The organism is Pseudarthrobacter sp. TRD_SC_9, from assembly GCF_055361265.1.
In genome coordinates this window covers 3086685-3198627 of sequence record NZ_CM143956.1, presented here as the reverse complement: position 1 = coordinate 3198627, position 111943 = coordinate 3086685, and the positions used below count along the sequence as shown (strand labels likewise).

At 64.0% G+C, this 111943-nt stretch carries 107 protein-coding genes, 1 tRNA gene and 1 pseudogene (1 of these 109 running past the window's edge); 57 read left to right on the top strand and 52 right to left on the bottom strand.

The window, feature by feature from the left end; translation table 11 throughout:
- Positions 1 to 12: 12 nt before the first annotated feature.
- The 3 genes from ACWA13_RS14960 to ACWA13_RS14950 are packed head-to-tail and all read right to left on the bottom strand — an operon-like array spanning position 13 to position 2474.
- Entirely contained in the window at positions 13 to 1113 is a 1101-nt protein-coding gene (locus tag ACWA13_RS14960) for an App1 family protein (protein ID WP_463934960.1), read from the bottom strand.
- A gap of 56 nt (positions 1114 to 1169) precedes the next feature.
- The gene (locus ACWA13_RS14955) at positions 1170 to 1901 is read right to left on the bottom strand and encodes a DUF72 domain-containing protein (RefSeq protein ID WP_463934959.1); all 732 of its coding nucleotides are present in this window, start codon (positions 1899 to 1901) and stop codon (positions 1170 to 1172) included.
- A 24-nt stretch (positions 1902 to 1925) separates the two neighbouring features.
- Positions 1926 to 2474 carry a GAF and ANTAR domain-containing protein gene (locus tag ACWA13_RS14950; protein WP_463934958.1) on the bottom strand — a complete coding sequence of 183 codons (549 nt, stop codon included), beginning with the start codon at positions 2472 to 2474 and terminating at the stop codon, positions 1926 to 1928.
- A gap of 200 nt (positions 2475 to 2674) precedes the next feature.
- Between ACWA13_RS14950 and ACWA13_RS14945 the strand changes: the two genes are divergently transcribed.
- The 3 genes from ACWA13_RS14945 to ACWA13_RS14935 all read left to right on the top strand — a co-directional run bounded on the left by ACWA13_RS14945 (position 2675) and on the right by ACWA13_RS14935 (position 5526).
- The gene (locus ACWA13_RS14945) at positions 2675 to 4459 is read left to right on the top strand and encodes a glycoside hydrolase family 15 protein (RefSeq protein ID WP_463934957.1); all 1785 of its coding nucleotides are present in this window, start codon (positions 2675 to 2677) and stop codon (positions 4457 to 4459) included.
- A gap of 99 nt (positions 4460 to 4558) precedes the next feature.
- Entirely contained in the window at positions 4559 to 4804 is a 246-nt protein-coding gene (locus ACWA13_RS14940; protein WP_463934956.1) for a hypothetical protein, read from the top strand.
- Entirely contained in the window at positions 4801 to 5526 is a 726-nt protein-coding gene (locus ACWA13_RS14935) for an HAD family hydrolase (RefSeq protein WP_463934955.1), read from the top strand. The genes ACWA13_RS14940 and ACWA13_RS14935 overlap by 4 nt, the downstream gene beginning before the upstream one ends.
- Here ACWA13_RS14935 and ACWA13_RS14930 read toward each other — a convergent pair.
- On the bottom strand, positions 5523 to 5750 hold the full coding sequence (locus tag ACWA13_RS14930) for a hypothetical protein (protein ID WP_463934954.1): 228 nt from the start codon (positions 5748 to 5750) through the stop codon (positions 5523 to 5525). The genes ACWA13_RS14935 and ACWA13_RS14930 overlap by 4 nt on opposite strands.
- Positions 5751 to 5803: 53 nt before the next feature.
- On the bottom strand, positions 5804 to 6610 hold the full coding sequence (locus tag ACWA13_RS14925) for an SDR family oxidoreductase (protein ID WP_463934953.1): 807 nt from the start codon (positions 6608 to 6610) through the stop codon (positions 5804 to 5806).
- A 209-nt stretch (positions 6611 to 6819) separates the two neighbouring features.
- On the opposite strand from ACWA13_RS14925, the gene ACWA13_RS14920 reads away from it, so the two are divergent.
- The gene (locus ACWA13_RS14920; RefSeq protein WP_463934952.1) at positions 6820 to 7155 is read left to right on the top strand and encodes a hypothetical protein; all 336 of its coding nucleotides are present in this window, start codon (positions 6820 to 6822) and stop codon (positions 7153 to 7155) included.
- A gap of 65 nt (positions 7156 to 7220) precedes the next feature.
- A complete protein-coding gene (locus ACWA13_RS14915) occupies positions 7221 to 8201 on the top strand; it encodes an aldo/keto reductase (RefSeq protein WP_463934951.1) in 981 nt (326 codons plus the stop codon).
- A gap of 22 nt (positions 8202 to 8223) precedes the next feature.
- Here ACWA13_RS14915 and nboR read toward each other — a convergent pair whose 3' ends face one another.
- Positions 8224 to 8835, bottom strand: coding sequence for a nicotine blue oxidoreductase (nboR, locus tag ACWA13_RS14910; protein ID WP_463934950.1), 612 nt, complete (start codon positions 8833 to 8835; stop codon positions 8224 to 8226).
- Positions 8836 to 8901: 66 nt separating this feature from the next.
- Between nboR and ACWA13_RS14905 the strand changes: the two genes are divergently transcribed.
- Entirely contained in the window at positions 8902 to 9555 is a 654-nt protein-coding gene (locus tag ACWA13_RS14905; protein WP_463934949.1) for a Pr6Pr family membrane protein, read from the top strand.
- 18 nt (positions 9556 to 9573) lie between these two features.
- Here ACWA13_RS14905 and ACWA13_RS14900 read toward each other — a convergent pair whose 3' ends face one another.
- From ACWA13_RS14900 to ACWA13_RS14890, 3 genes are all read right to left on the bottom strand, one after another.
- Positions 9574 to 9984, bottom strand: a complete 411-nt coding sequence (locus ACWA13_RS14900; protein WP_463934948.1) for a sterol carrier family protein — start codon at positions 9982 to 9984, stop codon at positions 9574 to 9576.
- Between the two features lie 91 nt (positions 9985 to 10075).
- The gene (locus tag ACWA13_RS14895) at positions 10076 to 11092 is read right to left on the bottom strand and encodes an asparaginase (RefSeq protein ID WP_463934947.1); all 1017 of its coding nucleotides are present in this window, start codon (positions 11090 to 11092) and stop codon (positions 10076 to 10078) included.
- Between the two features lie 62 nt (positions 11093 to 11154).
- On the bottom strand, positions 11155 to 12717 hold the full coding sequence (locus ACWA13_RS14890) for a molybdopterin-dependent oxidoreductase (RefSeq protein ID WP_463934946.1): 1563 nt from the start codon (positions 12715 to 12717) through the stop codon (positions 11155 to 11157).
- A 163-nt stretch (positions 12718 to 12880) separates the two neighbouring features.
- Here ACWA13_RS14890 and ACWA13_RS14885 point away from each other — a divergent pair, with 163 nt between their 5' ends.
- The 3 genes from ACWA13_RS14885 (at position 12881) to ACWA13_RS14875 (ending at position 17569) form a co-directional block, all read left to right on the top strand.
- The gene (locus ACWA13_RS14885) at positions 12881 to 15238 is read left to right on the top strand and encodes an FdhF/YdeP family oxidoreductase (protein WP_463934945.1); all 2358 of its coding nucleotides are present in this window, start codon (positions 12881 to 12883) and stop codon (positions 15236 to 15238) included.
- A gap of 77 nt (positions 15239 to 15315) precedes the next feature.
- Positions 15316 to 16632 (top strand): phosphoribosylamine--glycine ligase, encoded by a 1317-nt coding sequence (gene purD, locus ACWA13_RS14880; protein ID WP_463937948.1) that lies wholly within the window; start codon positions 15316 to 15318, stop codon positions 16630 to 16632.
- A 1-nt stretch (position 16633) separates the two neighbouring features.
- Positions 16634 to 17569, top strand: coding sequence for a phosphoribosylaminoimidazolesuccinocarboxamide synthase (locus ACWA13_RS14875; RefSeq protein ID WP_463934944.1), 936 nt, complete (start codon positions 16634 to 16636; stop codon positions 17567 to 17569).
- 33 nt (positions 17570 to 17602) lie between these two features.
- Here ACWA13_RS14875 and ACWA13_RS14870 read toward each other — a convergent pair whose 3' ends face one another.
- The gene (locus tag ACWA13_RS14870) at positions 17603 to 18868 is read right to left on the bottom strand and encodes a helix-turn-helix domain-containing protein (protein ID WP_463934943.1); all 1266 of its coding nucleotides are present in this window, start codon (positions 18866 to 18868) and stop codon (positions 17603 to 17605) included.
- A 134-nt stretch (positions 18869 to 19002) separates the two neighbouring features.
- On the opposite strand from ACWA13_RS14870, the gene ACWA13_RS14865 reads away from it, so the two are divergent.
- Positions 19003 to 19185, top strand: coding sequence for a hypothetical protein (locus tag ACWA13_RS14865; RefSeq protein ID WP_463934942.1), 183 nt, complete (start codon positions 19003 to 19005; stop codon positions 19183 to 19185).
- Between the two features lie 52 nt (positions 19186 to 19237).
- On the opposite strand, the gene ACWA13_RS14860 is transcribed toward ACWA13_RS14865, so the two are convergent.
- The 5 genes from ACWA13_RS14860 to ACWA13_RS14840 all read right to left on the bottom strand — a co-directional run bounded on the left by ACWA13_RS14860 (position 19238) and on the right by ACWA13_RS14840 (position 26394).
- A tRNA-Pro gene (locus ACWA13_RS14860) sits at positions 19238 to 19314 on the bottom strand.
- A gap of 91 nt (positions 19315 to 19405) precedes the next feature.
- Complete coding sequence (locus ACWA13_RS14855; RefSeq protein ID WP_463934941.1) at positions 19406 to 21235, bottom strand: ABC transporter ATP-binding protein; 1830 nt, start codon at positions 21233 to 21235, stop codon at positions 19406 to 19408.
- Positions 21232 to 23043, bottom strand: coding sequence for an ABC transporter ATP-binding protein (locus ACWA13_RS14850; RefSeq protein WP_463934940.1), 1812 nt, complete (start codon positions 23041 to 23043; stop codon positions 21232 to 21234). Before ACWA13_RS14850 ends, ACWA13_RS14855 begins: the two co-directional genes overlap by 4 nt.
- 109 nt (positions 23044 to 23152) lie before the next feature.
- Entirely contained in the window at positions 23153 to 24106 is a 954-nt protein-coding gene (locus ACWA13_RS14845) for a metallophosphoesterase (RefSeq protein WP_463934939.1), read from the bottom strand.
- Between the two features lie 5 nt (positions 24107 to 24111).
- Entirely contained in the window at positions 24112 to 26394 is a 2283-nt protein-coding gene (locus ACWA13_RS14840; RefSeq protein WP_463934938.1) for a transglycosylase domain-containing protein, read from the bottom strand.
- A gap of 37 nt (positions 26395 to 26431) precedes the next feature.
- On the opposite strand from ACWA13_RS14840, the gene ACWA13_RS14835 reads away from it, so the two are divergent.
- The 4 genes from ACWA13_RS14835 (at position 26432) to ACWA13_RS14820 (ending at position 28654) form a co-directional block, all read left to right on the top strand.
- Positions 26432 to 26587 (top strand): DUF4177 domain-containing protein, encoded by a 156-nt coding sequence (locus ACWA13_RS14835; protein WP_009359196.1) that lies wholly within the window; start codon positions 26432 to 26434, stop codon positions 26585 to 26587.
- Positions 26588 to 26589: 2 nt separating this feature from the next.
- Entirely contained in the window at positions 26590 to 27123 is a 534-nt protein-coding gene (locus ACWA13_RS14830; protein WP_463934937.1) for a RidA family protein, read from the top strand.
- A 12-nt stretch (positions 27124 to 27135) separates the two neighbouring features.
- Positions 27136 to 28047, top strand: coding sequence for an NUDIX hydrolase (locus tag ACWA13_RS14825; RefSeq protein WP_463934936.1), 912 nt, complete (start codon positions 27136 to 27138; stop codon positions 28045 to 28047).
- 109 nt (positions 28048 to 28156) lie between these two features.
- A complete protein-coding gene (locus ACWA13_RS14820) occupies positions 28157 to 28654 on the top strand; it encodes a hypothetical protein (RefSeq protein WP_463934935.1) in 498 nt (165 codons plus the stop codon).
- On the opposite strand, the gene ACWA13_RS14815 is transcribed toward ACWA13_RS14820, so the two are convergent.
- Positions 28600 to 28878, bottom strand: coding sequence for a GIY-YIG nuclease family protein (locus ACWA13_RS14815; RefSeq protein WP_463937947.1), 279 nt, complete (start codon positions 28876 to 28878; stop codon positions 28600 to 28602). The two genes, ACWA13_RS14820 and ACWA13_RS14815, sit on opposite strands and share 55 nt — an antisense overlap.
- Positions 28879 to 29373: 495 nt before the next feature.
- Positions 29374 to 30051, bottom strand: a complete 678-nt coding sequence (locus ACWA13_RS14810) for a Crp/Fnr family transcriptional regulator (RefSeq protein WP_330187139.1) — start codon at positions 30049 to 30051, stop codon at positions 29374 to 29376.
- Positions 30052 to 30232: 181 nt separating this feature from the next.
- Between ACWA13_RS14810 and ACWA13_RS14805 the strand changes: the two genes are divergently transcribed.
- Positions 30233 to 31417, top strand: a complete 1185-nt coding sequence (locus tag ACWA13_RS14805) for a MarP family serine protease (protein WP_463934934.1) — start codon at positions 30233 to 30235, stop codon at positions 31415 to 31417.
- Positions 31418 to 31444: 27 nt separating this feature from the next.
- Here ACWA13_RS14805 and aroQ read toward each other — a convergent pair whose 3' ends face one another.
- The 3 genes from aroQ to acs all read right to left on the bottom strand — a co-directional run bounded on the left by aroQ (position 31445) and on the right by acs (position 34854).
- Positions 31445 to 31918, bottom strand: coding sequence for a type II 3-dehydroquinate dehydratase (gene aroQ / locus ACWA13_RS14800; RefSeq protein WP_463934933.1), 474 nt, complete (start codon positions 31916 to 31918; stop codon positions 31445 to 31447).
- A complete protein-coding gene (locus tag ACWA13_RS14795; protein ID WP_463934932.1) occupies positions 31915 to 32730 on the bottom strand; it encodes a DeoR/GlpR family DNA-binding transcription regulator in 816 nt (271 codons plus the stop codon). Before ACWA13_RS14795 ends, aroQ begins: the two co-directional genes overlap by 4 nt.
- Before the next feature lie 111 nt (positions 32731 to 32841).
- The gene (gene acs / locus ACWA13_RS14790) at positions 32842 to 34854 is read right to left on the bottom strand and encodes an acetate--CoA ligase (protein ID WP_463937946.1); all 2013 of its coding nucleotides are present in this window, start codon (positions 34852 to 34854) and stop codon (positions 32842 to 32844) included.
- Positions 34855 to 35267: 413 nt separating this feature from the next.
- Here acs and ACWA13_RS14785 point away from each other — a divergent pair, with 413 nt between their 5' ends.
- Genes ACWA13_RS14785 through ACWA13_RS14775 form a run of 3 tightly spaced genes read left to right on the top strand, consistent with a single transcriptional unit; the run spans position 35268 to position 38120 of the window.
- Positions 35268 to 36527 carry a hypothetical protein gene (locus ACWA13_RS14785; RefSeq protein ID WP_463934931.1) on the top strand — a complete coding sequence of 420 codons (1260 nt, stop codon included), beginning with the start codon at positions 35268 to 35270 and terminating at the stop codon, positions 36525 to 36527.
- A gap of 7 nt (positions 36528 to 36534) precedes the next feature.
- Positions 36535 to 37443 carry an endonuclease III gene (nth, locus tag ACWA13_RS14780; RefSeq protein ID WP_463934930.1) on the top strand — a complete coding sequence of 303 codons (909 nt, stop codon included), beginning with the start codon at positions 36535 to 36537 and terminating at the stop codon, positions 37441 to 37443.
- On the top strand, positions 37440 to 38120 hold the full coding sequence (locus tag ACWA13_RS14775) for an NUDIX hydrolase (protein ID WP_463934929.1): 681 nt from the start codon (positions 37440 to 37442) through the stop codon (positions 38118 to 38120). Before nth ends, ACWA13_RS14775 begins: the two co-directional genes overlap by 4 nt.
- 24 nt (positions 38121 to 38144) lie before the next feature.
- Here ACWA13_RS14775 and ACWA13_RS14770 read toward each other — a convergent pair whose 3' ends face one another.
- Entirely contained in the window at positions 38145 to 39044 is a 900-nt protein-coding gene (locus ACWA13_RS14770; RefSeq protein WP_463934928.1) for a CHAD domain-containing protein, read from the bottom strand.
- 58 nt (positions 39045 to 39102) lie between these two features.
- Positions 39103 to 40857, bottom strand: coding sequence for a bifunctional 3'-5' exonuclease/DNA polymerase (locus ACWA13_RS14765; protein WP_463934927.1), 1755 nt, complete (start codon positions 40855 to 40857; stop codon positions 39103 to 39105).
- A 213-nt stretch (positions 40858 to 41070) separates the two neighbouring features.
- Between ACWA13_RS14765 and ssd the strand changes: the two genes are divergently transcribed.
- The 7 genes from ssd (at position 41071) to ACWA13_RS14730 (ending at position 46362) form a co-directional block, all read left to right on the top strand.
- Positions 41071 to 42303, top strand: a complete 1233-nt coding sequence (ssd, locus tag ACWA13_RS14760) for a septum site-determining protein Ssd (RefSeq protein WP_463934926.1) — start codon at positions 41071 to 41073, stop codon at positions 42301 to 42303.
- Positions 42304 to 42389: 86 nt separating this feature from the next.
- Positions 42390 to 43553, top strand: coding sequence for a TadA family conjugal transfer-associated ATPase (locus tag ACWA13_RS14755; protein WP_463937945.1), 1164 nt, complete (start codon positions 42390 to 42392; stop codon positions 43551 to 43553).
- Positions 43550 to 44428: a type II secretion system F family protein gene (locus tag ACWA13_RS14750; protein WP_463934925.1), complete on the top strand. Its 879-nt coding sequence runs from the start codon at positions 43550 to 43552 to the stop codon at positions 44426 to 44428. The genes ACWA13_RS14755 and ACWA13_RS14750 overlap by 4 nt, the downstream gene beginning before the upstream one ends.
- A gap of 33 nt (positions 44429 to 44461) precedes the next feature.
- The gene (locus ACWA13_RS14745) at positions 44462 to 45076 is read left to right on the top strand and encodes a type II secretion system F family protein (protein WP_463934924.1); all 615 of its coding nucleotides are present in this window, start codon (positions 44462 to 44464) and stop codon (positions 45074 to 45076) included.
- A gap of 140 nt (positions 45077 to 45216) precedes the next feature.
- On the top strand, positions 45217 to 45609 hold the full coding sequence (locus ACWA13_RS14740; protein WP_463934923.1) for a DUF4244 domain-containing protein: 393 nt from the start codon (positions 45217 to 45219) through the stop codon (positions 45607 to 45609).
- A complete protein-coding gene (locus tag ACWA13_RS14735; RefSeq protein ID WP_463934922.1) occupies positions 45606 to 46019 on the top strand; it encodes a TadE family type IV pilus minor pilin in 414 nt (137 codons plus the stop codon). The genes ACWA13_RS14740 and ACWA13_RS14735 overlap by 4 nt, the downstream gene beginning before the upstream one ends.
- On the top strand, positions 46000 to 46362 hold the full coding sequence (locus ACWA13_RS14730; protein WP_463934921.1) for an Rv3654c family TadE-like protein: 363 nt from the start codon (positions 46000 to 46002) through the stop codon (positions 46360 to 46362). The genes ACWA13_RS14735 and ACWA13_RS14730 overlap by 20 nt, the downstream gene beginning before the upstream one ends.
- 39 nt (positions 46363 to 46401) lie before the next feature.
- Here ACWA13_RS14730 and ACWA13_RS14725 read toward each other — a convergent pair whose 3' ends face one another.
- Entirely contained in the window at positions 46402 to 48888 is a 2487-nt protein-coding gene (locus ACWA13_RS14725; protein ID WP_463934920.1) for a DEAD/DEAH box helicase, read from the bottom strand.
- Positions 48889 to 48945: 57 nt separating this feature from the next.
- A complete protein-coding gene (locus ACWA13_RS14720) occupies positions 48946 to 49644 on the bottom strand; it encodes a GNAT family N-acetyltransferase (protein WP_463934919.1) in 699 nt (232 codons plus the stop codon).
- A gap of 51 nt (positions 49645 to 49695) precedes the next feature.
- Here ACWA13_RS14720 and trhO point away from each other — a divergent pair, with 51 nt between their 5' ends.
- On the top strand, positions 49696 to 50637 hold the full coding sequence (gene trhO / locus ACWA13_RS14715; RefSeq protein WP_463934918.1) for an oxygen-dependent tRNA uridine(34) hydroxylase TrhO: 942 nt from the start codon (positions 49696 to 49698) through the stop codon (positions 50635 to 50637).
- Positions 50638 to 50688: 51 nt separating this feature from the next.
- Here the strand turns inward: trhO and ACWA13_RS14710 are convergent, their stop codons facing one another.
- Entirely contained in the window at positions 50689 to 51357 is a 669-nt protein-coding gene (locus ACWA13_RS14710) for a DUF2306 domain-containing protein (protein WP_463934917.1), read from the bottom strand.
- Between the two features lie 150 nt (positions 51358 to 51507).
- Here ACWA13_RS14710 and ACWA13_RS14705 point away from each other — a divergent pair, with 150 nt between their 5' ends.
- Positions 51508 to 52278 carry a TetR/AcrR family transcriptional regulator gene (locus ACWA13_RS14705; RefSeq protein WP_463934916.1) on the top strand — a complete coding sequence of 257 codons (771 nt, stop codon included), beginning with the start codon at positions 51508 to 51510 and terminating at the stop codon, positions 52276 to 52278.
- Positions 52279 to 52332: 54 nt separating this feature from the next.
- Here ACWA13_RS14705 and ACWA13_RS14700 read toward each other — a convergent pair whose 3' ends face one another.
- The 14 genes from ACWA13_RS14700 to ACWA13_RS14635 all read right to left on the bottom strand — a co-directional run bounded on the left by ACWA13_RS14700 (position 52333) and on the right by ACWA13_RS14635 (position 63211).
- On the bottom strand, positions 52333 to 52908 hold the full coding sequence (locus tag ACWA13_RS14700) for a hypothetical protein (RefSeq protein WP_463934915.1): 576 nt from the start codon (positions 52906 to 52908) through the stop codon (positions 52333 to 52335).
- A gap of 564 nt (positions 52909 to 53472) precedes the next feature.
- Positions 53473 to 54069: a hypothetical protein gene (locus tag ACWA13_RS14695; protein ID WP_463934914.1), complete on the bottom strand. Its 597-nt coding sequence runs from the start codon at positions 54067 to 54069 to the stop codon at positions 53473 to 53475.
- Between the two features lie 108 nt (positions 54070 to 54177).
- Positions 54178 to 54624, bottom strand: a complete 447-nt coding sequence (locus ACWA13_RS14690) for a hypothetical protein (RefSeq protein ID WP_463934913.1) — start codon at positions 54622 to 54624, stop codon at positions 54178 to 54180.
- A gap of 28 nt (positions 54625 to 54652) precedes the next feature.
- Positions 54653 to 54838: a hypothetical protein gene (locus ACWA13_RS14685; RefSeq protein WP_463934912.1), complete on the bottom strand. Its 186-nt coding sequence runs from the start codon at positions 54836 to 54838 to the stop codon at positions 54653 to 54655.
- A gap of 22 nt (positions 54839 to 54860) precedes the next feature.
- Positions 54861 to 55490 carry an AAA family ATPase gene (locus tag ACWA13_RS14680; protein ID WP_463934911.1) on the bottom strand — a complete coding sequence of 210 codons (630 nt, stop codon included), beginning with the start codon at positions 55488 to 55490 and terminating at the stop codon, positions 54861 to 54863.
- Positions 55487 to 56251, bottom strand: coding sequence for an HAD family hydrolase (locus ACWA13_RS14675; protein WP_463934910.1), 765 nt, complete (start codon positions 56249 to 56251; stop codon positions 55487 to 55489). The genes ACWA13_RS14680 and ACWA13_RS14675 overlap by 4 nt, the downstream gene beginning before the upstream one ends.
- Positions 56170 to 56433 (bottom strand): acyl carrier protein, encoded by a 264-nt coding sequence (locus ACWA13_RS14670; RefSeq protein ID WP_463934909.1) that lies wholly within the window; start codon positions 56431 to 56433, stop codon positions 56170 to 56172. The genes ACWA13_RS14675 and ACWA13_RS14670 overlap by 82 nt, the downstream gene beginning before the upstream one ends.
- On the bottom strand, positions 56409 to 57479 hold the full coding sequence (locus ACWA13_RS14665) for a beta-ketoacyl-ACP synthase 3 (RefSeq protein ID WP_463934908.1): 1071 nt from the start codon (positions 57477 to 57479) through the stop codon (positions 56409 to 56411). The genes ACWA13_RS14670 and ACWA13_RS14665 overlap by 25 nt, the downstream gene beginning before the upstream one ends.
- Positions 57463 to 58167 carry an AAA family ATPase gene (locus ACWA13_RS14660; RefSeq protein WP_463934907.1) on the bottom strand — a complete coding sequence of 235 codons (705 nt, stop codon included), beginning with the start codon at positions 58165 to 58167 and terminating at the stop codon, positions 57463 to 57465. Before ACWA13_RS14660 ends, ACWA13_RS14665 begins: the two co-directional genes overlap by 17 nt.
- A gap of 42 nt (positions 58168 to 58209) precedes the next feature.
- Positions 58210 to 59199, bottom strand: coding sequence for an AvrD family protein (locus ACWA13_RS14655; RefSeq protein ID WP_463934906.1), 990 nt, complete (start codon positions 59197 to 59199; stop codon positions 58210 to 58212).
- 27 nt (positions 59200 to 59226) lie between these two features.
- Entirely contained in the window at positions 59227 to 60687 is a 1461-nt protein-coding gene (locus ACWA13_RS14650; protein WP_463934905.1) for an MFS transporter, read from the bottom strand.
- A 68-nt stretch (positions 60688 to 60755) separates the two neighbouring features.
- Positions 60756 to 61424 (bottom strand): MBL fold metallo-hydrolase, encoded by a 669-nt coding sequence (locus ACWA13_RS14645; protein WP_463934904.1) that lies wholly within the window; start codon positions 61422 to 61424, stop codon positions 60756 to 60758.
- 206 nt (positions 61425 to 61630) lie between these two features.
- Positions 61631 to 62488 carry a helix-turn-helix transcriptional regulator gene (locus tag ACWA13_RS14640; RefSeq protein ID WP_463934903.1) on the bottom strand — a complete coding sequence of 286 codons (858 nt, stop codon included), beginning with the start codon at positions 62486 to 62488 and terminating at the stop codon, positions 61631 to 61633.
- Positions 62489 to 62539: 51 nt separating this feature from the next.
- The gene (locus ACWA13_RS14635; RefSeq protein WP_463934902.1) at positions 62540 to 63211 is read right to left on the bottom strand and encodes a thioesterase II family protein; all 672 of its coding nucleotides are present in this window, start codon (positions 63209 to 63211) and stop codon (positions 62540 to 62542) included.
- 122 nt (positions 63212 to 63333) lie between these two features.
- Between ACWA13_RS14635 and ACWA13_RS14630 the strand changes: the two genes are divergently transcribed.
- From ACWA13_RS14630 to proC, 7 genes are all read left to right on the top strand, one after another.
- Positions 63334 to 64335, top strand: a complete 1002-nt coding sequence (locus tag ACWA13_RS14630) for a quinone oxidoreductase family protein (RefSeq protein WP_463934901.1) — start codon at positions 63334 to 63336, stop codon at positions 64333 to 64335.
- Between the two features lie 158 nt (positions 64336 to 64493).
- Positions 64494 to 66218 (top strand): DUF7059 domain-containing protein, encoded by a 1725-nt coding sequence (locus ACWA13_RS14625; protein WP_463934900.1) that lies wholly within the window; start codon positions 64494 to 64496, stop codon positions 66216 to 66218.
- Between the two features lie 102 nt (positions 66219 to 66320).
- Positions 66321 to 69056 (top strand): type I DNA topoisomerase, encoded by a 2736-nt coding sequence (gene topA, locus ACWA13_RS14620; protein WP_463934899.1) that lies wholly within the window; start codon positions 66321 to 66323, stop codon positions 69054 to 69056.
- 140 nt (positions 69057 to 69196) lie between these two features.
- A complete protein-coding gene (locus ACWA13_RS14615; RefSeq protein WP_463934898.1) occupies positions 69197 to 69625 on the top strand; it encodes an SseB family protein in 429 nt (142 codons plus the stop codon).
- 81 nt (positions 69626 to 69706) lie between these two features.
- A complete protein-coding gene (locus ACWA13_RS14610) occupies positions 69707 to 70714 on the top strand; it encodes a Ppx/GppA phosphatase family protein (RefSeq protein ID WP_463934897.1) in 1008 nt (335 codons plus the stop codon).
- A gap of 34 nt (positions 70715 to 70748) precedes the next feature.
- The gene (locus tag ACWA13_RS14605; RefSeq protein ID WP_463937944.1) at positions 70749 to 71591 is read left to right on the top strand and encodes a sugar phosphate isomerase/epimerase family protein; all 843 of its coding nucleotides are present in this window, start codon (positions 70749 to 70751) and stop codon (positions 71589 to 71591) included.
- 248 nt (positions 71592 to 71839) lie between these two features.
- Positions 71840 to 72673 (top strand): pyrroline-5-carboxylate reductase, encoded by an 834-nt coding sequence (gene proC, locus ACWA13_RS14600; protein WP_463934896.1) that lies wholly within the window; start codon positions 71840 to 71842, stop codon positions 72671 to 72673.
- A gap of 13 nt (positions 72674 to 72686) precedes the next feature.
- On the opposite strand, the gene ACWA13_RS14595 is transcribed toward proC, so the two are convergent.
- Together ACWA13_RS14595 and ACWA13_RS14590 are read right to left on the bottom strand one after the other, a co-directional pair.
- Complete coding sequence (locus ACWA13_RS14595; protein ID WP_463934895.1) at positions 72687 to 73373, bottom strand: potassium channel family protein; 687 nt, start codon at positions 73371 to 73373, stop codon at positions 72687 to 72689.
- Positions 73366 to 74799, bottom strand: coding sequence for a TrkH family potassium uptake protein (locus ACWA13_RS14590; protein WP_463934894.1), 1434 nt, complete (start codon positions 74797 to 74799; stop codon positions 73366 to 73368). The genes ACWA13_RS14595 and ACWA13_RS14590 overlap by 8 nt, the downstream gene beginning before the upstream one ends.
- A 99-nt stretch (positions 74800 to 74898) precedes the next feature.
- On the opposite strand from ACWA13_RS14590, the gene ACWA13_RS14585 reads away from it, so the two are divergent.
- Positions 74899 to 76110 (top strand): acetoin utilization protein AcuC, encoded by a 1212-nt coding sequence (locus ACWA13_RS14585; protein WP_463934893.1) that lies wholly within the window; start codon positions 74899 to 74901, stop codon positions 76108 to 76110.
- A 19-nt stretch (positions 76111 to 76129) separates the two neighbouring features.
- Here ACWA13_RS14585 and ACWA13_RS14580 read toward each other — a convergent pair whose 3' ends face one another.
- Complete coding sequence (locus ACWA13_RS14580) at positions 76130 to 76738, bottom strand: flavodoxin family protein (protein WP_463934892.1); 609 nt, start codon at positions 76736 to 76738, stop codon at positions 76130 to 76132.
- Between the two features lie 237 nt (positions 76739 to 76975).
- Between ACWA13_RS14580 and ACWA13_RS14575 the strand changes: the two genes are divergently transcribed.
- Together ACWA13_RS14575 and ACWA13_RS14570 are read left to right on the top strand one after the other, a co-directional pair.
- The gene (locus tag ACWA13_RS14575) at positions 76976 to 77233 is read left to right on the top strand and encodes a hypothetical protein (RefSeq protein ID WP_463934891.1); all 258 of its coding nucleotides are present in this window, start codon (positions 76976 to 76978) and stop codon (positions 77231 to 77233) included.
- Between the two features lie 51 nt (positions 77234 to 77284).
- Positions 77285 to 77776 (top strand): ArsR/SmtB family transcription factor, encoded by a 492-nt coding sequence (locus tag ACWA13_RS14570; protein WP_463937943.1) that lies wholly within the window; start codon positions 77285 to 77287, stop codon positions 77774 to 77776.
- An 86-nt stretch (positions 77777 to 77862) separates the two neighbouring features.
- On the opposite strand, the gene ACWA13_RS14565 is transcribed toward ACWA13_RS14570, so the two are convergent.
- Positions 77863 to 79224, bottom strand: coding sequence for an alpha-hydroxy acid oxidase (locus tag ACWA13_RS14565; protein WP_463934890.1), 1362 nt, complete (start codon positions 79222 to 79224; stop codon positions 77863 to 77865).
- A gap of 151 nt (positions 79225 to 79375) precedes the next feature.
- Here ACWA13_RS14565 and ACWA13_RS14560 point away from each other — a divergent pair, with 151 nt between their 5' ends.
- On the top strand, positions 79376 to 80125 hold the full coding sequence (locus ACWA13_RS14560) for a FadR/GntR family transcriptional regulator (RefSeq protein ID WP_463934889.1): 750 nt from the start codon (positions 79376 to 79378) through the stop codon (positions 80123 to 80125).
- A gap of 75 nt (positions 80126 to 80200) precedes the next feature.
- Here ACWA13_RS14560 and ACWA13_RS14555 read toward each other — a convergent pair whose 3' ends face one another.
- Positions 80201 to 81214, bottom strand: a complete 1014-nt coding sequence (locus ACWA13_RS14555) for a LacI family DNA-binding transcriptional regulator (protein WP_463934888.1) — start codon at positions 81212 to 81214, stop codon at positions 80201 to 80203.
- A gap of 257 nt (positions 81215 to 81471) precedes the next feature.
- On the opposite strand from ACWA13_RS14555, the gene ACWA13_RS14550 reads away from it, so the two are divergent.
- The 6 genes from ACWA13_RS14550 (at position 81472) to ACWA13_RS14525 (ending at position 88281) form a co-directional block, all read left to right on the top strand.
- The gene (locus tag ACWA13_RS14550; protein WP_463934887.1) at positions 81472 to 82923 is read left to right on the top strand and encodes a Gfo/Idh/MocA family protein; all 1452 of its coding nucleotides are present in this window, start codon (positions 81472 to 81474) and stop codon (positions 82921 to 82923) included.
- A 26-nt stretch (positions 82924 to 82949) separates the two neighbouring features.
- A complete protein-coding gene (locus ACWA13_RS14545) occupies positions 82950 to 83918 on the top strand; it encodes an NAD-dependent epimerase/dehydratase family protein (RefSeq protein WP_463934886.1) in 969 nt (322 codons plus the stop codon).
- On the top strand, positions 83915 to 84820 hold the full coding sequence (locus ACWA13_RS14540) for a 5-dehydro-4-deoxyglucarate dehydratase (RefSeq protein WP_463934885.1): 906 nt from the start codon (positions 83915 to 83917) through the stop codon (positions 84818 to 84820). The genes ACWA13_RS14545 and ACWA13_RS14540 overlap by 4 nt, the downstream gene beginning before the upstream one ends.
- The gene (locus ACWA13_RS14535; protein WP_463934884.1) at positions 84820 to 85947 is read left to right on the top strand and encodes a mandelate racemase/muconate lactonizing enzyme family protein; all 1128 of its coding nucleotides are present in this window, start codon (positions 84820 to 84822) and stop codon (positions 85945 to 85947) included. Before ACWA13_RS14540 ends, ACWA13_RS14535 begins: the two co-directional genes overlap by 1 nt.
- A 5-nt stretch (positions 85948 to 85952) precedes the next feature.
- Positions 85953 to 87404, top strand: a complete 1452-nt coding sequence (locus tag ACWA13_RS14530; protein WP_463934883.1) for an aldehyde dehydrogenase (NADP(+)) — start codon at positions 85953 to 85955, stop codon at positions 87402 to 87404.
- A 100-nt stretch (positions 87405 to 87504) separates the two neighbouring features.
- On the top strand, positions 87505 to 88281 hold the full coding sequence (locus ACWA13_RS14525; RefSeq protein ID WP_463934882.1) for a CPBP family intramembrane glutamic endopeptidase: 777 nt from the start codon (positions 87505 to 87507) through the stop codon (positions 88279 to 88281).
- On the opposite strand, the gene ACWA13_RS14520 is transcribed toward ACWA13_RS14525, so the two are convergent.
- From ACWA13_RS14520 to ACWA13_RS14505, 4 genes and pseudogenes are all read right to left on the bottom strand, one after another.
- Positions 88278 to 89399, bottom strand: coding sequence for a M24 family metallopeptidase (locus ACWA13_RS14520; protein WP_463934881.1), 1122 nt, complete (start codon positions 89397 to 89399; stop codon positions 88278 to 88280). The genes ACWA13_RS14525 and ACWA13_RS14520 overlap by 4 nt on opposite strands.
- Positions 89396 to 91378, bottom strand: a complete 1983-nt coding sequence (locus ACWA13_RS14515) for a DUF6807 family protein (protein WP_463937942.1) — start codon at positions 91376 to 91378, stop codon at positions 89396 to 89398. The genes ACWA13_RS14520 and ACWA13_RS14515 overlap by 4 nt, the downstream gene beginning before the upstream one ends.
- 39 nt (positions 91379 to 91417) lie before the next feature.
- Positions 91418 to 92533, bottom strand: a pseudogene (locus ACWA13_RS14510) (acetylxylan esterase); the annotation flags it as partial.
- A gap of 69 nt (positions 92534 to 92602) precedes the next feature.
- Complete coding sequence (locus ACWA13_RS14505) at positions 92603 to 93898, bottom strand: ABC transporter substrate-binding protein (RefSeq protein ID WP_463934880.1); 1296 nt, start codon at positions 93896 to 93898, stop codon at positions 92603 to 92605.
- Positions 93899 to 94261: 363 nt separating this feature from the next.
- Between ACWA13_RS14505 and ACWA13_RS14500 the strand changes: the two genes are divergently transcribed.
- The 3 genes from ACWA13_RS14500 to ACWA13_RS14490 all read left to right on the top strand — a co-directional run bounded on the left by ACWA13_RS14500 (position 94262) and on the right by ACWA13_RS14490 (position 97624).
- Entirely contained in the window at positions 94262 to 95206 is a 945-nt protein-coding gene (locus tag ACWA13_RS14500) for a carbohydrate ABC transporter permease (protein ID WP_463934879.1), read from the top strand.
- Positions 95196 to 96143, top strand: a complete 948-nt coding sequence (locus tag ACWA13_RS14495; protein ID WP_463934878.1) for a carbohydrate ABC transporter permease — start codon at positions 95196 to 95198, stop codon at positions 96141 to 96143. The genes ACWA13_RS14500 and ACWA13_RS14495 overlap by 11 nt, the downstream gene beginning before the upstream one ends.
- 122 nt (positions 96144 to 96265) lie before the next feature.
- Positions 96266 to 97624 (top strand): ABC transporter substrate-binding protein, encoded by a 1359-nt coding sequence (locus tag ACWA13_RS14490; RefSeq protein ID WP_463934877.1) that lies wholly within the window; start codon positions 96266 to 96268, stop codon positions 97622 to 97624.
- Positions 97625 to 97689: 65 nt separating this feature from the next.
- Here the strand turns inward: ACWA13_RS14490 and ACWA13_RS14485 are convergent, their stop codons facing one another.
- Positions 97690 to 99705, bottom strand: a complete 2016-nt coding sequence (locus ACWA13_RS14485; RefSeq protein WP_463934876.1) for a beta-galactosidase — start codon at positions 99703 to 99705, stop codon at positions 97690 to 97692.
- Between the two features lie 173 nt (positions 99706 to 99878).
- Here ACWA13_RS14485 and ACWA13_RS14480 point away from each other — a divergent pair, with 173 nt between their 5' ends.
- From ACWA13_RS14480 to ACWA13_RS14460, 5 genes are read left to right on the top strand one after another with little or no spacing between them, the layout of a single operon-like run.
- Positions 99879 to 101174 (top strand): ABC transporter substrate-binding protein, encoded by a 1296-nt coding sequence (locus ACWA13_RS14480; RefSeq protein ID WP_463937941.1) that lies wholly within the window; start codon positions 99879 to 99881, stop codon positions 101172 to 101174.
- Positions 101175 to 101205: 31 nt separating this feature from the next.
- Complete coding sequence (locus ACWA13_RS14475; RefSeq protein ID WP_463934875.1) at positions 101206 to 102153, top strand: carbohydrate ABC transporter permease; 948 nt, start codon at positions 101206 to 101208, stop codon at positions 102151 to 102153.
- Entirely contained in the window at positions 102150 to 103067 is a 918-nt protein-coding gene (locus ACWA13_RS14470) for a carbohydrate ABC transporter permease (protein WP_463934874.1), read from the top strand. Before ACWA13_RS14475 ends, ACWA13_RS14470 begins: the two co-directional genes overlap by 4 nt.
- Before the next feature lie 12 nt (positions 103068 to 103079).
- Positions 103080 to 103772, top strand: a complete 693-nt coding sequence (locus tag ACWA13_RS14465) for a Poxvirus protein I5 (RefSeq protein ID WP_463934873.1) — start codon at positions 103080 to 103082, stop codon at positions 103770 to 103772.
- Positions 103773 to 103780: 8 nt separating this feature from the next.
- The gene (locus tag ACWA13_RS14460) at positions 103781 to 105118 is read left to right on the top strand and encodes an MFS transporter (RefSeq protein WP_463934872.1); all 1338 of its coding nucleotides are present in this window, start codon (positions 103781 to 103783) and stop codon (positions 105116 to 105118) included.
- Positions 105119 to 105132: 14 nt separating this feature from the next.
- On the opposite strand, the gene ACWA13_RS14455 is transcribed toward ACWA13_RS14460, so the two are convergent.
- Entirely contained in the window at positions 105133 to 106326 is a 1194-nt protein-coding gene (locus tag ACWA13_RS14455; protein WP_463934871.1) for a Gfo/Idh/MocA family protein, read from the bottom strand.
- Positions 106327 to 106411: 85 nt separating this feature from the next.
- Positions 106412 to 106909 (bottom strand): SRPBCC family protein, encoded by a 498-nt coding sequence (locus tag ACWA13_RS14450; protein ID WP_463934870.1) that lies wholly within the window; start codon positions 106907 to 106909, stop codon positions 106412 to 106414.
- Positions 106910 to 107014: 105 nt separating this feature from the next.
- Between ACWA13_RS14450 and ACWA13_RS14445 the strand changes: the two genes are divergently transcribed.
- Together ACWA13_RS14445 and lepB are read left to right on the top strand one after the other, a co-directional pair.
- Positions 107015 to 107212, top strand: a complete 198-nt coding sequence (locus ACWA13_RS14445; protein WP_463934869.1) for a hypothetical protein — start codon at positions 107015 to 107017, stop codon at positions 107210 to 107212.
- A gap of 63 nt (positions 107213 to 107275) precedes the next feature.
- On the top strand, positions 107276 to 107959 hold the full coding sequence (gene lepB / locus ACWA13_RS14440; RefSeq protein ID WP_463934868.1) for a signal peptidase I: 684 nt from the start codon (positions 107276 to 107278) through the stop codon (positions 107957 to 107959).
- A gap of 58 nt (positions 107960 to 108017) precedes the next feature.
- On the opposite strand, the gene ACWA13_RS14435 is transcribed toward lepB, so the two are convergent.
- Complete coding sequence (locus ACWA13_RS14435) at positions 108018 to 109037, bottom strand: LacI family DNA-binding transcriptional regulator (RefSeq protein ID WP_463934867.1); 1020 nt, start codon at positions 109035 to 109037, stop codon at positions 108018 to 108020.
- 150 nt (positions 109038 to 109187) lie between these two features.
- Here ACWA13_RS14435 and ACWA13_RS14430 point away from each other — a divergent pair, with 150 nt between their 5' ends.
- From ACWA13_RS14430 to ACWA13_RS14420, 3 genes are all read left to right on the top strand, one after another.
- Positions 109188 to 109550 carry an L-rhamnose mutarotase gene (locus ACWA13_RS14430; protein ID WP_463934866.1) on the top strand — a complete coding sequence of 121 codons (363 nt, stop codon included), beginning with the start codon at positions 109188 to 109190 and terminating at the stop codon, positions 109548 to 109550.
- A gap of 89 nt (positions 109551 to 109639) precedes the next feature.
- Positions 109640 to 110806: an L-rhamnose isomerase gene (gene rhaI / locus ACWA13_RS14425; RefSeq protein ID WP_463934865.1), complete on the top strand. Its 1167-nt coding sequence runs from the start codon at positions 109640 to 109642 to the stop codon at positions 110804 to 110806.
- 20 nt (positions 110807 to 110826) lie between these two features.
- Positions 110827 to 111943, top strand: partial view of a bifunctional aldolase/short-chain dehydrogenase gene (locus ACWA13_RS14420; RefSeq protein ID WP_463934864.1) — the 5' portion only. 941 nt of this gene lie beyond the right edge of the window; 1117 of the gene's 2058 nt are visible here — the first part of the coding sequence; it begins with the start codon at positions 110827 to 110829; the stop codon falls past the right edge of the window.

The window sequence follows — 111943 nt, the reverse complement described above, 5'->3', positions numbered from 1 at the left end:
GCCGGCACCCTGCTACATAAGCCCCAGGTTCTCCAGCCGGCGGGCAATTCCTGCCCCGTCAGGGGAGTAGATCCACGGCGCTCTCTCGCCGCTGTGGTCCCCATGTTCGGTGTGCCCGCCGGCTAGAACCGATTCGCCCACGGACAGTTGGCGGATGGCTATGGCGGCTACCTTGTCGGGGAACTTGGCAGAAAATTCGGAGTAGATCTGTTCGTCGTGCTGGCCGTTGTCACCGATCAGCAACCACTTCATTCCGGGGAATTCCGTGGCCAGGCGTTCCAGGTTGCGGTGCTTGTGTTCCTGGCCGCTACGGAACCAGCGGTCCGGCGTCAGCCCCCAGTCGGTCAGCAGCATGGCGCCTGCCGGGTACATGTTCCGTCCCAGGAAACGGGCCAGCGTGGGTGCGGCGTTCCACGGCCCGGTGGAGAGGTAGATAACGGGGGCATCAGGGTGCCGGATGGTCATCCTATCCAGCATCACGGCCATGCCTGGCGTTGCCATCCGGGCGCGCTCGCTCAGCACGAAGGTGTTCCACAGGGCCAGGAAGGGACGGGGCAAGGCGGTGACCATCACTGTGTCATCAATGTCGCACACAATGCCAAGACGGGTTTCCGGACCAATAACCCTGACCTGGGCCTGGGCTTCATCGGTGCCGTCAGCCCGGAAGGTCACCGTGTGCCAGCCGGGTGTCAGCTGTACCTTGATCACCTCGTCCACCAGGCCGCCGCGGTCCGCTTTGACCTGCGTTCGCACCCCGCCGATCTCTATGTCCACCACCGAGTGCTGCATGGGGACGCTGGTGAAGGCGCTCCAGCCGCGAACGTTCTGGGTACCGTTCCGCACGGCATTCTCCGCACGGCTGCCGGGTTTGGGGGAGGTGGCCAGCAAGGCCCTGCCAAAGACCCGGACCCACTCTGTGGATCCGTAGCCGTAGTAGGCGATCATCTTGGGTTTGAAGTTCCAGCCACGCGCCAGTTTCCGCCGCACCGTGTTCGTGGTGTCGGAGACCCGGTGGGCCAGCCGTAAGGCACGGGTTGCGACGGCGGCAGCTGGCTGTGCCTCGTTGTCATCCGCAGGCTGCTGCGGGGGTGAGTCCTGCCGGGCAGTTTCCATGCGTCCACTCTGCCACAGCCGGGCGTTCGGGGCGCCCGTTGGCGCCACGTTACTGCTCACCGTTGCCCCAGCAGCCACAGCAGTGTCTCCGCATTCCGCACTGCGTTCCCGCCGCCGTCGTTATTGAAATACGCGTAAACATCCTTTCCGCCGGCCGCCCATTCGCCGATGCGGTCCGCCCACCACCGCAGGTCGTCGTCCGAGTAGGACCCGCCGTAGAGATGGTGCTGGTCAGGCCCGTGCAGCCGCACGTAACAGAAGTCCGCTGTCGACCTCAGCACGCACGGCAGGCCCGCGCCGCTCATCACGCAATAGGCAGCCCCGTGCCGTTCCAGGATCCGGTACACATCTTCGTGGTCCCAGGACGGATGCCGGAATTCCATGCAGACGCGGATCCAGTGGGGCAATGCGGCGAGGAAATATTCCAACCGGGCGTCGTCACGTTCCATATCCGGCGGCAACTGGGCCAGCAGCACGGCCCGGCGTGAGCCCAGTTCGTGCCAGCACCGGCTGATCCGCTCCACCCACACCTCGGGCGAGAGGAGGCGCCGCCCGTGGGTGAGCCCGCGGGGTGCCTTTACCGACATCGCAAAGCCCTCAGGCAAACGGTCCCGCCAGCTGGCAAAGGCCGTATCGCGGGGCCAGCGGTAGAAGCTGGCATTTAACTCGACCGTGCTGAAACGGGCGGCGTAGTGCGCCAGGCGCTTTGCTGCCGGCAAGCCCGGCGGGTACAGCACGTTCTCCCAGTGGTCGTAGCTCCATCCGGAAGTGCCAATTTCTATCGCCACGTGCCCCGCTCCCTGCCGTCCTGGTTAGTCAAAGTGCGTCTGCAGATCGCCTCCGCCTGCGGATTGGACCACTTTCGCGGCAACGTCTCGCAGCTTCATGTTCCGTGTGCTGGACGCCGACATGAGCAGACGCACTGCCTCCTCCTGGGTGCACCGGTTCTGCCCGATAATCACGCCGACGGCGGTATCGCCGGAGAGTTCGAACGGAACGGCCAGCACGGAACGGACACCGTACGCGATGATGGCGCGGTTGTATGCAGGCCAGGTCTGATCCTGTTCCAGGTCCGGTACGTGGATCAGCACCTTCTCACGGCAGGACTTGAGGCATGGGCCGTCACCGAACTCGTACTGCACCTCGTCGAGCCGCTGCGCCTCCTCACTGCTGGAGGCGACGGTGGCCGCTGAGCGGTGCCGCATCAAGGTGATGCCGGCCAGAACCTTTCCCCGCGGCCCTGACAAGGCTTCGGCCGACTGCCGGACGAGTTGGGAGAGGAAGTCCTCCACATCCTGAGTGTCCAGCAGCAGATCCTGGACTTTTTCGATGACGGAGTTATGAGTGGAGGGATTGGTCATGGTGGCGTCTCCCGGCCGGTGCTGCGCGCGGTCCGCGCGGGTCCTGGTGCGCCGCTGGGAGGCGCAAGGCAATTGCCCGCCGGCAACTGCATACCGTCCTTACAGGCTACACCCCGACAACCGGGTCAGGACCACCTTGGACTCCACGGCTTCCCCCAATTCCGGCCCGCCCGGGGCCGGCTTATGGCACCCTTGGAGTCATGGCGCTCATTGAGGAATATGCGATGGTGGGGGACCTCCACACGGCGGCCCTGATCAGCACCGAGGGATCCATTGACTGGATGTGTCTGCCCCGGTTCGATTCCCCGGCCTGCTTCAACGCGCTCCTGGACGCTCCTGAAGCCGGCCGGTGGCTTCTGGCCCCCGACGGCGGCGGAAGGTGTACCAGCAGGCGGTACCTTGAGGGCACCCTCGTCCTGGAGACGACCTGGGAAACAGCCGAGGGCACGGTCCGCATCCTTGACTTCATGCCTCCACGCGACGGTGAAGCCAATATTGTCCGCATCGTCGAAGGAGTCAGCGGCAGCGTGCGGATGCGGGGAGAGTTGGTGCTCCGCTTTGATTACGGACACATCATCCCCTGGGTCCGGCGTGACCCGGCCGGCCTGAACGCCATTGCAGGCCCCGATTCTGTTTACCTGGTGACCAGCGCTCCACTGCACGGCGAAAACATGCACACGGTGAGCGACTTTCCGGTTGAGGCCGGCCAGCGGGTGCCCTTTGTCCTGACCTGGGCACCAAGCCACCGACCGCGTCCACACTCCGTGGACGCTGAAGTGGTACTGGAGCAAACCATTGAATTTTGGCGTGAGTGGATCGGTAAGTCCACAGTCCGCGGACCCTACCGCGCCGCCGTCGAACGGTCCCTGATCACGCTGAAGGCCCTGACGTACGCGCCCACAGGAGGTATCGTCGCAGCCGTCACCACCTCCCTTCCCGAACAGATTGGCGGGGTCCGCAACTGGGATTACCGCTACTGCTGGCTGCGGGACGGAACCATGACCCTGCAGTCACTGCTGGCCGCCGGTTACACGGAGGAAGCTGCCCGGTGGCGGGACTGGCTGCTGCGCGCGGTGGCCGGTGATCCGGCAGACCTGCAGATCATGTACGGGATCCATGGCGAACGCCGGCTGCCGGAGACTGACATCCCGTGGCTCCGCGGTTATGAAAATTCCCGGCCGGTCCGCACCGGCAATGGAGCGGCGAACCAGCTGCAGATCGACGTGTGGGGTGAGGTCCTCGACTGCCTGGCACTCACCCGGCACGCCCTGCTCAAGCACAGCGACGAGGCCTGGGCACTGCAGAAGGCCCTCATGCGGCACCTGGAAAAGATCTGGGACCAGCCGGATAACGGACTGTGGGAGATCCGCGGTCCCAGGCAGCACTTCACGCATTCGAAGGTGATGGCCTGGGTAGCCGCGGACCGCATGGTGGCCGGCGTGCGGGAGTGGGGGCTGGACGGGCCTGTTGAGCACTGGGAGCAGCTTCGCGAGACCATCCGGGCGGACATCATGGCCAACGGGTTTGATCCCGTCCGCAACACCTTCGTGCAGTGTTATGGACGTCCGGAGCTTGATGCGAGCCTGCTGCTCATTCCGCGCGTCGGATTCCTGCCGCCGGATGATCCCAAGGTGCTGGGAACTATCGATGCCGTTCAGAAGGAGCTCACAGAGGACGGCTTCGTGCTCCGCTACCGGCCGGAAGTCAGCGACGACGGGCTGCCGGGCACTGAAGGCGTGTTCCTCGCTTGCTCGTTCTGGCTGGTGGAAGCACTCCTGGGGGCGGGCCGCCGGCGCGAAGCCACGGAACTCTTCGAACGCCTGCTGGAACTGCAAAACGACGTCGGACTGCTGAGTGAGGAGTGGGCAGTGAACGCCCGGAGGCAATTGGGAAACACCCCGCAGGCTTTCAGCCATTTCGCCTTGGTGGACAGCGCGCTGGCCCTGCATCAGGCGACGGCGCCCCGCAGCGACGAGCCTATGTAACGCTGCGAATTGAGTGGGAACAGATTACTAAGTATACTTGCTAACCCGGGAGATCCCCGGTGCCCACAGTGACGTGGGAATTGTAGGGAGTTGATTGGCATGGCGGGTTATTTTGAACTCGTGGACGCGCCCGACGGTGGATACCGTGTCAGGATGCTGGACGGCTCCGGAACGTTGATGGCCATCTCCATCACCTTCCCCACCAAGAGGGCTGCCGTGGCCGGAGTGTCACGGGCGCGGGAGATTGCCGGAACGGGGCTTATTCGCGATCGCAGCCACGAGGCCAGAGCGGCCGCCCAGGACAGCAGGGCAAGCCGCGGGATGCAGGCGGCATCGGGTACATGATGCCGGCCCATGACGAAGAGACCGCCGGTTCATCCGGTACGTCAGCGCCCCGGGCTGTCATCTTTGACGTCGACGGCACGCTCGTCGATTCGGCCTATCTGCACACCATGGCGTGGTGGCATGCGTTCCGGCAGGCAGGGTACACCGTGCCTATGGCCAGGATCCACCGCCTGGTGGGTATGACGGGGAAAGAGCTGGTCAAGGAGTCGCTGCCGGCAGACCGGGACACCGCACTGGATGAGGAAATCCTTTCCTCGCACAGCACACTCTTCGCCACTTACTGGCCAACGCTCCAGCCGACCGAGGGGGCCAGGAATTTGCTGTCCCGTTGCAAGGATCTGGGCTTCAAGGTGGTGCTCGCAACGTCCGCCCGTGAACGGGACCTGCAGGAGCTGCGGCGGGCCCTCGGCGCCGACGATTTCATCGATGCCGCCACAAGCTCCAAGGACGTGGCTAAAAGCAAGCCTGACCCCGATATCCTGCTGGCCGCGTTGGACACGGTTGGCGTGGCAGTGAAAGACGCTGTCTTTGTTGGCGACGCCGTCTGGGACATGATGGCGGCGCGCGCAATTGGGATGCCTTCTATCGGCGTCCTGTGCGGTGGCACCGGTGAAGCCGAACTGCGCGAGGCAGGCGCCGCAGAGGTGTATAGCGGTCCGGGCGAGCTGCTGGCAAGCCTGGACAACAGCGCGATAGGAAAGCTGCTGCAGCACGCCACCTAGGGGAGGGGATCCTCGATAGCCTCAGCCTTGTCCCAGGCTACCTTCACCGAGACGCCGCCTTCCTGGTCCCGGTTGATGGCGGTAATAACGTCCCCAGGGAGGGCGCCCATTGCCATGATTTTCTCCTGGTACCCGGCCACGAGTGCCGCCAGGGTCTCCTCGCTCCACTCGCCGGGACGCATTCTGGTGGAAATCTCCACAGGTTCTGGATCGTAGATGGACATGCTCTCGCCTTCCGTCGGATGGTGGACAGTCTACTTATTTCCGACGCCGGCGTTCAGCTTTTGCCGTTTTCGCGCCATTGCGCCGACTCGAGCTGTGCGCCTGCCATAGGTCCCATCTGCAGCATGCCGCCGTCCACCGCCCACGATGCTCCGGTGACATAGGAGGCGGCAGGCGATGCCAGGAAATTTACGACGGCGGCAATCTCCACTGCCCGTCCGGATCGCCCCAGCGGCACGCCTGGCTTGACGTCCGGCTCGGGGTCGTCGCCCTCGCGGCCGGACATCGGAGTCGAAATTGCGCCCGGTGCTACCGAGTTTGCCGTGATGCCGAATTCTGAGAGTTCCAGGGCGATGGTCTTGATCAGTCCGCCCAAGCCATGCTTTGAAGCCACATAAGCGGAGGCCCCGACCTTGGGCTGGGTCTCGTGGACGGACGTCACGGCAATGATTCGGCCGCCTCGCCCTGCGGCGACCATGTGCTTCGCTGCTGCCTGGATGCAGATGAAGGCACCATTGAGGTTGATGTCCATGGTCCGCTTCCAGGTGTCCGGATCCAGCTCCAGGAAACCGCGGCCGTCGCCTGCTCCTGCGTTGTTCACAAACACGTCCACGCCGCCAAGATCTTCGATCAGCGCATCAATTGTGGTTCCACATCCAGGTACCTCGCTTGTGTCCAGTTGCCGGACGTGGGCCTTTTGGCCCTCGGCACGTACCTGGTCGGCCGTGTGTTCTGCACCGTCGCGGTCCGAATGCCAGGTAATGCCGATGTCCATCCCGGCGCGCGCCAGCTCAACCGCGGTTGCCCGGCCGATTCCCGAATCGCTTCCTGTGACAATGGCCGTGCGCGGTGAAAAATCCATCTGGTGTCCTTCCGGTGTGCTGAAGTGCTGCGAGTTCTACGGGTTCCATGCGTCCAGGTGTTTCAACTGCTCAGGTATTTCAACTGCTCAGGTATTTCAACTGCTCAGGTATCTCAGAACTTCAACTTAGTGCCGCCCCGGCCGTCCGTCGAGGGCTGGGAGGCGTACCCGCCCGGTCCGGACGCCAGGCGGTACTAGAGTGTGGAGAAATGGGGGATACAGCATCAGGAAATGAACCAGAGCCGGACTCTTCGAACGGTGGTTCCGGCGGGGGAGCGCCGTGGCGGGCTGTTGGCCCGTGGTTACTGCCTGTTCTGGCTGTGCTGATTGCTGTGACCGGCGTTGTGGTGATCCTGACGTCCGCTCCGCTAGGCGGCTGGTTCGGATCTGCCCCTCTCAACACCGACTTCGGGTTCGTCGCAGGAAAAGCCGTCATCTTGAATGACCAGGAGCTGGCGGGCTGGGCCGTGCTTGGCCTGGGCATTGCCCTTTTCATCTTCTGGTTTGGGCTCCGCCTGGGGCAACGGAGCCCGCGTAACAAGTAGGCCATTTTCCCGGGCGGTGGAAGCCAAATCCGTCGCCAATATTCCCCTCGACGTATAGTCGAACGATGGAACAACGCACACTCGGAAAAACCGGACGAACCGTCTCCGCCGTGGGACTGGGCACGTGGCAGCTTGGCGCCGACTGGGGAAACGTCGACGACCAGCAGGCCCGCAGCATCCTCGAAGCGTCCGTTGACGCCGGGGTGACTTTCTTTGATACCGCTGACGTTTATGGCGACGGACGCAGCGAGCAGACCATTGGCGCCTTCCTGGCGGATAACCCGGATCTGAATGTCACGGTAGCCACCAAGATGGGCCGCCGCGTCGAACAGCAGCCGGAGCACTACAACCTCGCCAACTTCCGCGAGTGGACTGACCGTTCCCGGAAGAACCTGCGCACTGACCGCCTGGACCTGGTGCAGCTGCACTGCCCGCCGACGTCGGTCTACAGCACCAACGAAGTTTACGACGCCCTGGACACCCTGGTAGCCGAGGGCGCCATCGCCAACTACGGCGTCAGCGTTGAGCGCACCGACGAAGCCCTGGAAGCCATCCGCCACGAAGGTACGTCATCCGTGCAGATCATCCTCAACGCCTTCCGCCTCAAACCGCTGGATGAGGTGCTGCCGGCCGCCAAGGCTGCAGGCGTGGGCATCATCGCCCGCGTGCCGCTGGCCTCGGGGCTGCTGTCCGGAAAGTACACCAAGGACACCGAGTTTGCGGCCAACGATCACCGCAACTACAACCGCGACGGCGGCTCCTTCGACGTCGGCGAGACCTTTTCCGGAGTGGACTACGCCCAGGGCCTGAAGGCTGCAGCGGAGTTCGAAGCACTGGTTCCCCAGGGAGCCACTGCAGCCCAGGCCGCGATCGCCTGGATTGTGGCGCAAGAGGGCGTTAGTTCCGTCATTCCCGGGGCCCGCAGCGTGGAGCAGGCGCGGCTCAATGCCGAAGCCGGGGAGCTGTTGCTGGATTCGAAGTTCGACGCCGGTGTCCACTGGATCTACGACCACTACTTCCGCGAATCCATCCACCCCCGCTGGTAGCCGGCGCTGACCAGCGGGCCCGTTATTGGTCAAGGAGCGGGAGTTGGGCAGGGGTGTCGACGTCGGCGCCCGTGTCCAGGTCGCTGCAGTCCACGAGGCTGACGAGCCCGGGATTCGCCTGAAGGAAGGCCCGGGCTCCGGCATCGCCGGTAGCTGAGGCGGCGGCCTCGGCCCGGAGTGATGAGTCGATCAGGATCGGGTGGCCGCGTCGGACCGCTCCGTCGGGACTCCGATAAGCCGCAGCGGTGACCCGGCCCGTTTGGTGCGCTGCCAGCAGCCGGGCCACAAGTTCTGCAGACGTCCCGGGCTGGTCCACCAGCGCGACCAGGACGTGGTGGTCCTCGGGTGCAGTTGCCAGGCCGAGCCGCAGCGAACCGGCCATGCCGCCGGCCCAATCGGGGTTGTCCACCAACGTGCATCCGGCCAGGCCGGGCAGCCTGTGTACTGCCTCGCGCCCGGCTCCCGCCACCACCACCACGCGATGCGCGCCGCCGTCGAACAGGATGGCCGCCTGGACCTCCACCAGTGTGCGGCCGCGGAACGGAAGCAGGGCTTTGGGGCCACGCCCCAGGCGGGTGCCGCCGCCCGCGGCGAGCAGCACCGCCGTCGTCGGCTTTTCCGCCTGTGGTTCCATTCCCAACACCCTAGCGGCCAATCTCGAATACACCGTGAGTAAGGGCACCTGGCCTAGGATCAACACATGATGGCAAACCGGGGGTTAGCGCTTTTCAGATTCTTCTTCGCAGCATTGGGGTTCGCCGCGATCATGTCGCAGTTCGCCTTCAACGTGCAAAACATCGACGACTACAAGCCGCTGAATTTCTTCAGCTTCTTCACCGTGGAGTCGAACATTATTGCGGCGGCCACCTTTGCCATCGCGGGCTGGTACGCCTGGCAGGGGAGCAGCCCGCGCTGGCTGGAGCTGCTGCGCGGCGGAGCCACCATGTACATGGCCATTACCGGAATTGTTTACAGTCTCCTGCTCAGCAACGTGCAGGTGGATACTGCGGTTCCCTGGATCAACGTGGTACTCCACTACACAATGCCCACGGTGCTGGTGATTGACTGGCTGGTGGACCTGCCCCGACGGCGGATTTCGCTGAAGGAATCGCTGGTGTTCCTGGTGTTTCCGGTGGTGTATCTGGCGTATAGCCTGATCCGCGGGCCCTTCGCCGACTGGTATCCGTACCCGTTCCTGGATCCGCGGATCGAGGGCTACGGAAATGTAATGGTGATGTCCGTCCTGATTGCCGTGGTCGCGTTTGTCCTTGCAGTCGTTGTGGCCCTGTCCACGCGGCTGCAGAACACGGTACCTCACCCGGTGCCGGTGTCGGTGCCGGCGAACGGGCGGTAGACAGCTGCGTCCCGGAATCTAAAGCGGCAGCAGGGCTGACAAATCAGCCCGTAAACCTGACGCTGCCACCCGGCCTGCCCGGACTGCGTCTTCCCAGCTCAAAGCACCGGTGACCATCGCCAGCCAAGTGGCGGCGTCGCACTCTATGACGTTCGGCGGGGTGCCGCGTGTGTGCCGCGGGCCCTCCACGCACTGCGTTACCCCGAACGGCGGAACCCGGACCTCGACCGAATTGCCCGGAGCCCTGGCGGTAATCTCCTCAAGGGAGTAACGGACGGCAGTGGCGGTCACGGCCCGCGGGACGGGCGCAACTGGCGGAGCCCCTGTGGAAACTTCCGACGGCGGGTCCCCACTGACTGCGGCGTCGTGCCAGGCTGCCACGGCAGCTCTACCCTCGGCGATGTCGATCCGGCGGCGTGCTACAGCCAATGTCCGGCCTCCTCAAATCAGTACAAACAATCAGCAGCTGCCAGGCCGGATGGCGGCCAGGCAAAGCAGGAACCAGCGAACCGGAACGGCGTCACTCGAGCAGTGCGGACACAGCCTTGCCAAGCCTGATCTTGCCCACAGGCCGGCCGCCGCCCAGTACAGGGCCTACCACCTTTTCCAGGACACTGGCCACCCCGGGAATGTCGACGGCATCTGCCACCGCAAGCAACGTCAACGCCACCAGCGACGTGCCCCGGATGTTGCCGTCCAGCATTTTCACGGCCACCGAGACGCCCTGTGGCGTGGCCATGGCGAGTACACCTTCGGCGCCGATCTTGGCGATGATCCCGAGCTCGTCCATGACGATCGTGTTTGCCTCGCCCTGGCCCTGAACAGCCCATGGGTAGTCCAGCATGGACGTGGCGATCGTCGCCGCCCGCGCGTTCGAGTTCTTGTCTCCGGGTGCCTTCGCCAGCAGGGAGTAGGCCCGTGCCAGCCCAGTCAGGGAAACAGCCGCCACTGGTGCGCCGCAGCCGTCTATGCCAAGATGCGCGATTTGCTCGCCGGAGTACTCCTCGATCACACCACGGATCCGCTGCTGCAACGGATGATTGGGCTCAAGGTAGCTGTGCAGGTCCCAGCCGTTTTCCTTGCACGCCCAGAGGAAAGCCGCGTGCTTCCCCGAACAGTTGAACGCCAGCTTGGACTTTCCGTTGCCCGAACGCATCAGCCAGTCGCGGGCAGTTTCGTCCTGCGGCCAGTCGGCGGGGCACTGCAAATCGTCAACTGTGACGCCGGCGGCCTTCAACATGCCTTCCACAACGTCCATGTGATCGAGCGACCCCACGTGGCTGCCGCAAGCCAGGGCTACCTGCGCGCCGCGAAGCGGCACCCCGGATTGCATGGCAGCCAGCGCCTGGAAGGGTTTGAGGCTGGAACGGGCAAAAATTGGGGAGTTGATGTCGCCGAGTTCCGTTACAACGGAGCCGTCCGCCGCCAGCACCACCGCAGAACCAATGTGCCGTGACTCCACAAAGCCGCTGCGCTCCAGGACGGCGAGTTCGACGGCGGACTCTACAGTGAAGGTTGCGTGCGGGTTGTGCGGCATGCAGCAAGTCTAGGCGACCGTCTTCGCCAGCCCCGAACCTAGACCGCCCTGCACCCAAGCTCCTAGTCAACGGTCACAGTCACCGTGTGCCAGCCCGAGGCACCGTCCGGCACCGGATTGGCCTTCTCGGCGGTCTGGACATCGCCGGACCTGTCGATGGCCCGCACCCTAAGCTCATGCCGCCCGGGAACCGCGTCCCATTCGAAGGACCATTGCCGCCAGGCATCCACGGTGAGTTCTTCAGACAGGGTAGCTTCCTTCCAGTCGCCGTCGTCCACCTGGACTTCCACCGCGCTGATTCCGCGATGCTGGGCCCAGGCAGCTCCGCCCACGGCCACAACACCGGCCGGGACCCTGGCCGATTCCCGAGGCACTTCCACCCGGGCCATGGTCTTGATGGGCCCGCGGTCAGACCAGCCGCGTTGGGTCCAGTAGGCTTCCCGGTCCTCGAACCGGGTCACCTCAAGGTCCATCAGCCATTTAGTCGCGGAGACGAAGCCGTACAGCCCCGGGACCACCATGCGGACCGGGTAGCCGTGATCCAACGGCAACGGCTCGTCATTCATCCCGATCGCCAGGATGGCATCCCGATCGTCCTGCAGGACCGCCAGGGGAGTGGAGGCTGTAAAGCCGTCCACGGAGGTGGACAGCACCATGTCCGCCCGCGCCAGGGGCCGGGCCCTCGCAAGAACCTCTCGAATTGGCAGACCCAGCCATTTGGCGTTCCCCACCAGGTCTCCGCCCACGGGATTGGACACACAGGCGAGGGTCACATGCGTCTCGATCAATTCGGCGTCGAGCAAGTCCTGGAAGGTCAGTGTGACCTCTTCCTCCACCAGTCCGTGCACCCGCAGGGTCCAGATGGTGGCGTCGATGTCCGGAACGCGCAGCGCGGTGTCGATCCGGTAGAAGTCATCGTTGGGGGTGAGCCAAGGGTCCACCCCCGGGGTGCGGGACTGCACCGCGGCAGGCACCGCTGGTGCTGTCCGTATCGGTGCAGGAAGCTTCAAAGCGCTGCGGGCCTGGAGGGCGGCATTCCTGGCGGCGCCCAACAACTGCCCGCCGACCGCCATCACCACTACCGCTGCCGTAGTCCAGGCGGCCACCAGGAAGTACCTGCGGGAGGGACGCGGCGGACTGTCCGCATCATCGTCGGGCGCAGGCCGCGGCACAAGATTCACCAGCAGCCGCAACGCCAGCACGCCGGCGGCCGTGCCTGCCGCCGTCGGCAGGGCATCGGTTGATTGCGCCCCGGATCGGGTGAGCACGCAGGCAACGATCACGGAACCCATCAGCAACACTCCGGCGGCGCCTTGCCACCACCTGCGGTAGGCAAGGATCCCCAGCAGGGACGCCAGCACCAGGAGGGCGATCCCCATGCCTGCAAACAGCGCAGCTTTGTCATTTGTGCCGAATGCGGCAATCGCGAAGTCCTTCAGCCACGACGGCGTGAAGTCAATGAATGTGGACCCTAAGGCAAACAGTGGGGTCAGCCGCGAGGTAAAGAAGCTGCCCAGCAGTTCGGCAACGGAAAGTACGACGGCGGCTGCCAGGATGCCGGCGAGGGCGGCCCATGCTTCCGGCCGTTCGCGGGTTCGCCCGGTAGCCGGGCGGGGGATTGCCATGCACTGATCCTCCACTCACTCAATGGGCGTGGCAAGCACACCGGACGCTGCAGGCATGCCGGGCATGCTCATAGAGTTCGCAGCGTCCCCAAATCCGGGTAAAAGAGCGACAATTGACTGTTAAGACGACTCAGTGCTGAGGACCGGCCTGGAAGGATGCCCGATGACCCGCTCTAACCCTCCCGTTGAGGAAGCAGACGAGAACAATCTGGATGTTGCAAAGCCCAAGGACTGGGCGGCCGGGCTGCCTGGCGTCTATCACTCGATGCAGCCGGCCCTCAAGCACATGGGCATCGAGCGGAGCGCACGCACCCTACTCAGGATGAACCAGAAGCAGGGGTTCGACTGCATGAGCTGCGCCTGGCCTGATCCGTCCGATCACCGGGGCACTTTTGAGTTCTGCGAGAATGGCGCCAAGGCGGTGACGTGGGAAGCCACCCCGGTCACGGTCTCATCGGAGTTCTGGGCCGAGCACCCGATCAGCGAACTGCGCGGACGATCTGAATACTGGCTGGGAATGCAGGGCCGGCTCACCGAACCCGTCTACAAGGCGGCCGGGGATGACTACTACCGGCCCATCAGCTGGGATAAGGCGATCACCATTGCCTCCGAGAAGCTCAAAAGCCTTTCCTCCCCCGACGAAGCAACTTTCTACACGAGCGGCCGCGCGTCCAACGAAGCCGCATTTCTCTACCAGCTGTTCATCCGGGGACTTGGCACCAACAACATGCCCGACTGCTCGAACATGTGCCATGAATCGTCCGGTGCAGCGATGGGCGAGACCATCGGTATCGGCAAAGCCACGGTCGCCTACAACGACTACCTCGACTGCGATCTGATGATCGTGATCGGCCAGAACCCCGGGACCAATCACCCCCGGATGCTAAGCGCGATGGAGAAGCAAAAGGAAAACGGCGGCCGGATCGTCGCGATCAACCCCCTGCCCGAAGCGGGTCTGCGTCGATTCAAGAACCCGCAAAAGCCCAAGGGCGTCATTGGCCGCGGCACTGACCTTGCGGACCAGTTCCTGCAGATCCGGGCCGGCGGGGACATGGCGCTGCTGCAGGCTGTCTCCAAGCGGGTCCTTGAAGCTGAGGACCGTAACCCGGGCACCGTGCTGGACCATGAGTTCATCGCCCGGTACTGCGAGGGCCTGGACGAACTGCGCGAGCACCTGGCACGCCTCGATGAGCAGACGGTGCTGGAGGCCACCGGGCTGCGCCCGGAGGAAATCGACGAACTCGCCGGCCGCTACATCAGGGCGGAAAAGGTCATCATCACCTGGGCTATGGGCGTCACGCAACAGAAGAATGGTGTCGGGACCATCAAGGAAATAATCAACCTCCTCCTGCTCAGGGGAAACATTGGCCGCCCGGGTGCGGGCGCGTCACCAATCCGCGGACACTCGAACGTGCAGGGCGACCGCACCATGGGCATCTGGGAACAGATGCCGCCGTCGTTCCTGGACGCACTCGGCAAGGAATTCTCGTTCGAACCTCCCCGCAAGCACGGCGTAGATTCGGTAGACGCCGTCAGGGGCATGCGCGACGGCGAGATCAAGTTCTTCATGGCGCTGGGCGGAAACTTCGTCGCCGCGATGTCAGACACTGCGGCAACCGAGGCAGCAATGCAAAACCTTGAAATGAACGTGCAGATCTCCACCAAGCTGAACCGCTCCCATACCGTCGTTGGTGAAGAAGCGCTCATCCTGCCCACGCTCGGCCGCACCGAAACAGATATCCAGGCCACCGGTCCGCAGTTCGTGTCGGTTGAGGACACGGTGAGCGCCGTGCACTCCTCCGAGGGCAAAGTTGAACCGGTTGCACCCGGACTGCTCTCCGAGATCGCCATCGTCAGCCGCCTGGCACGGGCTACCCTCGGCGATCGCATTGCTGCTGACTGGCAGGGATTCGAGGATGATTACGACCGCATCCGGGACCACATTGCCCACGTGGTGCCCGGTTGTGAAAACTACAACCGGCGCATCCGGGAAAAGGACGGCTTCCTGCTGGCTAATGGTCCGCGGGATTCGCGGAAGTTCAATACCCCCAGTGGTAAAGCGCTGATGACCGTGAATGAGCTGGACCCCATGGAGTGCCCGCCCGGCCGCCTGATCCTGCAGACGATGCGGTCCCATGATCAGTTCAACACCACGATTTATGGCTACAACGACCGGTACCGCGGCATCAGGAAGGGCCGGCACGTAATCTTCGTGAACCCTGAGGACCTGGCAGAACTGGGGTTCGCGGACGGTGATCTGGTGGATGTCCACGGGGAGTACTCGGACGGCAAGGACCGGGTGCTGCGCAAATTCCGCGTGGTGGCCTACCCCAGTGCCCGGGGCTGTGCGGCTGTGTACTATCCGGAGGGGAACGTCCTCGTGCCGCTCGACAGCACAGTCAAGGGCAGCAACACACCCGTCTCGAAGGGCGTCATCATTCGGCTTGCGCCGGCCGCGGATGGTCCCGCCGGTGGCAGCAGTGAGGAGAACGGGCGGGAGGACATGCCGGCCACCGTTTGACTTCCTGACCAGCCGGACCGGTAATCTCCGCATTCCCTCTTAGGCTCGCGGCGGGGCACAAAGTACCCTTGGTGACTGTGAAGGTACTTGTCATTGGCCCTGGAGGCCGCGAACACGCCATTGTCCGTTCCCTGTTGGAAGACTCCAACGTCTCCGAGGTCCATGCGGCGCCGGGTAACGCAGGGATCAGCAGGCTGGTTCCGACGCACCCCATCAACGCCAACGATCCCGAAGCGGTGGCCGCCCTTGCCGCCAAACTCTCCGTGGACCTGGTGGTGGTCGGCCCCGAGGCGCCGCTGGCGGCCGGCGTTTCCGACGCCGTTCGGGAAGCAGGTATTCCGGTGTTCGGGCCCAGCAAGGCAGCAGCCCAGCTGGAGGCCTCGAAGGCGTTTGCCAAGGAAGTGATGGCCGAGGCCGGCGTTCCAACAGCCATGGCACTCGTGGCCACGAATACCGCCGAAGCCGAATCCGCCCTTGATACCTTTGGTTCCCCCTACGTGGTAAAGGACGACGGCCTGGCTGCCGGTAAGGGCGTTGTGGTCACCAAGGACCGGGCCGCCGCCCTGGCCCACGCACAGTCCTGCTTTGACGCCGGCGGAACGGTCGTGATCGAGGAATTCCTCGACGGACCCGAGGTCTCGGTCTTCGTCCTCTGCGACGGCCAGAACACCGTAGCGCTCTCCCCGGCTCAGGACTTTAAACGCATTTACGACAATGACGAAGGCCCCAACACCGGCGGCATGGGTGCCTATACGCCGCTCGAATGGGCGCCCGAAGGCCTGGTCCAGGAAGTAGTGGACCGCGTCGCCCAGCCCACGGTGAACGAGATGGCCCGGCGTGGGACCCCGTTTGTCGGCGTGCTGTTCGTCGGCCTGGCGCTGACTTCCCGCGGAACCCGCGTCATCGAATTCAACGTCCGCTTCGGCGATCCGGAAACCCAGGCAGTCCTGGCCCGGCTCAGGACTCCGCTCGGTGCGCTGCTTCTGGCTGCCGCGAAGGGCGAACTGGACAAGGCAGAAGAGCTGCGCTGGTCGCCCGAGACCGCTGTCGCCGTCGTCATTGCGTCCGAAAACTACCCGGACACCCCGCGAACGGGCGACCGCATTCGCGGCCTGAAGAAGGTGGAGGAGCTCGAAGGCGTCCACGTGATCCATGCCGGTACTGCTTTTGACCAAAACGGCAAGGTCATCTCCGCCGGTGGCCGTGTGCTTGCGGTGGTTGCTCTCGGCGGGGATCTGGTGGAGGCAAGAGAAAAAGCGTACGACGGCGTCGAGCTGGTCAAGCTCGACGGCGCCCAGTTCCGCACGGACATCGGCCGCAAGGCTGCCCGCGGCGAAATCAAAGTTGCCGGTACGCGCACCGGCGCGCTGCCTGTAACCACAGCAAAGGATTAACGTGACAGAGAACTTCCCCGGTGGACTGGAAACCGATGCTCCGGACCTGCCCGGCTGGACCCATGTGTATTCCGGCAAGGTCCGCGACCTTTATGAGCCCGCGGACGACACCGTTCGGCAGAGTCACGGCCAGGACTGCGTACTGGTGGTTGCCAGCGACCGCATCAGCGCCTTCGACCACGTGCTGTCCAGCGAGATCCCTGACAAGGGGCGCATCCTTACCCAGCTGAGCCTGTGGTGGTTTGACCAGCTGGACGTCGAGCACCATGTCCTGGCCTCTACGGTGAAGGACGGCGTACCCGAGGCTGTTGCCGGCCGGGCCATGATCTGCAAGAAGCTGGACATGTTCCCCGTGGAATGCATTGCCCGCGGCTACCTCACGGGCTCGGGACTGGTGGAATACCGCCAGTCCGGCACTGTCTGCAACATCCCGCTGCCGGAAGGCCTGGTGGATGGTTCCCGACTGGACGCCGCCATCTTTACGCCGTCGGCCAAGGCTGATGTGGGAGAACACGATGAGAACATCAGCTACGACGCCATGGTGTCCATTGTGGGGGACGACATTGCTGCCCGGTTGCGTGAGCTGACGCTGCACATCTACACCGTTGCAGAGGAGATCGCCCGCAAGCGGGGCATCATCCTGGCAGACACCAAAGTGGAGTTCGGCTACGACGCCGTCTCCGGAAGCATCACGCTGGGCGATGAAGTGCTGACCCCTGACTCATCGCGGTTCTGGGACGCAGCCACCTACACGCCCGGGCAGGCACAGCCCTCATACGACAAGCAGTATGTCCGTGACTGGCTGACGTCCGCCCAGTCCGGCTGGGACAAATCCTCCGACACCCCGCCTCCGGCCCTGCCTGAGGACGTCATCCTGCGCACCCGAAGCCGTTACGTAGAGGCTTACGAGAAGCTCACAGGCCAGCAGTTCGCCTAGCGACTGCTTCATGCGGCAGTGAACCGCAGCGCCTCAGCCTACCTTGGCTGAGGCCGCGGCCCGCTGCTGGGCAAGCCTGATCTCGAGGACCGCGTCCAGCGCCTGCTGCACGCGGTCGTTGGCGCCGGCCGCACTGAAGTCCTTCTGCGCCTCGTCCAGGTAACCCAGGGCTTCCTCGGCCTCGCCAGCGGCTTTCAGCGCCTTGCCCAGCAGCAGCGACACCTCGCCGGACGTATGCCGGGCCAGGGATTCACGTTCGGCATGGATTCCGCGGAGCTTGGCCACGGCACTGTCGATGTCCCCGGTGAGGTAGAGCCAGCGGGCCCTGATGAAGGCCACTTCCAGCTGGTCCGTTTTGTTGCCGCCCACAATGGACAGGGCCAGTTCAGCGCGCTCAATCGCGGACAGCGTTTCCGGCTCCACGATTCCCGAAGACAGCCGCACCGCAGCAGAAGCCTTGTTGAAGCGCGCCCACAAGTCGATGTCATTGGCGGGGGAGAGCATCTTCGCCGCGCGTTCGTGGTACTTGATGCCTTCTGTGTAGTCATGCCGCATAAACGCCACGTTGCCGATCACCCAGGCCACCTCGCCGGCCAGCTGGGACATGGACTTGTCATCCACCTGCGCGCTCATAGCCTGGCAGTAGATCCACGCTTCCTCCAGCCGGCCGCTCTCCGCCAAGGCGCCAATGAGTGCCCGGTGGGCGCCGATGATCAGCGTGGATCCCGGCGGCAGTTGTTCACAGAGCCGCACCGCTTCCATGGCATGTTCGACGGCGGCACTCAGCTGACCCTGCGCCTGATGGACTGCAGCAAGCATCTGGCGGGCCCGGACTCCCAGCCCCGCGGATTCTTTGGCCATGGGGTGGTCGAGCAGGCGTTCCATAATGTTCTGGCATTCCTGCCATTCGCCCTGCTTGATCAGGCACTCGGCCTGCATGTAGGTCATGTTCCACCATGCGCTGGTGTTCTTGCCTTCCAGCGCAATCTGCGCGGCCGTGGCGGCATGGTCGGCGGCCAGCGGGTAGTCCCGCAGGTCCCAGGCCTGGCGCGCGTACAGGCCAGCCAGCACGTATTCGGCGTCGCTCACAGAGATGGGCTGGCTCCAGGCCTCAAGGGCTTTGGGGGCCAGTTCCAGCCGGCGGGCAAGCTCTTCGATGACATCCGCAGTGGGCTCGCGCCGGCCGCTCTCCAGAAGGGATATGTAGCTGGGGGAGTAGAGGCCTTTTCCGAGTTCGGCCTGCGTTAATCCACGATCAAGTCGCTCGGCACGGAGCTTCTCCCCGAATCCGTTCCCCACAGGATTTCCTCCTTTTAACTTACAGACTTTCCATCAATGCTTGACAGTGCCTGTGGAAAACATTTTACAATGTATGTCAACAAGGGCGGTGCTCGCCTCTGTAACGAATCCGACTCGTATTGAGGAACTCACACATGTTGAAGAAGATTGCAGCCGCCGCCGTCTTGGCCGGGGCTTTAGCGTTCTCCGCTGCTGGTCCGGCGATCCTGTCCGCAGGTTCCGTCACGGATTCCTCCAATGTCTCCACCGCCGTTGGTAACTGGCCTGATCCGATGAGCAACCCGCAGGCCGTGGGCAACTGGCCTGACCCGATGTAAGCAACAACTGAAACAAAAAAGAGGGCCTCCGCAAGGAGGCCCTCTTTTTGATTGGTCGGGATGACAGGATTTGAACCTGCGACCTCGTCGTCCCGAACGACGCGCGCTACCAAGCTGCGCCACATCCCGATCCGCTGCAAAAGCAACTTTACAAGAATAGCGGATGGCCGGTCCCGAAGCGAAATCGAACCGCGGGAGAGGACGAATCCTGCTCCGGGGCTTAGACGAGCGAGTCCTTCCAGGCCCCATGCAGCTGGGCGAACCGTCCGCCGTCGCCGATCAGTTCTGCCGGCGTGCCGTCCTCCACTACCTGGCCGTCGTGCACCACCAGCACACGGTCCGCAGTCTCCACGGTGGAGAGCCGGTGCGCGATGATCAACGCAGTCCTGCCTGCGCCTCCGGAGACGCCGGCAAGCAGCCGGGACAGGCCTGTCTGGACCAGGCGCTCGGAGGGGACGTCCAGCGAGGACGTGGCTTCGTCCAGGATCAGCACCGCCGGGCGGGCAAGGTAGGCACGGGCGAAGCTGATCAGCTGGCGCTGTCCGGAGGACACCCGCCCGCCGCGCTTGTTGACGTCCGTGTTGTAACCTTCGGGCAGCTCGATGATGAAGTCGTGGGCGCCCACGGCCCGGGCGGCTTCCTCGATTTCTTCGCGGGAGGCAGTGGGCCGGCCCAAGGCGATGTTGTCCGCTACCGAGCCGCTGAACAGGAACGCCTCCTGGGTGACCATCACGATGTTGTGCCGGAGGTCCTGTGTGGCCAGTTTCCGCAGATCCACGCCATCAAGTGTGACGGAGCCTGCCGAGACGTCGTAGAACCGGGCGATCAGCTTGGCCAGCGTGGACTTTCCGGCACCGGTCTGTCCCACCAAAGCGACGGTCTGTCCGGCCGGGATGTGAAGGTTCAGCCTGGGTACCACCAGCGGGCCGGTACCGTAGCCGAACTCGACGTCGTTGAAGTCGATGGCGCCCTTGGCCTCTTTGAGCACTACCGGGTTCTTGGGCGGCCGGACGGTGGGGATCTCTTCAAGGAGCCCGGAAACCTTCTCCAGGGCAGCCTGGGCACTTTGGAAGGAGTTGTAGAACATGGCCATCTGGTCCACGGGCTGGAAGAACCGCTTGGTGGACAGGATCAGGGCCAGCAGCACACCTACCTCCAGGCCGCCGGTCAGGACCCGGAACCCGCCCAGGAGCAGGACGACGGCGACGCAAATGTTGCCGATCAGCACCAGCCCTGGCTGGAAGACGCCATTGAGGTTGATGGAGCGGACTGTCACCAGGCGGTAGTCCTCGGCAAGTTGGCCATACTTGCCGGCGTTTTCGCGCTCCTTGCGGAAAGCCTTCACGGCGCGGATGCCGGTCATGGTCTCCACGAAGTGCACAATCAGCCGGGCGGAGACCACGCGGGACTGGCGGAATGCGATCTGTGAGTGCTTTTGGTACCAGCGCGACAGGAAATACATGGGCACGCCGGCTGCCAGGATCAGCAGCCCGCTGCGCCAGTCCAGGGCGAAGATGGTGACGGCAGTGAACACCATAAACAGCAATCCGGAGACCAGCGAGCTTACGCCGGAATCAAGCAGTTCGCGCAGCGCCTCCAGATCGGACGTTTGCCGGGCGATGATGCGTCCCGAGGTGTAGTTCTCGTGGAACTCGAGGCTCAAGCGCTGGGTGTGCTGAAAGACCCGTACGCGCAGGTCCAGGAGCATGGCCTGACTCAGTTTGGCCGTGGACGTGACATACAGGGAGGTCAACACTGCTGCAATGACGGCTGCGCTGAGATACGCGACGCCGGTCAGCACCAGAGGCAGGTTGTCCCCGGCCTGCAGGGCGGGGAGGGCCCGGTCGATGCCAAAGGCAATCAGCACCGGTCCGGCCACCCGGGCGGCCTGGGAAGCCACCACCATCACGATCGTGAGCCAGAACCTGACCCGGAGGGGATGGATCAGGGATCCCAGCAAGGCGAGGGACCGGCGTCGTACTGCCTTGCTGTCGCTCTTGCTGAGGTGGGCGTTGTCCTCGTTGGCGGTGCCGAACGTTGCGGTGCTCATCGAATGGATTCCTCTGCCTCGTCGTCGAGGTCTGATAGTTCTGAATCGAGGTCACGTGGTTCTGTTTCCAGGCTGGCGATCACGTACCGGTAGTGAGGGTTGGAAGCCAAAAGCTGCGAATGCGTGCCGACGGCAGTGATCCGGCCTTCCTCGAGCAACGCCACCCGGTCTGCGAGTGCCACGGTGGAGGGGCGGTGCGCGACGATCAGGGTGGTGGTTCCGGTGAGCACCTCGCGCAGTCGGGCCTCCACCAGTTCTTCGGTGTTGACGTCCAGGGCGGAGAGCGGATCGTCCAGCACCAGGACGCGGGGCTTCGCGGCGATGGCGCGGGCCAATGCGATGCGCTGCCGCTGCCCGCCGGACAGGCTCAGGCCTTCCTCGCCGATCAGCGTGTCCACACCGTCCGGCAGGGCGTATGCAAAGTGCGCCTGCGCCACGTCCAGCGCCTCGTCGAGCGCCTTTTCGCTGGGCTCCGGAGCACCCAGCAGCACATTGTCCCGGACTGAATTGGAGAAAAGTGTGGTGTCTTCGAAGGCGACGGCGACGACGCGGCGCAGCTCGCCGACGTCGAACTCCCGGAGGTCCACGCCGTCGATGGTGATGGAACCCTCCGTGACCTCGTAGAGGCGGGGAACTAGCTGGATCAGTGCGCTCTTGCCGCTGCCCGTGATGCCTACCAGGGCCATCGTTTCGCCGGGCCGGACCTCAAGGTTGATGTCCTTCAGGATGGGCTTGTCCGGCGCATCCTCGAACGCGAAAGTGGCGTTGTTGAAGGCGAGCGCACCCCGCACCTCTGCCGGACGGACGGGATTCTCCGGGCTGGTGATGGTGTTGGCCGAATCCATGACCTCAAAATGGCGGTCGACGGCGGTCTTGGCGGTGAGTGCCATGGCCAGGAGGGTGCCACAGAACTCCACGGGAGTGGCGATCACAGCAGCCGTGGCGAAGAAGGCAACCAGCGCCCCGATGCTGAGGCTGCCATCGGCCACCAGCATCACCCCCGCTACCAGTCCCGTACCGAGAGCCAGTTCGGGCAGCAGCGTGACGATCAGGGTGAAGGTGGCCTGCTGCTTCGCCTTCACGATCTCGGTCTGCCGCAATTCCTCGGCTTGTTCGTTGAAGTTTTCCAGGGCTTCGCGGCTCCTGCCGAAAGCCTTCAGGACTCGGATGCCGTGCACGGATTCCTCGACAGTTGTTGCGAGGTCTCCGGCCTGGTCCTGGCTGAGCCGGGTCACTTTGCTGAACCGGGTGCGGAACTGGAAGGCCTTGATCATGATCGGGACGGCGGCTGCGAGGAAGATCAATGCCAGCTGCCAGCTCATGGTAAACATCACCGCGATGCCGAGGATGACGGTAATACTGGTAACCACCAGCATGATCGCGCCAAAAGCCATCCAGCGGCGGAGGAAGTTGAGGTCTGTCATGGCGCGGGACAGCAGTTGCCCGGAGCCCCAGCGGTCGTGGAAGGACACCGTCAGGTCCTGCAGGTGGTGGTACAGGGACACCCTCATCCGGGTCTCCACTGTGGTGGCGGGATTGATCACGAAATAACGCCGCAGGGCCACGAGGCCTGCTTCTGCCACGCCCAGCACCAGCACGATGCCGGCCGCGATCCACACAGCTGTGGTGGCACCACCCGCGTGGAGGGTTTCGTTGATCAGGACCCGCAGCACCTGCGGGATAGCTAATGCCACAACGCTCGCCAACAATGCGCAGACCAGTCCCATGACCAGTCTGGGCATTATGGGCCTCATGTGTGGATATAGACGGCTGATTGATGTGAAAAATGAACCTTGCGTCTTCGCCATGCCGCTTCTCAAGCCTCTATCGAGTAGTTTCCCCTAGCAACTACCCTATGCCATGGACTGATACGATTCAGAGCCTTTTGTGAAGTGGGTCTCAAGAGGTCCGTGGCAACTACGCCTCTGCGGGGGAGGTGAGCGTCAGCAGCACCGCTTCCGGCCTGCACGCGATCCGGACCGGAGCGAAGCGTGAGGTGCCGATGCCGCCTGAGACGTTGACCGGCGTCGTACTTCCGTTGCTTTCCCAGTCGTTGAGGCCCTTGGCCCGCCAGGTGGGGAGGTCGCAGTTGGCCACGAGCGCGCCGTAGCCGGGGATGCAAAGCTGGCCACCGTGCGTGTGGCCCGCCAGCAGCAGGTCAGCGCCCTCTTCGGTGAAGTGGTCCAGGACCCGTTGATAGGGCGCATGGATGACAGCGACGCGCAGGTGCGGCTTGTTGTTCTGGCCACGGGTTCCGCGCGGCCATCCGGCGTACCGCTCCCGGTTCAGGTGGGGGTCGTCCACACCGGAGAAATCGAAGCGCATGCCGTTCAGGGGAATGGACTGGTTGCGGTTGGTCAGGTCTACCCAGCCGGCCATCCCGAACCCGGAGCGCAGTCGCGGCCAGTCAAGCTTCTTCGGCTCCAAGGGAACCTTGGACGGGCCCCGCAGGTAGGAGGCCGGATTCTTCAGTGACGGCGCGAAATAGTCGTTGGAACCCGGAACAAACACACCCGGGAACCGCAGCAGCGGGGCCAGCGCCTCCAGCAGCGGGTCAATGGCGGAGGGATGGCTCAGATTATCCCCGGTATTGACTACCAGGTCCGGTTCAAGCTCTGCCAGGGACTTCAGCCACTCGGCCTTGACCCGCTGGCCCGGGACAAAATGGATGTCGCTCAGGTGCAGGACCCGGAGCGGCCGTTGGCCGGGCGGCAGGATCGGCAGTGACTCCTCGCGGAGCACAAACTGGTTCTTCTCCCAGAGGCCGTAACCAAAGGCAGCAAGCCCGACGGCGGCACCCACCCCGGCGGTTCCCGCCAGTCCGCGGCCGAGGGAGCGGGTCCTGGCCGGGAACGAGATTCCGTCAGCCATACGTGTTAGTCGTCCCCGCCGTTGCCGTTGCCGTTATTGTCGGGCTCTTCAGCCGGAGCGGGCGGTGCGGCCGGCGCCGGGGCATTCGTTACGGGTGCCCGGGGTGCAGGCGCCGATGACCGGGCGGGAGCACCGGAGACCAAGTTGCTGGGCGGCGCTGTGAAGGCTGCCGTTCCATAGCCCGGTGCAACGTCGCGCATAAACGTGGTGAACATGGGGCCGGCAATCATGTAACCGTCAATGAACTCGTAGAAGTTGCCGTTGATGGTCAGGTCTCGCCCCATGCGGCTCTGGTTCCCCAAAGGATCGCCGAACCAGGCAGCCGTGGCCAGTCCCGTGGTGTAGCCGACCACCCAGGTGGAACCGTTCGTGTCATTCGTCCCGGTCTTGGCCGCGATCGGGAAGGCGGTCCGGGTGGAAAGCCGGGGCTGGATCAGCGCGCCAGAGCCAGAGTTCATAACCTCCTGCATTGCGTAGGCAACGCCGCGGGCTACCTCTGGTTTGACGGCGTCGACACAATTGCTGGACTGCGCCGGCAGCTGCGCCCCTGTGGGATCCGTGACGGAGGTAATAGCAATCGGCTCACAGTAGCGGCCGTCATTGGCGAACGCGGCAAACGCGGCGGCCATGGTCAGGGGAGCCGTCTGCGTGGAGCCAATCAGGTTGGCAAGGCGCGTCATAGGCACCTGCGGGTTGGGGTCATCGCCGATGGGGTTACCGCCATGGATGCCGACTGCGTCAACAATCTTCTGGATTCCACACAGGTCCACCTGGGCAGCGGAAGCGAAGGTAGCCGTGTTGATGGAGTTCTTGAATCCGTCAAGGACATCCAACGACCGGTACCACTGGGGCTCGGCGTTTTGGAGGTCCTCGCTTCCCGCAGCCTTTGAATAGAAGCCATCCACCGGGGTGGGGCAGGTGTTCCGCCACGGGAAGCCCGGGGGGTAGACGCGCTGAGCGGCGTTGACTCTGGTACTCAGCGACTTGCCCTCATTCAGCCACTGGGCGAGAGTGAATGGCTTCATGGTAGAGCCGGGCTGGAAACCGCCCAGGCCGTTGAGGTCGTTGCCGTCCTTGTCCAGTTTGTCCACATTGAAGTTCTGGGTCTGGTCAAACTTCCCGTCCGCCGGCAGGGGCACGGTGTTCTGGGCCATGGTGACGATCTTGCCCGTGTTCGGCTGCACCGAAACCATGGAGGCACCCCACTTGTCCGGGTTGGCGCCGGCAGCGGAATCCGCCTGGACCTGGGCAACGTTCTGGGCCACCGGATCAAGCGTGGTGGTGATGGTGAGGCCGCCACGGCGAATGGCATTGCCGCGTTCCTCGGGTGTGGCCCCGTAGGCCGGGTTGTTCAGCAGCAGGTTGACGACGTAGTCACAGAAGTAGGGAGCCATGGAGGCGTAGGAACAACCCTGCCGGGTGGGCGTGACGTTCGTTTCCACCGGAGTGGCGGCGGCGGCGTCGTGCTCTTCCTGGGTGATTTTTCCCTGGTTCAACATGAGACCCAGCACCAGGTCGCGGCGCTGCTGGGAGGCCTCCGGGTTGGCGATGGGATCAAAGGCTGACGGGCTGTTCACCAGGCCTGCCAGCAATGCAGCCTGAGCCAGCGTCAGGTCCTTGGCGCTGGTGCTGAAGAACAGCTTGGACGCAGCCTCGATGCCATAGGCGTTGACGTTGAAGAAAACAATGTTCAGGTAACCCTCAAGAATCTGCTCCTTGGTGAATTCTTTTTCCAGCGCAATGGCCAGCTTCATCTCGCGGAGTTTGTCGCCAACACCCTTGTTGACACCGTTCAGGAGGATGTCCTCGTCGTTACCTTCTGCCTCAAGCTTCGAGTTGAGGACGTTGTTGACATACTGCTGGGTAATAGTGGAGGCACCCTGCCGGTTGCCCTGGGCGGTGGCAACCACGGCCCGGAGAATACCGGTGGTGTCCACGCCGCCGTGTTCGTAGAACCGGCTGTCCTCAACCGCGATCACGGCTTCCTGCATATAAGGGGAAATCTGGTCCAGACCAACCCGAATCCGGTTCTGGTCGAACAGCGTGGCGATCACGCTTCCGTCCGCAGCCAGGACCTTGGTGGACTGGCTGGGCGGCTCCACCTGGAGCTCTGCAGGAAGGGCATCAAAAAACTCGATGGAACTGCTGGCGGCTGTGCCGCTCACAGCAGCAGCGGGAACCAGAAGCCCCGCCACGAGGACACCACAAATGGCACTAACACCCAGGAAGCCGAGTAACTTGCCCAAGGTGGTAGCTGTGTCGAAAAGTGGGTTGTTGCGAGTCGCCATGTTTTCCACTTTACCGGCAAGGGCTAGGCTTTAGCTCATGACCAAATGGGAGTACGCGACAATTCCGCTCATCATTCACGCCACCAAGCAGATTCTGGACCAGTGGGGCGAGGACGGCTGGGAGCTTGTCCAGGTGGTCCCCGGGCCTGACGGCAACGGACTTGTGGCCTACCTTAAGCGGGAGAAGCAGTAGCCATGACTACCTCTTCCGAGGCCACTTCCGGCGTACCCGCAGCCCCGGTATCCGCCGTTGAACAGCGCCTTGCCGGTCTTGGGCTGGAACTTCCGGAGGTTGCCGCCCCGGTAGCCGCCTACGTGCCAGCGATCATCTCCGGGAACCACGTTTATACCTCCGGCCAACTGCCTTTTATTAACGGCAAACTCCAAGGAACCGGCAAAGTATCCTCCGGTAGCGAGGGTGCCTCGGATGAGGCCACCATCACACCGGAAGATGCCAAGCGGTATGCCGCCATCTGTGCCGTCAACGCATTGGCCGCAATCAAGAGCGTTATTGGCGATCTGGACCGCATCACCCGGATCGTCAAGGTTGTTGGCTTCGTTGCCTCGGACGCCTCCTTCACCGGCCAGCCCGGCGTGATCAACGGTGCCTCAGAGCTCCTTGGCCAGGTCTTCGGCGAAGCCGGGCAGCACGCCCGTTCCGCCGTCGGTGTTGCCGTCCTGCCCCTCGACTCCCCGGTGGAAGTCGAACTGATTGCCGAATTCAGCTAGGACCGGTTTCCTTTGCCTCAGCTAGCCAGAAGATTGTTTGTTCTGCCCGCAGAGCTTGTTGGCTCGGCGCAGAGCTGGCTGGAGCACGGTGAAAGGACAGCCCGGGCGGCGCGTTTTGCCTCCTCCGTAGTCCTGCTCCGCGACTCGCCCAACGGCCTGGAAACCTGGCTGGCCTACCGGCCGGGATCCTCGCCGCTGGGCGTTCTGGCGTTCCCGGGTGGTTCGCTGGAACCGTCCGACGACGACTCCGTAGGCTGGCTGGGTCCGTCGCCGCAGCAGTGGGCCGAGCTGATGGGAACCACCGACGTCGGGCTGGCGCGCCGCCACGTGGTGGGCGCCATCCGTGAACTCTTCGAGGAAACCGGCGTGCTGCTCGCGGGAACGGACCTCTCCACCACCGTGGAATCGACCTTCACTCCAGACTGGATGCGTGCCCGGAGGGCCGTGGCCGAGCAGGAAAAGTCCTTCACCGATGTCCTTGCCAAGCGCGGACTCTCTGTCCGCAGTGACTTGCTGAGGCCACTGGTGAACTGGCTGAGTCCTGACTTCGCGCACCGCCGGTTCAACACCCGCTACTTCGCCGCCACAGTGCCCATGAACCAGCAACCCACCCTGCTTGAGGGGAAGGGGGTATGGGGCCGATGGGTCAGCCCGGCCGCAACCATGGCCACCCGCGACACCTCCGCTCTGGGCGACGAAGTCGGCCAGCCCAACACCGTCGGCCACACGCTGGGCGAACTCCTGGTACCGGGCTCCGAGATCATGCTCGAGAAGATGGCGAACGCCAACGGCTGCATCGCCTACCTCAGCTACAAGCGCAAAGCCCATGTCTATCAGCCGCGCCTGGTCGAAGAAGACGGCAAGCTGCTGCTCGAGGTAGAGGCCGCTAAGACGGTCGCGGGAGAGCCGCAGCGGGAGCGCTAAGCAGGCGTTCCGGCGGTCGAGCTTGTTTCTGGTGGTCGAGCTTGTAGAGACCTAGAACGCCTGTTGGTCGAGCTTGTCGAGACCTGGGACACCAACCTGTTGGTCGAGCTTGTCGAGACCTGGGACACCCAACCTGGTGGTCGAGCTTGTCGAGACCTGGACACCCAACCTGGTGGTCGAGCTTGTCGAGACCTGGACACCCAACCTGGTGGTCGAGCTTGTCGAGACCTGGACACCCAACCTGGTGGTCGAGCTTGTCGAGACCTGGACACCCAACCTGGTGGTCGAGCTTGTCGAGACCTGGACACCCAACCTGGTGGTCGAGCTTGTCGAGACCTGGACACCCAACCTGGTGGTCGAGCTTGTCGAGACCTGGACACCCAACCTGGTGGTCGAGCTTGTCGAGACCTGGACACCCAACCTGGTGGTCGAGCTTGTCGAGACCTGGACACCCAACCTGGTGGTCGAGCTTGTCGAGACCTGGACACCCAACCTGGTGGTCGAGCTTGTCGAGACCTGGACACCCAACCTGGTGGTCGAGCTTGTCGAGACCTATCGCCGTCCCTGGGAACTGCGGCTTACCGAAAGCCCCGGCAAGTCGGCGTAGCGCCCAGCTATGAGTGCTTCCCGTTTGGCCCGGTTCCACCCTTGGACCTGTTTCTCCCGCGCGAAGGCCTCATCAACTCGCACGTACTCTTCAAACCAGACAAGTTCCAGAGGCCGACGACGGCGCGTATACGCAGCCCCTTCACCTGTCTGATGCTGGGCTAGCCGTATCTCCAAGTTTTGCGTGCTGCCCACATAGTAGGAGCCATCCGAGCAGCGGAGCATGTAGGCAAATGGCATGCGTCAATTCTGCTCGGTATCCTGGGTTCAGGAAGGTGCTGGGTTGCCTATGTGGATAAAGGGTCTCGACAAGCTCGACCATCGGGTCTCGACGGGCTCGACCATCGGGGTGTCGACGGGCTCGACCGCCGGGGTGTCGACGGGCTCGACCGCCGGGGTGTCGACGGGCTCGACCGCCGGGGTGTCGACGGGCTCGACCGCCGGGGTGTCGACGGGCTCGACCATCGGGTGTCGACGGGCTCGACCGCCGGGGTGTCGACGGGCTCGACCATCGGGTGTCGACGGGCTCGACCATCGGGGTCTCGACGGGCTCGACCAGCGGGGTCTCGACGGGCTCGACCAGCGGGGTCTCGACGGGCTCGACCAGCGGGGTCTCGAGGGGCTCGACCGCCGGGGTCTCGACGGGCTTGGCCAGCGGGCACAAGTAAGGCCGACACCATTGCGTGGTGCCGGCCTTACTTTTTTGCGTTTCTTTGAGAATTACCGGGAGCGCTGGCGCAGGCGCTGCATGTCCAGGATGACGACGGCACGGGCCTCAAGGCGCAGCCAGCCGCGCTGGACGAACTCGGCGAGGGCCTTGTTCACAGTTTCGCGGGAGGCACCCACCAGCTGGGCAAGTTCTTCCTGGGTGAGCTCGTGGGCCACCAGCACGCCGTCCGTTGCCGGGCGGCCGAAACGGTCTGCGAGGTCCAGCAACGCCTTGGCCACACGGCCCGGAACATCGGAGAACACGAGGTCTGACAGTGAATCGTTGGTGCGACGGAGCCGGCGGGCCAGTGCCTGGAGCAGCTGGGCGGACACTTCCGGGCGGGTGCGCAGCAGGGTGTTGAGGCTGTCATTGCGGAGGCCGGCGAGCCGGGTTTCCGAGACTGCCGTTGCTGTTGCCGTGCGGGGGCTCGGATCGAACAGCGCCATCTCGCCGAACAGTTCACCCGGGCCGAGGATGGCCAGCAGGGACTCGCGGCCGTCAGGGGAAGTGCGGCCCAGCTTCACCTTGCCGGAAACGATGAAGTACAGCTGGTCCCCCTGGTCGCCCTCACGGAATACCGACGCACCGCGCGAAAGGTCCACCTCTGTCAGCTCATCTGTCAGCAGACGGAACGCTTCGTCGTCCAGCGTGGCGAAAAGGGGCGCTCGGCGCAGTACCTCGATGTCCATGAAATCTCCTGAATTGATAAGTCGGCTGTGACGCTTTTGCCATTGTTTCAGAATTTTCAAGTGTCTGTGACGTACTTGGCACGCGAAACGCTCGCCGAAGGCCCGTCAGGGACCTGGTTTGGGGCTGATTGTCAGAGATGAACATTAGAATTGGGGCTTGACCCCTTTGTGAGGAGCCTTTGTGTTTGGCCTGACCCTTCTGGACCTGGCGTTGATCCTGGCCCTGATTTCGTACCTGTTTTATGGCCTGCGCAACGGATTCCTCGTTACTGTTGGGGGCATCGCCGGATTCGCGGCAGGTGCCATCGCCGCCTTCCTGGCCATCCCCCTCGTCAGCAGCCTCGTCTCCGACCCCGACTGGCGCCTGACCGCCGTCGTAGCTGCCGCCGTCGTACTGGTAGTGATGGGCCACGGCATTGGGACCATGATCGGACGGAAAATTCGCGGCGTGGTGCGGATCCAGCCCCTGCGTGCAATCGACAGACTGGTAGGCGGTCTGGTGAACGTGGTGGTCTCTGCGCTGGTGATGTCCATGCTGGCGTTCAGCGTCAGCACCCTGGGCGTGCCCTTCCTGTCCCAGCAACTGGCTGAATCCAAGGTGATCCGCTTCATCGACGGAGCCACTCCCACACCCGTCAAAGCCACCGTGGCACAGCTGAGGTCCGTGGTGATCGGGGACGGGATCCCCACTCTGATCGAAGGATTCGGGCAGGGCCAGCCCGCCGTGATTCCAGATGCCAGCACGGACACGCCGGCACTGAAGGAAGCAGCGCGCTCGGTGCTCAAAATCACGGGTACGGCCTTCCAATGCGGCCAGAACCAGACCGGCACCGGGTTTGTGGTGGCGGAAGGGAAAGTGGTCACTAACGCGCATGTCGTGGCGGGCGTGTCGCAGCCGGTGGTAGAGATCCCGGGCGTGGGCGCGCTGCCCGGTTCAGTGGTGCACTTCGACACCGTGAACGATCTTGCCGTGCTTTCCGTGGGGGGATTGCCGGCGGATCCTCTGACTCTCGGCGGAAACCTCCCCCCGGGCTCAACAGCGGCGTTCTCCGGCTACCCGCATGGCGGCCCGTTCCAGGCTCAGCCGGCAAGTGTCCAGGACATTGTGACCGTGCTGGTGCCGGACATTTACGGCAACAACGCGGCGCCGCAGGAGGTTTACCGGATCGCCGGCAACGTCCAGCCCGGAAACTCCGGTGGCCCGCTTTTGACCATGGACGGGACTGTGGCGGGCGTTGTCTTCGCCAAGACCACCTCTGACGAGGAGCTGGGCTTCGCCATCACCATGGCGGACCTTGCGCCGCTGGTGGAGCAGGCACCGGCCTTGAACGCCCCGGTGGCGCCAGGGCCCTGTATCCAGAAGTAGGCAGCGCCGCCGTAAGCAGCAGACGGGTTAGCGCTGCGTGGCCAGAAAGTCGATGGCCAGCCGGTAACCCTGCACGCCCGCGCCCACGATCACCGCTGTGCACACGGGGGAGAGGTAGGAGTGGTGCCGGAATTCCTCGCGCTGGTGCACGTTGGTGATGTGGACCTCGACGGCGGGAAGCTCCACGGCGGCCAGCGCGTCACGCAGTGCCACCGAGGTGTGCGTGTAGGCGCCGGCGTTGATGACGATTCCGAGGGCGGTGCCCCGCGCCGCGTGGATGGCGTCGATCAGGTCGCCTTCGTGGTTGGACTGGACGCAATCCACGGTGAGGCCATGCGCGGAAGCGGCCTCAATGGCAAGCTGCTCGACGTCCGCCAGCGTGGACGTGCCGTACTTTTCCGGTTCGCGGGTGCCGAGCAGGTTCAGGTTGGGGCCGTTGATCACAAGAATGGAGCTGGAGGCGGCAGTGCCGGCGTCGGAGGAGGAAGGCGCGTCAGTCATGATGTCCAATCTAGTCCGGGAGCGGCCAGCCGGGCGATCCTCAACTTGCCAACCCGCTCGCCCAGGATGCGCTGGGCCTCGGGGCTGAGTCCGTCGTCGCTGATGACCTCGTCGGCGTCTTCAAGGTCGGCAATGCTGCTCATGCCAAGCGTGCCCCACTTGCTGTGGTCAGCCAGCACCACTACCTTGCGTGCGGTGGCCACGAATGCCCTGTTGGTTTCAGCCTCGAGGATGTTGGGGGTGGTGAAGCCGGCTGCCTCGTCCATGCCGTGCACGCCCAGGAACAGAACATCCAGGTGCAGCTGCCGCAGCGCTGCGGTGGCGATGGGCCCAACCAGGGCGTCCGACGGCGTGCGCTCTCCTCCGGTCAGGATCACGGTGGAGGAGAAACGGGCCGCCCCCGCCGAGGAGCCGTGGTGGAAGAGATCCGCGATCCGGATGGAGTTGGTGACCACGGTAATCCGCGGGCCGTGGACCAGCTGTTCTGCCAGTGCCCAGGTGGTGGTGCCGGCGCTCAGGCCAACGGCCATGCCTTCCTGCACCAGCGCGGCGGCTTCCCCCGCCATGGCCCGCTTCTCTGCCATCAGCTGGGTGGACTTCAGTTCGAAGCCCGGTTCGTGGGTGCTGGCGCCACCGGGCAGCTTGGCCCCGCCGTGAATGCGCTCAAGCTGCCCGGATTCTTCCAGGAGTTCAATATCCCTGCGGATGGTCATCAGCGAGACACCCAGCTGCTGCGCGAGGTCGGACACGCGGACCACCCGTTCCCGTTGGACGGCGTCCACAATGACCTGGTGTCGTGCGGCAGGGAGCATCGGGCGGTTCCTTCGGTCGATCAGCAGGACTGCCCCCAGCATACGGCGACGGCGCCGCCCATACCCGGGAAGCGCCGCCGTCGTTATTTTTTGTTGCTGTCGCCCTTTATGTCACTTCCGCAGGGAAGTGGCGATCTGCTGCATGACGGTATTGTCCGAGAGGGTGGTGGCGTCGCCGACTTCGCGGCCCTCGGCCACGTCCTTGAGGAGGCGCCGCATGATTTTGCCGGAGCGGGTCTTGGGCAGCTCGGGGACCACCAGGATGGTTTTGGGCTTGGCAATCGGGCCGATTTCCTTGCCCACGTGATTGCGGAGTTCCTGGACAATTTCATCTCCGGAGTCAACGGCGTCCCCGCGGAGGATGACGAACGCCACCACTGCCTGTCCGGTGGTTTCGTCTGCAGCACCAACGACGGCGGCTTCCGCCACGGCGGGGTGGCTCACCAGCGCTGATTCAATCTCCGTCGTGGAAAGCCGGTGCCCGGAAATGTTCATGACGTCGTCCACGCGGCCCAGGAGCCAGATGTCACCTTCTTCGTCCTTTTTAGCACCGTCGCCTGCGAAGTACATGGCCTCGAAACGGGACCAGTACGTGTCCTTGAAGCGTTCCGGATCGCCCCAGATGCCGCGGAGCATGGACGGCCAGGGCTCCCGGATCACCAGGAAGCCGCCATGGCCGTTCGGCACCGATTCGCCCATCTCGTCCACAACATCCACGGCGATGCCGGGAAGCGGAACCTGCGCGGAGCCAGGCTTGGTGGCCGTGACTCCGGGCAGCGGGGCGATCATCTGGGCACCTGTTTCGGTTTGCCACCAGGTGTCCACGATGGGCGTCCTGTCTGCGCCGATGACCTTCCGGTACCACATCCAGGCTTCAGGGTTGATGGATTCGCCCACCGAGCCCAGCAGACGCAGCGAGGACAGATCGTACTTGTCCGGGATCTCGCGTCCCCACTTCATGAACGTCCGGATGGCCGTAGGCGCCGTGTAGAGGATGGAAACCTTGTACTTCTCCACGATTTCCCACCAGCGGCCCTGGTGCGGCGAATCCGGGGTGCCCTCGTACATCACCTGGGTGGCGCCGTTGATGAGCGGCGCGTAGGTGACGTAGGTGTGGCCGGTGACCCATCCGACGTCGGCTGTGCACCAGTACACGTCCGTTTCCGGGTGCAGATCGAACACTGCTTTGTGCGTGTAGGCAGCCTGGGTGAGGTAACCGCCTGTGGTGTGCAGGATGCCCTTGGGCTTTCCCGTGGTCCCGGAGGTGTAGAGAATGAAGAGCGGGTGCTCGGAGTCATGCCCGACGGCGGTGTGTTCCGTTGACGCCGTGCCTACGGTTTCGTCCCACCAGAGGTCGCGGTCCGTGTGCCAGTCCACGTCCTGGCCGTTGCGCTTGACCACGATGACGTTCTGTACGCTGTGGCCGTCCCGGGCGAGGGCATCATCCACGGCAGGCTTCAAGGCGCTCGGCTTGCCGCGGCGGTACGTGCCGTCAGCGGTGACCACCAGCTTGGCTTCGGCGTCCTCAATCCTGGAGCGGAGGGCATCGGCGGAGAAACCGCCGAACACCACTGAGTGGATCGCACCGATCCGGGCGCAGGCCAGCAACGTGATGACGGCCTCTGGGATCATGGGCAGGTAGACGGCGACGCGGTCTCCCTTGGCAACGCCGAGGGATTCGAAGGCGTTGGCGGCCTTCTTGACCTCTTCGGTGAGCTGCGCGTAGGTGTACTGGCGGGTGTCGCCGGGCTCGCCTTCGAAGTAGATGGCGACCCGGTCGCCCAGGCCGTTTTCCACTTGGCGGTCCAGCGCGTTGTACGCGGCGTTAATTTCGCCGCCCACAAACCACTTGGCGAACGGCGGGTTGGACCAGTCAAGCGTCTCGGTGAAGTCCTTGTTCCAGGTGAGCAGCTCACGGGCCTTCTTGGCCCAGAAAGCCGGGCGGTCCGCTTCGGACTCCGCGTAGTCGGCCTCGGTGACGACTGCGGAGGCCTTGAATTCGGGGGAGGGCTCGAACCTGCGGTGTTCATGGAGCAGGTTCTCGAAAGCGTCGCCCTGCTGGTCGGCCTGCACGGAAGATCCGGCGTCGACGGCGGCACCGGGCTGGGTGATGTCCTGGGACATAGTGAACCTCATCATTCGTCGTTCTTTGCCACCCGGAATGCTGTGTGTCCTGGCCGCGGTTAGGCACATGCCACCGGCACTTCGCTGGGCTGCGGCTCCGGACACGGCACCCCGTAAGGAGCTGTTCCGTTGACAGACTATCGCCTCCGCCACATGGCGCTGTGCTGCTGATCACAGGGGGAGCCGTGAGTGGCGTTTATTATGCGTTGAATGGCACCCCGGGCGGCTGCAGAAACAGGTGTCACTGCCGTTGCCGAACGCTGCCGTTCCGCCATTGGCGGGGGTTGCCCGGCTAGTGATCGTCAGGGGCGTTGACTAGGCTGAGTTGTAATCGTGATTATGTGGCACGGAGCTTGAGCGAGCCGGTGACCACCGAAACGCCTGGACTGTGGCGCCACGTTAAGGAGAACCGAATGAACAACCCAAGCCCCGCCCACACTGATGCGCCCCGGGACGGCGCACCAACGCCGGGCGCTGGTACAAGCGCGGCCGCTTCGGGGGCGACTGGTGTGACACCGACTGCCGCGGCCACGCCCGGTGCGTCAGCGCCGGTTGGATCCGGCGCCCGGTCCCAGGCAGTGCTGGGCCCCTTCACCCCTCGTGACCTCGCGGTTTTTGCCGCCGGACTCCTGCTCTTCGTGGCCTCCCTGCTTCCGTTGTTCGCCGGAACCTACAATCTCTGGAACCTGGGCAGCCTGTTCTCCCTGGCACTGGGCATCCTGCTGCCGCTTATAGTTGTGGCACTCTTTGTAGCCCGCCGGCTGACCCCGCAGACAAGCCTGCGCATCGGCTCGTTGTCGATTGACCAGTTCGCTTCCGTCACTGCGTCGTACACCCTGGGCTTCTTCTTCCTGGCCGCTGCGGCCTCCTTTGAGCCAACGATGCTTCTTGGCCTGCTCGGTGCCATCCTGTTGTTCGCCGCCACTGTTCTGGGCCGGTTCATCCCCTTCTTCAGCCGCGATTTCCTGAACCGGGCAGAGACGCCCGCCCACGTTGTTGCCCGCGATTCCGCAGTTCCGGCACGGAAGCCCCGTGAGGTTAAGGTGCCCAACCCGGGTGCCCGGGAACATGGTAATGCTGCGGCTTCTCCTTCCGGCCCTGCTGCAACCCTCAGGGCTGTTGCCGCAAAGACTGCGTCCGCCGTAGCCTCTGTGACCGGACGGTCTGAGGCAGGAAACTCTGACGCCGGGAAGTCCCAGGGTGGAACTCACGACGCCGGTACCGCGGATCGACCCGCCGCCTCGCCATCTCCTGCACCCGCCGCAGCGGCGGCACCCACGGCCGCGTCCGCCGTCGTGCCTCCCAGGGCTGAAGTCGGACAGGACACCCGGGCGACAGGCGCCGTCCAGCACACTGAAGCTGCCTCCGACCGCCGGTCCGCCACGCCGGCCACCACGGTAAATCCGCAAGTCCGTCGGCAGGAACCGATCGGTGCCACCGTAGATCCCGCGAGCCGCCCCGAACCGGATGAGCAGCCCACCTACGAGGCCTTCTGGTTCGCCGTCGCACAGCCGCGCACGGCTGTTGATCCGCGCACCGGTGCCCCGGCCTTTGTGATTGAGCCAGGTGGCTGGGTGCTGGCCCTTGAAGACCGCGGGAACGAATTCCTGGTTCAGCACACAGACGGACGGGTCGGGATCCTGCGCGATCTCAGCAACATCGAGCGGGGTTAATAGCACCATGAGCACGCCCGCGGAGCGGATACGCCGGACGGCGAAGGAGCCTGCACTCAGCGATCCGGCACTTGATGGTCCTGCACCTGACGGGACGGTGCTGACCCAACCCGCAGCGAAAGCTGTGCCTGGCGAGTCGCTGCTGGCACTCAAACGGCGGGCACGGCGGATCAACCGGGAATTGGCCCTGGCCTACCCCTACGCGCATGCCGAGCTGGACTTCCGCAACCCGTATGAACTGCTGGTGGCTACTGTCCTTTCCGCGCAGACCACCGATGTCCTCATCAACAAGATCACTCCGTTGCTGTTCGCCCGGTACCCGGACGCGCGGCACCTGGCAGATGCGGACCCTGGCGACCTGGAAGAAATCCTCAAGCCCACCGGCTTTTTCCGTGCCAAGTCACGAAACCTGCTGGCGTTGGCGAACCGGCTGGTGGACGAGTATGACGGAGAGGTCCCCGGCCGACTCGAGGACCTGGTGACGCTTCCCGGAGTGGGTCGCAAAACGGCGAACGTTGTGCTGGGCAACGCTTTTGGAATTCCCGGTATCACCGTGGATACGCACTTCGGCCGGTTGGCCCGCCGGTTCGGCTGGACCGCTTCCGACGACCCGATTCGCATCGAGGCCGAGGTCGCCGCGCTGTTTGAACCCAAGGACTGGACCCAGTTGTCGCACCGGGTGGTTTTCCACGGGCGCCGGGTCTGCCACGCACGTCGGCCCGCCTGCGGGGCCTGCCCCGTAGCCAACTGGTGCCCCAGCTATGGGTTGGGGGAAACCGAGCCGGACAAGGCGGCCAAGCTGCGCAAATACGAGCTGGCGCCGGGCAACGAAGCGCTCCTTGCCCAGCTGCTGGCCGAGACGCACCGGGCAGCCGAAATCCGGATGGCATCGCAGCGGCAGAGCACTGCTGGATGAACGTTCGGGACGATCTGCTGAAGCTGGTGGCCACCCACGAATCGGGCGAAGGGGCGGGCAGCCATCCGCATCTGGATCCGGACGCCGTGGACCCGGCCGTGGCACGCCGGGCGGCAGTGCTCATCCTCTTTGGTGCCCTGGACGACGTGCCCGCCCAGTCGGACAAACCCTACGCTCCGGCGGACCTGGACGTCCTGTTGCTGGAACGCGCCCACAGCCTGAATTCACATCCGGGGCAGGTTTCCTTCCCCGGCGGCAGTCTCGAGCCCGATGGCGAAGGGGTAGTGGAGGCAGCCCTCCGCGAAGCCGAAGAAGAAACAGGCCTGGACCCTGCCGGCGTCGAGATCCTGGGCGTGCTGCCCGAGCTGGGCCTGATCCGAAGCAACTTCCTGGTGCGGCCGGTTCTCGCCTGGTGGGCATCGCCATCACCGGTGCGGGTAGTGGACTACGGCGAGTCGGCGCAGGTTTTCCGCGTTCCGGTCCGGGACTTGCTGGACCCGGCCAACCGCGTCACGGCCACTATTACCGCTTTCGGGAAGACCCACAAAAGCCCTGGGTTCCTGGTACACGACGTGGTGGTGTGGGGGTTTACGGGCCTGATCCTCAACGAACTGTTCGACCAGCTGTGCTGGACCGTAGCGTGGGACCGGGACCGGGAGTATCCGATTTCGTTGTGAGGATGCTCATTAGTGTGGGCGAATTCATTTGGTGAGGGCGCCGTCCGGCTGCGGAACAGGGTTTTGGCCGGCCGCCCGGTAGAACTCCACCTCGGCGTTGAGGGCCCGCGATGACTCCATTTCCTCGAGGGCCGCGGCATCGCCGGAATCCAGCGCGTGGCGGCCAGCGGCTGTGTTGAGCCGTGACCGGGCCACAACTGCGTCGTGCTGGTCTCCCAGAAGGCGTTGCTGGATGATGGCAGGTTCCAGGATGGTGCTCGCCGAGTCAGGAAATGCTTCCGCCACCGCTTCCACCGCATAACGTAGCGCCTTCAGGGCCTTCCGTGTTTCATGGAGGGACGTGAAGTGGACCTCTTCCGGGGCCTCCGCCATGGTGGCCTCCAGCTGTTCCTGGACCGCGGCCCACTTGGACTGGAGCGCCGCACGAGCCTTCTTCCTGCCCATGGTCTTGCCGGGCTGAGCCTCCAGCGCCTGCAACAAGTTCCGGATTGAGCGTCGGCAATCGACCAGGTCAGGACCTGTTGTGGCCAACAGTTTCGCCTGGGCCGCCGAGTGGGCACCGAGGGCGCCAATCAAACCCCGGATGGCGGCTGGGCGCCGCCAGTTGCCGGCATCCATGGCCAGTTCCAGCCGGCGGGCCATCACATAGGCGTCGCGCGATTCGCCCAGCCTGCGTGCCAGCTCCCTGAGCATTTTTCGGTCGTGTTTGGGCAGGGGCGGCAGAAAGTCCTGGTAGACACTGACCGCTGAGCGGAAGCGGCGCAGGGCCAACCGCGCGCCGTGGACGGCCTCCGGGTCTGCTGCGGCAACCAGACCCAGGTGCCCGTCGAGTTCCGACAGCTGCAGTTGGGCGTAGGCAAGCATTGCGGCTCCGGGCTTGATCTTCTTTTTCTTGCCTTTTGTTGCTGCCTGCGCGTCGTTCATTCCGACAGTTTCCTCCCGGGCGAGGCCTCCGGCAAGCGGCACGGCCCGGTTTGATTGCCTACTTGGCAGCGTCGTACGAGTCCACAACGGCCACGCTGACAGGGAACTCCACTGGAACCTTCCCGAACAGCAGCTCCTTGGCGGAGTTGGCGGCGTCCTCAATCGCCGCAATGCAGGAGGGGACAGCAGCGACCGGGGCGTGCACCATCACCTCGTCGTGCAGGAAGAAAACGAGTTCGCCGGTCACCGAACCGCCGGCACCCAGGGCACGCAGCCGCCGTCGTAATTCTGCCAGCCAGCACGATGCCCAGTCCGCCGCCGATCCCTGCACCACAAAATTCCGGGTGAACCTTCCCCGCGACCTCGCGATGGATTCTGCGCGGCGCTGCTCCTCGGCCGACGTCGAACGCTGGCTCTGGTACCACGCCTCCGATGGCGGCGGGGTGCTCCGGCCCAGCCTGGTGCTGACGGTCCGCCCGGCCTCACCGTCCCGGGCCGCCCGTTCCACATATTCGACGGCGCGTGGATACGTCCGTGCCAGCTGCGGCATCAGGCGGCCGGATTCACCCGTGGTAGCGCCGTAGATCGCGCCGAGCAGAGCGACCTTGGCTTTGGCGCGGTCGCCGCCGAAGCCCTGTGCCGCGATGCCCGCATACAGGTCCTTGTCCCGGGCCGCCTCCGCCATTTTGGTGTCCTGCGCGAGGGCAACCAGGACGCGCGGCTCCAGCTGGGCGGCGTCGGCAACGATCAGTTTGTGCCCCGGTTCAGCCTGCACTGCGCCCCGGATCTGGCGCGGAATCTGCAGGGCTCCACCGCCGCGGGATGCCCAGCGGCCGGACACCACACCGCCCACCACATATTCGGGCCGGAAACGGCCGTCCGCCACCCAGGCGTCCAACCACGCCCAGCCGTTGGCCGTATGCAGCCGGGACAGTTTCTTGTACTCAAGCAGCGGCTCGATGGCCGGATGGTCCGATCCCTTCAGCTCCCACTGCCGAGTGGACTTCACTTCGATGCCATTGCGGTGCAGAGCCCGGATCAGGTCCTGGGGCGAATCCGGGTTGAGCCGGGGCGAGTCCAGCAACCGCCGCAGCTCGTTGCCCAGCGCCTCCAGCTTGGCGGGCCGCTGGCCGTTGGCAGGCCGCGGTCCCAGGAAATCCTCGAGGATGCTGCCATGTACTTCCTCGCGCCACGGCACACCGGCATGCTGCATCTCCGCTGCGATCATGGCGGAGGCCGACTCCGCGGCGAGCAGGAGCTGGAGCCTGTGCCGTTGGTTCCCCTCCAGAGGGACCTCTGAGACGGCCCGCTGCTGGGCAGCGAACTCACCGCGCAGGTCCTTCAGTCCGAGATTCTGGCCGGAGCCGGCGGAACCTCCTGCACCTCCTGCACCGCTCGCAGCGTGCCGGGGCTCGTCGAACAGTGCACCCTGGTCGGCGGGCGGCGGAGGCGGACGAAGAACCCGGGGCGGCTCTACAAGGCCGTCGTCCGCTGGAAGCCGTTCGCTGGATTGTGCGTAGTCGGTATGGATGGTGAATTCGGAGAACGCCAGGATGTTGCCGCACAGCGTGAGGTCGTGGCAGCGTTCCAGATCCACACCGGCAGCCAGGAACCGCGGATACCAATCCAGGGTGCGGTGCCACACCCAGCGCGGCCTGGTGCTGCTGCCGGCGGTTTCCAGGCCGCGGACGACTGCGGGAAGTTCGGCCGTGCGGATCACACGCGGTTCGGGGCGGTCCGGGTGGGGATCGCCGGTGGCCGTAAGTGCCTGCAGGGCCGCCCCGTCTGGGTGGGAGGCGAGGAGCAGGTACATAGCTCAATTCTGCCCGCTCCCGGCGTGCAGTTCGTACAAGCCGCTTCGATATGTGGACAGTCTGGTTCCGCTGCGCCCTTTGGAGGCCCGCTGTTTCGCCACTGTTCCCCAACAGACCTTCTGTCTGCGGCTTAGGGAAGGCGGAGCATTTCGTTTTCCACATAGCACTTGCACGCCCTTCCTCCGCCAGTCGGCGGCAGGCACAGTGGCTGCATGAACAGGCATCAACGGCCGCCGGAAGCCCCGGAGCCACCCCCGGTCCAGGCACCCTACCAGCCGACTGTCCATCCGAATCCAAGGCAAGCAGCTGCTGGGGCAGGTGGTGCTGCCGGCGGAATCGTTGGCGGCAGTGGCTCGGTGGACCAATGGGAGCAGCCGTGGCTGCCGGGGCAGTCCGGCGAAATTCTGCTCGTGACGGCATTCGATTTCCTCCGCAACGAGGTGGCGCGGATCGTCGCAGCAGCCGGAGGCCAGCTGCGCTGCATGGACGACGCGATCCAGGCGGCTCCCTATTGGGATGCGGCAGAAGCCGTGCTGGTGGGGAGCGATATCAGGGAACTCCCGCCCCGCCGTCGGGCTCCTGCAGTCCTGGTGGGAACCAGCGGCGAAGGTGACAGCCTGTGGCATCTGGCTGCAGCGCTCGGAGCCGAGCGTGTTGCAGTGCTCCCGGATGCGGCGGGCTGGCTGGCAGAGTACCTTGCGCGCTCCCGGTCGCCGGAAGCAGGGGGTGTGCTCATCGGGGTAACAGGAGGTTGCGGCGGGGCAGGCGCCAGCACCGCGGCCATCTGGTTATCCCAAGCCGCGGCAGGACTGGGCGCCAGTACTCTTTTGGTCGACGGCGATCCCTGGGGCGGTGGGCTTGAACTGGCCCTGGCCGCGGAGGAGTCTGCAGGGCTGCGCTGGCCGGACCTGGCTGAGGCCAGCGGAAGCATAGATCCGGAGCAGTTAAGGCATTCTCTGCCAGTGGCCGGAGGTTTTTCCTTTCTCTCCTGGCCAGGCAGCCGTGAGCGGTCCGCGGCAATACCCGGCGCCACCCTGGCCGGAGTCCTGGACGCGGCTCGGCGCGGCTTTGAGGTGGTGGTGGTTGATATTGGCCGTGCTGCCGAGCCGTTCCAGCAGTTCGCCTGGGACTGCGACCGAATCCTCATCGTCGTTCCGCCCCACTTGAAGGCAGCAGTCGCCGCGGCCAGGCTGGTGCAGGAACTCCCGCCTGTGGAGACCGGAATGCTGGTGCGGGGAAAAGCGAAGGCAACACTGGATGCCGCGCTGATCTCAGAAGCCGTGCGGCTACCCATTCACGGCTACATCCCGGAAATTCGGGGTACCGCTGCCGCGACCGAATCCGGAGGCCTGCTTGATCTGGGGAAGCGGCGGTCCGTACGACGCTTTGCTACAGGTGTCCTGGACGCCGTAGACGATGTCCTGCTGCCGGCAGACATGTCATGAACGGCGTACCAACTGGCCGTCGGCGGCGCCAGCCAGATCCCGGTGAATTGCGGCACAACGATGCAGGCCGTGCTGGCGCGGTCAGTATGGACGCAGGGTTGCTGGAAACAGTCCGCGAGTCAGTAATGGCCGACGCCGGGCCCGTCACGCCGTCGCGGGTGGCAGCAGCAGTCCAGGCGACGGGGCGCCTCCTTGGAACTGCAGGATCGCTGGCGGTGGCCGAACGGCTCAGTGCCGAGTTGAACGGACTCGGGCCGCTTCAACAGCTGACCCGGGATGCCAGGGTTACTGACATATTCGTTAATGCGCCCGATTCGGTCTGGGTGGACAGGGGTGCCGGCCTGGAACGGGCAGCTGCCGCGTTCGCCGGGGAGGAGCACGTCCGCGCGCTCGCAGCCAGACTCGTAGCGGCCGGCGGGCGCCGGTTGGACGACGGCTCTCCCTGCGTAGATGTTCGCCTCGAGGCCGGATACCGCGTCCACGCGGTCCTGCCGCCCATTTCCACCGTCGGCACGCTGCTCAGCATCAGAATCCGGCGGGAGCAGGTGTTTTCACTTGAAGAGCTGCGGCGGAACGGGCTCTTCGGGGACGTCGTCCAGGACATCCTGCAGCGCATCATCCGGGGCAGGCTGAGTTTCCTGATCAGCGGCGCCACCGGCTCCGGCAAGACCACCCTCCTATCCACCCTGCTCGGATTATGTCCGCCCGGGGAGCGGCTGGTCCTCATTGAAGACGCCGCTGAACTCAACCCGGTCCATCCACATGTTGTGGCATTGGAGACCCGGCACGGAAACCTGGAAGGCGGCGGTAGCGTTGACCTGGCGGAGCTGGTCAGGCAGGCCCTACGGATGCGCCCCGACCGGTTGCTGGTGGGTGAATGCCGCGGTGCCGAGGTCCGTGAACTACTCACGGCCATGAACACCGGCCATACCGGCGGGGGCGGGACCATCCATGCGAACACCGCTATGGCTGTCCCTGCCCGGCTCATGGCGTTGGGGGCTTTGGCAGGACTGGACCAGCAGGCGGTGCGGCTCCAGGCAGCGAACGCCCTGGATGTCGTGATCCACGTTGAGCGCACTGCAAACGGGCGGCGCCTCAGCTGCATAGGCGCCGTCATGGATCGTGACGGCGAACTTGCTGTGGTGCCCGCGCTGGAGGTCGTTGACGGAAAGGCCCGTCCGGGGGAGGCGTGGACCATACTTGCAACGCGTCTCGGGCTGGACACCGATGTCCTTGGGCCCCCTTCATGACGGTGTTGGTTCCGGCATTGCTGACCGGACTGCTGGTGTTATCCGCCGCTCTCATGCTGGCGCCGCGGCAGGGTGGGACCCGGCGGGTGCGAAGGGTGCTGGGGTGGCGGTCAAATACTCCTACTGCTGTAACTGCTGCTGCCAACGGGAAGCAGAGCCGCCCAGGCATGCCCAGCATTTTCGCAATTGCGGCATCGCGGCTCCCGGGCGGGCAGGCCCGTCTCAGGGGATCCCAGGACGCGATGACACTGGTGGTGCAGCAGATGGCTGCACTCCTCAAAGGCGGCCGCAATCCGGCCCGTCTTTGGGAGGAACTGATGCTGGTCCATGGTGGGCTTTCCACTGGCCAGTCCGTCCGAACGGTGACTCATACCCGCCGGCCCCAGCGCGCTGAGGCCGGCAATACGTTGGGCGGAGCGTCATTGGACGTGCTTGCGGCGGCGCGGGGTGCCGCCAGGCTTGGCGCTCCGGTGTCGGCAGCCATCAGGGCTGCTGCCCTGCGGGCTTCCTTCCCGCCTGGTAATCGTGAACAGCGGGTGTGGTTCGACGTCGCCGCCTGCATGGATGTTGCGGACGCCAGTGGCTGTCCGCTCGCCGATGTCCTCAGCAGGCTGGCGGCCCAGCTCGAGGTGGAGGACGACGCCGAAGCAGCCCGGCAAACGGCGCTCGCCGGACCCAAAAGCACCGTTACCCTCCTCAGCTGGCTGCCTCTGACAGGACTGGGTCTCGGAGCCGCGCTGGGCGTTGACCCGGTGGCCATCCTGCTCAACACACCCATCGGGATCGCCGCGCTGCTGGCCGGTGCTTTCCTGACCGTCGCCGGCCGTGTGTGGTCCGCCAGATTGGTCCGTTCAGCAGCGGCAGGCCTCGGATGAGACCGGTGCAACGCCCGGTCCGGGAACGGTGCCATGGCTGAGCTGATGAATCCGTTGTTTATTGCGTTGATCCTTGCCGTCGCCGCGTGGCTGTCATTTCCCGCACAGTCCGCCCTGGTACGAAGACTGCGTGGGTTGTCAGCACCGGAAACAGGGATCCCCGAGGATGGCATCAGCCGTTCCGGGAACCCAAGGTCCTCTGGAAGACAGCCCGGATTGCGCGATCCCGCCATGGTGCTGGAGTTGGTGGCGGCAATGCTCGAGGCCGGGTCGGGCCTGGGCCGGGCGCTTGAACTCGTGGCAGTGGCCTCTGTCGACGAGATTCGAAGACCGCTCCGGCCCGTTGTGGCGGCGCTGGCTATTGGTGCGGACTGGGACACCGCCTGGCGGACCAGCAGCAAACTCCATCCGGACATTGTGCTGCTGCGTGATGCCCTTGGCTTCGCCGCGTACACCGGCGCGCCCTCTGCCTCCATCCTGTACGCGCAAGCCGCGCGCATCCGCCGTGACAGGTTCCGGCAGGCCGAAAAGCGTGCTGCCTCCCTGGGCGTGAAGCTGGTTATTCCGCTTGGTCTTTGCTCGCTACCGGCCTTTATCTGTCTCGGTGTGGTGCCCGTTCTGCTCGCGTTGGTGCCGTCCGGAAGCTGAAATAACGACCGGACCTATCCTCCACAGGGGCTGATTCGGCCGGGTTATCCACTTGGCCGGACCGGGGCTTTCGGAGAACTGTAGCGGGCGGGGAGAGTCGACATATCCGGTAAAACCGCCGGGCAACGAAAGGAAAAGCAATGTCCGCACAACTCACAACGCTCGCCGGAACCGCCCCGGCGCAGGCTTCCAGTACCACCGTTTCTGATGAAGCTGATACCGGTCCGAACGCTCCCGGCACCTTGGCCAAGGTCATCGAGCTTTACCCCGGCAGCAGCGCCGGCAGTAGCACCGGCAGTAGCCGGGTCACAGCCCGACGCAGGAATAACCGACTCGCCATCCTGCGGCTCAAGCTCACCTACTTCGGCCGCGCCCGACTCATGGCATCGGACGCGGGCATGGCCACTGCGGAATACGCGATTGCCACCTTGGCCGCTGTCGGATTCGCCGGCCTGCTGGTCTTCGTGCTCCGCAGTGAAGAAGTACGTGGGTTCCTGCTCACCCTCATCCGTACGGCACTAGCCCTCCCATGAGTGACGCAGGCTGCGGGAAGGACAATGGGCCTTCGGGATCCCGCGGAGCAGTGACTGCCGAGTTTGCCGTTGTCCTTCCCGCAGTCCTGTTCCTGCTCGCCCTGCTTCTTGCCGGAGCGGCCGCCGGCGTAACCCAACTGCGGCTGGAGGGGGCAGCCCGTGCAGGTGCCCGCGAACTGGCGCGAGGAGGGGAGACAGCCGCCGTGACTCAGACGGTTCGCTCGCTGGCCGGGGCGACTGCGGCCGCTTCCGTTTCCGTTGACGGAGACTGGTCCACCGTCACGGTGGCTGACAGGGCAGGCGGCCCGGTGGGAGGCCTAGTGCCATGGACGCTGTCCGCCACAGCCACTGCGCGGACCGAGGCAACGGCCTGGCCCAACTCACTGATCGGTGTCTCCGTTGGCGAGTAAGGATGCGGAGCGTGGTTCCGGGACGGTGCTGGCCGCCGGGCTTGGGATGGTCCTGGTGCTTTGCCTGTCGATGTTGCTGCTACTTGCGCAGGCTTCGGTCATGGCCGGACGGGCAGCGTCAGCGGCAGACTTGGCAGCGCTCGCGGCCGCTGATGCCTGGCGGGGCCTGACGTCCGGCGAGCCTTGTGCCGTGGCCAGGGAGGTAGCGGCGCGGCACAGCGCCCAGTTGCTCGAGTGCACCACGTCAGCTGATAGCTCCGTGGAAGTCCGGATCCAGCTCAACGCCGCGGTTATCATTGGTCGGGCCACAGCCACGTCCAGGGCAGGACCGCCCCTGCCTTAACGGGAATGACCGGGCTTCCTCTTCGAGCCGGTGCCCGCGCTAGCTCCCTGGAGGCGCGTATGTGGCAGGCACTCCGGTAGCCGCGCCGGCGTCGGCAACCCAACTCCTGCTGGCTGGACCGGCTTCGCCAGGATCTGAATCGGCAGGACCGCGACCACCAGTACTGGTGTCGGCCGGCCCCGCGTCCCTCGCGTCACGCAAAAGGACATCGAGAAGAGTCACGGCGGCGTCTTTGTCCAGGGGGTTGTTCTTGTTGCCGCATTTGGGCGACTGCACGCAGGACGGGCAACCGGACTCGCACTCACAGGCTTTGATGGCATCACGGGTGGCGGCCAGCCACGTCCGGGCCTTGTCGAAGCCGCGTTCAGCGAACCCTGCACCGCCCGGGTGGCCGTCGTACACGAAGATCGTGGGCACGCCTGTATCGGCATGCAGGGCTGTTGAGACACCGCCAATGTCCCAACGGTCGCTGGAAGCCACCAGCGGCAGCAAACCGATTGCAGCGTGTTCGGCCGCATGGAGGGCGCCAGAAAACTGCGCTTCAATCAGGCCAGCACCGGTGAGGGACCTGTTGTCCACCACAAACCAGACGGCCTTGGTAAAAAGGTCGCGAGCGCCCAGTTGCAGGGGTTCCTCTCCCAGGACCTCGTTGGAGACCAGTGCCTTGCGTTGAAAGGAAACAACCTGCGTGGTCACCCGGACGTCGCCAAAATGAACGCTGATGTCGCCCCACTGCGCCGTCCTCAGCGTATCCAGCACCTCAATCTGGGTGACGTCCCGTGCCGTTGTGTAGTAATCCGGGTTAGCCCGCCGCGCCACAACGCAGTGGTCCTGCTCGTTAAGTTCCTCCACCACGTACGTGTCGCCCTGGTGCACATACACTGCACCTGCGTGGGCCTGGTAATGGGTCTGTGGCGAATCCATGGTGCCCAGAACCGAGCCTGTATCCGCATCAATGATGTTGACCGGGCCGCCGCCGTCCCCCCTAAGGCTGACCATCCCGGCGGCGTTTTGCGGGTGGGTCCAGAACCAGCCTGCAGGCCTGCGCCGCAGATAGCCTTGGGCTACCAACTGGTTCAGCAGACGTTCGGCCGTGGGCCCGAACAGTTCCAGTTCACCGGCACCCAGCGGCAGCTCGGCGGCGGCCGCGCAGAGGTGCGGGCCCAGCACGTAGGGGTTGCCGGGGTCGAAAACCGTGGCCTCAACAGAGACATCGAAGATGGCCTCGGGATGGTTCACCAGGTAGGTATCCAGGGGGTCGTCGCTGGCAACAAAGGCGGCAATGGCGTCTTGCCCGGCCCGTCCTGCCCGGCCGATTTGCTGAAAAAGTGATGCCCGGGTACCCGGCCAGCCTGCCACGAGGACCGCGTCCAGGCCGGAGATATCTATACCCAGCTCCAGGGCCGAGGTGCTGGAAACTCCGAGCAGCTCACCTGAACGCAGGGCACGCTCCAGTTCGCGGCGTTCCTCTGGCAGATAACCGGAGCGGTAGGCGGCAATACGTTGTGGAAGGCTGGGATCCACCTCGTCCAGGAGACGCCGGGTGATGCTGGAAATGGTCTCCGCACCGCGGCGGGACTTGATGAAAGCGATGGTCCTGATCCGGGCTGACACAAGGTTGGCCAATAGATCTGCTGTTTCGGCGATGGCGGTTCGGCGGGCGGGAGCGCCGTTTTCGCCCTTGAGTTCCAGCAGGGCCGGTTCCCACAGGGCCACAGTGGTGGAACCGTGGGGTGACGTGTCCTCCGCGACCGCCCGGACTGGCGCACCGATGAGCCGGCCGAAGGATTTCCCGGGCTCAGCCGCTGTTGCAGAGGCTGCGATGAACACCGGCTCCGGCAGGGACTGGCCGGCCCCGTAATAGGCACAAATCCGGCGCAGCCGGCGCATGAGATTGGCAACGTGGGAGCCGAAAACGCCACGGTAGCTGTGGGCCTCGTCGATGATGACGTAGCGGAGCCGGCGGAAGAAGCTGGCCCACCAGGCGTGGTTGGGCAGGATCCCGAAGTGGAGCATGTCCGGATTGGCCAGGATGAAGTTTGCGTGGTCGCGGATCCAACGGCGGGATGCGGGGTCGGTGTCACCGTCGTACGTTTCTGCGCGGACGGTGGGCAGCTTCAAGGCTCGGATTGCCGCGAGCTGGTCCGCCGCCAGCGCTTTGGTAGGGGACAGGTACAAGGTAGCGGCGCCGTCTTCGTGGATTTTGCCCGGTTCGGAGAGGACGCGAAGTTCGGAGCGGTGGATGGCGTCGAGCGCGGGCAGTTGGTAGGCCAGGGACTTTCCTGATGCCGTTCCGGTAGCGATCACTACATGTTCACCGGAGTGGGCCAGCCGAGCAGCTTCGATCTGGTGCCGGTAGGGCTCCTGGATTCCCAGCGAACGGTAGGCGTCCACCACGTCAGGATGCGCCCACTCGGGCCAGGGCGCGTGGATGGCCTGGCGGGCCGGGATGACATGGACATGACGGAGCTGCTCCGGATCCGGGCCGCGGCCCAGCAGGGGAATCAGCGAGTCATGGGGGTTCACCCCAACATTCTTTCATCCGGGCGCCCTGGCCGACGTATCGGTGTGCCAGGACCGGAGTCAGGCAACCGAGAGGTCGGCCCCGGCCGGTGCATCCGAAACGGACATCATGAGGACCTGGCACACCTTGTCCCAGCCCAGGTGCGAGTACAGCTTCTGCCCGTCCAGGGAGGCCAGGAGCAGGCCTTCCTCCACGTCCTTGGTCAGGGCCTGGGCTGCGAGGGCCTTCATGATGAGGCTGCCCAGGCCGCGGCGCTGGAAGGTGGGCTCCGTAACGATCTTGTCGAACACCACGGTCCCGTCGACCACGAACATTTGCCCGCTGGCTGCCACCAGGCTCCCCGAGCGCACGATGGCGTGATGGACGCCCTCGGCTTCGGCTGTTTCCAGGGTGAGGTCGTCGTCGGCAAGCCAGGGGTCTTCCGCATCCTGGGTGGACATGTCCACGATCATCATGGTTTGCGAAGCAGAGGTCATCTTCAGCCCGTGTTCCTGGGCAAGGAAGCTGTACCGGGCCACGTCGTTGGTCAGCACCGTCAGAACCCGCGTCGGTGTCTCAGCGGTTTTTGCTGCCAACTCCGCGAACTCGGGGTCCGAGGGGTCGTGGGCAAAGTATTCCCAATCCTGCGTGGAGTCGTGCCGCAGCGCAGCCGGGAAACGGCCCTCAGTGGAAACTTGATATCCGCGGCAGCCGGCCCAGCCGGCTACCCAGACCTCCAAAAGGTGAGCCACATCTTCAACCATGGTTTCGGGAGTCATGAGTCGAGGGTATTGCAGCCGCCCGGCGAGCAACAGGGGCGGAGGGGAAGAATGCACCTTGCTTATGGAATTGTGATCAGATGTGACCAAAGTACCCTTGAATACGTGAACAAGATTGTGCTCTTTTACGGATTTACCCCGCTGGCCGACCCGGATGCCGTACGTCTCTGGCAGCGCGCCCTGTGCGAGAAGCTTGGCCTGCGCGGCCGCATCCTGATCTCCAAGGACGGCATCAACGCAACTGTCGGCGGCGAAATCCGGGCGGTAAAGGAGTACGTCAAAACCACCCGTGAGCATTCCGGTTTCCGGGGGATTGACGTGAAATGGTCCGACGGCGGCGCGGAGGACTTCCCGCGGCTGAGCGTCAAGGTCCGGGATGAGATCGTCTCCTTCGGGGCGCCAGGTGAACTCACCGTTGACTCCAGCGGGGTCGTGGGCGGCGGCAAACACCTGCAGCCCGAAGAACTCCACGAACTGGTGGAAGCCAGGAAGCAGGGTGGCGAGGAAGTGGTGTTTTTCGATGGCCGCAATGCTTTCGAAGCGCAGATCGGCCGGTTCAAGGACGCGATAGTGCCGGACGTCGCCACCACGCATGACTTCATAAAAGAGCTGGAGTCCGGCAAGTACGACGACCTCAAGGACAAGCCGGTTGTCACCTACTGCACGGGCGGGATCCGCTGCGAAGTCCTGTCCAGCCTGATGGTAAACCGGGGCTTTAAAGAGGTCTATCAGCTGGACGGCGGCATCGTCCGCTACGGCGAAACCTTCCGGGACAAGGGCCTTTGGGAAGGCTCGCTGTATGTGTTCGACAAGCGGATGCACCTGGAGTTCAGCGATGAGGCAAAGGTGATCGGCGAATGCGTTCGCTGCGCCGCGCCCACCAGCAAGTTCGAGAACTGCTCCAATCCGAGCTGCCGCAACCTCACGTTGTACTGTGCCGAATGCGCTGCCAGCCCTGAGACGCTCCGCTGTCCCGAAGGCTGCGCTGCCTAGGGCGCATTCGAAAGCGGGGCGCGATAAACCCCTCCGCCATAGGGGCCAGCATCACCTTAGATGCCGTCGCCGGATGAAGTACTCCGCCACGGCGAGGTTTATCACCCATGCTGCTCCCATCAGCAAAGCCCTCATCGTCACGTCCGGCGGGCTGGAAAGCAGCTCCGGCACGATCAGGATCAGGGCCTGGGTACCGGCGCCGACACCGATGGCATAGGCCCGGGTCATCCACGCCCCATGCTGGACGAAGTCGCCACGAATTACTGCGTAGAGTCCCAAAACCAGGCTCATCACCATCGCGGATCCGAAGAAGAGCCGAAGGACGAGGAGGAGCTGCCCGTCGCTGGGTGGCAGCACATAGAAGACTGCCATCCACAAACCGCTAAGGGCGGCGAGCAGGCCGGCTGGCAGGAGGATACGTCCGGCGATACGGTGCCAGCGGCGCCGGCGAAGGGAAGGGACGAACTGGAAAGCGCCCAGCAGCGAATACACGGTAACGCTCACGATGTGGATCAACACCGGGACAGGGGACTCGAAGAACCGGGCGTTGCGGTCCGTGATGGCAGCTCCGCCGGATAACTCGGTGAGCCGGGCGGCCCCCGCAAGCACCGGGATGAGGCTGAGAAGGATCAAGCCGGTGGGCACAAGCCACACGGGCCGGCGGCGCGCTGTAGTTCGCCGGGCCGGCCCGGCCGGGGCTGTTTGTCTGGTGGCGTTCACTGATGTCCTGGTCGTGTAGGTCCCGGCAGTGGTGCGGAATGCGGGAAGGGCTGACAACACAAGGTGTACGGCGTACACCTATGAATCACCCTAGGTGTACGGCGTACACTAGTCAAGGGTTTAGTTACTCCTATCAGGAAGGCGGTCCACATGGGTCTAAATGCTCAAGGCGTGCCACGCGCCCGCCTTAACCGGGAGAGGGTGCTCCGGACTGCTGTCACCTTGGCTGATGAACTGGGAATAGGCGTGCTGAGCATGCGCAGGCTGGCCCAGGAACTCCAGGTGGTACCGATGGCGCTTTACAAGCACATAGCCGGCAAGGAAGAACTTCTGGACGGCATGGTGGATGTCATCGTCAGTGAAATTGATCCCCCGGCCAGCCAGACGGAGTGGAAGGATGCCGTCCGGCAGCGGATTCTCTCGGCCAGGAGGGTGCTTCAGCGGCATCCGTGGGCCAGGCAGGTCCTCGAGACCCGGACCAACCCCACGCCGGGCGTGCTTGGCTACATGGACTCCTTCATCGGCATGTTCCTCGACAGGGGCTTCTCCATTGACCTGACCCATCACGTTATGCACGCCATAGGCAGCCGCATGTGGGGATTCACCCAAGAGCTGTTTGACGAGCCGGCGGAGAACGCCGATCAATCGGACCAAGCGAACCAACCCGGGCAAAACTCTGACGTCGAGGGACCTGACAACGAGGCCCACCAGGCGATGAAGCAGGCAATGCTCCGCCAGATGGCCGAGCGTTACCCGAACGTCACGAAGGTGGCTATGGCTTCTGCGCACGACCAGGATGGCGTGGTGGGGCATGGCTGTGACGACCAGTTTGAATTCGAGTTCGCGCTCGACCTCCTGCTGGACGGGATCGAGAAACTGCACGCCCAAGGCTGGACGTCCACGCAGCCACGCCGCGCGTGACGCGCCGGCCTTCATCGGCCGGGTACATGCAGCCGGTCGGGTATAAGCAGCAGGCTAAAGCAGGATTATCCGGTAAGCGACGTTCGCGTCGTCATCAGCATGGACGCGCAGCGACAACACGGCTTCCGCGGGCAGCTGGATAACATTGACCCGCGCCGGACCGCACAGCAGCCTGAGGTCGATCAGGACGGACTCCCCGTTCCGGACCAGGAAATCCACCCTTCGCACGCTCCGGCAGGCCAGCGTCAGCGAATATGTTCCCGGGACCAGCAGGCCGGTGTCCTCCCAACGCTCCTCGTCTTCTTCAAGCCGGGTAAGGCTGCGGTATACCACCTCTCCTGAAGCCTCCGGCATGATGTCCTGTGCCCAGGCCTGCATTTGCTCCGCTGCCACTGCAGGCGGGCCCTGACGCCGGACGTGCGGCTCCACTATGGCCGGAGCAGTTGTAGCTGCCACTTCCGGCGGGGACCAGGCGTCCTCGTAGGTGTATTCACAGCCGGCCGCCATAGGCAGCGAAAGGACCAAAGCGAGTACGACGGCGGTTGGCCGGCCGGGTGCCACGCGTGTCCGTTCCGGCGGGCCTGCTTTGGCCCGCCAAGGACCGCTCCACCGCGCCTTCACAGACGGCATATCTAGACTGTATGCCCGGCAAAGGTCCGAAACCAGAGGCAGTTATGGGCGGTGGCGTCAACCGGAAGCCGGAGGCAGATGTGCGGTGGCCGGACCAGGGAATTCTGCCGTCCCCTCCGGCTCAAATGGAACTTTCAGAAGCCGGATTCCGCCGACTGCATACGGTGATTCGATGGGCTGCAAAGTGATGGTCGCTGGCCCCTGGACCAGGTCAATCAGCGTTTCGGTGGCCTGGCCGCATTCGACGTTGATCATTGTGGCCACATGCTCATGCCGCCCATGCTTCCGGCAAGGACCTCTTCCCCATCGGTCCCAGCTGAGCTTCCACGGCTGCTGTCAGCTCCGCCTTCTTCGCTTCGAGGGCCAGCCGTGATTCCCTGGAATTGACCGGTTCCCCAGTGGACGTGGGCGTGTTGCCGGGCAGTGGTTCAAGATCGGCGTACTCGCAGCCTGCCAACCCTGCCAACAAAAAGCAAGGCCATCCCCATCATCCGCGCAACTACGGAGCGCCCCCGCAGTGGTGCCTCCCGCCGTCGAACATTTCCCCGAAAGTCATGGACAGAGCTAACGTGTGGCATCAGGGGACAAGCCCGGTAGACCAGAGGCGGGGTCATCCGCAGTGGCGGAAGTGGGCGGCGTGAGGGGAATGGGGACGCCAGGCTGAGGTAAGGGCGAGCCGTTCGTTGCGGCGCTCTCCGGCTCAGCCTTGAACAATCTTGCCCCACCAACGGCGAAATCCGGATCGTCCCGCGTCAGGCTTACGGTCACTTGGCCCGGAAGCAGATCAACCAGGAAGGTTGTGGGTTCGCCACAAGTCACAAAGAACATTCCGGTGCTTATTGATTCGGAACCGGTGTCCTGGGAGACATCCATGCTGACCTGTCCATTCGGACTGCATGCAACAACCAGGCCATACTGTCCCGGCTCGTCGACGCGGACCATAGACCGGACCATTCCCTTGGCAGGCATGCCGCCGGTCGCTCCCCCGGCGCCAGGGGCTGGGAGAGTAGCGAGCTGCTGATCTACGTCAGCCTTCAATTCGTCAAAGCGGGCGTCGAAGGCCAGCTGCTCCTCCCGTGACCGTTCGGCGAATACCGGCGGCGTGGGTGCAGGTGTCGTGGTGGGCGCCGGTTCGAGCGGGGCGTATTCGCAGCCAACCACCCCCGGCGCCAATAAACAGCCCAGCCCCAATACCACCGCGCTACGAAAGTGCCGGCGAAAAGGCGCCTTCCGCCGTCGAACATTCCCCCAAGAAGCCACACGCAGAGCTTAGCCTGCGGAAACCAGCCGGTAGGCATAAAGGACCGGTGCGTCAACGCTGGAGACGCTGAATTCCAAGCGACCTCCGGGAACTGCAAGCCTGGCAGTTTCGCGGGAGCCGTAGCACGCGGCACCCAGGTCCAGGAGCTCTTTGCCGGCGGCGCGGACGGCCAGGAAGGTTTTGCCACCGCCCTCGCACACCAGGGTCAGCGAGTAGGAACCGGCGGGAACATCCGTCGTGGAGACCGAGGGTTCAGCGTCCGAGAGCCGGCCGGACTGTTCAACCGCTGGGTCTTCGGTGCCCGCGCTGGGGGAAGGCAGCGCCGTTTCCTGCCACGCCGGGACGTCGGCATCCTCGATGGACACCCGCGGAGTGCAGGCTGTCGCAGAAAACACGACGGCGGCAGCGGCGGCCACTGCCTGGGCGCGCCGCAGCGCGGGGTGGGGGAGAGTCATGCCTCCAATTTACCGCCGCCAGGCACGGTCACGGACGAGGGCCCGGGCCCGCCACCGTGCGGCAGTGGATCATGGCGTTCTCCATGATGATTCCGGCAGCGTCCGCCGCAGCTGCGGCGGTCTCGATGTTTACTCTTCCGCGTAGGCCCATTAGGGTCATCGGCGCGTCGCAGGTAGCAGTCTTGGCGCTGCCCGTCTTCTCTGGTCCAGGCATCGGCATCGTCAGACCTGGAGCCTTACCCACTTTTTTGTGTGCTGGAGCTTGATACTGCAAGTCCATGGCCTGCCGGTCCCAGAACGGCCAATGCCGTGTCGAGACGGTCCTGAACGGTGCCACGCAGAATATGGACTGGCCTGCGTCCCATCGACAGCAGTTCGTACAGCCGCAGGTGGGCCTCGTTTTGGAACCGGTCGCTGATTGGTGCCCCCTTCAGGGGAAGCGGGAATTCAACAGGGAGGAAGAATATCTCGTCGTAGGTGGCCTCGATGTAGTCGAGCGCCTCTTCTGCAAAGGCATCAATCAGGTTGAGCTGAACTTGGGCTGCCGGTGACGGTGCCGGGTCCTCGCCCTCGGTCGGGAAGATGCCAAGTCTGAGTCGCACTGAGGCGTAAACCCACTCGTGGAGGACTGAACCGTCGGAGATCACGTCCTGTACGCTCTGTTCCTGAACAATGCGCTCAGTGTATCGCCGCTGGGTCAGGTGAAGGACCTCTTCGTTGGTGCATTCCTGCAGAGACTTCAGCTGGCCACGAGCGGGGTTATGCATGGGCGTCGGTACCGGGGCTACCAGCCCCGTTGCTGCTTCCAGTGCCTTTGTGAGTGTCGTCTTGCCGACGCCGTGCGCGCCCGTAATCGCGATTTTCAAATTGCTTCCTTACATGTGTCTAGCTGCCGCCATCCGGCGAGTAGTGAGTGCAGACCAAGCGCTGTGTTCGTGCTGTTCACAGCGATCGGGCAGCCGGTGAGCTCCATGAACGGCACATCCGAAATGTCGTCCCCATAGGCATGGGAAAGGTCCAGGCGTACTGAACCGCTGACCGCATGCGCCCTTACGGCTGCTGCTTTTCCCTGACCGATCATCGGGGTGTGTATTTCTCCTGTGTACTTGCCTGCTTCGACCACCAGATCGGTGGTCAAAATGTCTTCGGCCTGGATATGGGTGGCCAGTGGCAGAAGGGCCGGGGCGAACGACCCGCTGACCAGCACAAGCCGGTCACCCCGCCCCCGGTGGAGCTCCAGTCGGTGACGCATCTCCTCGAACACCAGGCGGCTGCCATGATCTTCGAGTGCCCGCGAAAACCATCGCTTGCCCAGTTCTGATGTCTCTTCCACATCCCGGCCCGCCCACCACCGGAAGTACTCCCGGTTGGTCTGCTCCCGTGGCGCGCCAAAGCTTTTTAGCCTGCGCAGTGCGGCGAGGAAATCCAACCCGTCTTCGAGGCGTTCTTGTTCAGCGGCATCGAAGAGCAGGAGTTCAAACATGGTGGTGAGCGGGGTCAGGGTGCCATCGACATCAAAATAGGCTGCCGCCCCTTGTACTGGAGTCAGAGCGTGCCCTCCGGCGCCCGCCGGGCGCTGACAATATCGCTGAGGGCGGCGAACGACCCGGCTTCGGCGATTTCCCAATCATGGAGTGTAAATCCGTATTTCTGACTGATCATCACGGCGATCTCGACGAGGGAGAGCGAATCCACTTCCATTTCATCGAAACTGGTTCCGGCATTGGCGTCACCAATGATTTCCGGTGCGGCGGAACGGATTAACTCGACGAGTTCCTCGGCGTTTACGAGGGTTGCAGGCTGGGACATGGTGTTGTCCTTTCAGAAAGGTTCTGTTGTGGATCTGTCACAGTGATTCCGGGCCACGACAGTGTCGCCGCGCCCCAGGTGGTGCCGCCGCCGAAGGCGGTGAGCAGCATTTTGTCGCCCTTGCTGAACCTGGTCGCGGAGTCTGCGAGGGCCAGCGGAATGGAGGCTGCGGAGGTGTTTCCGACGCGGTCCAGGTGCAGAACTGCCCGTTCTGACGGGATGCCGAGAACGGCGCCAACCCGGTTGAGAATGCGATGGTTCGCCTGGTGGGCGACGAGCCAGTCAACGTCTTCAGCGTTCCATCCACTGTCTGCGAGGGCGGTTCGGGATGAGCCTGCCATCGCCTCGACAGCCTTGGCAAACACTTCTTTGCCCTGCATTGTGAAGAACCGGTCGGCGTCCAGGGTTCCGGCATTCACGGGCATCCGGGATCCTCCTGCCGTGACCTTGATCAGGTCCTGGCAGGTGCCGTCTGAATGCAGGTCAAAGGCGGAAAGCTGTCCTGGCTGACCTTCTTCGCCGGCCCCGACAACGACCGCTCCCGCGCCGTCCCCGAAAATGATGGCAGTGTTGCGGTCTTCAGGGTTGGTGATGGCGCTGAACGTATCCGCCCCGATAACCAGTACGTTCCGGTTCTGGCCGGACAGGACGGAGGCATTGGCCTGCGCGAGGGCGTATATAAACCCCGAACAGACCGCTCCCAGATCGAAGGCCGCTACAGCTGCCAGCCCAAGTCTGCTGGCTACCGCCGGTGCGGTCGCAGGGCAGGGATGATCCGGGGTGGTTGTTGCCAGGATGACCAGATCAATGTCCGGATTCCCTGCTGAAGCGAGAGCCCGTCGTCCCGCTTCGGTAGCCATATCGCTGGTTGCCTCCCCTTCGGCGGCCACCCGTCGGGTCCTTATGCCTGTGCGGGTGCGGATCCACTCATCGGTGGTGTCCAGGCGACTCTCCAGGTCCCGGTTGGTGACGATACCTGCCGGGACGTAGCCGCCCAGGCCCTGGAGGACAACCGCATCCGGCTTCTGTTTAGTGAGAGCCGGCAAGTTCGCGGTCCTTTTCGCTGCGGACGTCCAGTGCATCGTATTCTTCCTGGGCCCGCTGGATGGCTTCATCGATACTCATCACCCGGGGCAGGTTGTAGTGGGCGGTGATGCCTTCCAGGCGTTCCGGGATTGATCCGCCGATGGTGACGTTAGGGATGCCGAGCTTGGTGATTTCGTCCTGGATCATCTGGTCGGCAAGGGCACGGAATTTCTCATTGACAGGGCGGTGTCCGTCGGCCACAAGGGGAAATTCGATGGGCAAGTGTACGAAAGCGTCGTAGTTGGCCAGGGCGTGCTGCTTGGCTGGCACGCCGAGCGCGTTGATGACCTCTTCAAAGAAGACCAGTTCGCCGGTCTTTTCCACGGTCTCGAGGTCGACGGAGTCGTTGGGGTTGATCCCCACCAGGACACGGACCGTACCGTAGATCCACTCGTGAAGCGACGAGCCGTCGGAGATGAAGGTGTCGCCGAGGTGGGACTCGTTCACTGCCCGTTCCGTGTTGCGGCGGGTGATGAGCATCAGGATTTCCGCCGCGGTGCACTCTTCCAGGGTCTTGCCCGGGACGGAGATGGGAAGAAGCTCGCGCATCGTCTTGGCGGCGCTGCGGGGCATGCCAGTCAGGTGGGCCAACGCCATAGTGGTGAAAGTCTTGCCGGATGAGTAGGTGCCGGAGATTGCGAGTTTCATGTGCCGTCTTTCGTTAGATACGGAGGGAGTTGGTTCTTGTGGTCAGCCCGGAAGCTGGTGCGCCACGTCGCAAGTGATCTCGAGGTGGTCGCCTATCCGCCCGACGATGTCTGCACAGCGCCATGGCTCGCCGTTCAACGGCAAGGTTCTGGGGCGGCGCAGGCGCACGTCGAGGGAAAGCTTGTTGAGGATGCTGGCCGGCGGGGCGGTAGCTGTGATGACTGTCCGACGCATCCAGAGGGTATTACTGTCGGCCCTGGTGATGCCGTCGAGCTCGTACAGCAGAACCTGGCCGAGTTGCAAGGTGGCGACGAAGCCTTCAAGCAAGGACAATCCGGGCTGGTATCCGGCCTCCAAGCCGAGTCCTGGAGTATCTTCCTGGCCGCCGGTGACGACGAGCGTCGCTTCGGCGGCCGTCGCACCAGTTCCGACGGTAACGTTCCGGATGTCTGAGCGGCGGGCTTTGTACATGTTGCCGTAGATCCTGCGTGCCGTGTCCCCGACAAGGGCATCAGGGTTGTCAGTGCGCAGATTCGCCTTGGAGGCTACGCACATTGGGTGGTGGAGGGCGAGGACTGCTTTCATGGAGGCCATCTTGACGCTGACGTGGATGATCCCGTCTGTTGATTGGCCGGTCGTTTGAGCGGTAACGGGGAAGTCGTCAAGGGTGTCCTCGACGGGTTCTCCGCCAGCGGTGATGGTTAGTTCGCGGACGTACACCAGGGGCAAAATCGAGGGGGCATAGCGGCTGGCCAGGAGTGCCTCGGAGGCTTCCAGGGCCAACACGATGGCGTCAGTGGTACCCAGGTGCGGTTGTTGTGACGTCGAGCCTTTGATTGACCAGAGGTCCCCGACCCGTACCGATCCGCGGGCGTCCATGTGGCTTACTCCCTCCGGCGTGTGCCGGATAAAGAGCTTTCGTAATGCCGGAGTCGTTTTGCGGTAGCCGCTGCCGAAGAAGCGGGCGGTGGAAGGCCCCAGATAGTCATCGACGTTGGCCAGGACAAGCGGGCCGGGGATGGTCAGGCTCATGAAAATGTGCTTTCTGTTGAAGTTTTCTTAGACGGCTTCAGCGGCTGCGAGTTCCGGCTCCGCCGGCGCTTCCTTCTTGGCGGGCAGGAAGAGAAGTATGAGGGCCGCCGCTGCCAGGATGATCAGCGCGTTGACCAGGAGGCCGAAGTGAACTCCGCCCAGGATTGCCTCGGCCGTGGCAGGATCGGCGTAGTTGCCGGTGGTGAACGCCACGGCAATGGCGCTGACAATCGGGGTGCCGATGGTGAATGCCACCTGCTGGGTCTGCCCGGCCAGCCCGGTCGCAAGGCCCTGTTCGGTGTCAGGCAGGCCGGAGGTAACAGCGACGGTGTAGGCCACGATGCACAGCACGTGTCCAAAGCCGCCGATGGCAGTGGCTGCCAGGATGTGAGTGAAACCGATTCCGGCATCCATGCCCAACAGCAGGAAGCTCAGGGTCGAAACACCCTGAAGTGCTAGCCCGAGGACCAGGGTCGCCTTGGCTCCGATCCTGTTGATGATGTTGGCTGCAACAAGTCCGCCGGTGAATGCGCCGGCGCCGAGAACACCGAAGGCCAGTCCGGTAGCGAATGCAGAGGATTCAAGAACACGCTGCAGGTAGATCGTGAGGAGGAAGACCTTGCCGCTTTCCATGGAAAACGTCACCAGCCCGCCCAGGTTTCCAAGCAACACCGAAGGACGTTTGAGGATGGTCACGGCTGCCAGCGGATGGGAAGAGCGGGCCTCGATGTTCCAGAAGAGAACGAACGCCAAGGCGCAGGCGACCAGCAGACCCAGGGTCCACGGCGAGGACCAGCCAACACGTTCGACCGAGGTGACGCCAAGTACGAGGGCCAGCAGGCCCAGGGTGAGGGTGACCGCACCGGGAACGTCGAGTTTTTGCTTGATCCTGGCGGAGAGGTCGTGGATCGCGAACGGCGCCAGGGCGAGGATGATGATGCCGACCGGAACGTTGATGAAGAAGGTGAACCGCCATCCGAAGAGGTCGGTCAGGACGCCGCCGAGGACCGCTCCGACAGCGAAGCCCAAGGACAGCAGGGCGCCGTTGAGTCCGAGGGCCTTGTTCCGGAGCGGGCCTTCCTCGAAGGAGGTGGTCAGCAGGGACAGGGCTGCCGGCATAGTGATCGCCGTGGCAAGGCCCTGGCCTATGCGGGCTGCGAAGAGGACGGAAGGGTCGGTGGCCAGGCCGCCTACTGCCGAGGCAATCGTGAGGATGACCATACCGATAAGGAACATCTTTTTCCGGCCGTAGTAATCACCGATGCGTCCCATGAGCAGGACGAGGCCGGCAGCGGCGAGGGCGAATAGGGTGATGATCCACTGCAGGTCACCGTCGGCGATGCCGAGGTCCCTGCCCATGGCCGGCAAGGCCACGGTGACGATGGAGAAGTCGAGGGCGAACATGAACTGCGCGCCGAGGAGTAGGGTCAAGATAAGTCGCTGGCGGCCGGTAAGGGCAAGCGCGGGAGTAGGCGTTTTTGTTGGCATGCTTCCAGCCTGCCGGGGTCCGAACACCCTATCCAGAGTCCCTTTATGGTGGTGTTGGATCCACTACGCTAAGGGACCGGCTCCCAGCGCCGTTCCCCGTCCGGGCCGGTGCCGACTCGACCGAACACTACGTCTCCGAAATGCATGCCGGCGCCTGTCGCTCCGGTACTGGACAGGAAATCAAGGACCCGTTCTCTGCTGATGAGCGACTCTTGCGGATCGGCCTCAAAGCAGGAGTTCAGTTCCGGCTGCCCGACCTGCACCGGGCTGTGCATCACGTCGCCGAAGCACAGCAGTTGCTCGCCTTGAGCCTTAATCAGGTAGGACATATGTCCGCGGGTATGGCCCGGAGTGGCCACCGCCGTAACGCCAGGAATTATCTGTGCCCCTTCGCTGACCGGGGTCCACTGCGGTCCGGTCCTTCCGGGATGTGCGGATAGCTCCAACGCGCCGGCGAACTTCGGTGCGACGGCCAGCAACGCACCCGGCCCCGCGGCGCTGTTGAGCCAGCCGGTGTGGTCCTCATGCAGGTGGGTGAAAGCCACTGCATCGAGGCGGTCCGGCAGGACACCGTGGCTGCCCAGCTGCCCGCCGTGCATGGCGCCCAGTGCGGGGTGGGACTGTTCCGCGGGCAGCTGGCGGGGTCCGAAGCCGGCGTCGATAAGGAGCGACCTTCCGGCGCCGGCAACGAGCAGTGACCCGATTGAACCGGTGAGGAATCCGTCGTCCCCGATCATGTCCTCCTGCCCTCTGTAGGCTGTGTGGCCCGGCCGCAAAGAGAACCAAACGTCAGGTTCCAACTGCACATACCCGTCCGGAAGATAGGTCACTGTGAACTCACCGACTGTAACGCTGCGTAGGGTCGGCGCGGCGCTCCAGCGTTCTGCTGCTACGCGGACAGGGCTGGTGCTGTGGCTCAGGGCTATCTCCTTGGTGGCGGTGGTCAGACAGCGCGTGCGAGGGCTTCCGCGGTGCCGGAACCAACTTTGGGCAGGTACAGGAAGACGCGGAGGTCATTTCCGCCTACGGGGTTGAGGACGACAGATTCGAGGGTGAGCCGTCCAAGCTGTTGGTGGTCGAAGACGATATCGACGTGAGGTTCAACGCCAACGACGTAGCTGTCCCAGTACTCCTTGAATTCGGGAGAGACTGCAGCAATTTTGTCCGCGAGCATGCCGAAGATCGGGTCGCCGGCGTACATCGCAGCTTGCCGATGGAACTGGGCGGCCATCATGCGGCCGGCCAGTTCCCTGTGCGGATAGTGCGCAGCGACGTCAGGTTTGGTGAAAAAGGCTTCAAGGCAGTTCGAGCCGAGGCTGATCCCGAAAACATACTCAGCCAACTCATTGGTTGCTATGACGTTCCAGTACCTGTCTACGGCGTAGGCGGGGGAGTGCGAAAACCCGGCCAGGGTCCGGGACATGATTGCCCGGACTTCGGCGGCAGCGGAGCGCCGGATGGGCTGTTGTTTCCCGGCGAGCTCGTAGAGGTGCTCCAAGTCTCCCTCTTCGAGCCGCAGTGCCTGCCCGATCGCATCGATGACGTCTGAGGAGACTCCGATGTCACGGCCCTGTTCAAGCCAGGTGTACCAGGTCACCCCAACATTGGCGAGGACAGCAACCTCCTCGCGGCGGAGCCCGGGAGTGCGCCGCCGGGCGCTGCTGGGGAGCCCCACATCCTGAGGCCTCAGCTGCTCCCGACGGGCACGAAGAAACCGTGCCAACCGTTGCCGGCGGGCATCACCTTCATCACGTTCGCGGGTGACAGCGAACGTCGGGCTTTCGGTGATTAGCTGTGTCATTGGTCTGCTTTCGTCAGGGCCACGCGTCCAGGGGGCGCATGGCTCGGAAACTCAGGAAGCGGCCGCTGTCCCGGCGCGGTCGGCGTTGCAGGGGATCAGTTGCCGCAGCACGACCATAAATTCGTCGACAGCGGTACGGTGAAAAAGATGTCCCCCAACCACCTCATGGTAGCGGGGCGACGGGGCACAATATTCCTCCCACCGCCGCATTTGACGAAGGTTTACAAGCCTGTCACGTGAGCCGGTGATGAGGTCCAGTTGAACAGGTAGCGGCGACATGGGAGGGGAATACGCGCAGGCCCGCCTGACACCTGCCGCTGTTCGCTCCACAATGTAGTCCGGCACAAGAGTGTGCCGGGGTTCTGTCGTACCGAGGATCCTAAGAGCTTCCTCACTGTCCCTTAACGTGCCGGGAGCAGCGGAGCCGCCAAGAATAACTGCCGAAGGCGGAGTCCTGCCCTCGCGCAGCAGCATCCTGCAGACTTCATAGGCAACCAAACCGCCCATACTGTGCCCGTAAAACGCCGAGGTTTCCATATCGGCGTCCTGGATGTGTACAAGCGCTTTAGAAGCCAGGTGCTCAATGGTTTCAACAGTCCCGGCACGGCATTCCAGGGGAACACCGATGACGGCTACGGACGGGTGGAGCTGGGAAGGCCAGGAGCGGAACTGCCACTCGGTGCCCCCAGCATGATGAAAGCAGAAAAGAGTAGTGCCGGCCATGGAGTGAGTATGGACGACTCCGCACAAGGTGTTCCAGAGGCTCTTTATCCTGTTACCAACACTGCCAGCCTACGAGGCCGAATCACGGAATGCCCGCCAGAACACCCAGGTTAGGCCAAGACATGAGAGCTATTGGAGTGATGACATTTGGCGGACCCGAACAACTCGAACTGGTGGAGATACCCGAACCGGTCCCGGGCAGTGGAGAGATAAGAATCAGGATTCATGCGGCCGCCATCAATCCTACGGACATGCTCCTGCGCAGCGGAGCGCAAGCTGAGACCCTTCAGGCAAGGCGTGTTGTTCCGCCCTACATTCCCGGAATGGACCTTGCCGGCACCGTCGACGAGCTTGGGCCGGGGTACCGCGGCCAGTTAAGGACCGGAGATCCGGTTGTGGCCCTGGTTCTGCCGTTCCCGGCCGGTGCCTATGCGGACAAGATCGTCGTGCCCCAGGAATCCGTAGTGCGGGCCCCGCGGGGCATCAGCTTTGCTGCTGCATCCGCCCTGCTAATGAATGCTGCGACCGCAAGGCTGGCACTGGACATGTTGAGTCTGACTGCCGGACAGCTTCTTGCAGTCTCAGGCAGCGCGGGGGCCGTCGGTGGGTACGCGATAGAGCTGGCCAAGGCGGCGGGTCTGGTGGTTATCGCCGATTCCAAGCCCGAGGACGAAGAGCTCATCCAGTCTCTGGGAGCGGACCATATTGTGCCCCGCAGCGTGCCGTTTTCAGAAGCTGTTCGTCGCATTTATCCCGAGGGTGTTCATGGAGTCATTGACGGGGCTGTTCTGAACGGGCTTGCCCTGCCAGCCATCCGCGACGGCGGGCATCTGGCAGTTCTGCGCGCCTGGGACGGCGCTTCGGAGCGGGAGATTTCCGTGCACAGGGTCTACGTGGGGTCAGCCATCAAGGAAACCGCCATGCTTGAGAGTTTGGTGCAGGGCGTTGAACAGGACGTGATCACACCTCGCGTCGCTGACATCTACCCGGTCCACGACGCATCACTGGCACATGCCCGCCTCGAGGCCGGCAACCTCCGGGGGCGCCTGGTCCTTGACTTCAGCCCCACGACTGCTGGTACAGGTACAAGGCCTGCCCGAAAAGGGGAACTCCTCGTTCCCTGACCGCGCAGCTTGACGTTGACACAGCGTCAACTCCTAGAGTCGAAGCGTTGGCCCGAAAAGCGGGCTGGAAAGCACGGAAGGATTAATCGTGGACTGGCCCATCCAGGAAGTCGACCGGCTCACCGGAACCACAGGACAGGCCGGAATAGACTTGCCCGGTGACTTCCTCCACCCTCTTCACCGCCGGCAACACCGCAGACGCACCCCGCAGCGACCTGCCGCACCTCCTGACAGCGCTCGCCGCTGACCTGCGCTCGGCGGGCTACACGTTGGACGGTGTAGCGGAACTGCTGGGGCCGTCGGCGTCCGCGGCGCTGGACCGTGACCAGCTGATCCCGGCGCTGCTGGTCACGGAGAAAGTCGAGACTGAAGCGGCCACGGCTGACGCAACCAGTCAGAGCCCTGACGGACGACGCGCGGCCCTTGCCGCCGTCGTCCGTCTGTGGCTTTTGGCCGTGCCGCAGCCGGGGGAGAAGCTCGACGCCGTCCTGCCCGCCATCCGGACGGAAGGCCTCCTCGAGCTGCGTCTGATTGAGCCTGACGACGACGGCGGCTACCGGGCCGCCGCCGATCTCCGGCCCTACGGCTGGTCCGGCGAAGCGGGGGACGTCGAGCTCTGGGTGGCAAGCGATCTTGCCGCACACCAGCGGCCCGGAGTGCTGCGCCATGACCATGTGCTGGGGATCGGGCAGGCCTCCACGACGCTGGTTCAGACCACCATCCGCCGCAGCGTGGACCGGGCGCTGGACCTCGGCACAGGTTGCGGGATTCAGTCGTTCCACCTGCTCGGGCATGCAGGCCACGTCACGGCGACCGACATCTCCGAACGCGCGCTCGCCTTCACACGATTTAACCTGCTGCTTAACGCAAAAGCGCTGGACCTGGATCCGGAACGTCTTGAGGAACGCGTCACCCTGAGGCTCGGCTCGCTGCTGGAACCTGTGGCGGGGGAGTCGTTTGACCTGGTGGTCTCCAATCCGCCGTTCGTCATTACCCCCAGGACGTCCGGGGAAGACGCCGCGGATCAGTTCACCTACCGCGACGGCGGCCTGCCCGGGGACGAGATTGTGGCCACCCTGATCGAAATCCTGCCCGATGTCCTGGTGCCGGGAGGAACGGCGCAACTCCTGGGTAACTGGGAGATCACCGAGGGCTGGGAATGGCACGAACGGCCGGAATCCTGGGTTCCGGAGACCACCGAAGCCTGGTTCATCCAACGCGAGGAGGTGGGCCCGGAACAGTACGCCGAAACCTGGCTCCAGGATTCCTCCGAATCGCGGAACCGTGAACACTATAAAGACTCCTACGCCGCTTACCTCCGGGACTTCGCCTCCCGGAACGTCACTGGAATCGGCTTCGGCATGGTGTTCCTGCGTAAGCCGAATGTCACCACCACAGCCTCTGGCATCAACACGGTCCCCGGCAGCCAAGGCGCACCCGCCACCCAAACCAGCCTGCTGCGTCGGTTTGAGGAAATCACGTACCCCATCGAGCAGCCGATCGGGCCTCACCTGGGAGCCGCCGTCGAACGCCATGACTGGCTGGCCGGGCACAGCCTGGAGCAGGCGCACCTGCTGGTGGCTGACGACGTCACCGAGGAGCGGCACCAGCGCCCGGGTGCCGAACATCCCGGCGTCATTTTGTTGCGGCAGGGTGCTGGCCTGCGGCGGGCCAATTTGCTGAGTACGGAACTGGCTGGCTTTGCCTCCGCCTGCGACGGTGAGTTGTCCGTCCGGCAGATCATCGGCGCCCTCGAAGCGCTGCTTGGGGGCAGTGAAGGGTTCGACGCCGGGACCTTCCGCGAGGGCCTGTTGGGAGAGGTCCGGAACCTGGTCAGGGACGGTTTCCTGCTTCCGGACCCGGCCGCGGAACAGCTTCCCTGAGCCCCCGCTTTTCCACCCCGAATGCGCATCATTGTCCAAAATATGGTGAACTAGGCCAGTATGGGCTGATCTGCCCGAGCAACCCTTTTCTGTAGGAGCACCGTGCCAAGCAAGGCCAAAACCGGCAAGAAACTCGTGATTGTGGAGTCTCCGGCCAAGAGCAAGACCATCGCCAAGTACTTGGGCGAAGGCTTCATTGTGGAGGCCTCCATCGGTCACATCCGCGACCTGCCGCAGCCGTCGGAGCTCCCGGCGGAACTGAAGAAAACCTCGCTGGGCAAGTTCGCCGTGGACGTCGACAACGACTTTAAGCCGTACTACGTGGTGTCTCCTGACAAGAAGAAAAAGGTGGCCGAGCTCAAGGCCGCGCTCAAAGAGGCTGACGCCCTCTATCTCGCAACCGATGGGGACCGCGAAGGCGAAGCCATCGCCTGGCACCTGCTCGAGGTGCTCAAGCCTAAGGTTCCTGTCTACCGGATGACCTTCGGTGAAATCACCAAGGAAGCCATCCAGCGCGCCATGAACAACCTGCGCGACGTCGATTCCGCCCTGGTTGATGCCCAGGAAACCCGCCGGGTGCTGGACCGCCTGTACGGCTATGAACTTTCCCCGGTGTTGTGGCGCAAGGTAGCCCGTGGCCTCTCTGCCGGGCGTGTCCAGTCCGTGGTGACCCGGATGGTGGTTGACCGTGAACGCGAGCGCATGGCATTCAAGGCAGCGTCCTACTGGGACCTGACCGGGCAGTTCGGTGCCGATTCTGGTTCATTCAAAGCCAAGCTTGCCTCCGTGGACGGCGCCAAGGTCGCCTCCGGCCGCGATTTTAACGACGACGGCGTACTCACTGCGCGCAATGCCGTGCACCTTAATGAGGAACTGGCTACCTCGTTGGCCGCCGGTCTCCAGAATGCGGACTTCCGTGTCCGCTCCGTGGACACCAAGCCGTACACACGCCGCCCTGCCGCGCCGTTCACCACGTCCACGCTGCAGCAGGAGGCCGGCCGCAAGCTGCGCTTCTCCTCCAAGAGCACCATGCAGGTTGCCCAGCGACTGTATGAAAACGGCTACATCACCTATATGCGTACCGACTCCTCGGCGCTGAGCAACGAGGCCGTCACCGCGGCCCGCCGCCAGGCTTCTGAGTTGTACGGCCCCGAGTACGTGCCGCAGTCACCGCGTGTCTACGCCAACAAGGCAGCCAATGCGCAGGAAGCGCACGAGGCAATCCGCCCCGCCGGCGACTCCTTCCGCACACCTGCCCAGGTGGCCAAGCAGCTCTCGGGCGACGAATTCCGCCTCTACGAACTGATCTGGAAGCGCACCGTGGCCTCGCAGATGGCTGACGCCAAGGGTTCGACGGCGACCATCCGGCTGGGTGCTACTGCTGTTGGCGGGACAACCGACGGCCGCGACGCCGAGTTCTCCGCCTCCGGCACCGTCATCACCTTTCCCGGCTTCCTCGCCGCCTATGAAGAAGGCAAGGACGAGAGCCGCGGCGACGACGACTCCGATGAGGCCCGCCGACTGCCGAACGTGGCAAAGGACGATGCACTGACGGCGTCCGAGATTGCCGCCGTCGGGCACGAAACGTCCCCGCCGCCGCGCTACACCGAAGCCTCGCTCACCGCCGAACTGGAAAAGAAGGGCATTGGCCGGCCGTCCACGTACGCGTCCACCATTTCCACCATCCAGGACCGTGGCTACGTCCGGAAACAGGGATCCGCGCTGGTCCCCAGCTGGATCGCGTTCTCCGTGGTCCGTTTGCTGGAACAGCACTTTACCGACTACGTGGACTACGAGTTCACGGCGGACATGGAAGGGGACCTGGACAAGATCGCCAACGGTGAGGCCGTAGGCGCCGCGTGGCTGCGGCACTTCTACTACGGTGAGGACGCTGAACCAGGCCTGCTGGACATCGTGAACAACCTCGGTGAAATTGATGCCCGTGAGATCAACTCCGTGCCGATTACTGAGGGCATTACGCTGCGCGTTGGCAAGTTCGGCCCGTATCTGGAAAGTTCCATCCCCACGGTGGACCCGAAGACCGGCGAGATCGTCGAGTCCGCACGGGCCAACGTCCCCGAGGACCTGGCGCCGGACGAGCTGACGCCCGCCAAAGCCAAGGAACTGATGGAGACGGCGGCTCCCGAAGAGCGTGTGCTGGGCGCCGATCCCCACACCGGGCACACCATCGTGGCCAAGAACGGCCGTTACGGCGCCTACGTTACCGAGGTCATCCCGGAGATGACCGAGGAACAGCTGGCCAACCAGCCGGTGGAGTACTACAAGAACGGCAAGCCGAAGCCGCCGAAGAAGCCCGTCAAGGCGAAGCCGCGTACCGGTTCGCTGTTCAAGTCCATGAGCGTGGACTCCGTGACGCTGGAGGAAGCCCTGCAGCTGATGAGCCTGCCCCGCGCGTTGGGTGAGGACGCCGACGGGAACCTCATCACTGTGCAGAACGGACGCTTTGGGCCGTACCTGAAAAAGGGTACTGATTCGCGGTCCATCGGCTCCGAAGAGGAAATTTTCACCATCACGCTGGAACAGGCTCTGGAAATCTACTCCCAGCCCAAGCAGCGCGGTGCCCGGGCGGCCGTTCCGCCGCTGGCCGAGTTTGGCCCGGACCCGGTGTCGGAGAAAAACATCGTGGTGAAGGAAGGCCGCTTCGGCCCGTACATTACGGACGGCCTCACCAACATCACCGTGCCGCGTTCCACGTCCCTGGAGGAACTGACCCGCGAGCAGGCCATTGAGCTGCTCGCGGAGAAGCGCGCCAAGGGCCCCGTCAAGCGCACCGCCACCCGTAAGGCTCCGGCCCGGAAGGCCGCAGCCAAGAAGTAACGACTCGGTTCCGGATGGGAGAAATCCTCTGCGTGCTCGCTCGTTCCTCGCTTAGACGCACGCTGCCGGATTCCTCCCATCCGGAAGCCGTGGTGATATGAGGAATTGCGTCCACCCCCGCAACGTGATCGTGTAGATGTATGACTGAACAGCCAGCACACATCGATTCCACGCCCCTGAACGAGCTTGAGGAAAAGCTTGCTCTGGGCGACCAGCCAGGCGGCAGCCCGGTGGATGTGATCCTCGCATTCCTCAACAGCGAGGTTTACATCCTTAGCAGCGCAGGCATTGAGGACGTTGACTCCGACGTGGAGCCACTGATTCTGGGCAACGCCGACGGCGATCCCGTCCTTGCCGTGTTCTCGCACCCCAGCCGTGTGGATGAGCCGTACCTCGAAGCTGCACCAAACGTCCTGGGCACCCAGGGCGCCGCGATCATCGCCAACATCGGTGAGGAACTGGGCATGGTGATCAACCCGGGCGCGGCATTCGGCTTTGAGATAAACCCGGAAGGCATCGCCAACATCAAGCGGGACTTCAAGCGCGCGGACGACGAAGCTGCCGAGTAGGCAGGAGCCGCGGTGCTATTGGACCGCGACACCTAAAGGCCCGGTTAGGCCGGGCAATGGCGGACCCGTAATAATGGCAGCATGCGTCTAGGCGTCCTCGATATCGGGTCCAACACTGTCCACCTGCTACTTGTGGATGCCCATCCCGGTGCCAAACCGGTGGCGTTCGCATCCCACAAACGTCCGTTGTCGCTGGTCCAGTACCTCGACGGCGACGGCAATATCACCGATGCCGGCCAGCAGGAACTCATCGAGTTTGTCCTGGAAGCCTGGGAATTCGCGGCCAAGCACAAGGCTGAGGACCTGCTGGCCTTCTGTACGTCCGCCATCCGGGAAGCCACCAACGGCCTCGAAGTGCTGGCCAGGGTAAAGCACGAAACTACCGTCACCCTGCAGGAACTCAGCGGCAGCGACGAAGCCTCCATGACATTCTTCGCGGTACGGCGCTGGTACGGATGGGGCGCCGGACCTATCCTGGACCTGGATATCGGTGGCGGCTCCTTCGAAATGGCGTTTGGTGAGGACGAGCTTCCGGCCCTGGCCATGTCCGTTCCCCTGGGCGCCAGCAGGCTCACCCGGGACTGGCTGGACGAGGACCCGCCCACGGCCCGCAGCGTCAAGGAACTACGCCGCTACATCGCCGCCACCCTCAAGCCCGCCGTACGCCGGTTCGAGGCCCTGGGCAGACCCAACCTCACAGCGGGAACGTCCAAGACGTTCCGCTCGCTGGCCCGGATCGCCGGTGCCGCCCCCAGCGCCGCGGGGCCCTACGTGCGCCGTGAACTGCGGGCCACGGACCTCGGAATATGGACCCAGCGGATCTCCGCCATGAAGGTGGAGGACCGGCTGTACCTGCCGGGCGTATCCGAGGCCCGGGCAAAGCAACTGCTGGCGGGAGCGCTGGTGGCCGAAGCCGCACTGGAGCAGTTCAACCTCAAGAAGATTCGAATCTGCCCCTGGGCCCTCCGCGAAGGCCTGATCCTTCGCAGGCTGGACCAGTTGGTGTTTGACGGTCCCCTTAGCCCGGCGCCGCACGTACTGCCCGCTACGGCCAGTTTGTCCAGCATCGCCGGCGGGTTGGCTGGCTGAAGTGAGTGCCGACGTCGGGCAGGCCGGCCCCCAAGTGGCTCCCACCCCTGGATCATCGGATCAGAACGCGCCGATCCCTGTTGCGCTGTCCAGCGCGTCTGTGTACCCGCTGAGCGTTCACGACGCCTTCGCGGTGGCCCAGGACCTGGGGTTCGACGGCGTCGAGGTGATGGTAACCAACAACTCCATCAGCCAGCAACCGAACGCCCTGAAGCAGCTCAGCCTCCGGTACAGCCAGCCGATCGTCTCCATCCACGCCCCCACGCTGCTGCTCACCCAGCAGGTCTGGGGCGCGGCATGGAACAAGGTGGAAATGGCGTGCCGGATGGCCCGTGAGGTGGGTTGCGACACCGTGGTGGTGCACCCGCCGTTCCGCTGGCAGAGCAATTATGCCGGGAACTTTCCGGCGGGCGTCCGGCAGTTGGCGGAGATGTACGAGGTGCAGATCGCCGTCGAAAACATGTACCCGTGGCGGATGCGCGGCCGTGAGGGACAGGCCTACCTGCCGCATTGGGATCCGGTGGGTCAGGATTACGACGCCGTCACCTGGGACTTTTCGCACGCCGCCACAGCCGGGGTCAGCAGCCTCGCATCGATCAAGGCATTGGGCAGCAAGCTCCGGCACATCCACCTGACAGACGGGTCTGGTTCCGGACGGGACGAACACCTGATTCCTGGTCGTGGCGGCCAGCAGTGTGCCGAATCGCTGCAGTATGTGGCCTCGTCGGGGTTCGACGGCGTTGTGGTCGCGGAGATCTCCACCCGACGCGCACGGGCTGCCGGTGAACGCGAGGAGATGCTGGTGGAGACGTTGGAGTTCGCACGGAAGCACCTGGCCCGGAGCGCTGCCTCGCTGGGGGCAGGCACTCCGGCCTGAACGCTCTTTCACGCGTTCCGGCCCTTAAATGAGTCAGCACCGGCGGGCTGCTGCAGGAAAATGGGGGAAAAACCTGCTGCAGCCCACCGGTGCCTGGCAAACATCCCCATGCTTGCCTCATCACTCGCACCCTCAATGAGGTATTAACTACGTTAGGCACCGAAGATGTGCATTGCCTTGGGTATAAGTGGGAGATTGCTGGGAATCCTGATTCCACATGGGCTGCGGCCAGCTGCCATGATGGGTTTATGAGCAACCGAATCGCATTCCTTGGCTGTGGGTCCATGAACGAGGCCATCCTGAGCGGGCTGATAGAAGGCGGCACCGATCCGGCAGACATTGTCGCCACCGTCCGCCGGGCTGAGCGTGCCGACGAGCTTGCTCATCGCCACCACGGCATCATGGTGATCGCCGGGGCCGAGGAACCGGAGAACAACAGGCAGGCAGCTACCGGGTCCGGTGTCGTCATCCTGGGCGTGAAACCGGTGGGGATCACGGACCTGGCGCGGGAAATCAGTGGTTCGCTGTCGCCGTCGGCAATTGTGGTCAGCGTTGCGGCAGCTGTGTCCATCGCCCAGTTGGAGGCTGCATTGCCCGCCGGCCAGCCCGTCATCCGGTCCATGCCCAATACTCCGGCCAGGCTGGGCCGCGGCGTCGTTTCGGTTTCGCCCGGAACCCACTGCACCCCCGAGCAGTTGCAGCGGGTCAAGGACCTCCTCGCAGCCGCGGGCACTGTGGTGGAGGTTCCCGAAGAGCAGGTGGACGCGCTGTCAGCCATCAGCGGCTCGGGTCCCGCATACGCCTTCTACCTGGCCGAAGCAATGGCAGCGGCCGGCATCGAACTGGGCCTGGATCCGGAGCTCTCCGTGATGCTGGCCCGCGAAACAGTGGCCGGAGCCGGCTTTATGCTGGCTGAGCCCGGCGCCGATCCCACCGCGCTGCGGGTGGCCGTCACCAGTCCCAACGGCACCACCGAAAGGGCCATCGCCACATTCGACGAGCGGGGGATCCCCGCTATCATCGCCGCCGGGGCCCGGGCCGCAGCAGACCGGGCAGCGGAGATCACCAAGCAGCTCGGCTAGTTTCCAACCGCTCCTACGGGCGGGCGGCGAAGCGCTCCAGCAGGTCCACGTGGCCGGAAACAATCAACATGTCCCGGGCGGAAACCTTGGTCTCCGGCCGGGCATAGGTGAAGTCCTCGCCCGGTGATTTCACGCCCACAATTGTGATGCCGTACTTGCTGCGCACCTTGGATTCCTCCAGGGTGAAGCCCACGGTTTCGCGCGGCGGGTACATCTTGACGATCGCGAAGTCGTCGTCGAACTCGATGAAGTCCAGCATCCGGCCGGAAACCAGGTGGGCGGCACGGACACCGGCGTCGGCCTCCGGGTAGATTACGTGGTTGGCGCCGATCCGAGTCAGGATCTTGCCGTGCGACGGCGTGATGGCCTTGACCCACAGGTGTTCGATGCCCAGGTCCACCAGGTTCACGGTGATGAGCACCGAGGATTCGATGGAGGTGCCCACGCCCACCACTGCCGAGCTGAACTCCTGGGCGCCGAGTTGACGCAGAGCGTCCATGTTGGTGGCGTCCGCTTCCACCACGTGAGTGAGCAATGATGCCCACTTTTGCACCAGCGTGCGGTCGCGCTCGATAGCCAGCACTTCACGGCCCTGCTTCACAAGCTGCTCCGCTGTGGCCGAGCCGAAGCGTCCCAGGCCAATGACCAGGACGGGCGCATTGTGGGCGGGGCGGTTGACTGCCCCTGATGAATTAGCCAATGATGGGCCTCTCTTCGGGATAACTGAATAGTTGGCTGCGCTGGCGCAATGCCAGCGCGGCCGCGAGCGTAACCGTGCCGACCCGTCCCATAAACATCAGGGCTGAGAGGACGTAGGCTCCAGCCGGTGGTGCCTCCGCACTGAGGTTGGTACTAAGGCCGCAGGTGGCGAAAGCGGAAATTGCTTCAAACAACACGCGGTCCAGGGGTTCACCCGTAATGGACAGCAATAGGAACGAACCAACTGACACCAGCGTTGCGCCGGCGACAATCACGGAGATCGCTACCCGCATGGCGCCTTCGGGTATGGTGCGGCCGTGGACCTTCACGTCGGCGTCGCCCCGGGCCTCGGCAGCGATGGCCAGGAACATCACGGCAATGGTGGTGACCTTGATGCCGCCGGCCGTGGACGCCGAGCCGCCACCGGCGAACATCAGGGCGTCGGTCAACAGCATGGTGGTGGATTCCATCTGATTCTGGTCGACCAGGTTGAATCCGCCGGAGCGGATATTGACCGACGCGAACACGGAATGCAGCAGTTTATCGCCGAAGGCCAGGCCGCCGATGGTCCGGGCGTTGTCCCACTCCATCATCGCCCACAGCAGGCTGCCGGCGGCGAAGAGAATGAGCGAGACCTCGATGGTCAGCTTGGTGTGGAGGTTCCATCGTTTCCAGTTGAGCCCGTTTTGCTGCAGCACCATCACCACTGGGAAGCCCAGGCTTCCCAGGAACACGCCCACCATGATGGGAACCAGTATCCAGAGGTCATTCTCGAACGGGACAATACCGTCCGCGTGGGCCGTAAACCCGGCGTTGTTGAAGGACGAAATCGCGTAGAACAGGCCGTGCCAGACGGCGCCCCAGAAGGTCTCGCCCCGGATGAGGAAACGGGGTATCAGCACCAGCGCCAGCACCGCCTCAATGACCACGGAGGTGGTGATGACAATCCGCAGGAGCGTACCAACCTCGCCCAGGCGGCCAGCCGAGTTCATTGACTGCGCGGCAATGATCTTGCCGCGCACGCCCAGCCGCTTGCTCACCATCAGCGCCAGCAGGGATGCAAGTGTCAGTGTTCCCAGGCCGCCGACGAAGACTCCGATCAGAATGACCAATTGCCCAAAAAAGGACCAATGCAGCGCCGTGTTCACCACAGTCAGCCCGGTCACACAGACGGCTGATACGGCGGTAAACAAAGCCTGGTGCAGGGGAGTGACTTGCCCGTCGGCAGAGGCCGCCGGCAGGGAGAGCAGAGCAGTAAAAATCAGCACGACAACGGCGAATGCCGTGAGCGCGAGCCGGGCGGGTGACGTGTTGGCAATGTCGTCGATGAAGTTCCGCAACCGCGGAAAGATACCGAGGCCGTCCCGCGCAGGTTCGGCGGGATGCCAGCGGGCCAGGCTCCGGGGCGTCGACTGGCGATCCGTCATGTGTGGTTTTCCTCGGTAGAAACTGTTCCTCCAGTAGTAAACCACTAAAACACGCGCCCGGCCGGGCTTGTGGACCTCGGCTCGGGTAGCCTGTCCCTGATGACTTTCCTGCCCGGGCTCAGCAAACCTACCCCGCCGACGACGGTGGTGTGGGACTCTTCGCTGACCGCCTATAACTTTGGCGAGGGACATCCCATGTCCCCCGTAAGGCTGGACTTGACCATCCGACTGGCAGGCAGCCTTGGCCTGCTCGACCTGGAACACGTCCGGGTGGAGGCGCCCGAGGTGGCTACCGACGTCGAACTGAAGACAGTTCATACCGGTGAATTCATCGATGCCGTCCGCCGGGTCAGTGCCGATCCCTCGGTTCCCGACGAGGACCACGGGCTGGGCACCGAGGATGATCCGGCGTTTGAAGGTATGCACGAGGCAGCTGCACGGCTGGCGGGAGGTTCGCTGCTGGCGGCGGCCGCGATCCTGGATGGCAGTGCCCTGCATTCGGTGAACTTTGCCGGCGGCATGCATCACGCTGCGCGTGGAAAGGCCAGCGGCTTCTGCATATATAACGATGCCGCGCTGGCAATCCAAAGACTGCTCGACGGCGGGGTCACCCGCGTGGCATACATCGATGTGGATGCCCATCACGGCGACGGCACGGAAAGCATCTTCTGGGACGATCCCCGCGTTCTGACGGTCTCCATGCACGAATCCGGCCTCACGCTGTTCCCCGGGACGGGTTTTGCCGACGACACTGGCGGGACTGCCGCCGTGGGAAGTGCGGTCAACGTCTCCCTGCCGGCCGGAACGGGCGATGCCGGATGGCTCAGGGCCTTCCACGCCGTCGTGCCTCAACTCGTTGCTGCCTTCGCGCCGGAGGTGATCGTCAGCCAGCACGGCTGCGATTCGCACCAGCTGGACCCGCTGACCCACCTGAACATCAGCGTGGATGGCCAACGCGAGGTTGTGACCGCTATCGGGCACCTGGCGGAGCGCCATTGCGAAGGCCGCTGGATTGCCACGGGCGGCGGCGGATACAACATCGCTTCCGTGGTGCCCCGGTCCTGGAGTCACCTCATTGCCATTGCTGCGGGACGGCCCGTGCCACTGAATACCCGCGTGCCCGAGGATTGGCGCAGCTATGTGAACAAGAAATTCGGTGCCGATACCCCTGCGTTGATGGGCGACGACGTCGAACTGTGGTGGCGCTCCTGGGAAGTGGGCTTCGACCCGAACGACGCCGTGGACCGCACGGTGATGGCCACCCGGAAGGCCGTTTTCCCCTTTTACGGCCTGGACCCCTGGTTCGACTGAAACCCGTAACAGCGGCCCCTTATCCCGCGGGGTAAGGGGCGGCCTTGAGGGAGCGGGCAAGGTGGACCGCATTGCGGGCAGCGCCGGCTGTGGTGGAGGCTGTCTTCTCCGGAACGCTGTCCAGGTCTTTGTAATCCACGGTGTGCATGGCCTCGCCCACCCAATAGGTCCCGCCCTGGGCGGGGATGGTGAAGCCAACATCGTTCAGGGCCTGCTGCATGTCGGCGTTAACCTTGTGGGCCCCGTCTTCATTGCCGACCACGGCGACAATCGCGACTTTGCCGTACATGATGGGCCTGCCCTGATCGTCGGTCTCAGAGAGCTCGGCGTCGAGCCGCTCAATAACGCGTTGGGCAATGCTGCAGGGATGACCCATCCAAATGGGCGTGGCCAGGACCAGTACGTCAGCTGCAAGAATACGTTCCCGGATCGCCGGCCACTCGTCGCCGGCTCCCATGTCCGTTTGCACTCCTGGCAGGACGTTGTAGTCGACCACGCGCAGCGACGAAACAGTGACATCGTGTCTACGCAGTTCATCGAGCACATGCGCGCCCAGCAGTTCGCTGCTGGATGGCTCCGGGGAGGGAGTGAGCGAACACGTAAGGGCAATTGCAGTCAGATCAGTCATAGTTCATCCTCTTCAGTTTCGCCTCTAAGACCATTAGTAGTACTGAGGCTTATAGATCAGGATGCGTCGTCATTCCCGGTTTTGCCATGCATACCCTGATAAATCAACAATTCTTCGTTATTTCCCTGCTCGCGAGAATGGCTCGCAGCCAGCAGGGTTCATCGTGTAGATTGCCAGCATGTGCGCAGGCGGGCCAAAGAGTGATGCCTGTGGTCGTGCTGATGAAAGAGAGCCATGATGAGTCACCCCCACTTCGAGGTTTTTCTCGCGCAGGCTATCGATGAAGACCGGGACAATGAAGCCGGTCTGGACTCTGATGAGCTTTACGGGCTCTACACGAGCTGGTGTCTGCTGAACAAGGAAGAACCGCAAGCCCCCGAGGCCCTGTGGAAGGCGCTTAAGGCCCACCGCATCAACCCGGGTGACAACCACGTGGGAATGAAAGGGCCGGCAGCGGCCGATTACATCATTTCCAGCGCCCCGGACCTGGTTTAGCCTTCCGAAAGAAGGATGCCTTTTGCGGTATATGTCGCTAGGGTGGAGTTCATGGTGACAGACGACGTATTTGCCGTCATTGCGGAAGCTACCCGGCGGGACATCCTTGTTGCGCTGCGCTCGGGCGACAAAGCTGTGGGGGAGCTGGTGGCCGAACTGGCAGCGAGCCAACCGACGATTTCCAAGCACCTGAAGGTGCTGCGCGAAGCGGAGCTGGTGAGCATGCGTGCCCAGGGCCAGAAGCGCTATTACACCCTCAATACCGCGCCGCTCGAAGGCGTGGCAGAGTGGCTGGGCGGTTTTCACGTCCCTGGTCCAGGCGTTGCAGGCGCCTTGACCGGCACGGGAAAGTCGCCGGCCGAACCGGCCGATGTGCTGGCACGCGAGAACGCGGAACTGAGCCCCGCCGTCGTACTGGCCGGTGGCCCGCAATCTGCAGCAGACGACACTGTTCCCCAGCAGATCGGCCGCACCGTGGGACGTGCCGCCACGAAGGCTGCGGACCTCCTGGCCAACCTGCCCAAGTTCGGCCGCAAAAAATAACTGCGCCTAACCGGCGGTGATAGGGCTTAACGTGATTGAGCCTGTCGAAACAGGGGTTTCAACAGGCTCGATCAACAGGGGCCCGATCAGCGGGAGAAGGCCTGCTTGTTCAGCAGGCGCACGTGGTCCGGAGTCAATTCGGAGATCGTGCTGACGCCCAGGAGCGCCATGGTGCGGGCCATGTCCTTCTCCAGGATTTGCAGCGCGCGGTCCACGCCGGCACGGCCGCCGGCCATCAGTCCGTACAGGTAGGCCCGGCCGATCAGGGTGAAGTCCGCGCCCAAAGCAAGTGCGGCTACGATGTCCGCGCCGCTCATGATTCCGGTGTCGAGGATGATCGCGGCGTCCGTGTTGTCCTTGGTGAAGGCGTCCTTTACCTCCGGCAGCAGGTGGAAGGGAATCGGCGCCCGGTCCAGCTGACGGCCGCCGTGGTTGGACAGGACAATGCCGTCTGCGCCGTGATCAACCACACGGCGGGCATCCTCAACGGTCTGGATGCCCTTGACCACCAGCTTGCCCTTCCAGGTTTCGCGCAGCCAGTCGAGGTCATCGAAGGTGAGGGTGGGATCAAACATCGAGTTGATCAGGTCGGCCACTGTTCCGGTGTAGCGGGACAGTGAGGCGAAGGTGAGCGGCTCGTGGGTGAGGAAGTTGAACCACCAGGCGGGACGGTAGGAAGCGTCCAGCACGGTCTTGATGGTCAGTGCCGGCGGGATGGTCATGCCGTTGCGGACGTCACGGAGACGGGCGCCGGCGACGGCGGTGTCCACCGTGACCATGAGCGTGTCGTTGCCGGCCTTGGCTGCGCGTTCGATGAGCTCCAGCGATCGGTCGCGGTCTGTCCACAGGTACAGCTGGAACCAGTTGCGGCCGTTGGGGGCTGCCGCGGCGACGTCCTCGATGGAGGCGGTGCCCATGGTGGACAGGGTGTAGGGGATGCCGGCCGCTTCGGCAGCCTGGGAGCCGGCATATTCGCCTTCTGACTGCATCATGCGGGTGAAGCCGGTAGGTGCGATGCCTACGGGCAGCCGGGAAGACTTGCCCAGGATGTCAGTGCTGAGGTCGATGCTTGAGACGTTGCGCAGGATGCCGGGACGGAATTCGATGTCCAGGAACGCGTTGCGCGCCCGGCGGAGGGTGATTTCCTCTTCAGCCGCGCCATCGGTGTAATCGAAGGGAGCCTGGGGGGTGCGGCGCTTGGCAATATCGCGCAGTTCCCAGATGGTGCTGGCGCGCTTGAGCCGGGCTTCCTTGCTGAACTCGGGCTTTTTGAACTGCATCAGCGGTGCCAGGTCCGAGTACTTGGGGATGCGGCGCTTGAGCGCTGCAGGGACGGCCGTGGTGGCAGAAGCCGCTGCAGGCTGCGTCTGGGTTCCTGCCGCGGGCAGGCTTGCCTCATCCGGTGCGGGAGTGATTTCCGGATTGCTTGGCTGGATCGTATGGGTCATGGCTTCCTCCGTTGGTTCGCCGGACGGCTGAAGTGCTTTGACTGTGACAAAACACTGCGTCAAAGCACTGTGTCAAAGCTCTGTGTCAAGGGGCTGTGGTCTAACCACACTCTAAAGGATGTGGTCTAACCACATCAACTAAGATGTCAGCATGCGTACGCACCAGCTTGTCCTGCAGTGGATCGAGAACCAACTCTCCGATGGCCTGCTGACCGTGGGCGGACGCCTCCCGGCGGAGCGGACCCTCGCCGAACAGCTGAAGGTTTCGCGCACGTCCGTCCGTGAGGCCATTCGGATCCTTGAGGCGCTGGGCGTGGTCCGCGCAGGCGTAGGTTCGGGCCCCGAGGCTGGAACCGTTGTGATTTCGGATCCGACGGCGGCACTGGGCTCCGCGCTCCGGCTGCACGTTGCCACGCAGCATCTGCCGGTGGCGGACATTGTGGAAACCCGCGTCCTGCTGGAATCCTGGGCAGCAGCCCATGTCCGTCCCGATGCCCCGCAGCTGGACGCCGCCGCCGCGCTTCTGGACGAAATGGACGCCGTCGGACTTTCCGGACTTGGCACCGGACCCGGCAATCCTGGCTTCACGCCCGCAGGTGCCTCAGTGGATGAGTTCCTGGCTTTGGATGTCCGCTTCCACCTGGCCCTGGCAGACGCCGCAGGCAACGCGGTGGTCAGCGCCATGATGGGGTCGCTCCGCGAAGCGATTCAGGGCTACGCAGCCAGGCTCACGGCAAACCTGCCGGACTGGGACTCGACGGCGTCGCGCCTGCGCGCGGAGCACCACGGGATTCTCGCCGCTATCCGGAACAACGACGGCGGCCGGGCGGCCGAGCTGGTTGTGGCGCACATCGAGGGGTACTACCGCGAAGCCGGCGTGAAGCAGCCGCATGAGGTTTGACCGATGTCGTGGGGGAGTCCGCGGCAGTGGGGGAATGGAACGTTGCGGCCAAGTGCCAGCCCGCGGGACCCGGCGCTACTTCTTGGCAGGTCCGCTGCTTGCGCGGACCTCAAGACGGGGCTGGTAGCGGCTGCCGGGGGTGTCGGAAGATTCCTTGCGGATGAGTGCCCGCAACTGCTGCCACGCCTCCTGGCCAAGTTCCGTGATGGGAACGGCGGCCGTGGTCAGTCCGGGGGTGGTGTATTTGGCGAAGGGGATATCGTCGAAACCGGTGACGGAGATGTCGCCCGGCACGTCCAGGCCGCGCTCGTGAAGCCCGCTCATCAGGCCCATGGCCACGAGGTCGTTGAACGCCAGGATTCCTGTGGCGCCGCTGTCCAGGACTGCGTCCACGGCCTCATGGCCGGTGTCGAAGTCCGAGCCGCCCTCAAGCATCCGGACGTCAACGTCAGGGTGGGCTGCCTTGAACGCTTCCAGGCCCTTGAGGCGGAGGGCGTTGGAGGCACTGCGCGGTGGGCCGGCCAGGAAGGCGAGGCGGGTGTGGCCGAGACTGGCCAGGTGTTCGGCAAGGTCCTGGACGCCTTGGCCGTAGTCCACTACAAGGCTGGGAACGCCCTTGACGCTGGTGGTGCGGTTGATAAGGACCAGCGGGTGCAGGGAAGGGACGATCTCCTCCAGTTCGGCGTCGCTCATGCGAGGAGCGCACAACACCAGGCCGTCGCAGCGCCGCCTGGCCTCGCCTGCCAGAATGGATTCTTCACTGGAGACTTCGAAGGAGTCGGCGATCAGTACGCGGTAGCCGTCTTGGGCCGCTGCCCGGCTGAGGCCCCGGAGGATGGCCTGGAAGGTGGGGTTGGCAAGGTCCGGGACCACGATGCCGATGGTGTCCGTCTTGCCAAGGGCAAGGCTGCGTCCCACGGGGTTGGGCTGGTACTTCAGCTCCATTGCCGCGGCCCGAACGCGGGCCGCGATGTCCGGATCCACGGTGAAGTTACCGTTCATCACACGGGAAACCGTGGCATGCGAAACCCCGGCTTTGACGGCAACATCTGCAATGCCGATCCTGCCCGTGGCCGATTTCCTAGCCATCCTCGAACCCTCCTAAGCCCCCGCGCCACGCTGCTGCAGGCAGCAGTTTCCGCCCTTCGGACTGGCGGCGTTCTGAGTCAAAGCATATAACGCTTCACCGATCCTGCCAGAAAACGTTTTCTCCCAGAGAGGATAATGGTTGACGGAACTCTACTTCTGTTGATACAAATCTTATAACGGACTGAGAAACCGCTTTCTCGCACTCTTCCTGTGTAGGGCGTTTTTTCAGAGTATTCAGCCTTCGAAAGGGACCCCTCATGGTCAACGTAGTCGAGTCGGGTTCGGCTGCTGCCGGCACCGCCGCAGGCACCAGCACTGCCCTTAGCACCAGCAACGAAAAAACAGCCAATGCAGACACAGGAAAGGCCAGGATCGCCCTTATCGGCACCGGCGGCCGTTCGGAGATGTACATCCGTGCCATCCTGGGCAAGCACTCGGACGCCGCGGAACTTATCGCTTTCTCGGACGTGAACCCGGGCCGCGTGGAGTTCTACCAGCAGCTCATCCAGGAGTTGGGCGCTTCCGGTCCCATCGCCTCGTTCGACCCTGCGGACCTGACCTCCTTCATCCAGGCAAACAACATCGACCGCATTGTGGTGACCACTCCTGACTACACCCACGCGGACTACATTGTTGAAGCACTCGAGGCCGGCGCCGACGTCGTGGTGGAAAAGCCCCTGACCATCGATGCCGAAGGATGCCAGCGGATCACCAAAGCCGTCCACGATACCGGCCGCAACGTTGTGGTCACGTTCAACTACCGCTACTCGCCGCGCAACAGCGCCCTCAAGGAAATCATCCAGAGCGGTGTGATCGGCAAGGTCACCTCAATCGACTTCAGTTGGGTCCTGGACACCGTCCACGGCGCAGACTACTTCCGTCGCTGGCACCGTGAGAAGAAGAACTCCGGTGGCCTGCTGATCCACAAGGCCTCCCACCACTTCGACCTGGTCAACTGGTGGATTGACGACGTTCCGGAGCGCGTGTTCGCGTCCGGTGGCCTCAAGTTCTATGGCGACAAGAACGCCGCCGAGCGGGGCCTTGGCCCCCGTCCGGAACGCGGAACGCCCGACGCCGGTGCTCCCGCCAACCCGGATCCCTTCACCCTCGACATGCGCGAGGACGAAAGGCTCAAGGCCCTGTTCCTGGACAACGAACACTACGACGGCTACCGCCGCGACCAGGACGTGTTCACTTCCGGCATCACCATTGAGGACAACCTTGCCCTGGTGGTGGAGTACCAGGGCGGACCGCGCCTGAGCTACTCGCTGAACGCCCACAGCCCCTGGGAGGGCTACCGCGTTTCCGTCAACGGTACCGAGGGCCGCGCCGAGCTCGAAGTAGTGGAGCGTGCCGCGGTCGTCAGCAGCAGCGACAAGAAGAACGTGGTTGACCCCAGCGCCACCCCCATTGAAGAAGACGACGCGATCCGCCGCAACGGTGAGCGCCTGGTGGTTCAGCGGCACTGGGAGCCTGCCTACGAGGTGCCGATTCTCAACGGCGCAGGCAGCCATGGCGGCGGCGATGAACTCCTGCTGTCCGACCTCTTCAATGGACCCGGCGAGGATCCCCTGGGCCGTCCCTCCGGGTACCTGGACGGACTGCGCTCGGTGTCCGTGGGCATCGCCGGCAACCGCTCGCTGGAGACCTCGCTGCCGGTCCGGGTTGAGGACCTGGACCTCGGCGTCGACCTCCGCCGCGGCGCTTAGGCGCCTCCGAAAAGCTAAGGACCAACATGAGCAGGATTTTTGTAACCGGAGGCTCCGGCCGACTGGGCCGCAGCGTAGTGGCCGGGCTGGCTGAAGCGGGACACCAGGTGATTTCCGTGGACCGGGACGCCATTGCGGAGGACCAGTTGCCGGCAGGCGTGATACAGGAAACCGGTGACCTCCTGGCCCCCGGCGAAGCCCTGCGTCTCCTCCGGGAAACCGCTCCCGACGCCGTCATCCACCTGGCCGCAATTGCCGTGCCCTTCAGTGCGCCCGAGGATGTCATCTTTGCCACGAACACGACGCTCGCGTATGCGGTGGTCAGTGCGGCAACGGAACTGGGCGTCGGCAAGATCATCACGGCCAGCAGCCCCACCGTCCTGGGCTACGGCTCACCCGCGGGGTGGCTGCCGGACTCGTTCCCGCTGGACGAACGCACCACGCCCAAACCGTGGAACGCCTACGCGCTGTCCAAGCTGATTGCCGAACAGACCGTACAGATGTTTGCTGCCGCGCAGGGTGACAAAATCCGTTATGCGGCCTTCCGGCCCTGCTACGTGATTTCGCCCGAGGAATGGGAAGGCGCCATCACCCAGCAAGGCCACACGGTTGCTGAGCGGCTCGCCGATCCGGCACTGTCCGCACCGGCGCTGTTCAATTATGTTGACGCCCGTGACGTAGCCGACTTCCTGGACGTCCTGCTGCAGAAGATGGACTCCATCCCCAACGGCGAGACGTTTTTCGTGGGTGCCGCGGATGCGTTGGCCACAGCACCCCTTGCCGAGCTGATGCCCGTATACCTGCCCGGCAGCGACTCCATCAGTGCCGGACTCACCGGAACAAGCCCGGCCTTCTCCATCGCCAAAGCCAGCGAGCTGCTTGGCTGGCAGCCAAAGCGCACTTGGCGCACCGAACTTAAACCCGGCCTCAAAGAGCCGGAACTCTCCATGCTGGCAGCAGCCGGTGCGGGATCCGCAGTCAAGGAGACACCATGAAATTCGACGGCGTACTGTTCTTCCCCGTCACCCCGTTCACTCCCGAGGGCACGGTCGACGTTGATCTGCTCAAGGAGCACATCGCTTCCCGGCTTCCCTACGGTCCTGGTGGCGTGTTCCCCGCCTGCGGTACCGGCGAGTTCCATGCGCTGAGTATCGAAGAGGTCAGCACGGTGGTTACGGCCGCCGTCGAGGTCGTGGCCGGAAAGGTTCCAGTGGTTGCCGGTGCCGGCGGACCGCTGGGCCATGCCGTTGCTGCCGCGCGTGCTGCAGAGGCGGCCGGCGCAGACGCCCTGCTGGTCCTGCCGCCGTACCTGGTGACCGGCCCCACCGAGGGGCTTGTGGCGTACATCGAGGCAGTGGCCAAAGCCAGCGGCCTGCCGGTGATCGTGTACCACCGCGGCAACGCAAAGTTCACCGCTGCGTCCATGGTGCAGCTTGCCGCCAACCCCAAGGTGATCGGCTTCAAGGATGGGTTGGGCGACGTCGGCCTGGCGCAGGAGATTGTCTCCGCCGTCCGCGCCACGGGCCGCGAGGACTTCGCGTTCTTCAACGGCCTGCTGACGGCAGAGCTGACCCAGGGCGCTTACCGCGGCCTGGGCATCCCGCTGTACTCCTCGGCAGCCTTTGCCATGGCCCCGGAGATCGCCAAGGCCTACTACGACGCTTACGAATCCGGGGACGAAGAGCGCCGCAATGCACTGCTGGAAGGCTTCTACGCTCCGTTGGTCCGGCTTCGTGACCAGACTCCCGGCTTCGGGGTCTCATTGATCAAGGCCGGCCTGCGCCTGGCCGGTTTGCCGGTGGGTCCGGTCCGGCCGCCGCTGGTTGACCCCACCGAGGACCAACTGGTGGAGCTGAAAGCCATCCTCGCCAAAGGCTACGAGCTGGCCGGCCGCTGATGAGCGCTCCCGTCGCCGAAGCGCAGGGCCTCCGCACAGTACCGCGAATCACGGGGCTGTCAACGCGGCTGATCACTGTGCCGCTGCGCCGCAGCTGGGGTGTCGAAGCGCCCGAAAACCACGTCATCGTCACCGAAATCCAAACGGATGACGGCGGAGTGGGACACGGTTTCTCCTGGACTCCCACCATCGGCCCCCAAGCGGTCAAAGCCCTCCTTGATTACGACGTCGCACCTTTCGTTGCCGGTCTCCCGGCTCAGCCGGAAACGGTGTGGGACGCCCTGTGGAAACGGCTCCATGAGGCAGGCGGCGGAGGACTGACCACCATCGCAATGGCCGGCGTGGACCTTGCCCTCTGGGATCTGCAGGCGCGGAACGCCGGTACTTCTGTGCCGGCGCTCCTGGGCCAGCGGCAGGAATCCGCCGAGGTCTACGGTTCGGGCGTGAACCTGCACTACACACTTGAGGAACTGGTTGCCCAAACCGAGCGCTGGGTTGCTGCCGGGCACAACGCCGTCAAGATCAAGGTAGGCAAGCCGGACATCCGCGAAGACGCCGAACGCGTGGCCGCCGTCCGCTCCGTGCTGGGGCCCGACCGCAAGCTGATGATCGATGCCAACCAGCGCTGGGACCTGCCTACCACGTTCCGCGCCCTGGACGTGCTGGCCGGCTTCGGACTGGAGTGGCTTGAAGAGCCCATCCGGGCCGATGACCTGTGGGCCTACCGGCGGTTGCGCAAGCATTCGCCGGTACCCATCGCGCTGGGCGAAAACCTGCACACCATCTACCGCTTCCGTGATTTCATTGAGGCGGAAGCGGTAGACATCATTCAGCCCAACATCATCCGGGTGGGCGGCATCACCCCGTTCCGCCGCATCGTGGAACTGGCCCGCACTAACAGCATCCGTGTGATGCCCCACCTGCTGCCCGAGCTTTCCGGACAGCTGGCACTGACCCTCGCGGAGCCCACCCTGGTGGAGGATGTTGAGGACGCATCCTTTGAGCAGCTGGGCATCCTGGCCGCCCCGGCGCCGGTCAGGTTCAGCAACAGCCGCGTGACCCTGGCCCACCAGCCGGGGCTGGGCTTCCGCTTTGCTTCCAGTAATCCAGACACAGAGAACAGGTAACCCACGTGACTACTGCAACTCTTTCCTTGTCAGAGCTCACCGCTGCCGCCACTGAGGCGGCAAAGATTTCAGGTGCAGCTTCCGACGCCGAACGGGCTGGCTGGCTGACCGCCGTCGCTGATGCGCTGGATGCCAATGCAGCCGAACTCGTAGAGATTGCCGATTCGGAGACCAGCCTGGGTGTCGCGCGGCTGACCGGAGAGGTGGCGCGGACCACCGGGCAGCTGCGGCTTTTTGCGCGGGTCATCACCGAAGGCTCCTACCTTGAAGCCGTCATTGATCATGCCGATCCGAACGCCACGCCTCCCAAGCCGGACCTTCGCAGGGTTTTGCGGCCCATCGGCCCCGTTGCCGTGTTCTCGGCCTCGAACTTTCCCTTCGCCTTCTCGGTAGCCGGTGGAGATACCGCCTCTGCCCTCGCCGTGGGCTGCCCGGTGATCGTCAAGGCGCACTCCGGTCACGTCCGCCTCTCGGAGCGGACCGCCGAACTGGTTACCGGTGCACTGCGCTCCGCCGGCGCTCCGGAAGGCATCTTCGCCCTGGTCAGCGGCCGTGAAGTGGGCACCGCGCTGGTCCAGGATCCCGCCATCAAAGCTGTGGGCTTCACCGGCTCCATTCCCGGTGGCCGGGCACTGTTCAACCTGGCCACGTCCAGGCCCGAACCCATCCCGTTCTACGGTGAACTGGGCAGTCTGAACCCCGTAGTCATCACGGCCCCTGCATTGGCTGAGCGTTCAGAGCAGCTCGCTGCCGGGCTTGCTGCGTCGTTCACGCTGGGCGCCGGGCAGTTCTGCACCAAGCCGGGCCTGGTCTTCATCCCCGCCGGAACGGAATTTGCCGGGCAGCTTGCGGAAGCCACCAAGGACAAGCCGGCAGCCGGCATGCTCACCAGCCGGATCGCGGAGGCTTATCCGGAGGGCCTGCGCACTTTTGCCGGCGTACCCGATGTCGCCGTTGTCAGCGGCACGGTGGACCAGGACGCTGCAGCAAACGGAGCGGCGCCGGTGGTCTTCTCCACCTCCGCAGCCAACGTCCTGGAGCGGCCTTCTGAGCTTTTGGAGGAATGCTTCGGCCCCACCACTTTGCTGATCGAGTACTCCGGTCCTGAGGAACTTTCTGCAGTCCTGGCCAAGGTTCCGGGCAGCCTCACCGCTACTGTGCATGCCCAGCCGGACGAAGATGTTTCCGCGCTGGTTGACCAGGTGTCCGAGCTGGCCGGCCGGGTCCTGTTCAACAGCTGGCCTACTGGCGTTGCGGTTAACTGGGCACAGCAGCACGGCGGCCCCTACCCGGCCACCACGTCCCTGTTCACCTCGGTAGGAGCGACGGCGGTCCGCCGGTTCCAGCGCCCGGTTGCGTTCCAGGACGCACCTGAGGCCGTCCTGCACCCGGCACTGCGGGAAAGCAACCCGCTGGGTATTCCCCGCCGTGTGGACGGCGAACTGGTACTTCCGTAAACGAAAAACCCCGGCTTGTGGAGTTATCCCCGGCGCATCCGCTGGTGATTACTCCACAAGCTGGGGTTTTCTGTTCAAGCCCGTCCCGTACACTGCCCGCATGACCGGGGGACAGTGGCGGAGTGTGGGTTTTAGTGTGCTCGTTCATGCCGTTCGCTTTGGTGTGATCATGGGAGCCCTCTGGCTCGCGCCGCTGCTGGGCATCACCGGCTGGTACATGGGGCTGTTCGCCAATGCTCTTTGCGGGGTCTATGCCGCGGCGCTCATCACCTACTACCGCCTCTGGCAGACCATTGGAATAGGGCAGCTGTGGCGCGGCCGGACTGCCGCCTTGTTCCTGTTGGTTCCCCTGGCGGAGGCGCTGGCCTGGATTCTGCCGGACGGCCTTGCTTTTGTGCCGCCGGGCTTCGGCCTTTGGGCGCTTACGCTTCTGCTGGTCGGTTTCAACGAGGAACTCATCAGCCGCGGCCTGGTCCTCAACCGCTTACGGCAGGAGTTCGGAGCCTTTCCGGCCGTCATCCTGACCGGCGCGCTGTTCGGTCTGCAGCACCTCTCGCTGTTCGGAACCTCGGACCGCGGCGCGTATGAAATCCTCACCAACGTGATCATGTCCGGAACAGTCGGCTTCGCTTTTGCCGCCTACCAGTACCGCTTCAGCTGGATCTGGCCCCTGATGGTCCTCCACGCACTCGCGGACTTCACCGCCATCTGGGCCCGCTCGCCGCACGGTGACCTCTTCGCCGCCGGAACCGCTGTGGTGTTCGTGCTGTACGGGGTAGGGGTGTTGCGGGGCCGTAGCAAGGTCGCCCACGGGACGGCCGGGGAACCGAAGCCCTTGAACTTCGCTCCCCGGCCACCAGCGACCACGCAGACCTAGAGCTGCAAGGTAGCTGGACGCGCTATTCCATTCACGGTAGTGACGGGCCAACGGGGATCCACTGTCAGCACTTTCAGGCCGGATTCGCTCAGCTGGACCGTGTCCTCGATCTTCACGCCGGGCCCGGACGGGTTCCAGGTGAACGCCTGGTTCAGTACCACCTGGTCGGTAGAGGAGGCGGTGACGCGCGGATCGCGGCCGGCGTAGCCTGCGGGACCGCCCTGATGGTGCAGCTCCCACTGTTCGGGGCCGAACCCATGCCGCGGGTAGGCGGCCTTGATTTCGCCGAAGATCCGGTCCAGGCCGGCACCGGGAACGGTGGCATCGAAAATATCGGCTTCGACGGCGGCAATCCTGGCCTCGGCGTCGCGTTCCTGGGGAGTGGAGGCGTCGAACCGCACCCAGCGGGTGATATTGACAATGAGCCCGTTCCGCCGGGCACAAACCACAGCCATGGCGCGGCGGCCCAGGGGAGTGTGCGTGGCCAACGGGTGCCGGAATGCGCTCCGGGAACTGCCGTTGCAGAGCAGCACCAGCGGCTCCGCGCCCGCAGCAACCACTCGGCCGGCCAGCTGGGACATCAGCCCAAACTCGGTGGTGGCCGGCGTGGCCAGTGACAATACATCGGTCATCATCTCCGCGACTTCGGCACCGAGCTGCGCGTAGCGGGCGCTCTCTCCCGGGAGCAGCTGCTGGCGTGCGGCCCGGAGCTCATTGACGACGTCGGCCTCGGTCAGCGGCGCAGTACTCCCCACGGCTGCGGCCGTTCCGTGCAGGTCCCCGTACCAGGGCACGCTGTGCAGCGTCACATTCGCGGGGAGTTCCTCGGCAGCGATCCGCTCGGCCTCGTTGTTGAAGGTAACCAGGTGATCGCCCTGCCGGTCCACCAGGACGGCTGCGATGGGGTCCCCCGCGAGGCTGATGTGGACGCGGCTGCCGTCCAGGTACCAGGTCAGCGCCGTGTTGCTGGTCAGCAGTACGGAGTCCCGGCCGGCGGCGTCGAGGATGCCCAGGACCCGCTGCCGTTTGACCTCCCGGTCTGCGGGGGCGGCCACGTGCGGCAGGCCTTGTGCATGTTCTGCCGTGAAGCTTGCGGCTCCGGCGGTTGTCTGGCTCATGAACGGCCCTTCTGGTGGTTTATCAGTTCTTCAATGTCTGCCGTGCCCAGGATGCCGTCGGCCACGAAAACGGTGACGCTGCGGCGGACCGGGGAGCCGGGTTGGGCAATGACGGGTGCGTCCCACGCCAGCGACTGCCCCACGCCCGGATACCCCTCCACCCGCACGAACCAGGGGTCTGTGGACCCCTGGGCCGTAACAAAGACGAGTGTCGCGTTGCCAGGTGACGTGGCGCCGTCGAGCTTTCCTGACTCAAACTTTCCTGACCAGGCGAGCCAGGGCGTTACGCTGCCATGCACTTCTGACTCACCCGAACCGTCGGGTGTCCAGACTGTGGTGCCATCGCAGGCGGGGAGCCGCCAAAAGAAGCCGCCGTAACCGCCTTCGTGGCGCCCGTTGGAGCCGGGACTGCCCAGGCTGACCGGGTCCGTTCCGGCGGCGGAGAGCGCAAAGTCAAGTGTCAGGCGCCAGGTAGAGGGGCTTACTCCCGCTAACTCCCAGGTGCGTTCCTCGGTAAGGATGGGGCCGCCGTCGGGCCCGTTCCAGGAGAGAGATTCGCTGAGCAGGCCGGGGCCGGACTGAAACACACCGGTGCGGTGGATGCTGCCGTGGTCCGGGCGCCACACGTACTGTCCGGCTTCCCTGGTGTAGGTGCGGCCGCCCCAGAAGTTGACGCCGTCCACATCCTGCAGGGCCACGCCGACGCCGAGGTGCCACACGTGGTCCAGCGGCTGATGGTCCGTGACGATGGTGCCTGCCAGTGTGCGGACCGGGTGCAGGTAGGGTCGGGGCGACGAGACGGCGCGGATACGGCTGCCATCCTGATAATCCGCGACGGGCTGCCCATCGATGGTGAGGGTGGAGACCGGGGGCAGGGAGCGGGCCCAGGGAACGCCGAGTTCCGCGAAGGTGGCCTGCGCCTTGGCAGCCCGTTCGATCAGCGTACTGACGCCGTGGACAACCGCATGGGCATCGTCTCCCTCGCCCTCCCACGTGAGGTGTTCGGCGGGGATCTGCTTCGGCGCCGGAGCGGTGCGGATGGCTTCCAGGACGCTGGTGAAGGCCCCACTGGCGGCCAACGAACTCAGCAGCGGCGTGCCGTCTGACCGGGCCGCCAGCAGGTTCTCCAGGAGATCCATGCGGCCGAAGTTTTCCCGGCGCTCGCCGTCGGGAGTGGTGATGAGCACCTCGTCTTCCGTATAGAAGAGCGTGATCTCGCCGCGCGTTCCGTGGACGGTGACCGTAGGCTTCTGCTGCTCGGGCGCGCACAGGGTCAGGGCGCAAAGCAAGGTCTGGCCTGCAGTTGTGCGGATCCGGAGCACCGAAGTGTCATCGCTCTCAGTCGGGTGGGCACGGTAGAGGTCCGTTTCCACGGAAGCCACGTCTGCAACAGTGCGGGCGCCGGCCATGGCCAGTCCCGTGGCGACGGCGTGGGCCAGCGCGTTGGTGCCAACGCCGTCCACTACGTCCACCCCGTTCAGGCTGCGCTTTCCCGCCCAGGCTGAGCGCTTGAAGTAGCCGGTAGTCCGGAGCCACTGGCCCTTGGCGCTGAGGCCCAGGACATCCCCGATTCCACCATGGGCCACAAGATCCCGGATGGCCGGAAGGGCCTCAGATCCCAGGCTCTGGAAACCCACCTGGACCAGGCGGCCGGCTCCGGTGGCGGCGTCGAGCACTTCCTGGAACTGGGCCATAGAGGCCACCGGCGGCTTTTCCACATACACGTCGGCCCCGGCGTTCAGGGCTTTTACGGCCAACGGCGCGTGGGTCTGGATGGGGGTGGCCAGGATGACAACATCGGCCGCCGGGCCGGAGGCCAGGAGCTGGTCCAGGTCGCTGAAGACCTTCACGGAATCGGCAAGCCGGCCGGCCTCCGGAGGGTTGGGATCTGCCACTGCCACCAGTTGCAGTGTCCCGGCGGCTTCGAGCCGGGCCAGGTTGGCCAGGTGGCGCTCGCCAAAACCATGCACGCCCACCAGGGCAACACGGGGCCGCCGCTTTCTGACCGGGGGAGGGCCGAGCCGGGAGGCAAGGAAACCGATAGCCTCGTTTTGCATCTCGACAGTAAACGCATGGCCGCCGGACCAGAAACTTCCCGTGTAGCCGTCCGGATGCAGCGCTTCGAGCTTGCGGTGGGCCTCGCGCATACCGGATTCCGGAAACAGCTGGTCGGCCAGGGCGTACTGCACCAGGAAACCTTCAGCCGAAGACCGTCCGGTCAACTCTGGCCAGTCGCCCAGCTTCCACAATCCGGGAGTCTGCAGAAGCCAGGAGTGCGCATCCAAATGGGCGGGCAGCAGGGACTGGAATGTGGTCATCATGCACGTCACCACGTAGCTGCGGATCCGTGCGCTGAGCGCCGCCAAGGCCATTGCCCGGCCTCCACCGCCGGAAAACCCTATGCAGCCCAGCCGGGTCTCGTCGACGTCGGGCAGTGCAGCCAGGATCTCCAGGGCTGCCAGGTCGTCATGCGCAACCGTGCCGGCGAAGCTGGTGCCCAGCAGCCCGGCAGCCTTGGCCATGGTGTCCTCGTGGATGGCTGCAGCGGCGTTGTAACGTTCGGCTTCGGAAGGCACGACGCCGTCCTGCCGCCATTGCGCTTCCTTAGCCTCGAGTGCCGAGGCAGTCCGCCACGGCGGGGTGTCAAGGTCAAAGCGGCGGCTGCCCCAGGCGAAGGTGTCGTGGGCCAGGACAGCGAAGCCACTGCGGGCGATCTCCGTGGCGAGGGCCCGGCCGTCGTACTGGCCGGCCTTCGATGCCTCGGCCAAAGGGTGTGAGGCGGGCAGTTCCACCAGCCGTTCCGCGCCGTCAAACTTGTTGCCGCCGTGGCAGTGCAGGGCAAGAACACCCGGCAACGGCCCTTTACTTCCGGCCGGACGGATGAGCCAACCGTTAGTTAGCGGCCCGAACCCCAACTGCCAGCTGAGCTGGGACGTGGTGACGCCGTCGTGCGTTTCCTCCCAGTGGACCGTCACCTCAGGGGTAGCGGGAACGCCCGGGACCCCCAGCGCATCAGCAAGCTCCTGGGCTGCCGGATGGGCAGCCTGGTAGCGGGGGTGCGCCTGAACATAGGCAGGCCAGTCGCTATAACCGGCGATGGCACTGGACCGTACCGGCGGGGTGTTGATGCTCACTGGCCTGCCTACTGTTCAAAAGGGACGGTGCCCAAGGGTCAACGGGATTCAAAGGTACTGCTGTTGGGGCTAGCCCAGGTTCTGGTTTACCTCGGAGATGAACCCCTTGGCTGCGTCCTGCGGGCTGATCTTGCCGAAGAGCACATCAGTCATAAAGCGGTTCTGGACCTCCATGGTGGCGGAGGATCCGGCCGGGAACGGCAGCGGCGGATCAATCTTCATTTCGGCAATCCGGTCCAGGTATGCGGCCTCCTTCTGCTGCGATTCCTTCAGAAGGGGTTTGATGCCGGCCTTGAGCTCGGTGTTGGCGGGCATGCCACGGTCGCTCTTGATCTTGGTGGCGGCGTCCATGTTGTTGACCAGGTAGTTGATGAACTTGGCCGCTTCCTTGGGGTGTTCAGACTTCGAGGAGATGGCGTACTCCATGGAGGAGCGCAGCCAGGTTCCGGGCTTCTTGCTTTCGTTGGGGAGCTTCATCATGACCAGCGGCGAGCCGGAGTAGGAGTTCATCTGGTTGCTCCAGGAGATCTTCATGCCCTGCTTGCCCTGTCCCATGAGGGTCATCTCGGGCTGGGCGGAGCCGTCCTCGACAGTCTGGGAGGCCGACGGTGCGCCACCGGAGTCCATCAGTTTCTTGTTCATCTCGAACCACTCAGCCGCGGTTCCCTCACTGATGCCCAGCTTTTTGCCATCGTCAGTGTAGAGCTTTTCGCCGTGCTGGCGGGCCCATACTGCGAGGAAGGAATCGTTGGCCATGGGCGTGGTTCCGAAGGTGCCCGGGGATGAGTTCTTGGTGATTTCTGCGGCGATCTCCGCGTAGTCGTCCCAGGTCCAGGTTTCGTCATCCGGCAGCTCTACGCCTGCGGCTTCGAAGACCACCGGATCGATCACCATGGACATCGAGTTGACGCCGGCGGTGATGGTGTACTGCTTGCCGTCGATCTGGCCCAGCTCTACGGTGCCCTCGGCGAATTTCGAGGTGTCGATCTCGTCCTTGACGGTATCGAGGTCCAACAACACACCGCGGGTTGCATATTCACTGGGGTAGGCGCCGCTCATGGCGAAGACATCGGGAGTGGTGCCGCCGGCGATCTGGGTGGCCATCTTGTCCCAGTAGGAGCTGAACTCGGTGTTCTCGCCCTGTACCTTGATCGTGGGGTTTTCCGCCTCGAACGCGGCGATGACCTCCAGGGTGGTCTTTGCCCGGGAATCGTTGCCCCACCACGCGAAGCGGATGGTGACGGGATCTTCGACCGTTCCCACCTTTGCGGCCTGGGTACCGCCGCCGCAGCCGGTCAAGACCAATGCCAGGGCCGCCGTTGCTCCGGCGACCCCCAGCCCAGATTTCTTGAGACTAAACTTCATCGTTCCGTGCCCCTCAGTGTTGGATGGTGCGTCTGTGACCTGCACAACAGAAAACGCTTTCTCAAAAAGTAACAAAGGGCTATGCAGGAGTCAAGAAAACGTTTACTTTGGTAGCAAGCCGCTTTCCGGCCGGACCTCCCAGCAAGGGGTCCGGGTTGGCAAAGAGCAACTGTTTCACATCTGCAGCTGGCCGTCTTCGGGACAGCCGCGGACACTTGTATGATCGCCCCGGCGATCACCACTTACGTGGACGGCCACGATGACCAAAGGAGACCACATGGCCGCTAGATCTACTACCAGGACCCCCCGCACGGCAGCTATGCCGGTAGTGGCGGGCCTGTCGTGCAGAAAGGAACTGCGCCGATGAGCGCTATCAGCGAACTCAGTTCCATTACCCGGCGGAAGGGCAAGATCACCGCTGAGGAGAAGAAGGCCAACGGCCGTGACAACAAGGCGGCCTACATCTTCCTGCTGCCGTGGCTGGTTGGCTTGGTGGCTATCACCATCGGCCCCATGCTGATGTCCCTGTACTTGTCCTTCACGGATTACAACCTGCTGCAGCCGCCGGAATGGTCAGGCCTGGACAACTTCACCCGGATGCTGACCGATGCGCGGCTGCATAACTCGCTCGGCGTGACCTTCACCTACGTGTTCGTTGGTGTTCCGCTGCAGCTCGCCGTGGCGCTGCTGATCGCACTGGTTTTGGATAAGGGTCTGCGCGGGCTGCCGTTCTACCGCTCGGTGTTCTACCTGCCGTCCCTGCTTGGCGGTTCCGTTGCTGTGGCTATCTTGTGGAAGCAGATTTTCGGTACCACGGGTCTGGTGAATCAGGTCCTGGCGATGTTTGGTATCCAAGGCCCGGGCTGGATCTCCGATCCCAGTACGGCGTTGGGCTCCATCATCCTGCTGCACGTCTGGACCTTCGGTGCCCCGATGATCATCTTCCTTGCCGGCCTGCGCCAAATTCCGGTGATGTATTACGAGGCTGCCAAGGTTGACGGGGCCACCACGCTGCAGCAGTTCTGGCGAATCACGATGCCGATGCTCAGCCCCATCATCTTCTTTAACCTGGTGCTGCAGATCATCGGTTCGTTCCAGTCGTTCACCCAGGCGTTCATCGTCTCAGGCGGCAACGGCGGGCCTTCGGACTCCACGATGTTCTTCACCCTCTACCTCTACCAAAAGGGATTCGGCCAGTTCGAGATGGGCTACGCGTCCGCGATGGCCTGGTTCCTGCTGGTCATCATCGGTGTCTTCACCGCCATTAACTTCATCGCTTCCAAGTATTGGGTTTTCTATGACGACTAAGCTTCAGACGCTGCCCGCCCCGGACAAGAACTCTGCCGGCGCCGGTAAGCCTAAGAACCCCCGCAAGGCCAAGATCCGCGCATCCCGGGGTGGCTTGGCCTTCAGCCGCCGCCAACGCCTTAACGGCCTGACCAAACACGCCATCCTGATCCTCGCCGGCGGGCTGATGATCTACCCGCTGCTGTGGATGGTCGTTTCGTCACTGCGTCCCAACGAGCTGATCTTCCGCGAACCCGGCCTCTGGCTCAACAGCCTGGAAATGAGCAATTACACCTCCGGCTGGTCGGCGCTGACGCACCCGTTCGGCCACTACATGCTCAACTCCGCCGTGGTTGTTATCGGCTCCATCCTGGGCAACCTGATTTCCTGCTCCATGGCCGCCTACGCATTCGCCCGGCTGCAATTCACTGCCAAGAAGCTGCTGTTCGGCATCATGCTGCTGACCATCATGTTGCCCTTCCACGTGGTGATCGTGCCCCAGTACATCCTGTTCTCCCAGATCGGCTGGGTTAACACTTTCTGGCCGTTGCTGGTACCGAAGCTGCTCGCCACCGACGCGTTCTTCGTGTTCCTCATGGTCCAGTTCATCCGCGGCATCCCCAAGGACCTGGACGAGGCCGCAAGGATCGACGGCGCCGGACACCCCCGGATCTTCCTCCAGGTGATCCTGCCGCTGATGGTCCCGGCCCTGGCCACCACCACCATCTTCACCTTCATCTGGACCTGGAACGATTTCTTCGGCGCCCTGATCTACCTCACAAACCCGGACATGTTCACCGTCCCCGTCGCCCTGCGCGCCTTCGTCGACTCCCAATCCGCCACCAGCTGGGGATCACTGTTCGCCATGTCCATCGTGTCCCTGCTGCCGGTATTCCTGGTCTTCCTCTTCGGCCAGCGATTCCTCATCAAGGGCATCGCCACCACCGGTATCAAGTAAAAACACCCGGGGGGATCTTGTAATACAAGTCCTGCACTTATAACCTCAGGTGCAGAGAACGCAGTTCGCGCGTATCCCCGAATCTCCCCAACCATCTGGATCAAAGAAGATCGGAGCACCAAGTGCCGCTTTTTTCCCGCTCGAAGTCTGAGCCACAGGCACAGACCCCTTCCACCGGTGGCTCGCGCCGCCGCCTCAGGGGCACTGGCATCATTGCTGCCGCAGCCGCCGTCGTCATGGGCCTCAGTGCCTGCGGCAGCGGGGAAGCTGCCCCGCAAAGCGCTGACGGAGTCGTTGAACTCCGCTTCTCCTGGTGGGGAGGCGACAAACGTGCGCAGCTGACCCAGGACGCTATAGCCGCGTTCGAGGCAGCAAACCCCAACATCAAGATCAAGCCCGAATACGGCGACTGGAGCGGTTACTGGGACAAGCTGGCCACGCAGGTCGCGGCCAACGACGCCCCGGACATCATCCAGATGGATGAGAAGTTCCTGACGGAGTATTCCAGCCGTGGTGCCCTGCTGGACTTGTCCAAGTACGACGTCGACACCTCCAAGTTCGACAAGGCGGCCCTGGAGGCGGGCAAGAGCGAGGACGGGCTGACCGGAATCGCCGCCGGCATCAACGCCGCCACCATCCTGGCGAACCCCGCGGTGTTCGAAGCGGCCGGCGTCGCATTGCCGGATGACACCACCTGGACGTGGGAAGACTTCGAAAGCATCGCGGCCGAGGTGACCGAGAAGTCGCCCGCAGGAACGTACGGCGCGGCCGCTTACGGAACCGACGAGGCTTCCCTCGGAGTGTGGCTGCGCCAGAACGGCAAGTCGCTGTACACCTCCGACGGCAAGCTGGGCTTTGAGCCCAAGGACATCGCCGAGTGGTGGGCGTTCCTGAAGCAGATGAGCCAGAACAAGGCAGTGCCCACCGCTTCCGAGGTGATTGAGGCCGAAGCCGCTCCGCTGGACCAGAGCGGGCTGGCAACGGGCAAGAACGCCATGGCGTTCTGGTGGTCAAACCAGGCTCCTGCACTGGAAAAGGCCTCCGGCGGCGACCTGAAGATCCTTCGGTTCCCCACCAAGACCGGATCCGCCGCTGATGCCCAGCTCTGGTACAAGGCATCGCAGTTCTGGTCTGCATCGTCACGGACCAAGCACCCGGAGGAAGTAGCCAAGTTCATTGACTTCCTGGCCAATGATGTCAAGGCGGGCGAGGCCCTGCTGGCTGACCGCGGCGTTTACCCGAACTCCGATGTCCGTGCTGCGATCGAATCGAAGCTGACGCCTGCGGACGCGAAGGTCGTGACGTTCATCAGCGAGATCGAAGATGAACTGGGCGAGCCTCCGGCCCTGCCTCCCAAGGGTGCCGGCGCCATCCAGGAAATCGTCAAGCGCTACACCTCTGAGGTGTTGTTTGAGCGGCTTTCCACCGATGAAGCAGGCAAAAAGGCCCATGATGAGATGGCTGCCGCGATCAGCAGCTAGCTCTACTCCAAACCCAGTCCCGGCAGGAACCACATGGTTCCTGCCGGGACTGGTTGTTAACGGTGTTAACCCTCTGAAATCACCGCCACGGCACCAGCCGGGACGACACCATCGAACGCTGCTCCGGTGAGCAGGTCCACCCCTGTCGCCTTGACCGAGGCGTCCCTGCGGGAGTGATTGATGGCGAACAGGAATGTGGCGCCGTCGTCGGAGGTCCTGCGGATGAGTTCGACGCCCGGGTCAGCTACGGCCAGGGGCTCGACGCCGGCGTCTGCCAGCAGCCGTTCCACCAACGCGTCGATTCCGTTGCTGTCCGGGAGAGTGGCCAAGTACCAGGCGGAGCCGTCGCTAACGGTCTGCCGGGTCAGCGCCGGAACGCCTTCCAGCGGGTATTCCGTGAAGGTGGACAGGGCCTTGGCGCCCGTGAGATGGACGTGCTCGCTCCAGACGGATGCTGCGGTGCCGCCGCTCAACCTCAGTTCCACGCCCTCCAGCAGCGGGTGGAACTCCTCTACCCGGATGCCCAGCAGGTCCCGGAACGCGCCGGGGTAACCGCCCAAACGGATGTGATCCTGCTCGTTCACGATTCCGCTGAAGTAGCTGACCAGGACGGTGGCGCCGCCGGCAGCGGCAGCAGCAATCGAGGCAGCCGCGGAGTCCGTGACGGAATAAAGCGTGCAGACCAGCACCAGGTCGTAACCTTCCAGTGATGCCGAAGGGTGCACCAGGTCGACCGAGATTCCCCGCATCACCAGCGCCCGGTGGAAGGCCCGCATCACGGCCAGGTACTTTACGTCCTGGCTCGGCTTGGAATCGATCTCGCTGGCCCACCAGGCCTCGTAGTCGAACACAATCGCCACACGGGACTTCACTCGCGATCCCCGGACAGGTGCCAGCTTCTTCAGGGCGTCACCCAGTTCCACCACTTCGCGCCACACCTTGGTATCGCGGCCGGCGTGGGGAACCATGGCTGAGTGGAATTTTTCCGACCCGGCGAAACTCTGCCGCCACTGGAAGAACATAATTGCGTCCGCGCCACGGCCAAGGTGGGAGAGGGAGTTACGCAGCATTTCGCCCGGCATCTTGGGCTGGTTGCGCGGCTGCCAGTTGACGGCCGACGTCGAATGTTCCATCAGGATCCACGGCGCGCCGCCCGCAATTCCACGGGTGAGGTCCGCGCTGAACGCGAGCTCCAGGTGCCGTTCAGGATCGGCCGCGACAAGGTAATGATCATTCGCGATCACGTCCAGGTCCTTGGCCCAGTCGAAGTAGTCCAGCATCTTGGTGGCACTGGACGCCATCAGGTTGGTGGTGGCAGGTATGTCCGGCGTCACCTCGCGCAGGACGGCCAGCAGTTCCCGGTAGTAATCCATGAAGGCCCACGAGTTGAAGCGCATGAAGTCCAGCTGCTGCCCGGGGTTCAGGGTGGTAGGCGCGACGCCGGGCGGCAGGATTTCGTCGAACGAACCATAGTTCTGGGACCAGAAGGCTGTGCCCCAGGAGGCGTTCAGCGCGTCGATGCTGCCGTACCGGCGCTCCAGCCAGGCGCGGAACGCGGCCGCGTCTTCCGGTCCGTGGAATTCGCCCACGTGGCAGCCAAGTTCGTTGTCCACGTGCCACAGTGCCAGGGCGGGGTGGTCTTTGTACCGTTCGGCCAGGACACGCGTAATGCCAGTGGCGTAGCGCCGGTAAACGGCCGACGACGGCGTGTAGTGCCGCCTTGAGCCCGGGCCCAGCGTGGTTCCGTCAGCGGTGACCGGGAGGATTTCCGGGTGCTTGCGCACGAGCCAGGCCGGGGGAGCGGCGGTTGCCGTGGCGAGGGCCACCTTGATGCCGCTGGCGGCCAGGTTGTCCATGACCTCGTCGAGCCACCCGAAGTCATAGCTGCCCTCGGCCGGTTCAAGCAGTGCCCAGGAGAAGATTCCGACACTGAGGAAGTTCACCCCGGCCTCCTTCATGAGCTCCAGGTCTTCAAGCCGGACGTCCCGGGGCCACTGCTCCGGGTTGTAGTCGCCGCCGTAGGCGATGCCATCCAGGGCGCTCCAGACGCTGGCGGGCTGAACGCTGTCCTCGTGGGTCATGGGACTCCTTTGTCATTGTCGCGAAGAAACCAGTTGAAATCAGATCTGTGGGAAAACGCTTGCCCAAACTACGGATTACGGATATTGTATCGATTCAGAACGCGTGTTAGCCAGCTCACTACTACCTAGTAGACATCGGGCCGGCTTCACAACTGAGCAAGGAGGCTCTCATGATGATCAACCGCAGGAATTTCCTCACCACCGTTGCACTGGGCACCGCATCTGCCGCTGTGCTTTCGGCTTGCGGCCAGTCCGGCACCAGCACCACCGCCGGAAAGACCGGCTCTGCCGAAAACCCCGTCACCATCAACTACACCTGGTGGGGCAATGACGACCGTGCCGAGCGTACGCGCAAGGCTATTGCACTGTTCGAGTCCAAGAACCCGGACATCAAGGTCAACGGCAACTTCACCGACTTCGCCGGTTATTGGCAGAAGCGCGCCACCGAAGCTGCAGGCGGAGGCCTTCCGGACGTCATGCAGTGGGACCTCTCCTACCTTCGTGACTACGGCCAGCGCAACCAGCTCCTGGACCTCGGGACCGTGAACATCGACACCTCGACCTTTGAGAAGTCGCTCCTGCCCTCAGGGCAGATCAAGGGCAAGACCTACGGCATCCCCACCAGCACCAATGCCTTCGCTGTCTACTACGATCCCGCCAAGCTCGCCGCCTTGGGCGTTGCCGAGCCGGATGGCACGTGGACCTACAAGGAATTCAACGATTTCATGACGGAGATCGGCACCAAGAGCAACGGCGAGCTCTTTGGCGGTGGCGATTACACCGGGATCTGGTGGATGTTCAACATTTGGCTGCGCCAGAACAACATGGAGGCCTTTACCGAAGACGGTAAGCTCGGCTTCGCCAAGGATGACCTGAAGAAGTGGTGGGAGTCCGTCGCACAGCTGCGCGGAACGCCGGCCATCATTCCCGAAGAACGTGTCACCCAACTCCTTCCGAAGTCGCCGTTCGGCTCCAACGCGGCGGCCACCGAATTCACCTGGGACAACTTCATGGCCGGTTACCTCGCGGACAGCGGCGCCACCGAACTCAAGCTGCTTCCGGTTCCGTCCGACGATCCGGACAACCTGGGCCTGTTCCTGAAGCCCTCGATGCTGATGGTCGCCAGCGCCAAGACCGAATACAAGGATGCGGCCGCCCGCTTCATCGACTTTATGGTCAACGATCCCGAGGTAGGCCAGATCTTCAAGACCTCCCGCGGTGTTCCGGCCTCCAAGACGCAGCGTGACGGCACTACCTTTGAGGGTACCGACAAGCTGGTTGTTGACTACGAAGAGTCCATCGCGAAGTACCTGAAGGACGCCCCGGAGCCGCCCATTGTTGGTTTCGGCACCCTGGAAGCTTCTTTCAAGCGCGTCGCCTCCGACCTGAACTACGGCAAGGTCGACGTGAACGGTGCAGTTGACGCCTGGTTCAAGGAAGCCGAAGACATCATCAAGCAGAACGCCTGATTCCGGCGTTCACGACTGACGGAATGAACCTGTGACACAAACCCAACCTGTGAGCAGGCGTTCGCCCGCTCCTCCGCTGCCGCGCAAGTCGCGGCAGCGGGGAGTGGACACCCGCGCCGGCTATACCTTCCTGCTGCCCTGGTTGCTGGGCTTCTTCGCCCTCACCGCCGGGCCCATGATCGCCTCGCTGTACCTGTCCTTCACCAACTACAACCTCTTCGAACCGCCCAAGTGGATCGGCCTGGAAAACTACACCTCGCTGTTCCAGGACGAGAGGTTCCTGCAGTCGGTGGGTGTGACCGTCAGCTATGTGGTCTTTGGTACGCCGCTCAAGCTCGCCGCGGCCCTGGCCGTGGCCATGCTCCTGAACAGCAAACGCCGGGGCCAGGGGTTCTACCGTTCAGCTTTCTATGCCCCGTCCCTCATCGGCGCGTCTGTCTCCATCGCCATCGTATGGAAGGCAATGTTCGGGGACGCGGGCCCGGTTGACCAGGGGCTGTCCTTCTTCGGCATCAACCTTGGTGGCTGGGTGGGTAACCCTTCCATGACCATGGCGATGTTCGTCCTGCTGACGGTGTGGCAGTTTGGCGCCCCGATGGTCATCTTCCTGGCCGGCCTCAAACAGATTCCGGGCGAACTCTACGAGGCAGCGTCGATGGACGGTGCCGGTCCGATTCGCAAGTTCTTCAACATCACGTGGCCCATGCTTTCCCCGGTGATCTTCTTCAACCTGCTGATGGAAACCATCCACGCGTTCCAGATCTTCGCCTCGGCCTACATCATCTCCAACGGTGAAGGCGGCCCCGCCGGCTCCACCCTCTTCTACACCCTCTACCTGTACCTGCGGGGTTTCAGCGACTTCCGGATGGGCTACGCCTCGGCTATGGCCTGGCTCCTGGTGGTCGTCGTCGGCATCATCACGCTGATCTTCTTCCGCACGTCCAAAGGCTGGGTCCACTACAGCGGGGACTCGAAATGACAACCACGGCAACGCCAACACAGTCCGCGCCCGGAACTCCGGCCGCGGTCTACAACCCGAAGTCTGAAACGAATCTGGCCAAGGGCATCAAGAGCGGCATCTTCCACCTCGTGGCCATTGGCCTGGTTTGCATTGTGCTGTACCCGGCACTGTGGATGATCGCCTCATCGTTCAAGCCAAACTCAGAGATCGGCGGCACCAACACGGCGCTCTGGTCCAGCAACTTCAGCATGGACAACTTCGTCACCGCCATGGACGGCATCGGCGGAGTCTCCACCATGACGTTCTTCACCAACTCGCTGATCCTGGCTATAGGTGCCGTGGTGGGAACCGTGCTCTCCGCCAGCATCTCCGCCTACGCCTTCGCCCGGATCAACTTCCCCGGGCGCGGAGTCTTCTTCGGCATGATGATCGCCACTTTGCTCCTGCCGTTCCACGTGGTGATCATTCCGCAGTACATCGTGTTCCAGCAGTTGGGTTTCGTGGATACCTACATCCCGCTGCTGATCGGCAAGTTCCTGGCAGCTGACGCGTTCTTCGTCTTCCTGATGGTGCAGTTCATGCGCGGCCTTCCGGCCGAGCTGGACGAGGCTGCCAGGATCGACGGTGCCGGCCACGTCCGGATCTTCGGCTCCATCATGCTTCCCCTGATGAAGCCGGCCCTGATCTCCACATCGATCTTCTCCTTCATCTGGAGCTGGAACGACTTCCTGGGGCCGTTGCTCTACCTGAACACACCGGACAAGTACCCGCTGCCCCTGGCCCTGCGCCTCTTTGTGGACCAGACGCAGAGCTCCGACTACGGTGCCATGATCGCGATGTCGGTACTGGCCCTGCTGCCCGTGCTGCTCTTCTTCCTGATCTTCCAGCGGTACATTGTTGAAGGCGTCTCCACCCAGGGCCTGAAGGGCTGACGGAGACAGAAAATGAGCACCATGGACACCACCAACCGCATGCCGGACAGCAACGACCGCACGCCGGTTAACAAGTTCGCGCTCTTCGCCGAAACCCTGCTTGCAGGCGTAGTGGTCCTGGTGCTTTCCCTTCCCCTGATCACGATGCCCGCCGCGTACGCGGCGGGCATCGCCCACCTTAAGCGCCATCTTGACGGCCGGGATGATTCCATCCGCAGCCTCTGGGACTCGTTCAGGGCAGCGCTGCCCGGCAGCTGGAAGGCCGGTTTTATCACTGCGGCAGTCACCGTCGTCATAGTGATCAACCTGCTGCTCGCTTGGGTGGGTCAACTGCCGGGCCGCGACGTCATCCTGCCTGCCACCTTGATTGTGGCGGTCTCCTGCGCTGTGCTGCTGCTCCGCACGGCGACGGCCTGGTCCCTTCCGGACGGACTGCCGGCAGTTGTCCAGGCGGGCACCGGCAGGGAAGGCATTAAGCACGACGGCGGCACGGCAGTGCAGGGCGCCGCCGGCACCTCTGTGTGGCGGTTGGCCCTGGAAACGGGCAAGGCCGCAAGCACCAGGGACTGGACCGGGTCAGTCCTGTTGGTAGCAGCACTTTTCATGGCCGTGGTGTTTGTCTGGATGCTTCCCGCGCTGTTTGTGGTGGTTCCCGGGACGCTGATCCTGGCCGCTGCCGCGGTCGAATTCCGGGCACGCGGCTAGGCAGCACCGTGTCTTCTTCCGAACCCAAAGCTGTCCCTTCACCCGAAGAAACCCTCCCGCCAACGCTTTCTCCGCCCTCCCCGGACGGCCCGGCGTCAAAGTCCCGTCCGGAACGCTGGTACCGGCTTCTGGGCAGCCACAACTACCGGCTCTTCCTGCTGGTGCAGGTCACCGGCGGCATCGGCGTGTCCATGCAGCGTCTGGCCCAGGACTGGCTGATCCTGCAGCTCACCGGAAGCCCTGCTGCGGTGGGCCTGGCCGTGGCTCTGCAGTTCCTTCCCATGCTGCTGATCGGACCGCTGAGCGGCCTGGTGGTGGACATGTTCCCCAAGCGGCGGATCATGCTGGTTTGCCAGGTGATCGCCGCAATCCTCGCCCTGTCACTGGCCATTTGGGACGGCACCGGGACCGTGCCCGTCATCGCCGTCTACGCCAGTTGTGTCATTCTGGGCCTCAGCTCCGCCATTGACGGCCCCACCCGGCAGGTCTTCGTCAACGAGATAGTGGGCGACACCCGGCTGCGGCAGGCAATCGGCGTCAACAACGCGATCATCCAGCTGGGCGCCATGGCCGGCCCGGCCCTGGGCGGCGTGCTCATTGCCCTCTACGGCTCCGCCGCTGCCTTTGCGTCCAACGCCGCCCTGTGCGTGCTGGTGCTGTTCCTGATCCTGGCCATCAAGCCGGACCAGCTGCATCACAGCCCGCCTGCTGTGCGCGGGCGGGGGCAGGTCCTGGCCGGGTTCCGCTACGTCAGCGACCGGCCACGCCTCCTGCTCATCATCCTGCTGGCCGGCCTGCTGGGTGCCTTCGGCATGAACGGGCCCGTAGTGCTCGCCGCCTTCGCGGACCAGGTCTGGCACAACGGCGCCGCCGGCTTCGGTGTGTTCAATACTCTCAGCGCCTGCGGTGCCCTGGTGGGTGCGCTGGTAGCGGCACGCCTCCGCAGTTCCGGCAGGAAAACCATTGTCCTGTCCGCGGCGCTGTTCGGACTTGCCCAGCTGGTGGCGGCGCTGATGCCCACGGTTGAGTCTTTCATGGTGCTGCTGGTGGTGGTGGGCGTGATGACCCTGGTGTTCCTGACGGCGGCCGCCACCACAGTTCAACTGGAGTCCGGCCCCGAAGTCCGTGGGCGGGTGATGGCGCTTTACCTGCCCCTTCTGATGGGTGGCCATGCCTTGGGCGGCCTGCTGGCCGGCTGGCTCACGGAGGCGTTCGGCGTCCGCGAAGGCCTGGTCACAACAGGCGCGCTGGGCATCCTCTCGGCCGCCGTCGTCGGGCTCCTGCTGTGGCTGAATTCGCGGCGTTCGGCGAGATCGGCAGAGCCTGGATCCCGGCAGGGATCCTGACCGCGGGCCAGCGATCAGCCCCGCTGCCCAGCGTTCGCCACCGCCTCCACAGCCCAGGGGAGTCCCAGCTCGCTGAAGGTGGAATGCGTTGCGGTGGCGCGTTCGATCGCGTCGTCAATGCCATCTACCACCGCGTGGGCGGCATCGCCTTCCCCCACCCAGCGGACATGTGCGGCATCGATCAAGGCAGGCAGCGGGGCCGTCCGGATCGCTTCGAGGACCAACATGAAGGCGCCACTGTCCTCAAGGGAACTCAGCAGCGCGGTGCCGTTCCGGCGGTGGTTTAACAGGTTCTGGGTGAGATCGTCACGGCCAAACACCTCCTCCGTCGTTCCTCCTGCCGTGTTTTCGCCGGTCGTTACCACCAGGCGGTCCTGCGTGTAGTGGAATACGGCGGTACCCAAGGTGCCCTGGAGCGTCACATATGGTTCAACGGGCTCGTCCACGCAAAGAGTAAGCGCACAGGTGACGGACAGTCCGGCAGCGGTACGGACCCTGACCACGGATGTATCGTCGGACTCGATGTCATTGGCGCGGAACAGTTCGGTTTCCACGGAGGCAACGTCCGCCGTCGTCCGTGCTCCGGCGATCCTCAGCGCGGTGGCCACGGCATGCGCCAGCGGGTTCGTGGCTACCCCGTCCACCACGTCCACGCCGTCGATTGTCCGTTTGCCGGCCCAGCGGGAGCGCTTGTAGTAGGCGCGGTCACGGACCCATTTGCCGGTGGCGCTGATGCCCGTCAGCTCGCCGATCCGGCCGTCCGCCAGGAGCTTTTCGATGGCTGCCAGCGCGTGCGAACCGAGGCTCTGGAAGCCGATCTGGACGGCCTGGCCGTTGGCTGCCGCAGCTTCCTGGAGCCGGTAGTAGTCTGCCAGGGATGCGACCGGAGGCTTTTCAAGGTAAAGGTCGGCACCAGAGGCGAGGGCGGCAAGGCCAAGCGGCGCATGAGTCTGGATTGGTGTGGCGACGATAACGACGTCGAGCCCCGGAACGGCCGGCAGCAGCTGGTCAAGGTTGCCGAAAACCTGCGCTGTCTCCGGGACCGAACCCTCCGCGGGCGGGGTGGGATCGGCAACCGCAACAAGTTCGACGGCGCCGGCGCCCTGTAGGCGGTGAAGGTTCGCCAGGTGGTGCGCGCCGAAGCCATGGACGCCTACCAGCGCCACTTTCGCGAGTGAGACTGCTGCTGGCTCTGACGGCGGTGTCATGGTGCTCCGGTTCTGCCCGAGGGCTGTGTGATACTTCGGCAAACGCTTTCCAGAACCCATCCTGCCGAACATTGGCACGATTCGTCTAGCCGGCGGTGCCTGCCGCGTCTTCCGGCCGGGTTTCCAACGGCTTGCCCGTAACGTACTGGTCCAGTCGTTGAAGAGTCTGGTCGATGCTGACGAGGTGGCGCCGCGGGTAGCCGACGAGGCGCAGCAGCAACCTGCCCCGGGCCGCCCTGGCATCCCATTGCTCAGTGACCAGCGTGCCTGGCACGCCGTGGTCGTCCGCCGTTGGGGTAAGGACGTAACGCCAGACGTGGCCGTAGAAATGCCGCCATGCGATTCTGCGGCCTTCCTCGAATTCGCACACTGTGTTAAGGATTTTGTAGTTCACCTTGGTGTTCATGTCCATGCCGAACCTGGCTCCGAGGCTGAGCCGCGCGGGGCCGTTCGGCTGGGCGCCTTTCACGGTGCCAGAGCCGTCAATAACGCTGTGTAAGGACGGGGCAGCGAGGACTTCAAAGATTTTTTCCGGGGGAGCGGCGATGAAGCGTCCAGCAGAGACGAGGTAGTGGTTGGCCATCCACCCAGCCTAGCTACCCGGCCGCGCCCGCGCCCGGCCCGTCCCGCGGGATGCCCCGATATGCTTGGCTGAGTCCGTACAGGACGAAGAACTCTTGGGGGGAACGTGGACGCTGCTCCGCTTAATGCCGTTGTCCTGACTGCTGTCCTTGCGGTGGTCTTCTTTTACGTCCTTTACGGCGTCATTCGGGCTGCTACACGCGATGGAATTATCGCGGCCAGGCGGCAAGCTGAGGAGGACCAGGCCGTTCGTGACGGAGCGAAGCCTGGGCGTGCCGCAGTGACTGTGGAGAACGGGCAGTAAATGCCGGCCACCCACAGGGCCGCCCCTACAAACAGAACACCGGGGTGGCTGCGGGAAATAGCAGTGGTGCTGCTGATTGCCCTGGTGTTGTCCTTGCTCATCAAGACATTTCTCTTCCGGGCTTTTTTCATCCCGTCTCCTTCCATGGTCAATACCCTTGAGGTGGACGACAGGATATTCGTCAACCTTCTTGTGCCTGAACCCTTCGGCCTGGCCAGGGGCGACGTCGTGGTTTTCCGGGACACCAAAGGCTGGCTGGCGGCGCAGCCGGCCGGGTCACCAGCCGAAGACACGGGCTTCATCGGAATGGCGATGGCCTTTGTTGGGCTGGTACCGGACAACGCCGAGCAGCACCTGGTGAAGCGGATCATCGGCCTGCCCGGAGACCACGTTGTTTGCTGTACGTCCCGGGGACTCATAACTGTCAACGGCGCTGAATTGGACGAAACGTACGTCAACCCCGCGGAGCCTGTGCGGGTTCATCTTTTTGACGTGGGGGTCCCCAGCGGCAAAATCTGGGTTATGGGGGACAACCGTAATCACTCTGCCGACTCACGCGCTCATTTGGACACCAACGGGGGTTTTATCGACCTCGAAGACGTTGCAGGAAAAGCAGCGGTGATTGCGTGGCCGATGGACCGCCTGACGGTCCTGGACAATCATCCGGACGTCTTCGAGAAGGTCCCTGCCAGCGAGGAAAAAGAGACATCCCCTTTGCCTCGCGACGAGGCCCCCCGAGTTCCGTAAAGCACCGGTGGCTATGATGCCAAACGGATTGCGGGCTGCCCGCTGCCGCTGAGGCCGCCTAGCCCTTTACGGTGCTTTGCCGGACCACAAGTTCCGGCGTGAAGACCACGGCCCGGTGCTGCTTTTCGTCCCCGTTGCCGTTGTTCTCTTCCGCCAGCAGCTCGATTGCGGTGCGGCCCAGCGCTTCGGTGGGTTGCCGGATGGACGAAAGCGGGACAACCGCGGAGATGGCAAAGTCGATGTCGTCATAGCCGATCAGGGCGGTGTCCTCAGGAATGCGGACAGAGCTCATCATGGTCAGGGACTGCATCACGCCCAGGGCAAGAAGATCATTGGCGCAGAAGATTCCGTCCGGCAGTCCGCCGTCGGCCCGCTTTACCAGGCCGTTGCCTACGGTGCGGCCGGCCAGTACTGTCTGCCCTTCTGCCTCCAGTACTTCCAGGCGGGCGTCCGGAACTTCGGCCACTGCACGCTTGGCGCCCTGAAGACGGTCCGACACCTGGTGGATGGTCAGTGGCCCACCAACAAAAGCCAGGCGACGGCGGCCGATGTCCAACAGGTGCCGGGCGGCCAGGTACCCTCCGGCGTCGTCATCGACTGAAACTGAACTAAAGCGGGACTCGTCCGCCCGGCGGTCCACCAGCACTGTGGGGACGCCGCGCTCGCGAAGATGATCGAGGCGGTCCATGACCTCACCGACGGGCGAGATCAGCAGCCCCTGGACACGCTGTTCCTGGAAAAGATCGATGTAGTGGGACTCGCGCTCCGCCTGATGCCCGCTGTCGCCCAGGAGTACAGCGCTTCCGGACAGTGCTGCGGCATCCTCCGCGGCCCGCACTACGGAGGTGAAGAAGGGGTTTCCCACATCCAGCACAATCAGGCCAATGGTGCGGCTCTGGCCGGCCCGCAACTGACGGGCGGCATCGTTGCGGACGAAGCCCAACTCGTCGATGGCTTGAAGTACCCGAACCTTGGTGCGTGCCGACACTCTCTCCGGGTAGTTGAGCACGTTGGATACCGTACCCACCGCCACGCCCGCATGGTTGGCAACGTCCTTGATACTTGCTGTACGACTCATAGTTCTCCACCATTTCACGCCTGCATGCCCCGCCTTTTTACTGCTGCTGGACAGCACGCAGTAAATGCTTGACACCTGCTCGAATTTAAGAGTACTTTGAATCGTAATAATGAAACGATTCAAACAACGGGAAGTTAAGGTGAGCCGCAGATGCGCGTGTGTTTCCGCTCCACGGTCAACCCGGCACTGATCCCGGAGTACCGCCGCAGGCACGCAGAAGTGTGGCCGGAGATGCTCCGCGAACTCAAGGCCGCCGGCTGGAATAACTACTCCCTGTTCCTTGCCGACGACGGCCTGCTGGTGGGTTACGTCGAGTGCGACGACTTCGACGCGATCCGCGCCCGGATGGCCCTGACCGACGTTAACGCGCGGTGGCAGGCGGAGATGGCCGGGCTCTTTTTGAACAATGCCGGCGATAACCCGGATGCTCCAGCCCAGGCACCCGATGAAGGGTTCCAGGTGCTGGAGGAGGTCTTCAACCTTGAGGACCAGTTGGCCGCCGCATCAGCCTAGCCCGATGGCAGGCAGCAGCACCTTTCAGCACTACAGACCATGCACACCAACAGACCATGCACCAGAGAACCCGGAAAGAAAATCACACAATGAATGACGTAGCAACGACGCTAGCCAGGCTCGAAGAACTCGCCATCGAGGTTCCCTCGTGGGCGTACGGAAATTCGGGCACCCGTTTCAAAGTGTTCGGCACGCCGGGAACGCCCCGGACCGTCCACGAGAAGTTGGCGGACGCCGCCAAGGTCCACGAACTGACCGGTCTGGCACCTACCGTGGCCCTGCATATCCCGTGGGACAAGGTTGATGACTATGCCGCCCTGCGCGAGTACGCGGCCGGCCTGGGGGTGGGCCTCGGCACCATCAACTCCAACACCTTCCAGGATGACGAATACAAGTTCGGTTCGCTGACCTCGTCCAATGAAGCAGTGCGCCGCCGCGCGATCGAGCACCACTTCGAGTGCATCGAAATCATGAATGCCACGGGGTCCAAGGACCTCAAGATCTGGCTGGCCGACGGCACCAACTACCCGGGCCAGGACAATTTGCGCGGCCGCCAGGACCGGCTGGCCGAGTCGCTGCAGGAGATCTACGCCGCACTGGGCGATGAGCACCGCCTGGTCCTCGAATACAAATTCTTCGAGCCGGCGTTCTATCACACCGACGTTCCGGACTGGGGCACCTCCTACGCCCAGACCGTGGCACTTGGCGAGAAGGCGTTCGTCTGCCTGGACACCGGCCACCACGCTCCCGGCACCAACATCGAGTTCATCGTGATGCAGCTGCTCCGCCTGGGCAAGCTGGGCTCTTTTGACTTCAACTCGCGCTTTTACGCGGACGATGACCTTATTGTGGGCGCGGCCGATCCGTTCCAGCTTTTCCGGATCATGTACGAGGTGATCCGGGGCGGCGGATTCGGCAAGGAGTCCGGCGTCGCCCTGATGCTGGACCAGTGCCACAACCTTGAGGAGAAGATCCCGGGCCAGATCCGCTCGGTCCTCAACGTCCAGGAAATGACGGCACGGGCGCTGCTGGTGGACACCGCAGCACTCGCTGAAGCGCAGCGTTCCGGCGATGTCCTGGCCGCCAACGGAATTTTCAATGACGCGTTCTACACCGACGTGCGCCCGGCCTTGGCCGAATGGCGCGAATCCCGTGGCCTGCCCGCGGACCCGATGGCCGCCTTCAAGGCCAGCGGTTATCAGAAGAAGATCAACGAAGACCGCGTGGGCGGTCACCAGGCCGGATGGGGCGCGTGAGCATAGCGATGGAAAACACAATGACGCAGAACAACACTGTTGACGAGCTGATCTCCCGCTCCAACCGCCTGGGTGCGGACAAGCGGAACACTAACTTTGCCGGCGGCAATACCTCCGCCAAGGGCACCGAAAAGGATCCGGTGACCGGAGAAGACGTCCAGCTCCTTTGGGTCAAGGGCTCCGGCGGGGACCTCGGCACCTTGAAGCCACAGAACCTTGCCGTTCTCAGGCTGGACCGGTTGAATGCGCTGAAGGATGTCTACCCCGGCGTCGAGCGCGAGGACGAGATGGTGGCTGCGTTTGATTACTGCCTGCACGGCAAAGGCGGGGCCGCGCCGTCGATCGACACCGCGATGCACGGCCTGGTGGATGCAGCCCACGTTGACCACCTGCACCCGGATTCCGGCATCGCCATTGCTACAGCAGTCGACGGCGAAGCGCTGACCAAGCAGATCTTCGGCGAGAAAGTGGTGTGGGTGCCCTGGCGCCGCCCCGGCTTCCAGCTTGGCCTGGACATCGCGGCCATCAAGGACGCCAACCCGCAGGCTGTCGGCACCATCCTGGGCGGTCATGGCATCACGGCCTGGGGCGACACCAGCGAGGAAGCGGAGGCAAATTCGCTGTGGATCATCGACGAAGCTGAAAAGTTCATCGCCGAAAATGGCAAGGCCGAACCCTTCGGTGCGAAGCTCCCGGGTTACGAGTCGCTGCCCGAGGCGGAGCGCCGCGCCAAGGCTGCAGCGCTGGCTCCGGTGATCCGTGGCCTGGCTTCGACGGACAAGCCGCAGGTGGGCCACTTCACCGACGATCCCCGCGTCCTGGAGTTCCTGGAATCATCCGAGCACCCCCGGCTGGGCGCCCTGGGCACCTCCTGCCCGGATCACTTCCTGCGCACCAAGGTCAAGCCGCTGGTTGTGGACCTCCCGGCCGCAGCTTCCGTCGAGGACTCCATTGCCCGCCTGCAGGAACTGCACGCGGAATACCGCGAGGATTACCAGGCGTACTACGACCGCCACGCGACGGTCTCGACAGGCTCGACCACCGGGAGTCCGGCGATGCGCGGTGCGGACCCGGCAATCGTCCTGGTTCCCGGCGTCGGCATGTTCTCCTACGGCAAAGACAAGCAGACGGCCCGCG

Excerpts from the sequence above, each read along its gene's own strand:
- ACWA13_RS14430 (WP_463934866.1), top strand. The coding sequence starts at position 109,188 with ATGCGCGTGTGTTTCCGCTCCACGGTCAACCCGGCACTGATCCCGGAG.
- ACWA13_RS14650 (WP_463934905.1), bottom strand. The coding sequence starts at position 60,687 with ATGCCAACAAAAACGCCTACTCCCGCGCTTGCCCTTACCGGCCGCCAG.
- ACWA13_RS14700 (WP_463934915.1), bottom strand. The coding sequence starts at position 52,908 with ATGCCGTCTGTGAAGGCGCGGTGGAGCGGTCCTTGGCGGGCCAAAGCA.
- ACWA13_RS14525 (WP_463934882.1), top strand. The coding sequence starts at position 87,505 with ATGACCGGGGGACAGTGGCGGAGTGTGGGTTTTAGTGTGCTCGTTCAT.
- ACWA13_RS14840 (WP_463934938.1), bottom strand. The coding sequence starts at position 26,394 with ATGGCGACTCGCAACAACCCACTTTTCGACACAGCTACCACCTTGGGC.
- ACWA13_RS14590 (WP_463934894.1), bottom strand. The coding sequence starts at position 74,799 with ATGACGGATCGCCAGTCGACGCCCCGGAGCCTGGCCCGCTGGCATCCC.
- ACWA13_RS14495 (WP_463934878.1), top strand. The coding sequence starts at position 95,196 with ATGACGACTAAGCTTCAGACGCTGCCCGCCCCGGACAAGAACTCTGCC.
- ACWA13_RS14765 (WP_463934927.1), bottom strand. The coding sequence starts at position 40,857 with ATGTACCTGCTCCTCGCCTCCCACCCAGACGGGGCGGCCCTGCAGGCA.
- acs (WP_463937946.1), bottom strand. The coding sequence starts at position 34,854 with ATGTCCCAGGACATCACCCAGCCCGGTGCCGCCGTCGACGCCGGATCT.
- ACWA13_RS14795 (WP_463934932.1), bottom strand. The coding sequence starts at position 32,730 with ATGCTCCCTGCCGCACGACACCAGGTCATTGTGGACGCCGTCCAACGG.
- nboR (WP_463934950.1), bottom strand. The coding sequence starts at position 8,835 with ATGGAACCACAGGCGGAAAAGCCGACGACGGCGGTGCTGCTCGCCGCG.
- ACWA13_RS14450 (WP_463934870.1), bottom strand. The coding sequence starts at position 106,909 with ATGGCCAACCACTACCTCGTCTCTGCTGGACGCTTCATCGCCGCTCCC.
- ACWA13_RS14905 (WP_463934949.1), top strand. The coding sequence starts at position 8,902 with ATGATGGCAAACCGGGGGTTAGCGCTTTTCAGATTCTTCTTCGCAGCA.
- ACWA13_RS14585 (WP_463934893.1), top strand. The coding sequence starts at position 74,899 with ATGACTTTCCTGCCCGGGCTCAGCAAACCTACCCCGCCGACGACGGTG.
- ACWA13_RS14690 (WP_463934913.1), bottom strand. The coding sequence starts at position 54,624 with ATGACTCTCCCCCACCCCGCGCTGCGGCGCGCCCAGGCAGTGGCCGCC.
- ACWA13_RS14610 (WP_463934897.1), top strand. The coding sequence starts at position 69,707 with ATGCGTCTAGGCGTCCTCGATATCGGGTCCAACACTGTCCACCTGCTA.
- nth (WP_463934930.1), top strand. The coding sequence starts at position 36,535 with ATGAGCACGCCCGCGGAGCGGATACGCCGGACGGCGAAGGAGCCTGCA.
- ACWA13_RS14775 (WP_463934929.1), top strand. The coding sequence starts at position 37,440 with ATGAACGTTCGGGACGATCTGCTGAAGCTGGTGGCCACCCACGAATCG.
- trhO (WP_463934918.1), top strand. The coding sequence starts at position 49,696 with ATGCACCTTGCTTATGGAATTGTGATCAGATGTGACCAAAGTACCCTT.
- ACWA13_RS14925 (WP_463934953.1), bottom strand. The coding sequence starts at position 6,610 with ATGGATTTTTCACCGCGCACGGCCATTGTCACAGGAAGCGATTCGGGA.
- ACWA13_RS14540 (WP_463934885.1), top strand. The coding sequence starts at position 83,915 with ATGAAATTCGACGGCGTACTGTTCTTCCCCGTCACCCCGTTCACTCCC.
- ACWA13_RS14785 (WP_463934931.1), top strand. The coding sequence starts at position 35,268 with ATGAACAACCCAAGCCCCGCCCACACTGATGCGCCCCGGGACGGCGCA.
- ACWA13_RS14500 (WP_463934879.1), top strand. The coding sequence starts at position 94,262 with ATGAGCGCTATCAGCGAACTCAGTTCCATTACCCGGCGGAAGGGCAAG.
- ACWA13_RS14950 (WP_463934958.1), bottom strand. The coding sequence starts at position 2,474 with ATGACCAATCCCTCCACTCATAACTCCGTCATCGAAAAAGTCCAGGAT.
- ACWA13_RS14565 (WP_463934890.1), bottom strand. The coding sequence starts at position 79,224 with ATGACCCATACGATCCAGCCAAGCAATCCGGAAATCACTCCCGCACCG.
- ACWA13_RS14855 (WP_463934941.1), bottom strand. The coding sequence starts at position 21,235 with ATGAGCACCGCAACGTTCGGCACCGCCAACGAGGACAACGCCCACCTC.
- ACWA13_RS14670 (WP_463934909.1), bottom strand. The coding sequence starts at position 56,433 with ATGTCCCAGCCTGCAACCCTCGTAAACGCCGAGGAACTCGTCGAGTTA.
- ACWA13_RS14915 (WP_463934951.1), top strand. The coding sequence starts at position 7,221 with ATGGAACAACGCACACTCGGAAAAACCGGACGAACCGTCTCCGCCGTG.
- ACWA13_RS14465 (WP_463934873.1), top strand. The coding sequence starts at position 103,080 with ATGAGCACCATGGACACCACCAACCGCATGCCGGACAGCAACGACCGC.
- ACWA13_RS14960 (WP_463934960.1), bottom strand. The coding sequence starts at position 1,113 with ATGGAAACTGCCCGGCAGGACTCACCCCCGCAGCAGCCTGCGGATGAC.
- ACWA13_RS14770 (WP_463934928.1), bottom strand. The coding sequence starts at position 39,044 with ATGAACGACGCGCAGGCAGCAACAAAAGGCAAGAAAAAGAAGATCAAG.
- ACWA13_RS14545 (WP_463934886.1), top strand. The coding sequence starts at position 82,950 with ATGAGCAGGATTTTTGTAACCGGAGGCTCCGGCCGACTGGGCCGCAGC.
- ACWA13_RS14940 (WP_463934956.1), top strand. The coding sequence starts at position 4,559 with ATGGCGGGTTATTTTGAACTCGTGGACGCGCCCGACGGTGGATACCGT.
- ACWA13_RS14640 (WP_463934903.1), bottom strand. The coding sequence starts at position 62,488 with ATGACACAGCTAATCACCGAAAGCCCGACGTTCGCTGTCACCCGCGAA.
- ACWA13_RS14470 (WP_463934874.1), top strand. The coding sequence starts at position 102,150 with ATGACAACCACGGCAACGCCAACACAGTCCGCGCCCGGAACTCCGGCC.
- ACWA13_RS14560 (WP_463934889.1), top strand. The coding sequence starts at position 79,376 with ATGCGTACGCACCAGCTTGTCCTGCAGTGGATCGAGAACCAACTCTCC.
- ACWA13_RS14535 (WP_463934884.1), top strand. The coding sequence starts at position 84,820 with ATGAGCGCTCCCGTCGCCGAAGCGCAGGGCCTCCGCACAGTACCGCGA.
- ACWA13_RS14570 (WP_463937943.1), top strand. The coding sequence starts at position 77,285 with ATGGTGACAGACGACGTATTTGCCGTCATTGCGGAAGCTACCCGGCGG.
- rhaI (WP_463934865.1), top strand. The coding sequence starts at position 109,640 with ATGAATGACGTAGCAACGACGCTAGCCAGGCTCGAAGAACTCGCCATC.
- ACWA13_RS14895 (WP_463934947.1), bottom strand. The coding sequence starts at position 11,092 with ATGCCGCACAACCCGCACGCAACCTTCACTGTAGAGTCCGCCGTCGAA.
- ACWA13_RS14555 (WP_463934888.1), bottom strand. The coding sequence starts at position 81,214 with ATGGCTAGGAAATCGGCCACGGGCAGGATCGGCATTGCAGATGTTGCC.
- ACWA13_RS14580 (WP_463934892.1), bottom strand. The coding sequence starts at position 76,738 with ATGACTGATCTGACTGCAATTGCCCTTACGTGTTCGCTCACTCCCTCC.
- ACWA13_RS14520 (WP_463934881.1), bottom strand. The coding sequence starts at position 89,399 with ATGAGCCAGACAACCGCCGGAGCCGCAAGCTTCACGGCAGAACATGCA.
- ACWA13_RS14935 (WP_463934955.1), top strand. The coding sequence starts at position 4,801 with ATGATGCCGGCCCATGACGAAGAGACCGCCGGTTCATCCGGTACGTCA.
- ssd (WP_463934926.1), top strand. The coding sequence starts at position 41,071 with ATGAACAGGCATCAACGGCCGCCGGAAGCCCCGGAGCCACCCCCGGTC.
- ACWA13_RS14685 (WP_463934912.1), bottom strand. The coding sequence starts at position 54,838 with ATGCCTGGACCAGAGAAGACGGGCAGCGCCAAGACTGCTACCTGCGAC.
- ACWA13_RS14645 (WP_463934904.1), bottom strand. The coding sequence starts at position 61,424 with ATGATCGGGGACGACGGATTCCTCACCGGTTCAATCGGGTCACTGCTC.
- ACWA13_RS14655 (WP_463934906.1), bottom strand. The coding sequence starts at position 59,199 with ATGAGCCTGACCATCCCCGGCCCGCTTGTCCTGGCCAACGTCGATGAC.
- ACWA13_RS14705 (WP_463934916.1), top strand. The coding sequence starts at position 51,508 with ATGGGTCTAAATGCTCAAGGCGTGCCACGCGCCCGCCTTAACCGGGAG.
- ACWA13_RS14890 (WP_463934946.1), bottom strand. The coding sequence starts at position 12,717 with ATGGCAATCCCCCGCCCGGCTACCGGGCGAACCCGCGAACGGCCGGAA.
- ACWA13_RS14735 (WP_463934922.1), top strand. The coding sequence starts at position 45,606 with ATGAGTGACGCAGGCTGCGGGAAGGACAATGGGCCTTCGGGATCCCGC.
- ACWA13_RS14435 (WP_463934867.1), bottom strand. The coding sequence starts at position 109,037 with ATGAGTCGTACAGCAAGTATCAAGGACGTTGCCAACCATGCGGGCGTG.
- ACWA13_RS14920 (WP_463934952.1), top strand. The coding sequence starts at position 6,820 with ATGGGGGATACAGCATCAGGAAATGAACCAGAGCCGGACTCTTCGAAC.
- ACWA13_RS14865 (WP_463934942.1), top strand. The coding sequence starts at position 19,003 with ATGTTGAAGAAGATTGCAGCCGCCGCCGTCTTGGCCGGGGCTTTAGCG.
- ACWA13_RS14885 (WP_463934945.1), top strand. The coding sequence starts at position 12,881 with ATGACCCGCTCTAACCCTCCCGTTGAGGAAGCAGACGAGAACAATCTG.
- aroQ (WP_463934933.1), bottom strand. The coding sequence starts at position 31,918 with ATGACTGACGCGCCTTCCTCCTCCGACGCCGGCACTGCCGCCTCCAGC.
- ACWA13_RS14455 (WP_463934871.1), bottom strand. The coding sequence starts at position 106,326 with ATGACACCGCCGTCAGAGCCAGCAGCAGTCTCACTCGCGAAAGTGGCG.
- ACWA13_RS14945 (WP_463934957.1), top strand. The coding sequence starts at position 2,675 with ATGGCGCTCATTGAGGAATATGCGATGGTGGGGGACCTCCACACGGCG.
- ACWA13_RS14720 (WP_463934919.1), bottom strand. The coding sequence starts at position 49,644 with ATGACTCCCGAAACCATGGTTGAAGATGTGGCTCACCTTTTGGAGGTC.
- ACWA13_RS14575 (WP_463934891.1), top strand. The coding sequence starts at position 76,976 with ATGAGTCACCCCCACTTCGAGGTTTTTCTCGCGCAGGCTATCGATGAA.
- ACWA13_RS14505 (WP_463934880.1), bottom strand. The coding sequence starts at position 93,898 with ATGAAGTTTAGTCTCAAGAAATCTGGGCTGGGGGTCGCCGGAGCAACG.
- ACWA13_RS14835 (WP_009359196.1), top strand. The coding sequence starts at position 26,432 with ATGACCAAATGGGAGTACGCGACAATTCCGCTCATCATTCACGCCACC.
- ACWA13_RS14485 (WP_463934876.1), bottom strand. The coding sequence starts at position 99,705 with ATGACCCACGAGGACAGCGTTCAGCCCGCCAGCGTCTGGAGCGCCCTG.
- ACWA13_RS14635 (WP_463934902.1), bottom strand. The coding sequence starts at position 63,211 with ATGGCCGGCACTACTCTTTTCTGCTTTCATCATGCTGGGGGCACCGAG.
- ACWA13_RS14480 (WP_463937941.1), top strand. The coding sequence starts at position 99,879 with ATGATCAACCGCAGGAATTTCCTCACCACCGTTGCACTGGGCACCGCA.
- ACWA13_RS14550 (WP_463934887.1), top strand. The coding sequence starts at position 81,472 with ATGGTCAACGTAGTCGAGTCGGGTTCGGCTGCTGCCGGCACCGCCGCA.
- ACWA13_RS14815 (WP_463937947.1), bottom strand. The coding sequence starts at position 28,878 with ATGCTCCGCTGCTCGGATGGCTCCTACTATGTGGGCAGCACGCAAAAC.
- proC (WP_463934896.1), top strand. The coding sequence starts at position 71,840 with ATGAGCAACCGAATCGCATTCCTTGGCTGTGGGTCCATGAACGAGGCC.
- ACWA13_RS14740 (WP_463934923.1), top strand. The coding sequence starts at position 45,217 with ATGTCCGCACAACTCACAACGCTCGCCGGAACCGCCCCGGCGCAGGCT.
- ACWA13_RS14615 (WP_463934898.1), top strand. The coding sequence starts at position 69,197 with ATGACTGAACAGCCAGCACACATCGATTCCACGCCCCTGAACGAGCTT.
- ACWA13_RS14830 (WP_463934937.1), top strand. The coding sequence starts at position 26,590 with ATGACTACCTCTTCCGAGGCCACTTCCGGCGTACCCGCAGCCCCGGTA.
- ACWA13_RS14755 (WP_463937945.1), top strand. The coding sequence starts at position 42,390 with ATGGACGCAGGGTTGCTGGAAACAGTCCGCGAGTCAGTAATGGCCGAC.
- ACWA13_RS14630 (WP_463934901.1), top strand. The coding sequence starts at position 63,334 with ATGAGAGCTATTGGAGTGATGACATTTGGCGGACCCGAACAACTCGAA.
- ACWA13_RS14750 (WP_463934925.1), top strand. The coding sequence starts at position 43,550 with ATGACGGTGTTGGTTCCGGCATTGCTGACCGGACTGCTGGTGTTATCC.
- ACWA13_RS14850 (WP_463934940.1), bottom strand. The coding sequence starts at position 23,043 with ATGGCGAAGACGCAAGGTTCATTTTTCACATCAATCAGCCGTCTATAT.
- ACWA13_RS14745 (WP_463934924.1), top strand. The coding sequence starts at position 44,462 with ATGGCTGAGCTGATGAATCCGTTGTTTATTGCGTTGATCCTTGCCGTC.
- ACWA13_RS14930 (WP_463934954.1), bottom strand. The coding sequence starts at position 5,750 with ATGTCCATCTACGATCCAGAACCTGTGGAGATTTCCACCAGAATGCGT.
- ACWA13_RS14660 (WP_463934907.1), bottom strand. The coding sequence starts at position 58,167 with ATGAAACTCGCAATCTCCGGCACCTACTCATCCGGCAAGACTTTCACC.
- ACWA13_RS14845 (WP_463934939.1), bottom strand. The coding sequence starts at position 24,106 with ATGGCTGACGGAATCTCGTTCCCGGCCAGGACCCGCTCCCTCGGCCGC.
- ACWA13_RS14810 (WP_330187139.1), bottom strand. The coding sequence starts at position 30,051 with ATGGACATCGAGGTACTGCGCCGAGCGCCCCTTTTCGCCACGCTGGAC.